Source organism: Buttiauxella sp. BIGb0552, from assembly GCF_004366275.1.
Lineage (GTDB): Bacteria > Pseudomonadota > Gammaproteobacteria > Enterobacterales > Enterobacteriaceae > Buttiauxella > Buttiauxella gaviniae.
The window spans coordinates 1-115,343 of the sequence record NZ_SODY01000006.1 but is presented as its reverse complement, the minus strand read 5'-3'; the positions used below and the strand labels follow the sequence as shown (position 1 = coordinate 115,343).

The following is a 115,343-nucleotide window of genomic DNA, read 5'->3' as shown; positions in this document are numbered from 1 at the left end:
TCGGTAATACTGACAAAACCACCTTTGAAGATCAGCCGACGATTATCGGCGGTGATATCACTATCACGGATGACGAATCAGCGGCTTTCGGCAAAAACGTGACCGTGACACTGACCGTCCCACAAGGCCAACTGGGGATTGCGGGCGCAGATGACAATAGCGGCTTTATTATTGATGGCGTCACGATTACCGGCGATAACAGCGGGAAATTAGTGCTCACCGGGACTGCCAGCGACATTCAGGCATTGCTCAATAACCCGACCAGCGGCCTGACTTACCTGAGCGATAAAGATGCCAACCACGATCAAAACGGTGGAGCGGCCGGCGATGTGACGCTCACTATTCATCTTGATACCTCGGCGTCTAACGTCGGGAATACCACAGGCGTGGTGCCCGCCGATGTGCAAATCGCGATAACCATTACACCGGTTAACGATGCGCCCACAGTGACCGCCCCAACAGACACCATTTTGCTGGATAACAACGCGCCTGGTGGCAACAGCGTGGGCGGAATTGTGATAAGCGACCCGGATGTTTCAGATGCTGGCGGCATTGCGACGGGCGAACAAAATATCGTGCAAGTGACCGTGCGCATCACCGATCAAAACGGGAATCCGTTCGAGGTTTTACAGTATCGTGACCAGCAAAACTCAGCGGTCAATATCTCCTCGCTGAACACCACCTCAGGCGTGACAGTGCAATCCACCAGCCCGGATGGCATCAACCCGCCTGCAAATGGCGTCAATGCACCGCTGGTGATCACCGGCACCATCGACCAAATCAACGCTTATCTCGCGCAATTACAGGTGAGAATGAGCGGCATACAACTTGACGATGCTGACCAGTATTTCCGCGTCGAAGTGATTGTTGATGACCGATTGCGCGATGCAACGGGCAGACTGACGACCGGTGCCAACGGTGGGAATAATGCCAATCCTACGGGCGATGGGACATTACCCGTTCCGACCACTGATACCAGCCCTTACGCCAAAGTCCCGGCCGGACTTGAGCTAAACGTCGCGACCACGTATCGCACCGTTTTCCAGAGCAGTACCAATGACCCGGCACATATCGAACTGGGCGGCAGTCCGGTGCTCAACACCAATGAAAACAGTGCCACGGTCACGCTGCCACCGATAACCCTCAGTGATGTGGATGCGGGCAGCCAGACCATGACGGTCACGGTTAAGCTCCCGAAAGGATTTACCTTTGTCGCACCAACCGGCAGCGGTGGCACCGTCACCGGAGCGGGCACCGACACGCTGACGTTTACCGGCTCTTACGCGCAAATTAATACTTACCTGGCGGGGCTAAAAGTCTCGCTGCCTGACGTGCCAGGAGATGCCACGGCGTCTGACTGGAATGGGAATTTTGGCGTGACGGTGACGGTCAACGATGGCGGTAACTCCGGTTCTCGCCCGGTGACATTACCCAATCTGACCGATCCTAATTCCGACCCAGGCCAGGTGGAATATGAAGACGGCCCCGGCGGCACCTCATCGGCACTGATCACGACGCGCACCTTTACCTTCACGGTCAATCCGGTGAATGACGCGCCTGTGGTTGTAGGCACGCCGACAGTGACGATCCCGACGCTGGAAGAGGACACACCGGGAGGCTCGGTGGCGGGCAGCAATGTCGGAAACCTGTTTAGCGGCTTCTTCAACGACCAGAAAGATACCGTGGATAACGGCAACACTGGCGGCGCGGGCGGCTCCCGGGCGGATAACTTCTACGGCGTGGCTATCACGCAATTAACCACCAACGCCGCTCAGGGCGAATGGCAATATTCACTCGATGGCGTGAACTGGCTTGCCGTCGGTAACCGCAGCGACAGTAACGCGTTAATCCTCACGGCCAGTTCGTCACTGCGTTTTGTGCCTGCCGCAAACTATTTTGGCAACCCGGCAACATTAGGCGTCCGGCTGGTGGAAACTAACGTCAACGGCGATATTTCTTCCACGCCGACGGTCCTGCCCAATGGCAGCGTCACCAATATCAACACCACGGGCGGGCATGGCGGCACCTCGATTTACAGTGAAACCGTCATCACCCTCAACACCGTCGTCACCAACATTAACGACCGCCCGACGCTGGGTGATAAAACCCTGACCATCGCCGAAGACACCAACGGCACGCAGACGGTCGGACAACTGTTCCAGTCGGTTTATGGCGATGCCACCGATAACCAGAGCGGCATTGCAGGCGGCGGAAACGCCAGCGGCGCACTGGGTTACGTCGCGATTTATGCCAATAACACCGATGCCAGCAAAGGCCAATGGCAATATTTTGATGGCACCACCTGGCAGGCGATCCCGTCCGATCTGGGCGAGAGCCACGCCTTTGTGCTCGCCAGCAATACCCAGATGCGCTTTGTGCCGACCGCCGATTACAACGGTTCAGTCAGCGGCGGTCTGCATTTGCGCGCCTCCGATACCACCGACACCACGGCGAGCGGTATTTTTGGCGGTCGCGTTAATTTCTTCGATTTTGCCGTCGCGGGCGACCAGACCTCACACTGGTCAAATACCGCAACGCTGGGTGTGAATATTACGGCAGTGGCTGACGCGAACAACGACAGCTTCACCACTCACGCCAATGTGCCGCTGATTAAAAATGCCAGCGATCTGCTGGCTAACGACACGTTTTCCAACGGGGATAAAACCGTCACCTCCGTGACACAACCGACAAACGGCACGCTGAGTTACGTCGGCGGCGTGCTGACTTATACGCCAAACCGGGGCTTTGTCGGCACCGACTCTTACACCTACACCGTCACCAGCGGCGGCGTAACAGAACAGGCGACGGTGACGATTAATGTCACCAACCAGGCGCCGATTGTTGCCAATGAAAACCAGACGCTCAACGAAGATACCTCGGCCTCGGGCAACGTGTTAACTAACGACCGCGACCCGGATGGCGCAGTCGATACCCTCAGTGTGAAAACCTTCACCGTTGAGGGGCAAACCTACACCGCAGGCACCACCGTGACGCTGGCAGGCAGTCACGGAACCCTGACAGTTAATGCTAATGGGACGTACAACTACACCCCAGGCGGCGACTGGCACGGCGATATTCTGGTGAGCTATGTCGTGACCGACGGCAACATGAACGGTGACAAAACCGCGACCTTAGGGCTGCACATTGCCGCCGTTGACGATGCGGTCGATAACATCGAAAAAGAGCATACCGGCACCGTCATTACCACCGATGTGCTGGCGAACGACAGCTTCGTCAATTCGGACCGTGCGGTCACCGATTTCAGCCAGGGTGCGCACGGCACCGTGACCCGCGGCCCTGGTAACACACTGATTTACACCCCGACGCCGGGCTATGTCGGCCAGGACAAATATACCTACACCGTCACCAGCGGCGGCGTTACCGAAACCGCCACGGTGTTTATTCTGCTGACCAACACCCCGCCATCGCCAAGCGCTCAGGTGGATTCAACGCCGGAAGATACGGCGCTTAATGGCGACGTGTTGCATACCATTGTTGACCCGGATGGCGACCCGCTGCATGTGACCGATTTCCAGATTGCGGGTATCGCCGGAACGCACCAGGCGGGCGAAAGCGTGATTATCCCCAACCAAGGCACCTTTATCCTGCGCGCCAATGGCACTTACACCTTCGTACCGATTGCCGACTGGAACGGCAAAGTGCCAACCATTACGTTTAACGTGTCGGATAATACCTTCGACCCGCCAACCCAAAGCACGCTGGATATCACCGTCACTCCGGTTCAGGACTTTGTGAATGACTCGGCCTCCACGCACGCCGGGACACCTGTCACCATCGATGCGCTGCGCAACGACCGTTTCAGTAATGCTGATGCCACCATCACCGACACCAGCGCGCCTGCGCATGGCTCGGTGAGTATTGTGAATAACAAACTGGTTTATACGCCAAATGCGGGTTATGTCGGCGATGACTCCTTCACATACACCGTCACCAGCGGCGGCGTCACCGAAATCGCGACCGTCACGGTCACGATGACCAACGCCGCGCCGACGGTGCCAAATGTGTATATCACCACCACGGAAGACCGCCCGATTCTCAACACCCTGCTCGGCGATGCGACGGATGGCGACAACGATAATCTGAGCATTGTTAAGTTCACGATTAACGGCACCGATTACGCGGCAGGGCTGACGCCGGTTGATATCCCCGGCATGGGCAGAATCACCATCACCCAGGAAGGGCTGTATTTATTTACCCCGCTCGCGGATTGGAATGGCGTCGTGCCGCCAATAAACTACACCGTGAGCGACGGAAACCAGGGCGGCGAAGTCAGCAGCACGCTGGTGATTACCGTCACGCCGGTGGTAGATATTCAGGCAGACCAGGCCAGCACGCACTCTGATGACGCCGTCATTATTAACGTGTTAGCCAATGACACCTTCACCAATCCTGACCGACAAGTCTCGGTTTCCGGGATCAGTGCGCAAGGCGGCAGGCTGGAAGTGCTATCGGATAACACCGTGCGTTACTCGCCACCTGCGGGCTACGCGGGGCGCGATAGCTTCACTTATACCGTCACCAGCGGCGGCATTACTGAAACCACAATTGTCTCGATTCTGGTCACTAACACTTCGCCAATGAGCGGCGACATGCAGTTGACGATGAATGAAGATGGCACGCCGCTAAGTGGTGAGCTAAATGTGACCGACCCGGACAACGACGTCCTGCGTGTGACATCGTTCCAGGTAGATGGCATCGCTGGCAGTTTCCCGGTAGTTAATCTTGGCAGCCCCACCGTTGCCGTGATTCCTGGCGTTGGGACGTTTACGCTGACTTATGACCGACAATACACCTTCACGCCAGTACCCGACTGGAATGGCATCGTGCCACAAATTAGTTACACCGTGACCGATGACAACGGTGGCGCGCTGGTGGTCGGTAAAATCGACATTGCAGTGAACCCGGTGAAGGATATCGCCGATGACAACGTGACGATGCACGCCGGAACCAGCACGACGACGGACGTATTTGCCAACGACACGTTCATCAACACAGACAAAGAAATCACCGATTTAGGCACCGCCAAATTTGGTACCGTTAGCTTAAGCGCTGACGGCAAAAGTATTGTCTACACGCCAGCGCCAGCATTTGTCGGCAACGACAGCTACACCTACAGCGTCACCAGCGGCGGCATTACCGAAACCGCCACGGTGTATATCACCGTCACCAACGCCCCTCCGGTGGCGCAGCCTGATGTCAACGCGGGTAACGAAGACACGCCCCTTGCCGGCAACGTCTTAACCAACGATACCGACGCCGATAACCGCCCCGCCGTTCAGGACACGCTGACCGTCACAGGCTTCACCCTGGCGGGCGACTCGATTTCTCGCATGGTCGGCAGCCCGGTCTTTATCTCCGGGCAAGGTCAGTTCACCCTCAACGCGGATGGCACTTACACGTTTGTCCCGGTCAAGGACTGGAACGGAACGCTGCCGGTGATTACTTATCAGATTAGCGACGGGCGAAACGGCGGCACCAGCAGCAGCACGCTGACGCTCACCGTCACACCAGTGCAGGACATCGAGCGTGACGATGCGACCACACACGCCGGAACGCCAGTCGTCATTGACGTATTAAACAACGACACATTTGAAAACAGCGACCATCAGATAACCGCCACCACCAACGGCTTGCACGGCACCACCACGATTGTTGACGGGAAAGTGGTTTACATCCCGGTCGCCGGTTTTGTGGGAAACGATATCTTTGGCTACACCGTCACCAGCGGCGGCGTGCGTGAAACCACCTTTGTCACAGTGAGCATTACCAACAACGCGTCACAGGCGGCTGATGACAGTAACGCCACGCCAGAAGACGGCGTGGCGGGCGGCAATGTGCTGACTAACGACCGCGATATTGATAACGACAAACTGACCCTCACCGGCTTTACCGTGGATGGCACGACGATTTACGCGGCGGGCGGCGCGCTCAACATCCCGAATATGGGCGTGTTGGTCATGCAGGCGGACGGCAACTGGACGTTCACGCCGGTCGCTGACTGGAATGGCACCCTGCCTGTGGTGACGTATTTCGTCAGCGACGGCAATAATGGCGGCGAGTCCGAAGCCAAACTGCGGGTCATCATCACTCCGGTAAAAGATGCCTTTGACGATAACGTCACGGTACACGGCAACACCTCCGTGACCACCGATGTCTTCGCCAACGACACTTTCGCGAACAGCGATAAAATTATTCAGAGCGTGACCCAGGGCAGCCACGGCACGGTGAGCATCGTCAACGGCAAAATCACCTACACGCCAAACGTGGGTTATGTCGGTACAGACAGTTACTCCTACACAGTGTTGAGCGGTGGGATTCAGGAGACCGCGATGGTCAGTGTCACGGTGGAAAACACCCTCCCCGTTACGCGCCCGGATCTCAACATTACGCCGGAAGATAACGTGGTCAGCGGCAACGTGCTGGATAACGACAGCGATCCCGACGGCGACCCGCTCACCGTGACGCAATTCAATGTCGACGGCCAAACGGCTCCGGCAGGCTATCCAGTTATCATCGCAGGCGTGGGGGAATTCACTTTACGCAGCGACGGGAGCTACACGCTAACGCCCATTGCCGACTGGAACGGCAGAGTGCCGACCGTAACCTACACCGTTAACGATGCGCTGATTGGCGGCATCTCGACCGGCACGCTGAATATTATTATTTCGCCGGTAGCTGATATTAATGCCGACGACGCCACCGTCCACGCCGGGAATCCGGTGACGACGGATGTCCTCGCCAACGATAACTTCGAGAACCAGGACGCCACCATCACCGCCGTGACCAGCGGCGCAAATGGCAGCGCGGTATTGCAGCCAAACGGGCAGATAACCTATACGCCTCGCACAGGTTTTGTCGGCACCGATACTTACACCTACACCGTGACCAGCGGCGGCGTCACTGAAACTACTACCGTCACCGCTCATGTCATCAACAGCGCGCCCGTTGTTAGCCCGGAAGGGGTCATTACTCCGCAAGGGAACGCGGTTTCCGGCAACCTGTTAACCAACGATTCAGACCCGGACGGCGACCCGATTCATCTTTCCAGCTTCCAGTTTGGCGGCCAACGTTATGCCGCAGGCGAAACCGCTGTGCTGGCGGGCATTGGCAGCCTGACGGTACTGCGCGATGGCAGTTACACCTTTACGCCAGTGAGCAGCAAATTCGGCTTTGTTCCTCCCGTGACCTACACCGTGAGCGATGGTAACGAAGGGGGCGAAACCAACGGCACGTTGCGCATTCTGGTGGCACCGTCGGTGGAAATTCAGGTGCGCGAAGATGGCCTGACGCCGCTTGACCCAGGCGCTCAGGAAGTGAGTGGCACGCTTGATTTGCTGTCGCTCGATAAGCTGAAAACCTTCACCTTCCAGGGGCGTGTCATCACCGCCGAACAGCTTTTGCAGCTTAATCCGCTGTCGCCAATCACCATCGAAACCGTGACCGGCACCATTACGCTTTTGGCTTACTACAGCCCGGCCGACGGCGAAGGGCATGTGGATTACCGCTTCACCCTGCGCGAAGCCGTGTCGCAACCAGGATTGGTGAGTACGCACAACGATTACGCCGTGGAAGTGAACGGCGTTACCGTCGGCCAACTGCGCATTACCGTGTTTAACGACAGCCCAACCGCCACAGATGACAGCGCGGAAATCTTACAGGACCAAAACCAGGAGTCAGCCAGCGGCAACGTCTTTAACGATGACCGCATGGGTGCCGATGGCGCAGCGAACAACGGCCCGGTGACGGGCGTCGTGTCGGAAAACACCGGGAGCACAGGCACCATTGGCGGCGCGAGCGGCGGGCAATACGGCACACTCACACTCGATAGCAAGGGCAACTGGACCTACCAAGTCAACCGCAGCGACCCGCGCGTAGCGTCACTTGAAGCGAATGCGACATTGACCGAGGTGTTTGTTTACACCATCACCGACAGCGATGGCGACGTCAGCGAAGCACGCCTCACTATTTTAATTCATGGCGTCACGGCGATGCCAAACGTCGATGACCGTAATGGCGACCAGATATTTGGCCGTGAGGAAGAAGAAACACTACCCGCCTACAGCCAAAGTTACGAGCCGGGCTTGTTTATTCTGCCGCTCGTCTATGATTTACAAAGTGACGCAGTGGGTCTGCAAACCCGACTAAACAGCCAATTTGCAGCCTATGGCTACGGTATTGAACAAGCAAATGCGCCGGTCATGCAACAAGCTGTGCTGTTCTCCCGCTGGTACAGCGACAGCCGTGAGCAGCGCACTTTACCTGGCTTAGAAAGTAACGCCCTTGGGCAAAATTCGCTTGGGAACTCATTTGGCCCGTTTGGTATTGGACAAGCCGATGAGCGCAGCTCATTTGCTCAAACGTCGGTCACGCAGGAAGCGACGCAGGTTGAACAACCGACTGTTATCGCATCGGGAGCACAACCTTTATCCATGCAGCTTGCTGCCCTGGAAAAACAAACTTTGGCGTCTGGAAAGCACATTACAGTCCCGACAATCACTCGCCGGTAAAGGCTAAAGCAACTGTTTAAGATGGAAATAACAACAATGAACGCATACGTGGTGGCTGAAGTGAAAAAACGTGGCGTACCGTTAGTCAAACCTGTTGCTGGGTTGATTGCGGTACTGATTTTGGCTGGCTGTGGCACCATTAAACCGGAACCGTTAACTCAGGATGAGATCACCACACGAGTGAATCGTGACCGGGCAGAAATGTACCGTGGGCAAGAATCCCTAAGCGGCCCGATGACGTTATCCGATGCCATGGCGCGCGCGTTAAAATATAACCTCGACTACCGTCTGAAAATGATGGAAACCGCGTTGTCGCGCAGTTTGTTGGATGTCTCGCAACAAGACATGTTGCCAAAGCTGATGGCAGATGCAGGTTATCGCTGGCGTGATAATGATTCGGGCGGCACCAGTATCGGTATCGATGACGGGCTCGTCAGCTTGCGCCCTTCCACGTCGGAGGAACGTGAACATTATCTTTCCAGCGCGACTTTCTCCTGGGATCTTCTCGACTTCGGTATGAGCTATTACCGCGCCAAACAACAAGCCGATGAAGTTAATATTGCGGAAGAACGCCGCCGTAAAGTGCTGCAAAATATTGTCCAGGAAGTGCGTGATGCCTACTGGCGTGCATTAGGCGCGCAGCGTTTGCTCGACGAAACCCAACCACTGGCCGAGCAAATTGCCCAGGCGCTGGATAAAACCCGTGAAGCAGAACAGGCCGGGATCTTGCCGCCAATTGAAGGGCTGGAATACCAGCGCGCCCTGCTTGATGCCATGACCTTGCTGAACCAAAAACGCCAGCAAATGGAATTGGCAAAAAGCGAGCTGACGGCGCTTATCAACCTGCCGCCGGGCACACCGCTGGTGTTGCAAGACACACCAACGCCGCTGGCACCACCTCCGACCAACATTGATAAGCTTGAGCAAATGGCACTTGAGCGTCGCCCGGAACTGCGTGAGGAAGATTACAAAACGCGCATCGACAGCTATGAAACCAAGCGCCAAATCGCCTCGTTATTCCCGAGTCTGAATCTGTTCGCCGGGTTGAATTACGACTCCAATGAATATCTCTACAACAACAACTGGATTGAAGGCGGCGTCGGTGTCTCGATGAACCTGTTTAAGCTGCTGAGTATTCCGGCAATCAGTACCGCCAACGATGCCCGCGCACAAACCGATGATGCACGCCGTATGGCGCTGAGCATGGCGGTTCTGACGCAAGTTCGTGTCGCTACTGAACGCTACAAGCTCGCCTCCTATGACTTCCAGATTGCCGAACAATCGGCGCAAGTCGACCAGCGCCTGGCGAGCATTTCCCGCGCAGGTTCTGATAACTCACTGACCAGTGATCTTGAAACATTGCGTACTCAGGCACGCTCGATTGTTTCGCGCTTCCAGGAAGCTTCATCATATGCCGAAGCGCAGGCCGCCTATGGCCGAGTGCTGAACTCTGTGGGTATCGATTTGCTACCAGATCAGGTTAATCAAACCGATGTTGCCAGCTTATCGCGACAAATTGCCACCAGTTTGCGCCAACAAGAGAGCAGCGTATTTGCTCGTACTGCTGGTATTGTGGTGGAAAAACACCCGATATCTGTGCAGATCACGCGCCTGCCATCTGGCGTTTCACGCTCCACCGTTTCGCAATCCGTTGGTCGGGTGATTGAAGCAAACCACCTGTCTCTTGAGCCGTCACCGAAAAGCCTCACCTTGCAAATGGGCTTCAACATTGGTGCCAGCAACGGCACACGTAAAGGTGTGTGGACAATGCGTGTGCTGGATGCAGACGGTTCTGAAGTGCTGACTCGCCAGTACACAAGCTACCTGCCAAACGAAACCAGTACGCGTTCCATCAGCGCACTTGCCGAAGCAGCAACATTATCCATTACTACTGATTTACAAAGACTTGCAGGGGCAACCCCTGTTCTGACTGCGACGCCATGAGGCTGTGTATGAATAACAATAAAAAGAGCACATCTGCTCTACTACTCTCGCTAGCCTGTTTTTCTGTGCCAGCCTTTGCCGCCAATCCTGTTTTTGCGGCTCCTGCTGAGGTAAAAACACCCACCGCGCAAGGCAGTACCACGGTGCGCTTCCTGGTACTCGCCAACCGCGAAAGCCCGCTTTCAAGCGTAGTGCCTGGGCGCATGGCGAAAATCAATGTGCAACTCGGCGACCCCGTAACCCAAGGCAAAGTGCTGGCAAGCATGGATTGTAGCGATTTAGTGGCACGTAAAAATGCCGCCGAAGCGGAGTTTCACGCCGCTCAACTGCGCTATGAAGCCAAAGCAAAACTGCAGGGATTACAATCAGCTGCTGCACTTGAAGTGGGTTTAGCCGCCTCTGAAGTCAACCGTACCAAAGGTCAGGTCGGCATTTTTGACGCCCAACTGGCGCAGTGTCGCTTTGTGGCACCGTTCAATGGTCGCGTAGCCAAAATCTATGTCAAAGAAGGCCAGGGGATTGGTGCTGGTGCGCCTGTGATTGATTTGGTCGGAAGCGGCACGTTGCGTGCGCGTTTAAACGTGCCTTCAAACTGGGTGGCATGGCTGAAAATTGGTTCGCAGCTTAATGCCTCCGTGGGTGAAACCGGCAAGCAATACCCGCTCACCGTGACGAATATCAGCGGCAAAGTCGATGCGGTCAGCCAGACTATCGAAATTGAAACTCGCTTCCCGGAAAAAACCGATGACGTGTTGCCGGGCATGAGCGGACAAGCCGTTGCTATCTGCCCTCCTGATGAAAACCGTTGCCTGAAAAGCGGAGCTGCAAATTCGTGATGTCCAGTACAGCCTTCTACCAGCTAGCAGCCCGGGTAGAAGCGATAAGCAACTCCGCCGAGTTAGGCTTCGCTATATGTAACGAAACACGCCAACTGGTGGATTACCGCCAGGCGGCGCTGTTGTCTCTCACCTCATCCAACCGTGCAAAACTGGTCGCTCATTCAGGGCTTAGTGATACCGACAACAATACACCGTATGCCTTATGGCTCTCTGACGTAGCAAAAGAGATTGCGCCACATTGCCGCGCACTGCCGCCAGAAGCCCGTGTGCTGGCACTTTCACCCGCGCAACTCAGTGAGCCCCTTGCTCCGCAGTGGGATGAATGGCTGCCTGCAAATGTCTGGGTGTTGCCATTAACCGGTGCCGACGGAGAGATTCACGCGCTATGGTTTTTGGGCCGTGACGACCCGTGGCCAACAACGCTCGCACCGACATCCCCGGAGTTTACCCTGCTGCAACTGAGCGGGTTGTACGGTTATGCATGGTGGGCCTTAACGGCACGACCTTCACGTTTCAAGCAGTTCTGGCAGCGCAATACCGGGCGTCGTCTCGGTTATATCGTGCTGGCGGTGCTGTTGGTGTTATGCATTCCGGTGCGCGAATACACACTGGTGCCTGCCGAAATTATCTCGCTACACAGTGAAGTGATTGCCGCTCCTGACTCCGGCGTGATTAAACGCATGGTCGTGCTGCCAAACAGCGATGTGGTGAAAGGCCAGGTGCTGGCAACGCTCGATGACACGACATTGCATAACCGCCTTGCTGTGGCACAGGCGGAGTTGGAAACCACTGAAACCACGTTGCATCAGGCTTCACAACAGGCGATTGAAGACCAACAGGCTAAGTCAGAACTGGCAATGGCTGAAGGCAAATGGCGCGAGAAAAAAGTTGAAGTTGAATCGATAACACGCGACCTCGAAAAGCTGACCATTCGTGCTCCTGATAACGGCGTATTTGTCTATTCTGACCCGGACGACTGGGCTGGTCGTCCGGTTCAAACCGGTGAGCGAATTGGTTTGCTGGCAGACCCTGATAACCTCGGCGTTCGCGCCTGGGCCCCGGTAAGTGAATCCACTAACCTGAAGCATGGGGCACCGATGAAAATCTTTTTGAAAGTCGCCCCTCTTGATTCACTGGACGCAAAACTGGGATACGCGGGTTATCAAACGGTGGAAGCACCCAACGGTGTCGCCAGTTATATGCTGCGCGGCACGCTGGAAGGTAAACCTGCGGTTGCGCGTATTGGCTTGCAGGGAACCGCGCGCGTAACGGGTGATTGGGCAATGCTCGGTTACTTATTGCTACGTCGCCCTATTGCCACATTACGTGCCGGGAGCGGGTGGTGATACCTGGTGCTGCAACGGCCCCAGCGTGGCCTGCGCTACGTGATGAACTGCGACTGAACAGCGCAGGTACCAACCGCGACGGCTCTCCGGCCTGGCACTTGGCTGATCCTGTGCGTAATCTTTTTTTTCGCCTTGGCTGGCTGGAAATTGAAATTCTTAAACGCTGGCAACTGGCGGATGCCGGGAAAATAGCGCAGACGATTAATCAGCAAACTACGCTGAATGTTGATGAAGAAGATATCAAAGCTTTTGTGCTGTTTTTACAGCAACAACAGTTGCTACGTAGCGCTCGCTATCGCCCGGCATCCTCTGCGTGGAAGTGGTTGTTACACAGCTATTTGTTTATCCGCATTCCGCTGGTTCACCCGGAAAAAGCCCTGCGTAAAGCGCTGCCGTGGTTAAAGCCGCTGTTTAGCAAAACCTTCATGTGGTTAACGTTGTTTGTTGCGATTACCGGTATTGTGCTCGCCGCTCGCCAGTGGGACACCGTGGTTGCCACGTTGCATAACTCGGTGAACTGGCATGGCGCGGTGGCGTTTGCTATCGCTCTGGTTTTTTCCAAATGTTGGCATGAAATGGGCCATGCGCTTACCGCTACCAGGCACGGTGTACGGGTTGGGCACATGGGTGTTGCGTTACTGGTGATGTTGCCGATGGCCTACACCGACACCGGTGAAAGCTGGAAGCTCATCCGTTCGCGCGACCGTTTAAAAATTGCCGTCGCCGGGATTGCCTCTGAATTAGTTCTGGCAGCATGGGCTACCTTGCTGTGGTCGTTTGCACCGGAAGGCAGCGTCAAAAATGCGTTATTTTTCCTTGCGACCACCGCCTGGGTTATGACAGTCGTGGTTAACGCCAGCCCGTTTATGCGTTTCGACGGTTATTACATTCTGAGCGACATGCTGGATTTTCCAGGGCTGCACGAGCGCGCAGGAAACTGGGCGAAGCGGTCGATGCGCTGGCATCTATTTGGTATCAACGATCCAAAACCCGACAACGTCACCCCGGCCTTTGCCCGTTTTCTGACGGTATTTGCCTTCGCCACCTGGATTTATCGCCTGCTGCTGTTTATCGGTATTGCGGTCGTTATCTATCACGCCTTTTTTAAGGCGTTGGGCGTGATTCTGTTTTTGATAGAGATTGTGACTTTTGTGGTGCAACCGATGATCCGAGAAATCAAACACTGTTGGGCACGGCGCGCGGAAAGCCAGCCTTTCCAGCGCCGAAGATTGCTGCTGATTGCTATCGCCACGTTGCTGGTTATTTTTGTGCCGTGGTCGAATAAAGTGAATCTGCCTGGGGTGATTGAAGCCGGTTTTGTACAGCCAATTTATACGCCGTACAGTGCGCGCCTCGAGAAGATCCTCGTCACCGATGGGCAGGAAGTGAAAGCCGGGCAACCGCTGTTCGAGCTGATTGCACCACTACCGGAAACCTCGCAGCGAAAAGCTGAGGAGATGCGCCGCGCATGGGAGTTCAGCGCGCGCGGTGCGCTAGGGCTTGATAAAGATGGCCCGGCAAAACAGGTTCTGGCAGAGCAAATGGCGCGCCAGTACTCGCTCCAGCAAAGCGCTGGGAATAATGAATTGCTGCGTCTGAGGCTGGTCGCGGCTTCCAGTGGCCGTATTGAAGATAGCGATATTTCGCTGCAACCGGGTAGCTGGGTTTCCCCTTCTACACACATTGCCACACTGGTGAATGCCGATCGCTGGCGGGTGAAAGCGCTGGTGGGTGAAGAAGATTTGGGGCGCTTACGCGTAGGGGCTCAGGCAAAAATTTATCAGCATGATGAGTGGCAGCCGCTTATCGGGCGTGTGGTTTCTATCGACCATAATGTCGTCACTCGCCTGCCATCTTTGTTGCTGGCTAAAGATCACGGTGGCCCAGTGCAATTAAACCCAACCGCGCAGGCAAAAGATTTGCGTCCACAGGGCGTTTGGTATCGCGTATCAATTGAAGGTGACGGAAAAGCTGCTGCCCTCAACCGGGAAAATCTCGCTGATATTTCTGTTGAGAGTAAACGCCAGAGTCTCGCACATCGCTGGTTTAATAGCGTGTCATTGATGCTGATTCAGCAGACGGGCATGGGGAAAGATGGGTAAAGTCTAATGGGATTGGCTTCAAAGTCAGCCCCTCTTTGCAGAGGGGCTAAGTCCTTGCTACAGGATGATCAATGAGGTGCATATCAATTGATGAGGCGGCTAAGTTGCATTCCTAAACCCACCCACTTCCTCCTGGGATACTGGAAGGGGTCTTTCTATTAATGTCTGTTTCAGGACCCGGAGTCAATTGTTTGACGATGACCTTTTCATTGATTTGCAAACCTGACACAAAATTTTATTGATGCCGTGCTCGCCGCAAAGCCTGGGCCAGTTTTTGCTGATTAAACGGTTTACGCAACAGCTCGACTTGCGGCAATTGCTGCCCGCTGCGGCGCAAATCCTGGCCGCTAATTAACAAGCACGTCAGATGCGGATAATGCTCAAATGCATGCTGTACCACATCGGCGCCACTCATTGGCCCTGGTAGCATTAAATCGCTGATAAGTATTTGAATATCCGGTACCTCTTTCAGCAATTGTATTGCCTGCTGGCTATCACTGGTTTCTAACGTCAAATACCCCAACTGATGCAACTGCTCGCACAACGTCTGGCGCACATCGTGTTCATCTTCAAGTACCAGAACCAGTTGGTCTTCATCAGAATTTACTGCCAGCGGCTCGGGTAACGTTTCACTCACCGCCTGTGCTGGTGCGCGCGGCAATTGTAAACGCACTAACGTCCCCTGCCCCGGCGCACTTTCAATTTGCACTCGCCCGCCGGACTGGCGCACAAAACCATACACCATTGATAAACCCAACCCACTGCCACTGCCCGTCTGCTTGGTGGTGAAGAACGGTTCAAATACTTGAGCTTTTACTTCCGCCGACATGCCATGACCACTGTCGATAACTTCCAGCGCTACCATATCCTGCTTGCGCCCGCTCGAGCGCACCACGCGCTGATTCCAGGTGCGGATTTTGATAGTACCGCTTTGCCCTTCCATCGCGTCGCGGGCATTCATCACCAGGTTAATAATCGCGTTCTCCAACTGGTTAACGTCAATCCATGCGGGCCACGCTGGGTGCTGCGCTTCAATTTCAAGCGTCAGCGCTGCCGGGAGCGAATGGCGGATCAGCGGGTCGAGGTTTTCCAGCAGATTTTTCATCAACACCGCATGGGGGTGCAGCGATTGTTTGCGCGAGAACGCCAGTAAACGTTGAGTCAGTTGCGCCCCGCGTTCGGCGGCCTTTAAGGCACGTTGAATACGTATGGCATCCGGTGAATCGGAAGATGTCAGCTCAAGACTGCCAATAATCACCGCCAGCAGATTATTAAAATCATGCGCGAGGCCACCGGTTAACTGCCCCACCGCTTTCATTTTTTGGCTGTGAACCAGCGCTTCTTCCAGCGCTTTACGCTCACTGCGCTCAAGCACCACGTTCACCATGCCGCGCCCCGGCACCGGGCTAAAACGCAGCTCAATGGTGCGGTTATCTGCCAGCCTGAGTTCCTGCGGTTTGGGTAACGGGCGCGAGAGATTTTCAAGGATATGTTCCTGAAGCGGCGTGACCTGTTTGAGCAGGCTCATATAATGCTGCCCGCGCTGCAATCGTTCCGGTGCCAGCCCCAACAGCAGCGGGTATTGCGGGTTCCACACCACCAAAATCCCGTCGTTATCAAACAGGGCAAAACCGTCGCGCATCGCGTGGAAGGTGGTTTCCAGTTGAGTGCTCTTTTCTTTGAGAAGTTTCGAGGTGTGTTCCAGGGATGCAGTGTTGCGCGCAAAAACGTTAAACGCTCGCGCCAGTTCGCCCAGCTCATCACGCCGCTGTAAGGCAGGCACGCTAACATCGCGCTCGCCCCGTGCCAGCCGCGTCATAGCGTGGGAGATTGCCGTCAAATTCGAGCCAAGGTTGCGGTAAATATACCAGCCTGCAAACCCGGTAATCACCAGCGCCAGCAAGGCAAACAAGCCAATAAAGGCAATCATTGATTGAAGCTCTTTATGGCTTTGATCGGTGCGACTAAGGGACTCTTGCGCCACTTTTTGTACGTACTGGTTAATGTCCTGGTTCAAAAACGCCACCAGCGCTTTGATATGGTACATGTACCAGGAAATCCCTAAATCGCTGTTTTCAAGCAGCTGGGAAAGTGGCAGCAATTGCTGCAAATGGGTAGTGAACTCCCGCAATATCCCATCGACTAAGGGCGAATCATCATGTGCCGGAAGCTGCGCCATCACTTCGGTAAGCTGTATGACGGTGGCTTTCGGGGAAGGCGTCTGGATAGCAATCAGAATCAGCCTGTCCATTTCGGTTAACAGCCGTGCTTCCGGGGTCACTCGCCCGTCGCGAGCATTAATTTCCTGAATATGATGCAAGTAACTTTGGTTTTGATACAACGCACTGAGCAGCGAGTTGCGTTCCAGGTGGCGACGATGGCCCAACTCCAACATCCGTGTGACGCTGCTTTCCAGTTCATTGCTGCGTTCGGTAATACGCTTTACCAATTCCGGTTCACGGCTGGCAAGTGGTGCATGCGCCAGGTGGTTAAGCGAATTCTGTAGTGCCTGCTGTGTTTGCTGCAAACGCTGCGCTTCGCTCTGATATTCCAGCGCACCCACCACCTGCGTGAGGCGCACTGCTGCTGTCGCCACATTCGCGGTATCTCGCGCCAACTCCATGCTGCCGGACATATCGCTCAGCGTTTGCCCCTGCACCTGCTCCTGCAAACGGCTGGCGTGATTAAAGCCGAGAATGGCCACGCCGCACACCATCAACGTCACCGCCACCACCAGCAGGTTAAAGGAGAGCAGGCGGCCACGGGCGCTGGTGAGGAAGGGCGTGCGGGGTGCAGGCATGGTTTAGCTCCATTCTGGGTTTGTTTCAATGAGTTAAGCAGTCATATGAATTGTTCACCAACATACGCAGCATAATTCGTGGTGCAGCCAACGCACCTGCAACTTGAAGAATGCTGTGTATGTGACAAATGTGAATAGCCCCTGACATTTTGCATTTACATAGACGTGCTCAACTGGCAGCAATCGAAACCTTACCCGCAGGAGTCGCGCTATGAGTAGCGTTCCCATTCTGGAGATGCGCAATATTGCCAAGTCATTTGGCAAGTTTTATGCGTTGAAAGGTGTCGACTTAACGGTGTTTCCTGGCGAAATACACGCCTTGATGGGGGAAAACGGCGCGGGAAAAAGCACGCTGATGAAAATCCTCGCCGGAGCCTATACCGCAACTAGCGGTGAGATTTTAATTAACGGCGATCCCTACAGCATCAAAGGCCCGAAAGACGCACTCAATGCGGGCATCACGCTGATTTACCAGGAGATGCAACTTGCCCCGAATCTTACCGTTGCTGAAAACATCTTCCTTGGCAGCGAACTGTCACGCGGTGGTTTAGTAAAACGCAAAGAGATGGTGATGCAGGCCCAGACGGTTATCGACCGCCTCGGCGCACAGTTTAAGGCCAGCGATTTAGTATCGCGCCTGACGATTGCCGAGCAGCAGCAGGTGGAAATCGCCCGCGCGCTGCACCGCAACAGCCGCATCTTAGTGATGGATGAACCTACCGCCGCACTTTCTTCACGTGAAACGCACCGCCTGTTCGAGTTGATTATGCGGCTGCGCGATGAAGGGATGGCAATTATCTATATCAGCCACCGCATGGCGGAAGTGTACGAGCTTTCTGACCGCGTGAGCGTGCTGCGCGACGGACAATACGTCGGCAGCCTGACGCGTGAACATCTCAATGCCAACGAGCTGGTACGCATGATGGTGGGCCGCCCGCTAAGCGATCTATTCAATAAAGAGCGCGACATTCCACAAGGTGCCGTGCGCCTGAACGTTCACCACCTGACGGACAGTGCAAAAGTGCAGCCGGTCAGCCTGCAGGTAAAATCTGGCGAGATAGTCGGCCTTGCGGGACTGGTCGGTGCCGGGCGTTCTGAACTCGCACAGCTGATTTTTGGCGTGCGTAAATCCACCGGCGGCACGATAGAAATCGACGGGCTGCCCGTAAAGATTCACTCCCCTCGTGAAGCAATTAGCCACGGTATCGGTTTCCTGACCGAGAACCGCAAAGAGCAAGGCTTGTTCCTCGAACTGGCAGCGCAAGACAACATCACCATGGCAACACTTGAGCGCGACGCGCACTACGGCTGGCTGGATCGCAAAAAAGCCCAGACCATTTCTGATGATGCCATCAACCTGCTCAATATCCGCGTGCCACATGCACAAGTGCGCGCAGGCGGTTTATCCGGCGGTAACCAGCAAAAGCTTTTGATCTCGCGCTGGGTGGCGATCGGCCCGCGAATTTTGATCCTCGATGAGCCAACGCGCGGTGTGGATGTCGGCGCAAAAAGTGAGATCTACCGGATCATGAGTCAGATGGCGAAACAGGGTGTGGCGATCCTGATGATCTCCAGCGAATTGCCCGAAGTGGTCGGAATGAGCGATCGGGTGTATGTGATGCGCGAAGGCAGTATTGCCGGGGAATTGCACGCCGCTGATATCACGCAAGAGAACATTATGACGCTGGCAACCGGCGTTGAAGATGCCCACAAAAAGGTGGTTCAACATGGCAACTAATCAACCTAAAGAAACGCCGCTTATGCACACAACTCCCCAGCAAGTCGCCAAATCCGCCTCGCTGAAAAAGGCGCTGTTTGGCGATCTGATGCAAACCGTCGGGATTTTGCCAATTTTGATCCTGATCGTCGCCGTTTTTGGGTTTATCACGCCGAACTTTTTTACTGAATCTAACTTGCTGAATATCGCCCGTCAGTCGTCTATTAACATCGTTCTGGCTGCGGGGATGACGTTCATTATTTTGACTGGTGGGATCGACCTTTCCGTGGGCTCGATTCTGGGCACTACGGCTGTAACAGCGATGGTGGTTTCTCTGATGCCAGGCTGGGAGTCGCTGTCGATTCCTGCCGCGCTGATGATGGGCACCGGGCTTGGGTTGTTTAACGGCATGCTTGTCGCCTGGGCCGGACTACCGCCGTTTATCGTCACGCTCGGCACCTATACCGCGCTACGTGGAGCGGCATATTTGCTGGCTGACGGCACGACGGTGATCAACTCCAATATCAATTTTGAATGGATAGGCAACTCGTATCTTGGCCCGATTCCGTGGCTTGTAGTGATAGCGCTGGCGGTGATTGTGGTCTGCTGGTTCATTCTGCGACGCACCACGCTTGGTGTTCATATTTACGCGGTTGGCGGCAATATGCAGGCCGCACGCCTGACAGGCATCAAAGTGTGGCTGGTGTTGCTGTTCGTGTATGGCATGAGCGGTTTGCTGTCCGGGCTTGGCGGGGTTATGAGTGCTTCGCGGCTATATAGCGCGAACGGCAACCTTGGGATGGGTTATGAGTTGGACGCCATCGCCGCGGTGATTCTTGGCGGCACCAGTTTCGTCGGCGGTATCGGCACGATTACCGGTACGCTGGTCGGCGCGCTGATTATCGCCACATTAAACAATGGCATGACGCTGATGGGCGTCTCGTATTTCTGGCAACTGGTGATCAAGGGTGCGGTGATCATCATTGCGGTGCTGATCGATAAATACCGTACCCGTCATCATCAAAGTGCATAACAACAAAACTCTACCCTATGTGAGGAAAACACCATGCGTTTAAAGCTACTCGCTACTGCACTCATGATTGCCGCTGTGCCTTTTGTTCAGGCAAAAGAACTGAAATCCATCGGGGTGACGGTGGGTGACCTAGCCAACCCCTTCTTCGTGCAGATAACCAAAGGTGCGGAACTTGAAGCCCGTAAACTTGCCGGTGATAACGTGAAAGTGACGCTGGTTTCCAGCGGTTACGATCTTGGCCAGCAAGTATCGCAAATCGATAACTTTATTGCCGCCAAAGTGGACATGATCATTCTGAACGCGGCGGATTCTAAAGGGATCGGCCCGGCTGTGAAACGTGCGAAAGATGCCGGGATCGTGGTGGTGGCGGTTGACGTGGCAGCAGAAGGTGCCGATGCGACGATCACCTCGAACAACACCCAGGCGGGTGAGATGGCCTGTAAATACATTTCGGATCGCCTGAAAAACAAAGGCAACGTGGTGATCATTAACGGACCTCCTGTTTCTGCGGTGCAGAACCGTGTGGAAGGCTGCGAAACTGAGTTTAAAAAGCACCCGGATATCAAGGTGCTGTCTTCTAACCAGAACGCCAAAGGCAGCCGTGAGGGTGGCCTTGAGGTGATGACATCCTTACTTGCCGCAAACCCGAAGATCGACGGCGTGTTTGCGATCAACGATCCAACAGCGATCGGTGCCGATCTGGCAGCGAAACAAGCCCAACGTAACGAGTTCTTTATCGTCGGTGTGGATGGAAGCCCGGATGCGGAAGAAGCGCTTAAACGCGGCGGAAAAACACTGTTTGTGGCAACACCTGCGCAAGACCCGCAAGTAATGGCGGCAAAAGCGGTCGAGATTGGCTACGACATTCTGCAAGGCAAACCGGCGCCTAAAGAGCCAGTGCTGATTCCAGTGACCATGATCGATAAAAACAATATCGGCACGTATAAGGGCTGGACGGTGAAATAACCGATTTTCCATACTCGTAGGTGAATAATCCTTCGGGTTATGGAATGCATATTTACCCTAAATAATTCGAGTTGCAGGTAGGCGGCAAGCGAGCTTATCCCCAGGAGCTTACATAAGTAAGTGACTGGGGTAAGTGAACGTAGCCAACACCCCTGCAACTTGAAGTATGACGGGTAAAAGGAGGGAAAATGAAACGTTCTGAAGTAAATAACATTCTGTCTCAAACGCGTCATTTCTTTATGCAGCACGATATCCACTTGCCGCCGTTTGCCTCTTTTGACCAGGCAAAATGGCAGCAACTCGATAAACAAATCTGGCAGGAAGTGCTTGATTTAAAACTCGGGTGGGATGTTACCGCATTCGGTGGCAATGATTTTCTCACTCAGGGGCTAACACTCTTCACGCTGCGTAACGGCTCCCCCGACGGCACACCGTATGCCAAAACTTATGCCGAAAAAATCATGCATGTCCGCGAAGGGCAGCTCACACCGATGCATTTTCACTGGCGCAAACGCGAAGACATTATCAATCGTGGCGGTGGTAATTTGATTGTCGAGTTGTGGAATTCCGATCAGTTCGAGCAGACCGAAGAGAGCGATATCACGGTGACCATTGATGGCTGTCGCCAGACTCATGCGGCGGGCAGCCAGCTGCGTTTATCGCCAGGCGAGAGCATTTGTCTGGTACCGGGCATTTACCACAGTTTTTGGGGCGAGCCGGGTTATGGCGACGTGCTGGTTGGGGAAGTGTCGATGGTCAACGATGACGACCGCGACAACCGTTTCCTCAAACCGCTTGAGCGCTTTAATTCCATTATTGAAGACGAACCTGCGCGGCAGTTGCTGTGCAACGAGTATCGCCAATTTCTTTTTACCCAAAATAGTTCGAGTTGCAGGAAGGCGGCAAGTGAGTGAATCCCCTGGAGCTTACTTGAGTAAGTGACTGGGGTGAATGAACGCAGCCAACGCACAAGCAGCTTGAAGTATGAAGGGTAACAACACCAGGGGAAACTATTATGGCTTTGATTTCACTTAAAGATGGGCTGGCTCACGCCCGCAAAAACGGCTATGCCCTCGGTGCTTTTAACGTTCTCGACAGTCACTTTCTGCGTGCCCTTTTCGCTGCGGCCAAACAAGAAAACTCACCGTTTATCATCAATATTGCCGAAGTGCATTTTAAATATGTCTCGCTGGATTCTCTGGTCGAAGCCGTCAAATTCGAAGCGGCGCGCCACGATATTCCCGTGGTGCTTAATCTCGATCACGGCCTGCATTTTGAGGCGGTGGTTCGCGCTTTACGCCTCGGTTTTAGCTCAGTCATGTTTGATGGTTCTACACTTGAGTATGAAGAAAACATTCGCCAGACCCGGGAAGTGGTGAAGATGTGCCACGCTGTAGGTGTCTCCGTTGAAGCCGAGTTAGGTGCCGTGGGCGGTGATGAAGGCGGTGCGCTGTATGGCGAGGCCGATAGCAACAAGTTTACCGACCCGGCTGTGGCACGCGATTTTGTCGACAGAACAGGTATCGATACGTTGGCCGTCGCCATCGGCAACGCGCACGGGAAATACAAAGGTGAGCCGAAACTCGATTTCGACAGACTTGCGGCCATTCGCCAGCAAACCGGTTTGCCGCTGGTGCTACACGGTGGTTCCGGCATCAGCGATGAAGATTTCCGCAAAGCGATAACGCTCGGTATTCACAAAATCAATTTCTATACCGGCATGTCACAGGCCGCGTTGGGTGCTGTCGAACAACGCATGAATCAACGCCATGCCATTTATGACGAGTTCGCAGAGTTATTGCTGGGTATTGAAGAGGCGATTACGGATGTCGTCGCACAACAGATGCGGATTTTTGGTAGTTCGGGTAAGGCGTAAGGAAAAATTATGACAGAGCGCAGCGGGATTATCGCCGCAGGGAACATGTTGGTCGACCATGTGCATCAAATTGTGCAGTGGCCGCAGCGCGGCTGGCTTGCGGAAATTGTCCACAGTGAACGCTCAACCGGCGGCGCACCGCTAAACGTGCTGCTGACGCTTGCTAAAATGCACGTTGGCCTGCCACTTCAGGCGGTAGGTTTAGTCGGTGACGACCATGACGGTGACTACATTATGGCGATGCTCGATCAATACCATGTGAATCGCCAGCACGTACACCGCACCACTTTTGCACCAACGTCAATGTCGCAAGTCATGACTGACCCCAGCGGGCAGCGTACTTTTTTCCACTCGCCAGGGGCCAACCGCCTGCTCGATTTACCCGCCTTTGATCGGCTTGAGTCGTCATTCAAAATCTTCCATCTCGGTTATTTATTGCTGCTCGATAGCCTCGATATGGAAGATGCAGAATATGGCACGCGCAGCGCCAGATTACTGGCGATGATGGCGCAGCAAGGCTATGAAACGTCGCTGGATTTAGTCTCACGTCAGGGCGACCCGCGCTACCGGCCGATGGTGCTGCCAGCCCTGCGTTGGCTCGATTATCTGGTGATTAACGAACTGGAAGCCGGTGAATTTAGTGGGCTGGAAATCCGCCGTCCGAATGGCGATCCCCACAGAGAAAATATCGCCCAGGCCGCGAGTTTGCTGCTTGAGTCAGGCGTTCGCCAACGGGTGGTGATTCATTGCCCGGAAGGCGCATGGGGCGTTGAGCCCGGAACCGATGGCGTGTGGGTTCCGTCATTCAGATTAACTCAGGCGGAAATCATCGGTAGTGTTGGCGCAGGTGATGCCTTCTGTGCCGGGATGTTATATGGCTGCCATGAAAAATGGTCGTTGGTCGATAGCCTGAAATTAGCTCACGCCTGTGCGCGCGCAAATTTATTATGTGCAAATGCAATTGATGGCGCTAAGCCATTGGTGGAATTACAGAGTTTTATTAGTGAGGCGCGGTAGGTTTGTTCTAATGAGTATATTTTTGCGAATCACTTCCAGATAAATGCAATTCCCATGAGAGACCTAAATTATTGATTTTATAGAATCAAAATAAAAAATGAGTAACCTATCCGGCGGGTGCTTTAAGGCGTTATGGTCAATGTCAGAGGTTCAGGAGCCGTAAATGATAAAAGCCCTGACTGTAGTAGTCAGGGCTTTTAAGGTACTGCTAACTTAGGATTTAACATTAAGATGCTTCGTGGATTTTACTGCTATTTGGTACTACTTTAAATGCACAAGTTCTTACAGATAATATCGGGCTTCGATCATTCCCCCCTACGTTATCGGTTTAAAACAAGATCAAGAAAAATTATTTGACCTCGTACATTCCCCATTTCGCGATATATACTTTTGATGCGTGGCTTTACGTCTTTCGCGATATTTAAACTATCTGCAGTTTAATGCTTCGCGAACCCATAACACATGAAAAACAAAGCCTTACATCATCGCGATTTTTACTTACACTTCATGTTTCATTGACGTATTTAATACTGTTAAACCTAACGGCAATATATCTATCACACCGCCGTTAAACTCTAATTTACGTCTTTTTCCTGCTATGTCAACACTGTTTTTTATTACATGTTTATGTAGTCAGTACTTCTGAAACAAGGCGTTGAGAATGAGGGTGTTATCGGGCAGCAGGGGCCCCGGAACGGGCTGAATGGTGCCGAGCGTGAGGGAGCATAGCCAAAAAAGAGGCAACTTGAAGTATGACGCGTATTAAGCCGCATTATTCTCCGCCTGAATAACATCCGCCGAAAATACATATCCCACACCTCGAATAGTCCGGATTAATGCCGGTTGATGCGGGTTCAGCTCTATTTTTTTACGGAGCCGCATAATCAGCACATCAATCGTCCTGTCGAAGACTTCGAGGCTTTCACTGTGGGTCAGTTCTAACAACCTTTCACGCGACAACACTTTGCGCGAGTTCTGCATCAACGCCAGTAGCAGGCCATATTCCCCTTGCGTGAGATCGACCAGTTCGGCCTGCGCATTAAAAAGCTGGCAGCGCCCTGTATCCAGCCGCCAACCGTTGAAATGCAGGCCGCTGGTTTTTGTCGTCACCGTTTCGACTGCCAGCGCGCCGGTACGACGCAGCACCGCTTTGACACGCGCCACCACCACGCGAGGATTAAAAGGCTTCGCGATGTAATCATCGGCACCCATTTCTAGCCCCACGACAACATCCGATTCACTGCCAAGGCCCGTCAACATAACCACTGGCAAGTCTGGGCGTTGACGCTGAATGTGTTGCAGCACCAGCAGCCCATTAATATCCGGCAAAATCATATCCAGCAGTACCAGCGCAATACCTGGATGTTGAGCAATCGCTGTCAGCGCATCATTCCCGGTGTGGCACACCTTAACTTCAAAGACGTGTTCATTAAGCACATCGCGCAGCACGTCACAAATCGCTGGATCATCATCCACCAGCAAAATTGCAGGCTTCATGGTTTATCTCCGGGGAAGATGCAGGTGTGAATATAAGTGTGAATGATTGTTGATGGACTGCCGCATAAATCCCAACGGCCCATGCCGAATTTTCAACCAGTGTCACAATCCCTGCCTCTCTCGACACGTCACTTTTGACGATGACCTGTTTTTCGTCAGCATTTTGTTGCTTTTATCACCGTAAGATGGCGGTTATTCCCACTCTTTCTATGTGGCATAGATAATGCATTAAAGCGGGGAGATATGATCAGCTGTGTGAGTGTCACACACCTTTAAGTACCCTAAATAGTTCAGGTAGCAGGAAGGCTGCAACTTGAAGTATGACGGGTGCATTGACTGGAGCAACACTGATGAAAAAAGTCGTCACGGTTTGCCCCTATTGTGCCTCGGGTTGCAAAATCAACCTCGTGGTCGATAACGGCAAAGTCGTCAAGGCGGAAGCGGCTCAAGGTAAAACTAACCAGGGCGATCTTTGCCTGAAGGGTTACTACGGTTGGGATTTTATTAACGATACTAAAATCCTCACCCCGCGCCTTAAATCACCGATGATTCGTCGCCAGAAAGGCGGCAAACTCGAAAACGTTTCCTGGGATGAAGCACTGAACTACGTCAGTACTCGTCTGAGTGAAATCAAAGCGAAACACGGCTCCGATGCCATCATGACCACCGGTTCTTCCCGTGGCACAGGCAACGAAACCAACTATGTAATGCAGAAATTTGCGCGCGCCGTTATTGGTACCAATAACGTCGATTGCTGCGCACGCGTTTGACACGGCCCATCGGTTGCAGGTCTGCACCAATCGGTCGGTAACGGCGCAATGAGTAACTCAATCGTTGAGATTGAAGATACCGATTTAGTGTTTGTGTTCGGGTATAACCCGGCAGATTCACACCCTATCGTTGCTAACCGCGTGATTCGCGCGAAGCAAAAAGGGGCACAAATCATTGTTGTCGATCCGCGTAAAATTGAAACCGCGCGCATCGCTGACATGCATTTGCAGTTAAAAAATGGTTCTAACATCGCCCTGCTTAACGCACTTGGGCATGTGATTATCGAAGAAAACCTGTATGACCAGTCATTCGTGGCTTCCCGTACTGAAGGTTTCGACGAGTATCGCAAAATTGTTGCGGGCTACACGCCTGAATCTGTTGAAGAAATTACTGGTGTTACTGCGGCGGAAATTCGCGCTGCAGCACGTATGTACGCGAAGGCAAAAACTGCCACGATCCTGTGGGGCATGGGTGTAACCCAGTTCTATCAAGGCGTGGAAACTGTTCGCTCGCTGACAAGCCTTGCGCTGATGACAGGCAACCTGGGTAAACCGAACGTGGGTGTTAACCCGGTTCGTGGCCAGAATAACGTTCAGGGTGCCTGCGATATGGGCGCATTGCCGGATACTTATCCTGGCTACCAGTACGTGAAAGACGAAGTCAGCCGCGAGAAATTCGCGAAAGCGTGGGGCGTACCCTCACTGCCTGCTCACACCGGCTATCGCATTAGCGAACTGCCACACCGTGTGGCACATGGCGAAGTGTATGCCGCGTACATCATGGGCGAAGATCCACTTCAAACCGATGCGGAGCTTTCAGCCGTACGTAAAGCGTTTGAAGAACTTGAGCTGGTGATTGTACAAGACATCTTCATGACCAAAACCGCGGCTGCGGCCGATGTGATTTTGCCGTCCACCTCATGGGGTGAACATGAAGGCGTTTATACCGCCGCTGACCGTGGCTTCCAGCGCTTCTTTAAAGCAGTGGAACCGAAGTGGGACCTGAAAACGGACTGGCAGATTATCAGTGAAATCGCCACTCGTATGGGTTACCCAATGAGCTACAACAACACCCAAGAAATTTGGGATGAGTTGCGTGGCCTGTGCCCAGATTTCTACGGTGCTACCTACGAGAAAATGGGTGAATTGGGTTATATCCAGTGGCCTTGCCGCGATGTAGCGGAAAGTGACCAGGGAACCTCGTTCCTGTACGACGGCAAGTTCGACCGTGAAAACGGTTTGGGCGAGTTCTTTACTTGTGACTGGGCGCCGCCAATTGACCGCATCACCGAAGAGTACCCGATGGTGCTTTCCACGGTGCGTGAAGTGGGCCACTACTCTTGTCGTTCAATGACCGGCAACTGTGCGGCACTGGCAGCCCTCGCGGATGAACCCGGTTATGCGCAAATCCACATCGATGATGCCGCTCGTTTGGGTATCGAAGATGAAGCGTTAATCTGGGTGAATTCACGTAAAGGTCGAGTCATCACACGTGCGAATGTAAGCGAGCGTCCTAATAAAGGTGCCGTTTATATGACTTACCAGTGGTGGATTGGTGCCTGTAACGAGCTGGTGACTGAAAACCTCAGCCCGATAACTAAAACGCCGGAGTATAAATACTGCGCCGTGCGTGTAGAGCCTATCGCCGATCAGAAAGCTGCCGAGCAGTATGTGATTGACGAGTACAACAAGCTAAAAGCCAGTTTGCGCGAAAGCGCGGCAGGTTAAACCAGAAAGAGCTGCCTCCCGGCGGCTCTTTTTTTATCCCTCTTCATCTCATTGTTATCACACTAAATAACCCGTTCTCTCCCCATTTCCTTGCAGGATTGATTGATTAAATTTTCAACCATTTAATTAATGCGTGATCTGTCGCCCAAATAATAAACAAAGCTTCCCAAGCACTCTGCGATTAACGTTTATGTGACATATTATTAACATCCTAAAAGGAGAAAAAAAGCATGAGCCAAATACATAAACACGCCATTCCCGCCAATATCGCGGACAATTGCCTGATAACCCCGGAGCAGTACCAATCCATGTACCAACACTCGGTGCATGACCCCGACGCATTTTGGGGCGAACAAGGTAAGATCCTTGATTGGATCAAGCCTTACCAGAAGGTGAAAAACACCTCTTTCGCACCCGGAAACGTTTCAATCAAATGGTATGAAGACGGCACCCTGAACCTGGCTGCCAACTGCCTCGATCGCCACCTGAAAGATCGTGGCGATCAGACTGCGATCATCTGGGAAGGCGATGACGCCACCCAGAGTAAAACTATTACCTACCGTGAACTGCATCGTGAAGTGTGCCGTTTTGCCAATACCCTGGTAGAACTGGGCATCAAGAAAGGCGATGTGGTAGCGATTTATATGCCGATGGTGCCGGAAGCGGCCGTTGCGATGCTGGCCTGCGCACGCATTGGCGCGGTGCATTCGGTGATTTTTGGTGGTTTCTCACCAGAAGCCGTCGCCGGGCGCATTATCGACTCCAGCTCCAAACTAGTCATTACCGCCGATGAAGGCGTTCGTGCCGGGCGCTCCATTCCGCTGAAGAAAAACGTCGATGAGGCGCTGAAAAACCCAGGCGTTAAAACCGTTGAACACGTGGTTGTGCTCAAACGCACCGGCGGTAAAGTCGAATGGCATGAAGGCCGCGACCTGTGGTGGAACGAACTGGTTGAGAAAGCCAGCGCACACCACCAGCCGGTGGAAGTGAATGCCGAAGATCCGCTATTTATCCTCTACACCTCAGGTTCAACCGGCAAGCCAAAAGGCGTGCTTCACACCACCGGCGGTTACCTGGTCTATGCCGCAACCACCTTTAAATATGTCTTTGATTACCACCAGGGCGACGTTTACTGGTGTACCGCCGATGTGGGTTGGGTCACCGGTCACAGCTACCTGCTTTACGGTCCGCTGGCATGTGGTGCTATCACGCTGATGTTTGAAGGCGTGCCAAACTGGCCAGCACCAAATCGCATGGCTCAGGTAGTTGATAAGCATAAAGTAAATATTCTCTACACCGCACCAACCGCTATTCGCGCATTAATGGCCGAAGGCGATAAAGCGATTGAAAACACTGACCGTTCTTCGTTGCGCATTTTGGGTTCCGTGGGCGAGCCTATCAATCCGGAAGCGTGGGAATGGTACTGGAAGAAAATCGGTAACGAGAAATGCCCGGTAGTGGATACCTGGTGGCAGACCGAAACAGGTGGCTTCATGATCACCCCACTGCCAGGCGCGACCGAGCTGAAAGCCGGTTCCGCCACGCGCCCGTTCTTTGGCGTGCAACCAGCACTGGTGGATAACGAAGGTAACCCGCAACAAGGCGAAACCGAAGGCAACCTGGTGATTACCGACTCATGGCCAGGCCAGGCGCGCACGCTGTTTGGCGACCACGAGCGCTTCGAGCAAACCTATTTCTCGACCTTCAAAAATATGTACTTCAGCGGTGACGGCGCACGTCGTGACGAAGACGGTTACTACTGGATAACCGGACGTGTGGATGACGTGCTGAACGTTTCCGGCCACCGCCTGGGTACAGCTGAAATCGAATCAGCGCTGGTGTCGCATCCAAAAGTCGCCGAAGCCGCAGTCGTCGGCATTCCGCACAATATTAAAGGCCAGGCGATTTACGCGTATGTAACCCTTAATCACGGCGAAGAGCCAACGCCTGAGCTGTATACCGAAGTGCGTAACTGGGTGCGTAAAGAGATTGGCCCGCTTGCTACCCCGGATATTTTGCACTGGACAGATTCACTACCGAAAACCCGTTCTGGCAAGATTATGCGCCGCATTTTGCGCAAAATTGCCGCCGGCGATACCAGCAACTTTGGTGATACTTCAACGCTTGCCGATCCGGGTGTTGTTGAGAAGTTACTGGAAGAAAAACAATCTATTACCATGCCTTCGTAACATCTCTTCCCCTCTCCTTCAAAGAGAGGGGAAAACACAATAAAAAAACCTCAACCTAACCCAAATTCCCAAAGGATTTTGTGTTGCAGTAAGGCGGCAAACGAGCAAATCCCCAGGAGCTTACACAAGTAAGTGACTGGGGTGCGCGAGTGTAGCCAACACCCCTGCGGCGCAAAAGACGAAGGGAATTTCTCTGGAGAGATCTGTGATGAGTGATCAACTTTATCAACGGATAGAAGACAGTGCGCATTTCAGGGAGTTAGTCGCTAAACGGCAACGGTTTGCCACCATTTTGTCCATCATCATGCTGGTGATTTATATCAGCTTTATCCTGCTCATTGCCTTCGCGCCTGGCTGGCTGGGCACGCCTTTGCACGCAGGCACAACCGTGACGCGCGGCATTCCTATTGGGGTTGGCGTGATTCTGATTTCATTCTTCCTCACCGGCGTTTATGTCTGGCGGGCGAACGGTGAATTTGACCGTCTGAATAACGCTGTGCTGCGCGAGGTGAAGGTATCATGAAACGTCTTCTCGGCCTTGCTGCCGCACCGCTGTTAAGCCTGCCAGCCTCCGCGTTTGCTGCGGATGCGATTACGGGGGCGGTACAACGCCAGCCCACGAACTGGCAGGCGATTATCATGTTCGTGATTTTCGTCGCCTTTACGTTGGGTATTACCTATTGGGCGTCAAAACGCACCCGCACGCGTAGCGATTATTACACCGCGGGCGGCAATATTACGGGCTTCCAGAATGGCCTGGCGATTGCAGGCGACTATATGTCTGCCGCTTCGTTCCTCGGTATTTCGGCGCTGGTATTTACCTCCGGCTACGACGGCCTGATTTACTCATTGGGCTTTTTGGTCGGCTGGCCAATTATCCTGTTCCTGATTGCTGAACGCCTGCGTAACCTCGGTAAATATACCTTTGCTGACGTGGCATCCTATCGCCTGAAGCAGGGGCCGATTCGCATCCTGTCGGCCTGTGGTTCTCTGGTTGTGGTAGCTCTTTACCTGATTGCCCAGATGGTGGGCGCGGGCAAACTCATTCAATTGTTGTTTGGCCTGAACTACCACGTTGCGGTGGTGCTGGTTGGCGTGCTGATGGTGATGTACGTGTTGTTCGGCGGTATGCTGGCGACGACATGGGTGCAAATTATCAAAGCCGTATTGCTGCTGTTCGGCGCAAGTTTCATGGCCTTTATGGTGATGAAACACGTCGGCTTTAGCTTCAACAACCTGTTCGCTGAAGCGATTGCGGTACACCCGAAAGGTGTGGCAATTATGAGCCCAGGCGGGCTTGTGAAAGACCCGATATCAGCGCTTTCGCTGGGGTTAGGTTTGATGTTTGGTACCGCAGGTTTGCCACACATTTTAATGCGCTTCTTCACCGTAAGCGATGCCCGCGAAGCGCGTAAAAGCGTGCTGTATGCCACCGGGTTCATGGGTTATTTCTACATCCTGACCTTTATCATCGGCTTTGGTGCAATCATGTTGGTGGGTGCAAACCCAACCTTTAAAGATGCCGCAGGCGCACTGATTGGCGGTAACAACATGGCAGCGGTTCACCTGGCTGATGCTGTGGGTGGTAGCTTGTTCTTAGGCTTTATCTCGGCAGTTGCCTTCGCCACCATTCTCGCGGTGGTTGCAGGCTTAACACTTGCAGGAGCATCTGCGGTTTCCCATGACCTCTACGCCAACGTCTTCCGTAAAGGGGCGTCTGAACGTGATGAGCTGAGAGTTTCGAAAATCACCGTTCTGATATTAGGCGTGGTGGCCATCGGGCTGGGGATTTTGTTCGAGAACCAAAACATCGCCTTCATGGTCGGGCTTGCGTTCTCCATTGCGGCGAGCTGTAACTTCCCGATTATTCTACTGTCGATGTACTGGTCGAAACTGACCACACGCGGCGCGATGATTGGTGGCTGGCTCGGCTTGCTGACGGCGGTTATCCTGATGATCCTCGGCCCAACCGTTTGGGTTCAGGTTCTCGGCCACGCCACAGCAATCTTCCCGTACGAATACCCAGCGCTGTTCTCGATTCTGGTCGCGTTTGTTGGTATTTGGGTGTTCTCAGCCACTGATAACAGCCCGGAAGGTAATCTCGAACGTGAGAAATTCCGTGCTCAGTTCATCCGTTCCCAGACCGGGATTGGCATCGAACAAGGCCGTGCGCACTAATTAGTTTCAACTCTCCCCGGCTCGTTCGAGTCGGGGATCACATTTTCCCCCTTCTCGCATTTTATTCCCTACCCAGAGCGCTACAGTAGCTCATAAATGAAACATTGTTTTATTTCATAAAGGGTGAGGATGGAATGAAAAGATATGCATTAGTAGGAACGGGCGGACGCGCTGGTTTATATATCGAAGCCATCAGCGGTAAATGGAAAGAGAATTCGCAACTGGTGGCATTTTGCGACACCAACCAGACGCGCATGAATTACGCCAATAAACTGTTGAGTAACTCAGGTGCAGCGCAGGTATCAACCTGGAAAGCGGCGGATTTTGAAACCATGATCCGCGAGACGCGCCCGGATATTATTATCGTCACCACGATGGACCGCACGCATGACGATTACATAGTGCGTGCACTACATGCCGGTTGCGATGTGATAACCGAAAAACCGATGACTATCGATGAGCAACGCGCTTTGCGCATTCTCGATGCCATCGAAGAAACGGGCCATCAAGTACGCGTTGCCTTCAATTACCGTTACGCGCCGCATCACAGCAAAATCCGCGAATTGCTGATGGAAGAAACCATTGGCGAGGTGTTTTCAGTCCACTTCGAATGGCTGCTGAACACCGAGCACGGCGCGGATTATTTCCGCCGCTGGCACCGCGAAAAACGCAATAGCGGCGGTCTGTTGGTGCACAAATCCACCCACCATTTTGACCTGATGAACTTCTGGCTGGGCAGTTATCCGGAACGTGTTTATGCGGAAGGTGGGCTGCGTTTTTACGGTAAAGAGAATGCGCAGATGCGAGGCATCTCGCAGTTTTACCCACGCGCACACGGTTTCGACGCCGCAAAAAATGATCCGTTCGCGTTGCATATGGAAGAGAACGAGCAGCTCAAAGCGCTGTATCTGGACGCCGAACACGAAGATAGCTATTACCGCGACCAGAGTGTTTTCAGCGATGGCATCAACATTGAAGATACGTTATCGGTGCTGGTGAAATACCAAAACCAGGTGCAGATGACCTATTCCCTTAACGCTTATTTGCCGTGGGAAGGGCTGAATGTAGTGTTCAACGGCAGCCGCGGGCGGCTTGAGATGAAACTGGTGGAAATGTCTTATGTGAATGCCGGTGGCGACCGTGAAAACGAAGGCAGCCTGGAAAGCTGCAATATTACGGTGTTCCCGATGTTCGCCGCTCCTTACAAAGCTGATTTCAGTATTGGCGCGGGCGGCCACGGTGGTGGTGATAATGCAATGTTGGCCGATTTGTTTGGTGAGCCGAGTAACGACCCATTAAAGCGCGCGGCTGATCACCGCGCTGGAGCTATGTCCATTTTGACCGGTATCGCCGGGAATATTTCAATGCAGCAACAGCGCCCGGTTTGGTTTAAAGAGTTTGAGTTGGTTTCACGGCTGAAAAGTAAGTAAGCACTTACCGGGTGGTGAATCCCTCCGGTATTAAAACATCAACCAGCTTACCAACGGCGCGATTAACACCATTACGACGCCGGAAAACATCATTACCAAACTGGCGACCACACCTTCCTGCGGGCCAAGTTCGTAGGAACGTGCGGTGCCAGCGCCGTGAGAAGCGGCACCAAAACCCGCGCCTTTTGCCATTCCTTCACGAATGGCGAGGCGCAAAAACAGCACATCACCCACAGCCATACCAAATACACCCGTCACTACCACAAATAATGCCACCAACTCCGGCTGCCCGCCGAGTGGTTTAGCAGCGGCTAAGGCAAAGGGTGTGGTAATCGAACGGACCGCCAGGCTGCGTTGAATTTCATCGGGCAAAGTAAACAAACGCGCCAGCCAAACCGAACTGGTAACCGCAACAACAGTGGCGGTGATAACCCCCGCCGAAAGTGACATCCAGTGGCGTTTGATAACATTCAGATTGTCATAAACCGGCACTGCAAAGGCGATGGTCGCCGGGCCAAGCAGCCACAGTAACCAGTGCGCTTCGCCCATATAATTTTGATAGGAGATATGACCCAAAACCAACATTACCACCAGCAATACCGGCGTTAAAATCAACGGCATCAGAGGCAATTTTCGAAAGCGGCGATAGAGTTTTTTATTGGCAAAATAGAGCCCAAGGGTAATAACCAGGCACAACAGACTCAACTGAAAGTTACTCACCGCGAGCCTGCCTGCGAGCAATTCGCGCCAGCTCATAACGATAAACTTTATCCACCACCAGCGCAGTAGCACCCAGCACCAGTGAAGTGCTGATAGCAATCACGATGAAGATACGCCAGCCATCTACCATCAGTAATTCTGCATAGTTCACCACCGCGACCACGGCGGGCACAAAGAACAGCAGCATTTCAGCTAATAACCAGCGGGAACCCGCACGAACCCACTTCAGCGGTACCACTCGGCAGACAATCAACGCCAGTAATAGCACCATTCCCACAAGGTTTGCAGGAAGCGGTAAATGCCACCAGTCAACCAACTGTTGGGCGAGAATGAACAATCCGGCGTATATTGCAACTTGCACCGGCACCTGAATGCGGCGGAAAAGAACAGGCGTAAAACCACGTAACGCCAGGGCCATGAGAGTGGCACTCCAGAAAATGTGATGTGGAGATTATAGTTAGCCAACTTCATTGAAAAAAATGAATTAAAATCATCACAGGTATAGTCAACAGGAATAGTTATGGACATCAGGACGCTACGTTATTTTGTTGAAGTGGTTCGCCAGCAAAGTTTTACCCGCGCGGCCCAAAAGATGTTCGTCACCCAGCCGACCATAAGCAAGATGCTGCGCAACCTCGAAGATGAGTTGGGTTGTACTCTGCTGATTCGTGATGGTCGCAAACTATTACTGACTGATACCGGGGAGGTGGTTTATCAACGAGGATTAGCCATTTTGGCGGAATTTCGCCAACTTGAAGCCGAACTTGGTGATATCAACCATCTCAACAAAGGCGTGTTGCGCCTCGGTATTCCACCGATGGTCGGCACCCTGATGGCAGGGCCAATTAGCCTGTATCGCCAGCGCTATCCAGGTGTTGAATTAAAGATTTCTGAATTTGGTGGTTTAACGGTGCAGCAGGCTGTTCTTAATGGCGAGCTGGATTTAGCCATGACCGCGTTGCCTTTTGAAGATGAGCACCACACTTTCTGCTCGTTACCTTTGCTGCATAATCCGCTGTGTGTGCTGGTTCCGCGCTCCGGGCATTGGACAACACGAGAAAGCATCGATCCCATCGAGCTTGCGGTCCATCCTCTGCTTATCTACAACGAAGATTTCGCGTTAAGCCGCCAGTTAATTCAGCTCTTCCAGGAGCATGGGTTTACTCCGCGTATTGCGGTACGTAGCGGTCAGTGGGATTTTCTGGCCGCGATGGTGCAGGCCGGTGTAGGGATTGCGATTCTACCGGAGACTATTTGCCAAAAACTGGATAAAAACACGTTGATGTGGCTGCCGTTAAACAGCGACTTAACGTGGCAACTGGCGATGATCTGGCGCGATGGGGTTTATATTTCGCAAAGTGCGCAGGCATGGATTGCCTGCTGTAAGGAGTTTTGGCCGGTCAGTTCATAGCGCCCTCTCCCCCTGCAGAGGGAGAGGAATAGTCGATTACTGCTGTTCGACCAACAACGCTTCCAGCAAATCCAAATCGTGCAGCAGCTTCATCAACGTCTCATTGCTGATTTTCTGTGTGGCACGTAAATGGTAAAGCTCAGCACGCTCGGAGCGTAGTGCGGCCAGGCGGAATCGGCGCTCAAGGTTCTCTTCAAGCTCACTACTTTCTACATCATTACGCCCGTCAGCCCGGCGGCGTAAGTTCCCGATTACCCGCGAACTGACCTCTTTTAACAGTTGGTCATCGATGTTCTCATTGACGTCAGATTGCAGGCGCTCTTCCATTTTCTGAATTGCGACAATCGCCACTTCAGCCGTTGCCGCACGCGCGGTACGCTCTTCCTGCCGCGCCACTGATTTGTCAGGGACTTCTACATTACGCAGCAAAATCGGCAGCATAATCACCCCGACTAACAGCGAGAATAGAATCACACCCGCCGACAGGAAGATAAGCTCGTATCGTGCCGGGAACGGTGAGCCATTACCCAGAAGCAGCGGAATGGAAAGTACACCCGCAAGCGTAATCGCCCCGCGCACACCGGCAAATGATGCAATACACAATTCGCGGGTTGTGTAGTTACCGAACTCCAACGGACGCTTTTTCATAAAACGCAGGCTGATGCGTTTCATGGTCCACAGCCATAAGAAACGCACACCGATCAGCGCGAAATAGATAAGCCCGACATCAACAAATAACATCCAAAGTTCGACGTTCGGATCGGCATTTGCCGCTGCAATAGAGGTTTTCATGATGCCCGGTAATTGCAGACCCAACAGCAAGAACACCATGCCGTTGAACACGAATTCAAGCATCGCCCAGACACTGTTTGCACGTAAACGCATCGCCAATGGCGCACTGCGCAACACGCCAGAACGGGTAATAGTCATACCCGCAGCAACCGCCGCCAAAATGCCGGAAACGCCGATATGTTCGGCGATCAGGTAAGAAGCAAACGGCAACAGCAGAAGCAGCAGGATTTGCGTTGCGGGTTCGTCACCGCTCCAGCGGCTCATCAGGCGCAGCGATTTACCGTACAGCCAGCTGACTGCAATCCCGGCCAACAGGCCGCCAATCGCTACTTTGAAGAACTCGAGGGTGGCACCACCGACGGAAAACACCATCGTTCCCACCGCCACGGCGACCGCCATTTTCAACGATACCAGGCCGGAGGCGTCGTTCATCAACGCTTCACCCTGCAAGATACCCATGATTTTCTTTGGAATACGCCCTTCTCCGACAATACCGGAAAGCGCCACGGCGTCGGTCGGCGAGAGGACGGCTGCCAGTGCAAAAGCCGGAAGCAGCGGAATGCCTGGCACGAGGAAGTAAATCAGGAAGCCAATACCGACCACGGTGACCAGCACCAGAACCAGCGCAAGGCCGATGATTTCCCGCCCGTGGTTGAGAAATTCGTGCGTCGGCGTTTTCCAGCCATCGGCAAACAGCAGCGGCGGAATAAACAGCACCAGGAAGAGTTCCGGGTTGAAGTCGACATGCAAACCAAAGTGCGGCCAGGCGAGCACAGCACCTATCGCGATTTGCATTAACGGAAGCGGGATCTGGAACGGCAGCATGCGTGTGGCCACCCCAGAAAGAGAAACCACAAGGGTCATGATGAGAATGGTAAAGAAGATTTCCATACTGTCCTTAGTCGAGGTGTTTTGTGAAACCCTTTTTGCAGGATGTTGTGTTACCCAATAGTAAAACAACTTTTTATACCGGAAGGAAACAGGAAATAACTTGAAGTGGTTTTGGGAGGAGTACTCAGAGTTTTTACTCTAAATAATTCAAGTTGCAGCCAGGCGGCAAAGCAGCGACCCCCAGGAGCTTACTAAAGTAAGTGACTGGGGGTCGCGAGTGCAGCCAACAACCCTGCAGCTTGAAGTATGACGAGTAAAATTAAATTGCCCAGCCGCCTGCGTAGAATGCGACCAATGCAATAGCAATCACGACTGTACCGATATTCAGCTTACGCCACTCACCAGAGACGATACGGCCAATCACCAGAGTTGCGAAACCAATCATGATGCCGGTAACGATGTTACAGGTCAGCACGATAAATACCGCAGTAATCAGGCCCGCCATGGCATCAACAAAATCTTCAAAATCGATTTTGCCCACGTTGCTCAGCATCAGCAAACCTACATACATCAGCGCCGGAGCGGTAGCGTATGCAGGAACCAGATAAGAGAGCGGTGAGAGGAACAGAATCAACAGGAACAGCACACCAACGGTGATTGCCGTCAGGCCGGTTTTACCACCTGCAGCAGTACCTGCCGCAGATTCGATGTAAACCGCAGCAGGAGCTGCACCCACCAGGCCTGAGAACACTGAGCTCAGGGAGTCGGTAGTCAGCGCTTTGCCGCCATCGATGATTTGACCGTCTTTATCCAGCAGATTTGCCTGGCCCGCAACGGCGCGGATAGTGCCGGTTGCATCGAATACCGCAGTCATTACCAGCGCCAGAACGCTTGGCAACACCACTGGGTTCAACGCGCCCATGATATCCAGGCTACCGATCAGCGAGTTGCCCGCTTCATCTTTCAGCGAAGGCATAGCGAAAATGCCAGAGAAATGAACGCTTGGGTCAAAAATCAGACCGAAAACAGAAATACCGATAATGGTCAGCAGAATGCCGCCAGGGACTTTCAGTTTTTCCAGACCGATGATCACCGCAAGGCCAATCAGCGACATAATAACCGGGAAGCTATCGAAATGACCGAGCGCAACTGGCAAGCCATCAAGTGGGTTTTTAATTACCAGGCCGACACCGTTTGCGGCAATCAGCAGCAGGAACAGGCCGATACCGATACCAGTACCATGCGCAACACCCATCGGTAAGTTACGCAAAATCCAGCTACGAATACCGGTTGCGGAGATGATGGTGAACAACACACCCATCAGGAACACGGCGCCTAAAGCAACCGGAACGCTGATGTGTTGGCCGAGCACCAGGCTGAAAGCGGTAAACGCAGTCAGTGAAATGGCACAACCGATTGCCAGCGGCAGGTTCGCCCAAAGGCCCATGACAAGAGAGCCAACACCGGCTACCAGGCAAGTTGCCACAAAGACCGCCGCAGGAGGGAAACCTGCTTTACCGAGCATGCCCGGTACAACGATCACGGAGTACACCATCGCGAGGAAGGTGGTTAAACCCGCTACAACTTCCTGACGAACGGTGCTGCCACGTGCAGATATTTTGAACCAGGCGTCAATGCCGCTGGTTGCACGCGGAGAATGATTAGACATAGTGAAAAATCCCCTGAGATTTTTATGATTACATTGGTATGCGTGGTGGACAATCCACTGCTAATTAAACGTTCATACTCTTCATTTTTCGGGTTACGTACTTTCCCGGTAACTCGAATAAGTTGAGTAGATCCCTATACTGCGTTTGTGACAAAAAGGGGCGCCACAAAAAAAGCAAACGTTTAACTCCGCGCATACAAACTAGGCGTCAAAATTAAGGCAAACGATTATCCGGCCTTCTTACATGGATTTTCAACCGAACTTTGCCGCTTTTTGTCGAAAAAGGTATTAGCCGGTCAAAATATCGTCACCTCGTGCGCAAACGTTATCGTCGATGCGCAATTTAGCAACAATGATGCAAGATACTGGTTATAGTTTTTCCTGACTCATAGGATTTTTAAATAGATAAGATCACGGGATCTCAAAGGGCCCACCTTGCTGAATCGCCCGCTGCCAGGCAGGGCGCATTTGCACTTTGCTGTACCAATTCTGCAGATTCGGTAAGTCGTTAATGCCACCTCGCGAGAGCAACGCGATCACCGGGAAACTCATCTGAATATCTGCCGCGCTAAACGCCTGCCCGGCAAACCACGGATTTTGTTGCAGCGAATCTTCGAGATAGCGCGCATGGGTCATAATCTGTTTATTCAAATAAGCCTTTTGCACTCCCTGCCCTAACACCTTCCCCACCGGGCGCAATAACCACGGAACTGGTGCTTTCCCAAGACTGCCGAACACCAGCTTCATCATTAATAAAGGCATTAACGATCCTTCGGCGTAATGCAGCCAAAAGCGGTAACGGAGTTTGTCTTCATTGGTAATAGGTTTGAGGCGGCTTTCGGCGTCATACGTTTCTTGCAGGTATTCAATGATTGCCCCCGACTCCGCGAGGATATTGCCATTATCTTCCACTATCGGTGACTTCCCTAATGGGTGCACGGCTTTTAACGACGCGGGTGCCAGCATGGTTGGTTCGCGCTCGTAGCGAACAATCTGGTACGGCACCTGTAGCTCTTCGAGCATCCATAAAATGCGCTGCGAGCGGGAGTTATTGAGATGATGGACGATAAGCATAAGGTAACCTTTTGTTTAGCAAGATGAGTTAACTATAGGTAAATGTGCAAAGAGTGGAGCATTAAAATCGTTCAAAAAACATTCAAAACCACCTTGAAACCTGGCTGAGCAGAACTACAATTAAGTTGTCAGTGCAATCCGGAACCTCCTGAGAATGTGTAATTGAGGGACGCTGATGTCGGGGGAAACCCTCCTTGCGAAAAGCGGGATAGATCGAAAGACAAAGACCGGGAATAAACTAAAGCGCCGAAGTTGGGCGCTTTAGTTTTGCCTGCTATTGAGGTTAATCATCTTCCAGTAAACGAGCACCCGTCCCCTCTTCACCGAGTTTATCGCCTGGGTTTCGCAGCGGGCAGTCAGCACCCGATAAACAACCACAGCCAATGCAGCCATCAAGTTCATCGCGCAGTGCGGTCAGCATATTGATGCGCCGGTCCAGTTCTTCGCGCCATTGCGACGACATCTTTTTCCAGTCGTTCTTATTAATTTTGTGCCCGTCTGGCAGCACCCCAAACTCTTCACCGATGGTCGCTAACGGAATGCCGATTCGCTGGGCGATTTTAATAATGGCAACGTTTCGCAGCACATCACGCGTGTAACGACGCTGGTTTCCACTGTTTCGTCTGCTTTTGATAAGCCCTTTGCTCTCGTAGAAGTGCAAAGCCGAAACGGCCACGCCGCTACGCTTCGCCACCTCGCCAGGACTGAGTAAGGGTTTAAAGCGCGGTAATTTCTTTTCCATAATGCTCTTTACCTCAAGTTAACTTGAGGAATTATACTCGCTGCCAACAAAACCGGCTAATCGTAATCAGGATGGCTTATGGCACACCAGGACATTATTCAAACTTTGACTGAATGGATTGACGATCACATTGATCAGCCGCTGAACATTGATGTTGTGGCAAAAAAATCAGGCTATTCAAAATGGTATCTTCAGCGGATGTTCCGCACCGTGAAGCGCCAGACGTTAGGTGAATACATTCGCCAGCGCCGTTTGTTGATGGCGGCCAGAGAGCTTCGAAATACCCAGCGACCGATTTTTGATATTGCGATGGACTACGGTTATGTCTCTCAGCAGACATTTTCGCGTGTTTTCCGCCGTGAGTTTGACCGTACACCAACCGATTATCGCCACCACGCCTGATAAAGTGCGTGGAAGAGTTGTTGCCTGACAGCCCGATAAGATGGGTCAGAAAATGCGCCGCAGAACTGGCGATTAAAAGAACAAATGTGATATAGTTCACAAATCCTGTGAGACAGGATTCTTCTTACATTTTCTGTACCCACTCATTCCCCCTGACGGTCCCTGAGCTGTGTTTGCCGCGCCTTGTGTCGCGCTAACCGTTGAGCGTAATGAGTTATGCTTAAGGAACAGTTTTCATGGCGGCAATTACCACCAGCGTTTTACTGATGCGCTGGCCTTTAGTCAGTGCGGTTTTGATGTTTTTAGCCAGCACGTTGAACATCCAGTTTCGCAAATCCGACTATACGTTTTTGGCAATCGTCAGCAGCTTGCTGGGAATCGCTTCTGCTTTGTGGTTTGCGACCGGTTTATTGGGTTTAAATCTGGCCGACTTCCCGGTGATTTGGGCATCGTTTAAAGACATAATGATCGAGATCTCAAGCCATGCACCGCCAGAATGGCCAATGGTGTTGACCTGATTGCCAGGATTAGAATTGATAACGGCCTCATTGTGAGGCCGTTTTTGTTTTTACGAGCAAGTCGCTACACATTACGTCCCGGAATAAATGTCGAAACTAAAGTATTTCGAGGCGAGTTTTTTATACGTTCCATCCGCAATAATCTGGCTTATCGCTCCATTGAGCGCTTCACGTAATTCGGTATCATCCTTTCGCAAACCAATTGCTGCACCGGCACCGAATAGTTCAGGGTCCTGCAGCGCTCCGCCTATCATGGCAAAATCTTTACCCTGAGGTTTATTCAGGAAACTGTATTCCGCCATCACACCAGACAGCACTGCACCATCAATACGCCCGGACTCTAAATCCTGAACGACCAAATCAGCCCCTTGGTAAGCAACGACATTTACGCCAGAATTACGCCAGTTTTTATTAGCATAGGCTTCCTGAGCAGATCCCTGCTCAACACCAATCGTTTTACCTTTTAACAGTTCAAGCTCAGGTTTAATGTTGGTATTTTTATGTGCGACCAGAAATACTGGGCCGTTATAAATTTTATCGGTAAAGGCAACCTGCTCTTTTCGTTTTTCCGTCATATACATCCCGGAAAGAATGGCATCAAACTTTCTGGCTTGCAGCGCAGGAATAATCGCATCGAAATTATTCTCTACCCAAACGCATTTCGCCTGGAGTTTCTCGCAAATAGCATTTCCTAAATCAATATCAAAGCCGACCACCTTGCCACTAGCATCTTTTGATTCAAAAGGGGCAAATGTCGGGTCCACACCAAAACGGATTTCTTTAATATTATTTGCCAATGCCGAAGTCGTCGCCAGCAGAGCAATTAATGGCAGTATATATTTTTTCATATTAGCTCCGGCAGTTAACGACAATAAGTTTGGACTAAGCGGGAAAAGAATGATGCGCCGGTAGAAATAATGTCATCATTAAAATCATACCCCGGGTTATGCACCATACAGCCACCCTTATCGCCCTTCTCTCCATTCCCTAACAGGAAATAACTGCCCGGACGCTCTTGCAGCATAAAAGCAAAATCTTCGCTGCCGGTCGAAGGGAGAACCTTATCGAGCACCGCATCTATACCAAAGAACTCAACGGCCAGCTCTCTGGCAAACGCCGTTTGCTCATCATCGTTTATCAGCACCGGATAGGAGTCGTAGACTTCCACTTCACAACTTGCACCAAAACTTTTAGCGGTAAAATCCGCTAACTCTTCAATTCGTTTAATCAGCAGATCGCGGATCTCCGGCTTCATCGCGCGCACGGTCAATTCCATCACCGCAGTATCTGGGATAACGTTGGAAGCAATGCCCGACTGGAATGTTCCCACGGTAACAATCGCGGTTTCACCCGGCGTGACATTACGAGAAACTATGGTTTGCAGTGCGGTAATTAACGCAGCTCCAGTGACGATGGGATCGACAGTACGATGTGGATAAGCACCGTGGCCGCCGTAACCTTTGATGGTAATTTTTACCGTATCCGCCGAGGCCATAAAATTGCCTGAGTAGAACCCGAGCTTCCCGGTCGGCAAGCCTGGCATATTGTGGAGGGCAAAAACTCGGTCGCAGGGGAAGCGGTCGAATAATCCGTCTTTAATCATTAAATCTGCACCGCCAATCGCTTCTTCGGCAGGCTGGAAAATGAGGTGGACGGTGCCATTAAACTCGCAGGCATTTGAGGCAATATATTTCGCTGCAGCTAATAAGATGGTGGTGTGGCCATCATGTCCGCAGGCATGCATTTTGCCAGGAACTGTACTAGCCCAGGGTAAATTGGTTTCTTCAAAAATAGGTAGCGCATCCATATCAGCACGCAGGCCAATAGATTTATTCGAATCCCCTTTTTTCAAAGAACCCACAACACCAGTAGTGCCAATTCCTCGTGTGACTTTATATCCCCAGGATTCAAGTTGCTTTGCTACTAAATCGCTGGTTTTAAACTCTTCCAGACTTAATTCTGGGTTTGCATGCAGATAATGACGTATTGCAATCATCTCATCTTCTGATGCTTTTATTTCTGGAATAACGAAATCCGTCATGCTGCGCTCCGGTGGAGTTATAAGTGTTTGTGTTTGCATAAACAACTTAGCTGGATAACGTTTTAATGCAAGCAGGATTACTTATGATGCGGAGTAATACATTCAGATTATTAATAAATCGCCAATGTCATTTTATTCACGTTAAAAACAAAAAACCCCGCAAGCGGGGTTTTTTGTTAATTCTAAATGCCAGAACCATTATCAGAATGGTTCTATTTACCTGATAGCCAAGGTTAATTAAAAATTAATTAAATTTCAATTTGTTACATTATAAAAACGTTAGTTTAGTAACGTTTTTAGTAAAAACATTGAGCATCAAGCCCCTCAAACTTTACATTTACCTCTCCCCTCTCTGAAAGACTGTTAAGAAGGGACATGGATAAATGTACGATACTTCACGTATGAGTTTGAATGCGAAAGTCCGGTAGATGCTTGGGAAGCATAGCAATAGCTGCTTAACAGATGTCATATGTGACTTACCCATTAAGATGACTTTTCAGGACAGGCTTACTTTTTACTCTTAAAGTAACAAAGCTGCTTTAGTACTATGGTCATTCCTGAGGGAAGTCTATAGTCCTTTTAAGGATGTTGCATACTGAAACAATCAAGACTGCGAAATTGCATCTGACTTGACTACCCATTCGCATTTTACTTGACCAGCATTGGTAATCCCCCCGAGGAACCTGGGCACAAAAGCGAACGTGACTGAACAGCCGTTCTGTTCCAAGAGCGGAAATAGCTAACATCGAGGTGTGCTGATCATCTGGAAGCAGGTCAAGCTGCTGCAGTCCCTTTCCTTGAAGTCGTAAGAGAACTAGAACCAGATTTAATCCTAGTTCTCGGGCACAAACTATGGGATCACGTTCCAGATCTACCCGAGGAATGGGCGGGTAAATGGTGAAGCGTAAAACATCCATGCGGTGGAATGGCTTATGCTGACTCAATTGCTGGGTTTAACAAAGCCATCAATATAGCAAGAACGAGGCGAAACACTTGTAGTCCAATCGTTATATCCTAACGATACAAAAAAAGGTTCATTAAAAATTTCGATACAACCGCGAGCATATATACGACGGGCTATGCCCTTTCAAAGGGAGTCAGAGTGAAACGAAAACTTATCAAGCGTAATAAGCAGTTTCTTTCTAAAATGTACCGCAGTAGTAATCTGACTATCGTCGAAATACTGGCAGTTAGACGTTTTTATACTGAAAAAAGAATGCAGGACAGAGAAGAAAACCGCTACGGTTCGCAACCGCATTTTGACAGCCATTTAACCCGCCATTTTGCTGATGGTAGTAAGCTCGTTGCAATGTATTCTCCGCGGGGTCGATTTTTGTTTTATCAGTTTTTCAACCGGGAAGAACTGGACGAATCAGCTTGCCGTGCAAGAATAGATACCGAATTTACTGCTCTCATTGGACAATTTGGCGATACCTTAAGAACACTTGCAAACCGATGAAAAACGCTTACTTCCCTGATCTCATACCCGTGCGGTTGATGGCCGCACTGATTTGGAGATCAGAACATGAAAAGACGCGCATTGCGCCGCCACCATATGTGGCGAATGAAGCACAATCGTAGTACAGATAATGATAACGGTGATGGAGGTTTACGCCATCGGGGAATTCACTATCGCACCCCGAAATCCTGTTCCTGCTGGATGTGCGCTAATCAACGCAAGCATCATGGTCCATGCATTCAGGAGTTACCTGCCATTGCGAATTACAACGAGGATTAAATGCACTATTACAGATGGGGGCGGTTCAGGTGACCTTTAAAGGAGCCTGAATATGTCAATTAAACACCGCGTTAAAGACCGTAGTAAAAACGGGAAAATTCGCCCACTTTTCTATGGAGAACCTTGGGCGCGTTCACGCGAATACTACCCTGATAACGGGTATATCGACGTAAAGAAGAACCCGGCATGGTGGAATCGACTCACTAATACCCGCCCTCAACGCCGCCAGGCGCGCCATCTGTGCCGTCTGATCTGCAAGGGGATAAAGGATTATGATGGCGTGGCATTCCCGATAGACCATAAGCCGAACATCTATTTTTACTGAAGGAGGAAGGCATGTTTATCCATGCCTTGGTTATCTCGTAATAAACTTACGAGGTAACTATATGAGTACATTTAATACCAGGAAAGACAGAAATTGGCGGGAAAAACCCAATCCTCATCAGCATGTTAGCTTCCCGTCCCGAGATGGGAAAATGAAGCATTATGATGAGGATGTGCGAAATTATCACTGCAACTACAGCAAAAATCCTGGCTGGTGGGACAATCTTTGTACTACCAGAGCACATAGAGCCGATACTCGAGTAAAATTGCGTGAACTGCTCAAAGGTATAGAACCTGAAGGGATTTTATGGTTGCCTAACAAACGCCCTGGAAATTATTACTGGTAAGCACTAGCCCGCATTAGCGGGCTTTTTTATATGAGTGGTGCAATCACTGGCAATTAGTAGACACAACAGGTACGCGTCAACCCGTTCGGATTCATCTAGTGCAAGATTTCCATAACGTGCCCACAAGGTCGCTGGAATTTGAAGTGCTCAACATTCCTCCAAATAATTAAAACATTAAAATTCAGTTCAAAAAAGGATGGGAGTTTTCTCATCTTGTTCCTACCTTGCAGGCCATTCCATCGGATTCTCCAGCAAAAGGCGAGTACATTCAGCCATACACGCTTTCCGCGCAGCTGATGTTATTTTGTACTAACCCAATTGGCCAGCAATGCTCGCATGCTCAAGGAGAATGAATTCACTTACTGGTTTCCCATTTACAGTATGCTTGCGACCATTAGTGCGTGAAGCTATACAAAATCTGAAACCGAACGGTTGGATAGTAGAGTCAAATTTTACGTAGGGACGCGGTTGAAGCTCTATTTTTTGCCACTGCTACGTACAAAAAACGTTTTCACAAAGCCTGCGCTCATAGCTGCCAGCGAGCAGCGCTTCGGGCCGATCAATGCCAGAAGCGGACGTTGCTAATTCCTCGTTGCATTAATTAGAGAGGAGCAGGTCAATCAAGTTACAGCTGGGGTCAGTCCATGCCTATGTGTATGTTCGGCCTTTTAAAAAGGCCGAACGTCACTCTTCTGATAAAATTACGCTTCTTCAGATTCTTCTTCAATCTCTTGTGGCAGAGGCGGAAGGTTGTAGATATCCTCCGGTGTGAATCCTGCGATTTGCTCAAGCAGCCTTTCTGCGGATAGGACGGGCTGTCTTTTACTCCGTTCAAATGCGTTGTAGGGATAACGGCCCTCATTTACCCAGTCGAAATAACGATTGATGCTACCAATGAGTGTATTGCAGGTGTGCTTGTTACTGTTTGTACTACCGATGGAGTGCTGCCCTGCGGTAAAGCGAATCGCCGATTTGGCAATATAGGCTAGGTCTTTGCCGCTGAGTGTTGATAGTGTTATTCGTTCTGTTGTCGCCTCATTCAGGACAAACTCTCTTGCCCAATGTTCATTAACATTGCCAAGATAGTATTCAAACGCGTTATAGAAATATCCTGTCGTGATGAGCCCGCGGATCTGCCAGGCCACCTCTTTTTTATCATTACGGCGATCCAGCTCTTCTAACAATACCGGTAACGCCATCACCCTACTGTCTGCAATGCCTATGATGTTTAAATGAAATTTCGCAGCCCACAATATTTCATTAAAGTGGTCAAGTGCAGAATCATCCAGCGCGTTGAAAGAGGATGGGGACATTTTAATGAATCCGCCGATTGCCAGAGACTGGAACAGCGCCTCTGTCATTGTGTCTGAAGGAAATATGTATTTCCCAGCACGTTCCAGTGTTCTGAATCCCCAATCATCACCGCAGCCATCGACAAAAGCGCACAGTATCATCAGCATTCTGGTAGATATTTTTTCAAGTGAAGTGGGGGCAATATGTTCAGGATTTAATGGGTGATCAGTCCTTGCCCCTATTTTCTCCTCTAATTTAGCGATTGAGCGCCTGAGGGTTGCAGCTTTATCGTCATCATCAACGTAGTCTATCCAGTAACCAGCTTGCTCGGTATCAGCCATCTTTATGGCGGCATGTGCAGTGTTGTATGCTAGTGAACTTAGATAGTTAGTGCGTCCTGCCGAGAGGTTGGGGGCGCTGAGGAACAGCCTGGCAAACTCAATGCTGTGTTTGGGGTTTCTCTCAAGACTAAAATAGGCTTCAAAAAAGAGCAGACTCTGGCAGGTATCTTCGCCCACTTGACGAGATATAAATTTGGTCAGCTTTTCAAGAGCATAGAGTTGGCGTGAGTTATCCAGCAGGATACGGTGCGTTTCTTCATAGAAAGCCAGCAACTGTGCGTTCTTCAGCTTGCTGATATCAAAAATGGGGAGCTCTTTGTTAAAGGATGCTGAAATGCCCATCAGACAGTTAAAGTAGGTAGCATACTGCTGCTTTGTACCCGATAGAATAAATGCTCTGATGATTGCCATGTAGGGACTGGTTGAGGCATCACTTTTCGCCAGGGAAAACACTGCGCAAATTTGCTCGCTAAACGCATACTGTTCGTCCTGGTCTAACGCTGATTGAATCAGTGGTGTCACTGAGGTGCCAGAAAATGCTATCAGGTTCAGAACCGCCTGCCTTTCCGTCTTAAACTCTTTTGCTTCCCTTGCTATCACCGCTTTACAGAAATAATAGTTTACAGAAGTTTCGTTAGTTTCTTCAGTATGCAGAACTACCTTTTCACAAACTGAAGAAAAATCCTCTTGTTTCTGAATTTGCATCTGTTCCTGAGGAGGCTTAGCTTCACGAAGTTTACGAGTGGCACTGGCTTTTAGTTGCTTTCCATTCCGCTTTTTCATCATTTAAATCCATTAGAGAGCCTTGGCAAAGTGTACTGCGAAGGAATTGCGTGCTCAATAAAATGGACGATTTTCTGATCACTTACGTTCATCTGTCTTGATATCAACAAGAGATATTGAATAGTTACAATATAAATTCCTGTTCATTATTTTGTTTTTTATTTACCACTTGGGTTTATCTTCCAACTTATATTATCGTAACGATATTTAATATCATTCCAATGCTTATTTGGCCCCAATGCAAAAACAAAGTAATGCGGATTTTAGCGCGTTAATGTTGGAGCTCATCGCCCGTTCGGCACATTGCCGAAGCCAACACCGTTGGATCCAAACAAGCACACACAATTTCGTTGCCACTTTCACCCGCCGCTACTGGCTACTCTTCTAAAGCCCAAACAATTTGGACGGTGGTTATGAATAGATAGAATAGAAGTTTTCAGCAGGATTTTGAGACGCAACATATTCAGAAATATAGCCATACAGTTAACGCCCGCGCAGACATGTCAGTGCAACACATCGTCAGCAGCGTCCTGTACTGACGCATATCGATCAGTGCTGGAGTATGGATTTTGTGTCGGATAGTCTGTTTAACGGAAGGCGATTCCGGGCACTGACTGTAGTGGATAATTTTAGTCGGGAATGCCTTGCGATCCATGCAGGAAAGTCTCTGAAAGGTGAGGATGTGGTCAGTGTGATGGAGGCTCTCAGGGTACTGGGCAAACGTCTGCCAGTGCGTATTCAGACGGATAATGGCAGCGAATTTATCTCGAAAAGTCTGGATAAATGGGCATATGAACATGGGGTGACAATAGACTTCTCTCGCCCCGGAAAACCAACAGATAACCCGTTTATTGAATCATTTAACGGCAGTCTGCGCGACGAATGTCTGAACATCCACTGGTTCCTGTCTCTGGACGATGCGCGGGAAAAACTGGAATGCTGGAGAATGGAATATAATCATGAAAGAACACATTCATCATTAAATAACCTGACTCCGGCTGAATTTATCCGGAGTCTCAGGAAAGACGAAGATCTCTAGTTTTGTGCTGAACTGATTTTGGGCCAGGGTCAAGAAACCGGAAATCTCAAAAAGTGTGTGGAACTAAAGCTGGGGGTCAGTATCGACAACCCCCTACTACATAGGCCAAAAGCTGTGTAGCAGAGGGCTCCCTCAACGGAGGGACTCAGGCGAATCTCTCCAAGTATAACTCCCATGCATAGGGCAATCATACCCGTTAGCGCTGGTGTGTGTGGCTGCCAACAGCCATTATGGGTGCCTGATGCGCTTCCTCTTAGTATACAGCGTTGCTAAGTTTCGCGTCCAGTTCCTTAGCAAAATCAAACTCATCCCATTTTGTAAACCAATATTTATTTAATGATATAATTCTTTTCACATACGATTTATCAATACCATAACGAGAAAGCAAAGCTTTTTTAAAAGAAACACATATGTATGGACAGGCAATTAGGTCTAGCGTTAAATGAACTAACTCAGATTCATTTAAAAGAGTATCCATTTTCATGCTATAAATATTTTCAATATGTAGCAAAAGATGTTTCCTGACTCCATCGTATCTTTTTTTGTCACTCATATAAAATAATAGTGAAGTAATCGAGAAGTAATTCAAATTATCATCAAATGAGTAAGCACAACCATCACTCTTAATATTAAAATACTTTAATAAACTTACTTCACCTAGCCAGTAGTATTTACCAAGCTGTCTAATCAGCACCAATAAATACAACGTCTCTATCGGTGTTGTTTTATCAACTGAATATTTATCTAAAATTGAACACGAGTTATCGAATATACACTTAAAGACAACGTGTTGATATTCCTCACCTAATCTTTGATCTTTAACGAACATAATTACTTGCTGAATTATCCTGCATAATTTTATGGTGCTATTCACTTTAGGGGCAACCGCATATATAAAATATGTGAAATTTACTATAGACACGACAGCATTAATTAGTTGACGGTCGCCACTTTCATCTTTTGATAGTTCTTTGTAATCTTTAAAAAGCGTCTTGATTTTTCTTTCAATTATAGATAATGAATAGTTTAAAATATCAGAATATGTTATGCCTGATACAGATAGTATCGATTTGAAGTCGGTAGATAAGCTGTTTTGATGTATGTAGACGCTGCCTTTCTTTGAATCTTCTCCTAGAGCATCATTGTCACTAATGCTATAAGATATTTTATCTGAGATCAAATTTGCTATTTTTTTCTTAGCAATCGTTATTGGAGTTATTATTGGACGAGAAAATTTCTCCTCTTTATATTTATTCAGACTTAGCTTGTAAGTTTTCAGATTTGTCTGTGTGCTTATTCTAATTTTATTAAACACATCATCATCATTATAAAAAATGAAATAGTCATCAACATAACGATATATTTGATAATCAACCTCAAGAACTAAGCCGTCTTTCTTCAGATCATTAATGATATTGTTATCCACTGACTGCATTATTATTTCTGCAAAAATCCTAGATAATTCTGGTCCAATTATTATTCCATTTGTTTCATTGTAGTTCGACCTCTGCATTAATTGATCAAATTTAAATGGAAATGTCGACTTTGTTTTGTTTAATTGTTGCTTTGCATAATTTTTTTGCAAAACAGCCCATGAAATAGAATGGGTGTAAATTGAATCAAAACAGTTTGACACATCTAATTTAGACAGATAATTAAAACGTTTCTCACACCAGTGATGATCTTCAGATTCATAAAACTCAAAAATATTACGATATTTTTTATAAACAAAAAAAGATTTTAAATTTTCATAATCCTGACCTTCGACCTCAATGCTTAAATCTTCTTTCTCAAAACTTTCAATAAGAGACCTTGAATCAATGTAAGTACAGCCAGCTACTCTTTTTGCTGCTCTGAGGCTAAATGGGCTGACATCAGAATAGTATGTTATTAAATCTTTATAATTTCTATAAAAATCAACACCTAATAACTGACCCTTAGGATGCATTAGAGACAAATATCTGTACTCTTTATGTTTATGAGAAATTGGGAAAGTAAAGGCAATACTGGGCAATTTCGCATGGTTGATATTTGTTTTAGTATAACTAATGCCATTATCAATTATCTCAACCGTTGTAGTAGTCTGTTCAAGACCTAATAAAAGTAGAATTAAATTCCTTAAGGAATCGTCGCCCTTTAACCATATAAAATTCAACCCATCATGTTTTATTTGATGTTTAACAATAAAATTGTAAAAATGCCTGTTTGAAAAAATAATTGGAACTTCATACGGTAAAAAATCGGAAAGAACTACTCGTTCTATAGGGAAATTTATAGATAGCGCTTTTTTAGACATGTGACCATCCCTTAGATATTTCACTAAACTCTATGAAACTGAATTTCCTGAAAATTTTATCTTCAAAACCTTTATTAAAAGAAAACCGACTAATTCTTTTTTGAAGTTTCGGATCTTGCAAACTATTTATCTTATTCAACAAATAAGAATCCAAACCATTTAAATCAGATAAATCAGTTATGAATCGATTGCTAAAATATATACCAACAAAAGCTTTTGACTTGCTATTATAAAGCCGTGTATTTCCGGTGAGAAATTTCATCCTAAGTAAAATAGTTTCAACTGCTTTCCTCGGTGTTTTCTTAACACTCTGATTATATTCATTAAATGACTTGTCAATTCGACCTTGAATTTTTTGAATTTTTTGAATTTTATTAGAACTCATCTTTATATTACAGCCTCCAGCTGTTAGCTGGAATTTATAACCTAGATATTCAAAATCCTTATTAGATTGTGTAAATAAATCTAACTCTTTTGTTTTACTATTAAGAGATAATCCACGCTCATTTATAATATTAGTAACTTGGTGAAGATAACCACCTGTGTTTTTTCCTTTGTCTGGGGAGAAAATTATTATCAAGTCATCTACAAATCTTTCATAATAGGTAACATCTGGTAAGGCTCTTATTTTATCATCTACAACACTCATATACAGTTCAGATAAATATGCACTTACTCCTACACCGCGAGGCAACCCTTTATCTAACCCAGTTAAGGCCTGATATTTTCTTATTAACTGAGTAATCACCCGGCGAGGAGGAACAGACAATTTTGGTGATGAATGTAAAATATCAAGTAAAGACTTATGATTTATAGATTCATAAAAATTTTCAACATCGGCCCTGATTATATACTTTAGACTCATTTCTTTAGCCAAAGCACTTAGGCGACTGATAATTAAATCCCTATTATTTGATTTTATTCTATACAAAGAGCTTAAAATACACTTTATTTGCTGAGACGCAAATAATGTCTCTACTGAATTCCCGATTGAGTATACATTTTTATTTTTAACTTGCTTTGGCAATAACATCAATGGTAAAGCATATCCTTTAGCACTAACATTATTTGAAATAACCTTTAAGTTTTCATCTATTTCATTATTATATTGTTCTTTCCTTATTTCAATATATCCATTAACTTTCTCTTTTTTCTCTTCAAAGTCAGCTAAGCTTAGCTGACCATTCTTATGCCTTACTGACAACCAATTAATAAAGCCTTTCAGCTGAATTATTTTTTTCCTAATCCTATAAGCTTTGGGAAAATATGTAACTTCGAGTGTGCCTTTGTTTTTTCTATCCAGGTCATAAATCCTCCTGAAATTTTTTGCTGAAAAAGATTGATCAATCATTTTTAATCTCCTTTATGACCCATATTTGAAGAAACACCAAAAATACTCACAAAATAAACCACACAGACTTATAACTTTATCAGTAAGAGCAAGTCTTCATACGCATTCTCGAACGAGAATCGGCATTTTTACATTAAGCTTCTCTTCTGATAAACCGTGCAAGTAGAGGCCGGAAGCCCTTTTTTCAGGACATTCAGACATTCAGAATACCATTCCCGACCTCGCGGACCAGGCGCTCAATCAGCGCCAGCTCATGTGGCTCCAGCGTATCCGTCTCAATGTATTTCCAGTTCCGCTCGTAGAAACGTAGCGCTTCTACATCAGTAAACTCAGCATCCTCATCAATAAACCACGCTGCGCCTTTCAGTTGCGGGTAATCCCGAACTCTGACTGTCATTGGTCACATCTCCATATCAAACACTTCTGATTGATGGACATGACGCTCCCATTCAAGCCGCTGACGCGCTCGTTCATTCCTATGTTCTCCGCCCGCATAAGACTTAGCATCTTCTATTCCGCAAAAGCGACCTGCCAGTCGTCCAACCTTCGCGAATAGCTCTGCTTTAGCTGCTCAAACCCACTCAGCAACTGGTTTTTCAGTTCCGTCATGGTCTATTTCACGACCATGATCATCATCGTTTTTCACCGTCAGAGCGTTCACGGTCAATCTTTGGCAATGACGCATTGAGTTGATGCTCTTTCATTCCGTGTTTGTATGCATTGTATTGCCAGATCACAAACTGCTGTTTGTACCTACGATTTATTTCTTTTAACTCTTCGATTTCACTTGCAAGCTTTGCAATACGATCGGCTGCAATGTTCAGGCTAGCTGGACGAGGTTTCTTGTGGCCTTTACCTTTAAGTGCATCCTTCTTTATTTGATAGGCAGTCACAATTGCCTCATGCGTATTCAGGGATTGTCTGGTTGGTAACTTCCCGACCATCGGTTCTGCTGCATCACAGATCGCCGGCCAAGTTAGCTTTTCGTTCGGCCATCCTCGAATCAGGTTCACAATTGCCTGGATATCTTTATTGTCCAAATGTTTTGCCAAAACCGCCCCCTAACATAGACGCCAAATCCTCTAACATCGCAGCCTCTTCGCTTGCATTGCCATTTTGTTCAATAACCTCTGTGGACTTCTTCTCAGCAACACGACGCAACTGACTGAAGTCATTACCCTTAAGCTTAATCTGGGCACCATTTTCAATATTCGGGTTCTCCAGGATTGCGACTAGTTCCCGAAGTCTAATGACCGTTTTCTTGGGATACTGATACCAACGATCAGCCCCTATATCACCCTTCTCTAAAGACGTATCTGCAAGCGAAAACAGGCGCTCTGACTTAACAAGTCGCTCCTTTATACGATCCAGTTTTTTTGACCCATCACCTTTGACACAAACCTGTTCAGTACAATGGACGCAGTCACGGTACTTTTCGCAGGGACTCATAGTGTAATCATGCACACAATATCCATACTCCGTCACATGCACAGCTGCATGCTCCAACGTATTGAACTCTATAGTTGTCATGGGAAGATTCTTGGCCACCTCACCGACAGGACCAAATAGCTCTTTTGATGTATCCAAACGTTCAGCCATACCAACCAGTTCGTATTCGGTCATGTGGTTGTAGGTCCGATTCTGTTTGACATCTGCCCGTCCCGACCATTTGGCGATTTCCAAGTTTGACAAGCCCCCACGCTGGGCAAGAGTGTTGAGCAAGTGACGTGCCTGATGCGAACTCAACTTGAGCCGTTCACCGTTTTCAGACCGGTAACCATAGCGATCAAAGATACTTTCGTGTTTCCCTTCCAGAGCTTCGCGAGGCGACAAATCATTGTTGAAGAAGTTATTGGTCGGCTTATGTAATTCATTCAGTATGCATTCGCGATTGCCGGGGAACTGATTTTTATTAAGAGCAAATAAAGCATTGCTGTACTTGATACCTTTATCTTTATCAAACCATGGGAAGTTATCAGGTAAACGGTCTGTGACGTGCTGCCACAAACTGTTTAGAGTATGTATTCCATCCTCTTGAGCAAGGCCCCTATTAAAAAGAGTAGATCGACATCTCGTTGGGGAACGATGATCCAAACAGAGTGCCTGGCAAGATTGTTTCATCGTCAACGGTGCGTGATCAGCAACGTCAGGGCAGTTAACATGGCGGTAAAACCTGTCCGGGTGTTGCTCAATCCACTTGGCCAGATTTCGAGCATTCTCTGACAGTCTTTTCGCTCTGCCTATGGCCGTTTTCGCCACATCAACCATCACCGTAGGTATCCATTTGATATCACCTTCGTAGCCCTTACCTGCAAAGAAACGCCACCCATAGCGTTCTATACCTTCGCGATCCGTTTCGAACACCTCGCAATCCACCGGCAGTGATAACACTTCAGTAATGCGCGATGGTGCTGACATCAGCATGGCAAACACTGATGTTGTGAATACATCTCGTGCGTCCGTTGGATCGTTGGCAAAAACTTCTGCCAGCGCATTGAGCGCAATATCCTGCGGAAGCCTTTTCTCTCTCGCTTTCTTCGCCTCTTTACCTGTTTTGTTTTTATCTTCTGGGCGCTTAATTGGATTGACCCAACTTTGCACGCCACATAATACAAGCTTGTTTTCTGTTACAAACTTAGCCAGACGCTCAATCTCTCGACCACATTGATAAGCTGCTCCATCGGAGTAGTGCTGTCTTGCCAACTCAGCAGCTTCATCGAGAACAGTAATCGACAAACCATCAATATCGGCGTTCCCTGTTACTTGCAGCAAAGCCGCCTCAATAGCTCGGAGGGCTTTGCTTTCATTCTTTGTTCCAGTGGGATTATGCCCCTGCTGGTAACGGAAATAGGCTTTGGAGAAATCGATAAACGCCTTGTCTTGCAGTTCTTCCGGTTTGGGTTTGCGCGTAGTGACACCCAACTTAGAAAACACAGTTATTTTTGGCCAAACCGCCTGTTTCCAATCAAGGTTGCGTCCGAATACAGTCAATTCGTCTCGACACTTGCTTATAAATACTTCAAGATTTTCTGATGCCGATAACATAGCCCGGGGCATGAACTGAAAAATCTCAACCATTCGCATTTACTCCATCTTGGCCAAGCTCTTCGCGCCGTATTGCACAGCGCATCATCACGTCGGCCACCGCGATGATGCTGCGATCAAGCACAGCAGCAATCGCGATGTCGCCAGTTACCTCTTTGACCCGCTCACGTTCGTCGAACAAATACTGATATACCTCTTTGTGCGGACCATCCAGCCAAGGCTGAAAATGCATGCAGGTGTAGCAGGGAATAGGGACATTGGCACCACAAAAGCCATGTTCGCCACAAGTACCAATCCCCATCCCCTCCTCGGTACGAATACGGCTGGTTGGGTCGTCACCTCGCCTTGCATACTTCTCTGAATCGACGAGGACACCAACAAAAGCCTGAGCGTATCGTGCCAATTGAAAACCAACTGCCGCATCCAACCTTTTCACATGCTCGGGGATATTCTTGATGTAAACACCTGCATTTTGGGTATCTGTATGATCAAGCAACTCCGCAATCACTAACTCGCCAAAACCTTCTCGGGCAGCCCGTGTGCCAGTGGTATAGCGGAAGCGTCGAGCATTAATATTCAATAGATTACCAGTACGTTCCGATTTAATATCAGCTGCTTCAACGACAAACTGGAGTGTATCGGATACATCTGCGGCTGCTATGTGAAGTTTATCGCTGGTAAGTAATTGTCTGAATTTATGAGGTGAATGGATGGCGGCTACCACACCAAGATCGGGAAAAAGAGGGGTCTGCTGTCGATCAACGTCCTGCAATTCAAACCCCAGACGTTTTTCAACCAAAGTAATTGCATTCTTTGCCTGGGCACGCAGGATTGCCCACAGTTCTTGTGTCATCGCAAAGGGTTTGAAGCTAGCTCGGAAACCATCGCCTTGTTTGCCACGCGGCACATTTAGCACATAGAAAGGCTCGCCTTTTTCGTTCTTGCCGCAGAGGACATCGACGATACGAAGATGTGAAAGCTGAATTGAGCGACGCCCGGTGTTACTGGTGACAAGTGCCATGGCCAATTCAGCCAGTGAAATTAAGTTCACTTCATAAGCTCGTATAGCCCCCTCGTTGAAAGCCTGGAGTTCATTGTCCGTCAATGGTCCTTCCTGAGGGTCTTGACGCTTAACAGCATCACCTTTTCGGTTACCTTTTAGGGTCCAGCCATCCAATAAACGCATCACGTCTTTGCTAACACCAGGATAACCCAGCCTGTGCCAACGACGCAGGAATCCACGGATAGTTGCCAGATACCATTCTGTTGCAGGTACTAGCATCGACCGATAATTAATCAATGTTGTATCAGTAATTTCTCTCGCTTCAGTCTCACGCAACATGTGCTGGAAACGCTCGATATTATTTTTAGTATGGCTGGAAGATAATCTGGAAGCATAAAACGCGAGTGTGTGAAGGCAGCCTTCTAGCGTCTTTCCTGACAAATAATTGTGAATCACAACAAGACTAACAGTGACATTCTTATCCAATACCCACGATGAGTCATACAACCCAAAGAAGTAGCCATTCGCCTTAGCCGGAATTAATTGTGATGCTAATGCAGGTAAGGTGTTATTTATTGTCATTCTTCAGATTCTCTGGCAAGCGAGTACCACTACTTTCTTGTAACGCCAAAGCAGCCTTTTGTCCCTTTTGTTGGATAAAACGCTTGTTATATATTGCGGCTGTTCCTGAACCCTCTTTCCAGCCCATTAAGAATGATCGAATCTTCTCCTGGCGCTCCTCACTGACTGGCTCATCCATGGCATCCATTCTTTCTGAAAATCTGCGGTTCCACGTGTGCCGAAGCATATGACCCGTTACGCGGTAGAGTTGTGGTGAAACAGCTCTAACAATACTGATTACCTTGTGATAACCCGCCTTGGATATAGGTTGTCCTACAGTCGGGCCATCTTTGTGAGTGACAAAAAGGAAGTCATTATTCGTCGCATATCGGACTTTACGGCGATCCTGAGTAATATAGTCATGCAGCTCTTTAGCAAGAATATCTGCCAGCGGCATGATTCGCTCGCGGGTTTTGGTATTGGGCTCTTTTGTTCGAGGATCATCTTGTTCATCGGACCGCCTAGCTATTTTGAGCCTATTAGCAGTGAAATCTATATCCCGTATTCTGATGTTTAGTAGTTCCCCACCCCGAATGCCAAGGTGATACAGAAGCAAGATAATCAACCGATTACGTCGCTGCACTTCCAACGAGAAAGGATTCCAATCGGCCCTTGGCTGAATAGCAGCAAGTAGCACATCTATTTGTTCATCACTTAACGACCTATCATGCTGGTCCCTATTACGACCTTTCTTGGCTGATCGCCGTTCCTTTATTTGCTCAGTCATAGTATTGATCTGTTCGATGACATCCGACTCAGCCGTATTTAAAATATGCATCGCAAACCAACGAATATAGCTAGCGAATGTTGTCAGCCGGAAATAAAGTGTCCCGTTGTTAACAGTTTCGGTTGCCTCCTCTATATCTTCTAGAGTAGAGAGCGAGTTAGAGAGGGCTGCTGAAGGCAGTTTTCCCTGTTTTCGCTGAGCAAAATCACGCAGGTCGTCCAGCTCATGTGGCTTAAAGAACTCCTTGGTCAAAAGCCGCTCCTCAAGCCTAATACCGCGGCGTTCAAGAAAGCGAAGCAATACAACCAAATTGCCAGCGGCAGATACCATCGTCGTAAAAGCGTCCCCTCTATTACGGCTCTGGGTTGTAAGAAAGAGGTTAGGGTAATACTCGGGAAGGCCAGAAGAACGATCCACCACCAAGCAGTAGCGCTCGCCACTATTCATGATAAATGTACTAACCCCGTAGTTCCTCTCCATACATCCTCCTAAAATTTTACATAATTACAAGGTATTAAATATCCCGATAATCGCCAAATTATTTTTTACTATTTCTATACCAATAAAAACAAAAAAGCCCTGCAAAAGCAGGGCGTTATTTTAATTTCTTTACAAAAAAATCAATGGTCAACTCTAGAATGGAATATCGTCATCGAAATCCATTGGTGGTTCATTGTTAGATGGTGCCGGAGCGCTCTGCTGCGGGCGAGATTGTTGCGCGCCGCCGCTGAACTGGTTACCACCCTGCTGCGGTTGCTGAGGCTGACCCCAACCACCTTGCTGCTGGCCTGGAGCACCGCCGCCGGCAGGAGCACCACCCGCTGCACGTCCACCCAGCATTTGCATGGTGCCGCCAACGTTAACCACGATTTCGGTAGTGTACTTTTCAACACCAGCCTGGTCAGTCCATTTACGAGTTTGCAATGCACCTTCGATATAAACCTGGGAGCCTTTACGCAGGTATTCACCTGCTACTTCTGCCAGTTTGCCAAACAGCACTACACGGTGCCATTCAGTTTTTTCTTTGGTTTCGCCGGTTTGCTTATCGCGCCAGGACTCTGACGTGGCCAGAGTAATGTTGGCAACTGCGCCACCATTTGGCATGTAGCGTACTTCCGGGTCTTGACCCAGATTCCCGACGAGAATCACCTTGTTTACGCCTCTGCTGGCCATGATCGTGTCTCCTGAAACGTTTAATAAGTAGTGTAAACCCTCGATTCTACCACGCCACCCCTAATCTTTATAGCTGCGGGATGCATTCCAGAATCTCGGTAGGATATACATTATTGCATTAAAGCACTGGATATCCATTCAGGTTTTATTGTGTCATAATTAGCCGTTTGTGATCGTCGGCGGCCTCCAGTGCGGCCTGGCAAAAAGCGTTTAAACCGGGAAAGGTGAATGGATAAGATCGAAGTTCGGGGCGCCCGCACCCACAATCTCAAAAATATTAACCTCGATATTCCACGCGACAAGCTGATTGTCGTGACTGGGCTTTCGGGTTCTGGCAAATCCTCACTGGCTTTCGACACCTTATACGCCGAGGGGCAACGTCGTTACGTTGAGTCCCTCTCCGCTTATGCGCGTCAGTTCCTGTCATTGATGGAAAAGCCTGATGTCGACCACATTGAAGGCTTGTCGCCTGCGATTTCTATCGAGCAGAAATCTACCTCGCACAACCCGCGTTCAACCGTCGGCACTATCACTGAAATTCATGACTACCTGCGCCTGCTATATGCCCGCGTAGGCGAGCCGCGTTGCCCTGATCACAATGTTACTCTTGCGGCGCAAACCGTGAGTCAGATGGTCGATAATGTTTTAGCTCAGCCGGAAGGCAGGCGCCTGATGCTGCTTGCGCCAATTATTAAAGATAGAAAAGGCGAGCACAGCAAAACGCTGGAAAACCTGGCAAGCCAGGGTTATATCCGCGCAAGGATCGACGGCGAAGTGTGCGATCTATCCGATCCGCCGAAACTTGAGCTGCAAAAGAAACACACCATCGAAGTGGTGGTTGACCGTTTTAAAGTCCGTGAGGATTTAGCGCAACGTCTGGCCGAATCATTTGAGACAGCGCTGGATTTATCTGGCGGTTCTGCTGTTGTCGCCGATATGGATGACGAAAAAGCCGAAGAATTACTGTTCTCGGCAAACTTTGCCTGCCCAATTTGTGGCTATAGCATGCGTGAGCTGGAACCTCGTCTGTTCTCGTTCAACAACCCGGCCGGTGCCTGCCCAACCTGTGACGGGCTTGGCGTGCAGCAATATTTCGACCCGGATCGTGTTGTGCAAAACGGCGAGCTTTCCCTTGCTGGCGGCGCAATTCGTGGCTGGGATCGCCGTAACTTCTATTACTTCACGATGATGCGTTCGCTCGCGGAGCATTATAAATTTGATATCGAAACGCCGTGGAACGAACTGACAGCCAGCGTGAAAAACGTGGTGCTTAACGGCTCCGGTAAAGAAAGTATTGAATTCAAATATATAAACGACCGTGGCGATACCTCGGTACGTCGCCATCCGTTTGAAGGCGTTCTGCATAATATGGAACGTCGCTATAAAGAAACCGAATCTTCTGCAGTCCGCGAAGAGCTGGCGAAATTTATCAGCAACCGTTCATGTGCAAGCTGTGAAGGTACACGCCTGCGTCGTGAAGCACGTCATGTGTTTGTCGAAAACACACCGCTGCCGACTATTTCAGACATGAGCATCGGCCATGCAATGGAATTCTTCCAGAACATGAAACTCAGCGGCCAGCGTGCTCAAATCGCTGAGAAAGTGCTGAAAGAGATTGGCGACCGCCTGAAATTCCTGGTGAACGTCGGCCTGAATTATCTGTCGCTATCACGTTCAGCTGAAACGCTGTCCGGTGGTGAAGCGCAACGTATTCGTCTGGCAAGCCAGATTGGTGCGGGTCTTGTCGGCGTGATGTACGTGCTCGATGAACCCTCTATCGGCCTGCACCAGCGTGATAACGAGCGGCTGCTGGAAACGCTGATTCACCTGCGCGATCTCGGTAACACCGTGATTGTGGTTGAGCACGATGAAGATGCTATCCGCGCCGCAGACCATATTATCGATATCGGCCCAGGTGCCGGTGTGCACGGTGGCCAGGTGGTTGCTGAAGGCTCCATGCAGGACATTATGGACGTGCCTGAATCCCTGACCGGGCAGTTCCTTAGCGGGAAACGTGGAATTGCGGTGCCGAAAAACCGCGTGCCTGCCGATCCCGAGAAAGTGCTTAAACTGGTTGGAGCGAAAGGCAACAACCTGAAAGATGTGACACTGACGCTGCCGGTAGGTTTGTTTACCTGTGTGACCGGGGTTTCCGGTTCCGGGAAATCGACGCTGATTAACGATACGCTTTTCCCAATTGCTCAAACCCAATTGAACGGTGCAACACTTGCGGAACCTGCGCCTTATCGTGAAGTTCATGGTCTGGAGCATTTCGACAAAGTTATTGATATCGACCAAAGCCCAATTGGTCGTACGCCTCGTTCAAACCCAGCTACTTACACTGGCGTGTTTACGCCTGTGCGTGAGCTGTTTGCAGGTGTGCCGGAATCACGTGCGCGAGGTTATACGCCGGGTCGTTTCAGCTTTAACGTGCGTGGTGGGCGTTGTGAAGCCTGTCAGGGCGATGGCGTGATCAAAGTCGAAATGCACTTCTTGCCGGACATTTACGTGCCGTGCGACCAGTGCAAAGGCAAACGCTATAACCGCGAAACTCTGGAAGTTAAATACAAAGGCAAGAGCATCCACGAAGTACTGGATATGACCATTGAAGATGCTCGTGAGTTCTTTGATGCCGTACCTGCGCTGGCGCGTAAGCTGCAAACGTTAATCGACGTGGGTCTGTCTTACATTCGCTTGGGTCAGTCTGCGACCACGCTGTCGGGCGGTGAAGCACAACGCGTGAAACTGGCGCGTGAGCTTTCTAAGCGTGGCACCGGGCAAACACTGTATATCCTCGATGAGCCAACGACTGGTCTGCACTTTGCGGACATCCAGCAGTTACTGGAAGTTCTGCATCAGTTGCGCGACCAGGGCAACACCATCGTGGTTATCGAACATAATCTGGACGTGATTAAAACCGCAGACTGGATTGTTGACCTTGGCCCAGAAGGCGGTAGCGGCGGCGGCGAAATTCTCGTTTCCGGTACGCCTGAAACCGTGGCGGAATGCGAGGCATCACATACCGCTCGTTTCCTTAAGCCTTTGCTGAAATAGTCGAATCAGTCAGAAAGCTGCTGCCTGGTTTGCTGAGGCAGCAGCGATAATGCCTGCTGATAAGAGGCATCAACCAGATAGTAAATCTGCGAATCCGGAAGTGTGCCGTCCAGGTAAAGCGTGCTCCAGTGCGCTTTGTTCAAATGCGCGCTAGGATGCACATCACTATGTTGTTCACGTAACAAGTCGGCAAGTGCCGGGCTTGCCTTTAACGACACTGCCGGGCGTGCTTCCACATCATGCACCATCGCATACATCACATCCGCCACTTTTATTTGTGTGGCCTTCCAGTCGCTATGAACCGTTTGTTCCGCTCCGGGTTTGTTCATGCAGTACTGCAATAGCTCCGAATTGGTCATTTTATTCCCCTTGAGAGACTCCCGTGAAAACGATGTGCTGGCCAGTTTAAGGCACAGGCATCTCTAAGTGTGCGAGCAACTCGCCAAAAGGTAAAACTCAACGGGGAAATTTTGATGAAAAAAACGGCAGAGGGATTGGTATAGCGTCATTAAAACCGATTCTACCCTAGATAATTCGAGCTGAAGGACAAAAGGCTTTAGCCTTTTGAGCAGCGCTTGCGCTGACCTCGACAGAGGCGAGGCTTTGCCGAGTAACGCGGCAAGTGAACTCATCCCCAGGAGCTTACTAAAGTAAGTGACTGGGGTGAGTGAGTGTACCCAACGCACCTGCGGCTTGAAGTATGACGGGTAAAATTAGTATTCGGAGTTAACGATAACCTCTTCGCCAAATGTCCCTGCTTTTGGCAATGGCTGATAGCTGGAGTTTGAAGCACGTAGCAGGCGAATACCCCTCGCACCTACGTCCTGCGCAGCAGTAATATCGCCGTCTGAGTCACCGTAGAACACTTTGATTTTCTTATCTTTCAGCCATTGTGTCTTGGTATTTTGGCCTGGCTGGTCGCCCGCGAAAATAACCGGATTCACGCTTGCCTGTGGGATTAGAAAATCTTTCTGCAGCGTCTGAGTCACAGTTTCTGTTTTAGTCGGACTGCGGCCGGTGACGAAGTAAATGCTGTCGCCACGCTTGAGGTGCATCGCGATCAGATTCCGGGCAACCTCTTTCGGCATGCTGAAATCATCCCAGCCATTGTTCATTTTTTCCCAAAACTCAGGATTTTTCAGGTAATCCTGTTTGCCTGGAGAAAACTCTTTTTGCCCGCGATAGAAGCCAGGGCTTGAGAACAGAACCGTGTCGTCGATATCGAAACCCACCGCCATCGGCGCGCGGCCCAGCAGGCTGTTTTCGATTTGTGCGACAGAAACCCAGTGAATCGGAACTTGCTGCGCCAGTTGCGCGACGGTTACGCCAGGGTTGAGTGGTACGGGTGCAGATTCCTTAGCAACAACAGACTGGTTCAATCCCAATAACAAACAAACGGCACTTAATGCCATAGTTAGCTTACGCATCATTTTCCCTTTAATTATGATTAGTGAGGGTGATAAAGCAGGACAGATGGTCAAAAATCAATTCGACCATACCGATGCGAAAGCGCCAGAGGAAGGAATTTTTCAAGATTTATCATAGAAAAAGGCAATGATCACACATCGCCTTTTTAAGATGAAAAGTAAGTGAGTACTTACATTACAGCTGCAAAAGCCTGTGCCACACGCTGTACGTTATTGCTGTTAAGTCCTGCGACACACATGCGCCCGCTGGCTATCAGATACACGCCAAACTCATCACGCAAGCGGTCAACCTGTTCTGAGCTCAGACCTGTATAGCTGAACATGCCACGTTGTTGCAGCAGATAGTCAAAGTTACGCTCCGGCATTTCGGCTTTCAGCACAGAAACCAATGCCTGGCGCATATCAAGAATACGGCGACGCATGGTTTCAACTTCTTCCAGCCAGTTGGCTTTCAGCTGCTCGTCATTCAATACGGCCGATACCACTTGCGCACCAAAGTTTGGCGGGCTGGAGTAGTTACGGCGCACGGTTGCTTTCAACTGGCCTAATACGCGGCCTGCGGCATCGGCATCTTCACAAACGACAGACAGGCCGCCCACGCGCTCGCCATACATAGAGAAAATCTTCGAGAATGAGTTACTGACCAACGCTGGCAGTCCGGCGCTGGCAATCGCGCGAATCGCGTAAGCATCTTCTTCCATGCCCGCACCAAAGCCCTGGTAGGCAATATCAAGGAATGGAATCAGCTCGCGCGCCTTGAGAATTTCAACCACCACATCCCATTGCGCATCCGTCAGATCAGAACCTGTCGGGTTATGACAGCACGGATGCAGCAGTACGATACTTTGCGCAGGCAGCGTTTGCAGGGTTTCCAGCAGCGCTTCGAAGCGCACGCCGTTGGTTTCGGTATCGAACCACGGGTAGGTATTCACTTCAAAACCCGCGCCGCCAAAGATAGCGACATGATTTTCCCAGGTCGGATCGCTGACCCACACCTGCGAATTCGGGAAATAGGTTTTCAGGAAGTCTGCGCCAACTTTTAACGCGCCGGAGCCGCCAAGTGTTTGAATAGTGGCGATACGCCCTTCCAGTAACGCCGGATGGTTTGCGCCAAACAGCAGCGGAGCAATCGCGCTACGGTAGCTGTTCAGACCTTCCATTGGCAGGTATATAGATGCGCCATGCGGCGTGGCATTCAGTCGTTCTTCAGCTTGAGCAACGGCCTGTAACTGCGGGATAACCCCATTTTCGTCGTAATAGAGACCAATGCTGAGGTTTACCTTGTCACTGCGCGGATCAACTTTGAAACGTTCCATCAAGGAAAGGATTGGGTCGCCAGCATAGGCGTCAACTTTTTGAAACACGGTGAGGTTCTCCTGGTTTACAGTGTTGCGAACAACCAATGTAAACCGGAAGTTGGGGCGAGATCGAGAGGTTTATGCTTAGAAACACCCCTCTCCCTGAGGGCTGTCTCTTATACACAGCTCACTCAGGCAATCTTGTCAGGGTGAGATCTTTAAGCCTCGTTGATTTTCCGTTCACCCGTGCGTTCAGTTATCTCTTTCATTCCCGAAAACGGTGAACGTATCAAGGAGAGAACGCCCTCTCCTTGATAATCCTGGCGCCCGGTCATTAAATTGCCGGGAGTCCGGGTTCTTAGGGTGGCGACGGTGGCCACCCTAAGTCGTTCACCGGTACAGTAGCTATATGAAACACGGAACATCGGGTGAACGGAACAGTCTCCCTACTTAAAAAGATGAGACTAAGAGACAGCCCCGAGGGTGAGGGGGAAGACAAGAAAATTAATCCAGATATTCCATCACAACCCTTGAAGTCAGGCGAGTGATAAGTTCGTAAGCACTCACTTTTGTGATTTCAGCAATACGTTCAACCGGCAGGCTATCGCCCCACATCACCACGCCATCACCCACTTTGTCTGCTGACTGCGGGCCAAGATCGACACAAATCATGTCCATAGCAACGCGTCCGACAATTGGCACTTCACGGCCATTCACCAGCACAGGGGTGCCAGAAGGCGCTGCTCGCGGGTAGCCATCACCATAACCAATAGCAACTACACCCAAACGCGTATCACGTTCGGCAATCCAGGTGCCACCGTAACCGACCGCTTCACCCGCTTTATGCGCACGCACTGCAATCAGGCTGGAAGTCAGTGACATCACCGGCTGACAACCAAAATCTGTGCCGCACGAGTGGTGCTCTAACGGAGAAACGCCATACAAGATAATGCCCGGGCGAACCCAATCCATATGCGAGTCCGGCCATAGCAAGATGCCGCCGGATGCACCAATAGAACGCTGACCAGGCTTGCCCGCAGTAAACGAATTGAAAATATCGAGCTGGCGCAGCGTGGCATCAGATTCCGGCTCGTCAGCGCGAGCAAAATGGCTGACGATATTCACCGGCTGGCTGACATTTTTACAGCGGCAAAGACGCTGATAAAACGCCTCCGCCTCTTCAGGCAAGATACCTAAACGGTGCATGCCGGTATCCAGTTTCATCCAAACCGTTACCGGATGGCTTAACTCGGCTTGTTCCAGCGCTTCAAGCTGTTCGATGCAGTGGACGGCTGTCTGGAAATTCTGTTCGTCAATAGTCGGGAGGTCGCAAGCGTTAAAAAAGCCTTCCAGCAGTAAAATGGGCTGAGTGATGCCCCCGGCACGTAAGTGAACACCTTCCTCAAGACGGGCAACACCGAAGGCATCGGCATCAGTCAGTGTTTGGGCCGTCTCGAGCAGACCATGCCCATATGCGTTTGCTTTCACAACCGCCACCATACGGCTGGCAGGAGCCAGTTCGCGCAGGCGTTGCAGGTTGTGTCGCAGAGCGCGGCGGTTAATTTTTACGGTTGCCGCTTGCATGTTCGATCCTTGCTAAAAATTAAATATGGGGACACCACAAATCCTCTAAATCATTCGGGCTGCAAGAAGGCGGCAAACTCGTGAATCCCCATGAGCTTACACAAGTAAGCGATTGGGGTAAGCGAGTGCAGCCAACGCACTTGCAGCGTGAAGGATAACGAGGATTTAGTCTTCGTCGTATTGCGGGCCAGCGTAATTATCGAAACGTGAGAATTGCCCGTTAAACGTCAGGCGCACGGTGCCGATTGGACCGTTACGCTGCTTACCGAGGATGATTTGCGCGATGCCTTTCTCGTCACTGTTGTCGTTATAAACTTCGTCACGATAGATGAACATGATTAAGTCGGCATCCTGCTCGATGGAGCCTGATTCACGCAAGTCCGAGTTAACCGGGCGTTTATCTGCACGTTGTTCCAGGGAGCGGTTAAGCTGCGAAAGCGCAACTACCGGCACCTGCAGCTCTTTTGCCAGCGCTTTTAGCGAGCGCGAAATCTCGGCGATTTCCAGGGTACGGTTGTCCGATAGTGACGGTACGCGCATCAATTGCAGGTAGTCGATCATGATCAGGCTGAGGCCGCCATGTTCACGGTAGATACGGCGCGCACGCGAGCGCACTTCCGTTGGCGTAAGGCCGGATGAGTCATCAATGTACATGTTGCGTTTTTCAAGCAAGATGCCCATGGTGCTGGAAATGCGCGCCCAGTCTTCGTCATCAAGCTGGCCGGTACGGATTTTAGTCTGGTCGACGCGTGACAGCGACGCCAGCATACGCATCATGATCTGCTCGCCTGGCATCTCGAGGCTGAAAATCAGCACCGGTTTTTCCTGCAACATCGCGGCGTTTTCGCACAAGTTCATCGCAAAGGTGGTTTTACCCATCGACGGACGCGCCGCCACGATGATCAGATCCGATTTTTGCAGACCAGCCGTTTTCTTGTTCAAGTCCTGGTAGCCGGTGTCGACGCCCGTTACGCCATCGTGTGGCGTCTGGTAAAGCGTTTCGATACGCGAGACTGTCGCTTCAAGGATTTGGTCGATACTTTTCGGGCCTTCGTCTTTATTCGCACGGCTCTCAGCAATCTGGAAAACGCGGGACTCGGCGAGATCAAGCAAATCTTCGCTGGTGCGCCCTTGAGGGTCGTAACCAGCATCCGCGATTTCATTCGCGACGGAAATCATTTCACGCACTACGGCACGTTCGCGCACGATATCAGCATAGGCACTGATGTTCGCAGCACTTGGCGTATTTTTTGATAATTCGGCCAGATAGGCGAAACCACCGACACTTTCCAGATTGCCCTGAAGTTCCAGAGATTCAGAAAGCGTGATCAGGTCGATTGGCTTGCTCATTTCGAGCAAACGCTGCATTTCGGTGAAGATCATGCGGTGTGGACGGCTGAAAAAATCGTTAGCCACGACGCGCTCGGAAACGTTATCCCAGCGTTCGTTGTCCAGCATTAAACCGCCCAACACCGACTGCTCCGCTTCCAGAGAATGTGGCGGCATTTTCAGCCCTTCCATCTGACGATCGCGGGGTTCTTTCGGTTTGTTGAAGGGTTTATTTCCTGCCATAGTGAGGGAGTTACCAAAATCAGATAAGAGAGACGAGAGTTTACTCTATCTCCCTCCGAGGAAACAGAAGGAGTTCTCATGGCAACACGCATTGAATTTAGTCAGCACGGCGGACCAGAAGTCTTAAAAGTTGTTGAATTCACCCCAACCGCTCCCGCAGAAAACGAAGTCCAGGTTGAGAACAAAGCGATTGGTATCAACTACATCGACACCTATATTCGCAGCGGTTTATACCCACCTCCGATGCTACCAAGCGGCCTCGGTACTGAGGCTGCGGGAGTAGTCAGTAAAATTGGCAGCGCGGTAACACATATTAAAGTTGGCGATCGAGTGGTCTACGCACAGTCCGGACTCGGCGCATACAGCAGTGTTCACAATGTGCCTGCCGATAAAGCCGCAAAACTTCCTGACGCTATCTCTTTTGAGCAAGCTGCCGCGTCGTTCCTCAAAGGGCTGACGGTTTATTATCTGCTGCGTAAAACCTACGATATCAAAGCTAATGAAGTTTTCTTATTCCATGCTGCTGCCGGTGGCGTGGGGCTAATTGCCTGCCAGTGGGCCAAAGCACTAGGCGCAAAACTGATTGGTACCGTTGGGTCAGCACAAAAGGCGGATCGCGCCAAAAAGGCTGGAGCCTGGCAGACCATTAATTACCGCGAAGAAAACCTTGTCGACCGAGTGAAAGAGATTACTGGCGGCAAAAAAGTGGCCGTAGTTTATGACTCTGTAGGGAAAGATACCTGGGAGGCTTCGCTCGACTGCTTACAGCGCCAGGGGCTGATGGTGAGTTTTGGTAACTCTTCAGGCCCGGTGACGGGTGTGAATCTGGGGATTTTGAACCAGAAAGGCTCACTGTATGTTACTCGTCCGTCACTAAATGGTTACGTGACCACGCGTGAGGAGCTGGAGGAAGCGAGCAACGAGCTGTTCTCGTTGATTGCCAGCGGTGTGATTAAAGTGGATGTGGCTGAAAACCAGAAGTTTGCTTTGAGCGATGCCGCGCTGGCTCATACAACGCTGGAGAGCCGCAGTACACAAGGCTCTAGTTTACTGATTCCATAAAAGAATTTGGGCCTCCCAAGGGAAGCCCATTCTTTTTTTGTTCGCTCTGTATGTAGGGTACAGCGCGATGAATTCGTTTTTTGCAACCCGGTAATATTGTCAGATTTGGTAAATAATTGATATCCCGCGACCCGCAAACTTAGCCAGAAAGATGCGAGGTTGTGATCAACTCCGCAATACCTGAGCAATTAGATGGGTTATTACAAACAAAACCTAGCGTTTGTCGGCAACCAATGACAACGCATGTTCCACAACGTCGATTCCTGCACCGGCTTTATGGGCGTTTTCACTCAGGTAACGACGCCACTGGCGCGCACCTGGGATCCCCTGGAACAGGCCTAACATATGGCGTGTAACGTGGCCTAAATAAGTGCCATTCGCCAGTTCGCGTTCAATGTACGGATACATCGCACGCACCGCTGCAACGGTGTCGACTTCCTGCGTATCAAGGCCAAAAATCTCCCGATCAACTGCCGTCAGTAAACCTGGGTTCTGGTAGGCTTCGCGCCCGACCATGACGCCATCCATATGTTCCAGATGCGTTTTAGCTTCTTCCAGCGTTTTAATCCCACCGTTAATCGCCATTGTCAGATGCGGGAAATCACGCTTTAACTGATAAACGCGCGGGTAATCCAGCGGTGGAATTTCGCGGTTTTCTTTTGGGCTTAAACCAGAAAGCCAGGCTTTACGGGCATGGATGATAAACATCTCGCATTCACCTTTCCCGGCTACCGTGCTAATAAAATCACACAGGAATTCGTAGCTATCCTGGTCATCAATGCCGATACGGGTTTTGACGGTAACCGGAATAGAAACCACATCACGCATCGCTTTAATACAATCCGCAACGCGCTGCGCATCAGCCATAAGACACGCGCCAAACATGCCGTTTTGTACACGGTCAGATGGACAGCCGACATTCAGGTTAATTTCGTCGTAGCCACGCTCTTGCGCCAGTTTCGCGCAAATAGCCAATGCAGCCGGATCGCTACCGCCTAATTGCAGCGCGATAGGATGCTCGTCTTCGCTGTACGCCAGATAGTCCCCTTTGCCATGAATAATCGCACCGGTTGTCACCATTTCGGTGTACAGCAGTGTCTGGCTTGATAACTGACGCAAGAAGTAGCGGCAGTGGCGATCGGTCCAGTCAAGCATCGGCGCAATGGAAAAACGATGTGGCTGGAAAGGAGTCTGGTTGGTTTGTGAGGACATAGGCTGTGGGCGTTTACGGGCTACAGTTAAAAAAGGGTCGCCACTATAGCATAAAGCAGCGTCGGGACACCTGCTCGTCCCGACGGCTATTTTTATCAGAAGGTCACGCTAAGCTGCGCTCCGGCCCCCCATGTCTGGTCTTCGCCGTATAGCCCCATTAAATCAACATGCACACGATTAAATGGTGCAAAACCAATACCGCCGGTAAAGACGTTGCTGTCGTTTGATTTGACGTCAGCACGATAACCCGCTCGCACGGCAAGCCATGGCAACGGCGTAATTTCAGCACCGACGCCAACGTACTGCGAGTCTTCTTCGCTTTTGAAGCCTTTGGTTTCGGTGAGGTCGCCATCGGCGCTGAGGGTGATGAGATCGTTATGCCAGGCTACACCAGCCGTCACCAATGGACGAATCTGGTACGTGTCTTTGTAGTTAGTTGTCTCACCGGTTCTGCCATTGGTGATCAGAATATCTTTGGTATCAATGTCACGCGAAATCAGGTTCTGACCGCTCAGACCAACCGTCCAGTTTTCGCCGAAATCGGCCGCCAGGCCGGCATCCACGTTGAAACCAGTGTCATCATTACGATAGCGGCTGCTATTCCAGTCACTGCTGTCGTAGTTATAAATCGAGGTGGTGTAGTTATAGAGCCAGGTTTTTTGCAACTTCGGTGTGACGCCAAAAGAAACCGGCACTCCACCGAGATCAAACTCCTTCGCAAGCGCCACACCATAGTCAGAGACAATAGCCGCACGGCCAGAAGCAGTAGAATTCAGATTGCTGGTAATAACATCGGAGCCATTAATAGCGGCATCTAATGCAACGCCCCCAGCCACTGCCCGAGAACCTGCGATGCTATTGAGATAATCGATATCTTGCTGATCAATGGAAGAACTAACATGCGCACGTGCATAGGCTTTTGCGACAAAAGCCACCGAAAGCATGTCGTTTGGAATACTGACTGCGATACTGGCCCCCGCCTTCGCGTTTGCCGTTTTACCTTTCAGATCATTCAGCTCTCCAGCCAGATCGCCCGCAGCACCCTGAAACTGGTTGAGCGAACCATTTGGATTTAAAAGGATATCCTGCAGGGTGAGATCGTCGATAACGTTTTTGTATTGATCAACCTTATCGCTAATGTCATCAATCTGATCCTGCAGATTATCTTTATCCGTAATTTGCGCACTCACAGACGGCAGAATAACCGTCACTGTGTCGTCCTGCTTAGCCTTAGCCAGCAACGCGGGGTTCGTAAGCACCCCACTTCCGTAGCTCGCGGAAGCGACACCAGTACCACCCATTGCATCACTTCGTGCTTCAGACCATGTGCCCGCCGCATAAGCGTGATTTGCCATAAATAAAGATGCGGCGCTAAACGCCGCCAAAGTTTTCATTTTTTTCATTCACCACACGTCCGTCTGTTGATCAGATGTAATAACTGCCCCTGCCAGTTATGACTGAACAGAGGCGGACTATTGCTGTGAATAAAAGGCTGAAAAGTGGGCTGTTTCGCCCATCGGAATCCCGTTTCTATCCTTCAGGATTATGAGTTCAAAATTTCCATGCAAACTTATTTATAGTTTACCGTTCGGTTTTCGTGAAGGCTGGCCGTCGTGCGGGCCGAAAAATTGCGGGGGATGGTCAATCCAGCGATCCTGACGCTGTGCGGCATAGCCTGGGTTTAGCGGGTAATAAATTCGGTTCTCAGCTTTGTTTGCCTCCCCCACAATCAGCAGCCGGACTTCATGCTCTGTGTTGTTGATAAAGGTATGGCAGATACCTGTTCCAGCAGGGAAACCAACGCTATCGCCAGGTTCAAGTGGGTAAAGGTGCCCATTAATCCACACCTGTGGATGCCCTTCGAGCACATAAGCAAACTCTTCTTCGCTGCTTTCGGCATGAGGATAAGATGTGCGGCGACCTGGTAGCAGGCGCTCATGATGAATTCCCAGGCGATTAAGACCCAGTTTGCGGGCCAGTGGCGCGCCAATAGAAAACCGTTCTGCGCTGTCTGGATAAGTCGAATCATCGTCACCTTCTATTTCCTTCCAGTGGCGAATGCAATCAGGTTTATTCATAACAAACTCCGGGATAGTCATCTCAAAAGGTTGTGGCTAAGCGCACCACTCGGCGTTTTTTGCGCGTTGTGATAAAGTGTAGGGCTAATCTACAGGGGAATACTGATGGACATCACGACTTCACAAAACGTGTTAGCGCAGGCTGAAAAACTATGCGAGCAGCGTAATGTGCGCCTGACACCACAACGTCTTGAAGTATTGCGTTTGCTGACTCAGCAAGCGGGCGCTATCAGTGCTTATGATTTGCTGGATTTACTGCGTGCCAGCGAACCGCAAGCTAAACCCCCGACAGTGTATCGTGCGCTCGATTTTCTGCTCGAACAAGGTTTTGTACACCGTGTAGAGTCCACTAACAGCTATGTGTTGTGCAATCTTATCGATCAGCCAACTCACTCATCTGCGATGTTTATTTGTGATCGATGTGGTGCGGTGAAGGAGCGTAGTGCGGAAGGTGTGGAAGATATCATGCACCAACTGGCGGCCCAGTTAGGGTTTGCTTTGCATCATAACGTTATTGAGGCGCACGGCTTATGCAGCGCGTGTGCAGAAGTTGAAGCTTGTAGCCACCCGGATGCTTGCGGGCATGACCACTCAGTTCAGAGTAAAAAGAAGTCACGTTAGATTGGTTGGATTTGAGTTGAATGGAACGGTACATCCATGTACCAGGGCAGGGCTGAGAGTTAACACATCTGAGGGAAGCTAATTACCAACGGTATTTGTTGCGAGTTTCCCAATCAACGACTTCTTCCTCTGCCTTATCCTTTTCGTACCCATAACGCTCTTGAATCTTACCGACAAGCTGATCGCGTTTGCCTTCGATGACAGTCATATCATCGTCAGTCAGTTTGCCCCATTTCTCTTTTACTGTGCCTTTAAACTGTTTCCAGTTACCGCCGATTTCGTCTTTATTCATAATAATATCCTCATCGTTCGGGGGGAAGAACTGCTAAAAAATTACCAACGTCCAATGTGCTGCCATTTGGCCAACACCACTCTATCTGCTGGACGTGATAATAATTGTAGTCAAGGATATGGTGGTGGGGAGAAAACTAAGAATCTTTAACCATGCGGCTTAACTTTGTACATTGTTAAACCAGCTATTTTGCTGCCAGTGACGACGCCAAATCCAACCTAACGCCAGCCCCCGCAGAGCAAGGAATACCGCCACAGACAGCCATAACCCGTGGTTGCCTAAATACGGAACAGTGAAGAGCGTTAGGCCGAAACCAACAGCGGCAACCGCCATGCTATTACGCATCTCAGCGCCTCTTGTCGCGCCAATAAACATCCCATCCAGCAAGTAGCACCAGACACCAACCACGGGTAACACAATCTGCCAGTGGAGATAACGATCGGCCTGTAGCTGTAATTGGGGAATGGACGTCAGAAGAGAAACAATTTGCTCGCCAAATAGGGCATACACCACGGCAAACATGAGCGCGACTAAACCCGCCTGCCGACAAGCTGCCCCCCAAACCTCGAGCAATTGACCACGATTCTTTGCACCATAAGCTTGCCCGGAGTGGGCTTCAACAGCATAGGCAAAACCATCAAGCGCATAAGCGGTAAACGTCAGGAGAGTCATTAACACCGCATTGACGGCGACAATTTCGCTGCCTAAGCGCGCACCAAAGATGGTCACTGATGCAAAGCACACTTGCAGTAATAACGAGCGCAACATGATGTCCCGATTAAGCGCCAGTAAGCGCCGAACATTGCCACGCCAGGACTGTTTGAGCATCTCAAAACTGATACCTCGCAAGCCCATAACCTTCTTCACCATCAGCAATCCGATGAAAAATGTCGCGTATTCAGCAGTAACAGTCGCAAGTGCCGCCCCTTGAACATCAAGGTGCAAGCCCATCACCAGCCACACATCCAGTACGATATTCAGAAGATTGCCGACTACCAGCAAGATAACCGGAGCTCGTGCGTATTGAACCCCTAGCAACCATCCCAGTAAAACGAGGTTGGCAAGCGAGGCTGGCGCACTCAGCCAGCGGATTTCAAGAAAGCGTTGCGCTTGTACGAGCACATCCTGATTGCCGCCGACAATTTGTAAAGCGAGTGAAATGAGGGGATCGCGCAGTAAGACAATTGCCACCCCTGCCCCTAGTGCCAGTAATAATGGTTGCACCAGTGCACGAGCTAACGCTGAGGGATTATTGGCACCAAAAGCCTGAGCAGTTAAACCTGTGGTACTCATTCGTAAAAACAGCAGTAACATAAACAGGAAGCTGGTTGCTGTCGCACCAATGGCAACACCGCCCAGATAAACAGGACTATCCAGATGACCAATAACAGCCGTATCGACAAGGCCAAGCAGCGGAACGGTAATGTTGGAGAAAATCATGGGTAAAGCGAGGCGCCAGAGCGCACGATCCGCTGTGGAGAATAATTGCATGACATCTCCTGAAGGAGATCAAAGATAATTAAGGCAGTGATGCGCACTTTAAATGCGCATCACCTAAAGAGATTTTACAGCCAGTCGCCGTTGCGGATAACCCCAACAGCCAGCCCTTCAATAGAGAAGTTATGCTCGCGTAGGTCAACCACGATCGGTTCAAACTCACTGTTTTCTGGCAACAGATGAACGGTGTTGCCCTGTTGTTTTAAGCGCTTAACGGTAACTTCATCATCGATACGCGCGACAACAACCTGGCCATTACGCACATCCTGGGTTTTATGAACCGCAAGCAGGTCACCATCCATAATGCCGATGTCTTTCATCGACATACCGCTGACGCGCAGCAAGAAGTCGGCATTTGGTTTAAACAGTGATGGGTCGACCTGATAATGGCCTTCGATGTGTTGCTGTGCCAGGAGTGGCTCACCTGCAGCAACACGCCCAACCAGTGGAATACCGGTCACTTCTTCCACCAACAGGCGGATACCACGGGATGCGCCAGAAACAATTTCAAGCACACCTTTACGGGCAAGTGCTTTTAAATGCTCTTCAGCGGCGTTCGGAGAACGGAACCCCAGACGTTGAGCAATCTCGGCACGAGTCGGTGGCATGCCGGTCTGGCTGATATGATCCCGAATAAGATCAAACACCTCTTGCTGCCTGGTAGTTAACGCTTTCATTCCGCCCCCTGGGTGTTTATACAGTTATGCTGTGAGTATATACAGTCAAAGGTCAATTTGGAACCACAAATTAAGCAAAAAACCAGGCACTTAACTATTCTGGAAAGATCACCGCAAATGCGACCAAAGCAGCGTGACCCAGGTAATTACCGCGAGGATAATTGAAATTAATACTGCGGCCGAGCCCATGTCTTTGGCACGCCCGGAAAGTTCGTGGTAATCAGTGCCAACACGGTCGACAAGAGCCTCGATAGCGCTGTTGAGGATCTCGACAATCATGACCAACACGACTGAGCCGATAAGTAGAATGCGGGTAATGGGGTCGACATCTAACCAACATGCGATGGCAATGGCGATAACGGCAGAAACGCCTTCCTGGCGGAAAGCTGCTTCATTGATCCAGGCTGCTTTGAGCCCTTTCCATGAGTAGCCTGCGGCTTTGATGATACGGGTAAGTCCAGTGGTACTGCTCGCCATTTTAGGAAACCTTTTCAAATTATTTGCATCAATGCTTGTCAAAATTATAACGCCACAGAAATCTGGGTGAGATTCTGATATTCTTGCGGCGAATTTGCATCATTAACCTGAGGCTTTACATCGTTTATGTCAGGCTGGCCAAGAATCTACTACAAATTACTTAATTTACCATTAGGCGTTCTGGTAAAGAGCAAGTCCATTCCGGCAGATCCACAGGCCGAACTGGGCTTAGATCCCACACGCCCAATAATGTACGTTCTGCCGTATAACTCAAAGGCGGACTTATTAACCCTGCGCGCGCAATGCCTCGCGCACAACTTGCCCGACCCTCTCGAGCCATTAGAGATCGATGGTGCGGTATTGCCGCGCTATGTCTTTATCCATGGCGGCCCGCGCGTGTTCACTTATTACACGCCAAAGGAAGAGTCGATCAAGCTGTTCCATGATTATCTCGACTTGCACCGTAGCAATCCAAATTTGGATGTGCAGATGGTGCCGGTATCGGTGATGTTTGGCCGCTCTCCGGGTCGCGAAAAAGGCGAAGTTAACCCGCCACTGAAGATGCTTAACGGCATTCAGAAATTCTTCGCGGTATCCTGGCTTGGGCGCGACAGTTTTGTGCGGTTCTCCGCACCTGTTTCGCTGCGCCAGATGGCAACCGATCACGGTACAGATAAAAAAATCGCCCAAAAACTGGCACGCGTGGCGCGTATGCACTTTGCTCGCCAGCGTTTAGCGACTGTAGGCCCGCGTCTGCCGGTGCGCCAGGATCTGTTTAACAAACTTCTGGCCTCAAAAGCGATTGCACGCGCAGTAGAAGACGAAGCACGCAGTAAGAAAATCTCCCATGAAAAAGCGCAACAGAATGCTGTTGCCTTGATGGAAGAAATTGCAGCGAACTTCTCCTACGAAGCCGTGCGTTTGACCGACCGCGTATTAGGTCTGACATGGAACCGCCTGTACCAGGGCATTAACGTTCATAATGCAGAACGTGTACGCCAACTGGCTCACGACGGCCACGAGATTGTCTATGTTCCCTGCCACCGCAGCCACATGGACTACATGCTTTTGTCTTACGTGCTTTACCACCAGGGGCTGGTTCCTCCGCACATTGCGGCGGGTATCAACCTGAACTTCTGGCCAGCAGGCCCGATTTTCCGCCGCCTGGGCGCGTTCTTTATTCGCCGTACCTTTAAGGGCAGCAAACTCTACTCCACCGTGTTCCGTGAATATCTTGGCGAGCTGTTTAGCCGTGGCTATTCCGTTGAATACTTTGTGGAAGGTGGCCGTTCTCGTACCGGCCGTTTGCTTGACCCGAAAACCGGCACGCTGTCGATGACCATTCAGGCCATGCTGCGTGGCGGTACTCGTCCAATTACATTGGTGCCAATTTACATTGGCTACGAGCATGTAATGGAAGTGGGGACTTACGCAAAAGAACTGCGCGGTGCGACCAAAGAAAAAGAAAGCTTCATGCAGATGGTTCGTGGGCTGAGCAAGCTGCGTAACCTCGGCCAGGGCTATGTTAACTTCGGCGAACCTATGCCGTTGATGACATTCCTCAACCAGCGAGTGCCTGAGTGGCGTGATTCAATCGACCCGATTGAATCCATTCGCCCGGCATGGTTAACGCCAACGGTTAATGAAATTGCTGCCGAACTGATGGTGCGTATTAACAATGCAGGCGCGGCAAACGCCATGAACCTGTGTTGTACCGCGCTCCTGGCATCGCGCCAGCGTTCACTGACGCGCGAACAACTGACCGAACAGCTCAACTGTTACCTGAGCCTGTTGCGTAATGTGCCGTATTCACCGGATGCGACCGCACCAGATCAGCCAGCAGAAGCGCTTATCGAACATGCGTTGCAGATGAACAAGTTTGAATTAGAGAAAGATACGATTGGTGACATCATCATTCTGCCGCGTGAGCAGGCAGTACTGATGACTTACTACCGTAACAACATCCTGCATATGCTGGTGTTGCCTTCTCTGCTGGCTGCAATTATCACGCAGCATCGCCACATTTCCCGTAGCGAGCTTCTGCGTCAGGTTGAGCTACTCTACCCAATGCTGAAGTCTGAGCTGTTCCTGCGTTGGGAAAAAGCTGAACTTGCCAGTGAAATGGATGTGCTGCTTAATGAACTGGTTCGCCAGGATCTGATTACCCTTACGGGTGAAGAAGTGGTGATTAACCCGGCACGCTCACGCACTATGCAGCTTCTCGCGGCAGGTGTTCGTGAAACGCTGCAACGTTACGCCATTACTTTCTGGCTGCTGAGCGCTAATCCGTCAATAAACCGTGGGACACTGGAGCGCGAAAGCCGCACCGTTGCCCAACGTTTGTCGGTGTTGCATGGCATTAATGCACCTGAGTTCTTCGATAAAGCTGTGTTCACCTCGCTGGTATTAACCTTGCGTGATGAAGGCTATATCAGCGACACCGGAGATGCAGAACCCGCCGAAACGATGAAGGTCTACCAGATGCTGGCAGAACTGATCATGCCGGATGTGCGTTTGACGATTGAAAGCGCGACGTCGCAGGCTGCGACTGAGTAAAAAATCTGGCGGATAAACGAAGTGTCATCCGCCATTTTGTTTCTTATACCCGAGCTACTTCGAGATGCAGGTAGGCGGCAATCGAATGAATCCCGATGAGCTTACTCAAGTAAGTGATTCGGGTGAATGAGAGCAGCCAACAACCCTGCAACTTGAAGGGCGATGGGTATAATTAGAAGTGTAGGTAACTCAACACCAACCCAATAAACAGCACCAGACCAACGTAATTGTTATTCAGGAAAGCTTTAAAACAAGCATCACGGTCACGATTCGCCGTCAGCCGTTGCTGATGAACAAAGAGCATCCCCGCTAGCGCAATAGACCAGTAGAACGCCCCACCTAATCCGTTTAACCAGCCAATCACCGCCAACAACACCATCACAGTAAACTGCAAAATACCGATAATCAGATTGTCATAGCGGCCAAATAAGATCGCTGTGGATTTAATACCGATTTTCAGATCATCATCGCGGTCAACCATTGCGTACTGCGTGTCATAAGCTACAGCCCAGCAAATATTGGTTAAAAACATCAGCCAACAGCTAAGTGGAACAGACTCGCTCACTGCGGCAAATGCCATAGGGATTGACCAGCCAAATGCGGCCCCTAGCACTACTTGCGGCAGATGAGTGTAGCGCTTCATAAACGGATAAACCCATGCCAGCGCTAACCCCGCCACCGATAATAAAATCGTCATGGTATTTAACGTCAGCACCAGTAAAAACGAGAGCACTACCAGTACCGCAAATAAGATACGCGCTTCTTTCTCGCTTACAGCCCCGCTCGGCAATGGCCTGTGCGCCGTACGTTTCACGTGACCATCAAATTTACGGTCAGCGTAGTCATTTACCACGCAACCCGCAGCGCGCATCATCCACACTCCGGCTATAAACACGCATAAAATAGTTAGCGGAGGCACTCCTGGTGTCGCAAGCCACAGCGCCCATAGGGTGGGCCATAACAACAAAAGCGAGCCAATTGGCTTATCAAGTCGCATCAGACGTTGATACGCCTGCCATTTACCCTGTTTCAGACTCCACTCCATTATTTTTCCTCTCGATACAACGGAGAAGCAGGAAGGAATAACTCGGTAAGCACCAGCGGCTTTCCAGCTAATCTCAGGCGGGAACGACGCCCCCACTGCTCCGAACTACGGCCAATCTCAATAAAATCCCGTGTCAGGGAAGATGAACTAAACAGGTAGCGTCCAAGCGGCGTGGTTCCGAGCCTTTGTAAAGCAAGCTCTGGTCCTTCAAGGGTTGATTCAGGCACCACGGTACGCCCCAAAAGCCAGGGCTCATCGTCACCGCAAAGCACAACTTCACGCAACCAATAACGGCTGGACTCAGGCAACATATCAGCTTCAGGAAGAACGATATGCGATTCGAAAAAACCTTCACGCACAATGCGGGCAGTAACCCTGGAACAATACTGTTCAAAGCGTTTGGTCATTGAGTCTTCAAGCAACAACCAGTCAAGAAGCGATGCACTCAGCTCCTCGGGAATCGTAGCTTCAAAACGTAAGGCGCGCAGTGGCGAAAGCGCGTCAGACATGGGAATTTCTCCGAAACAAAACCGGCAGTCATTGTAACGCAGAATAGGTATAGCGGGGCAGGGAAAAGCTCACAACAATTTAACAGGTCGGAGGCCTTCTAAATCATTCGAGTTGAATCAAGGCGGCAAATGCACAGTCAACTTGAAGGGAAGCAAAGTTGCCCTAAATAGTTCGAGTGGCATCAAGGCGGCAAACGAACGAATCCCTATGAGCTTACCAGGGTAAGTGATTAGGGTGAGTGAGAGCAGTCAACACCGAGGCCGCTTGAAATATGACGGGCAAAAAAAGGTGCGCATATATATGCGCACCAAACTTCAAACATCAGCACTGCGGGGAAACCATCACCCCTTGCCTTTTACACTGCTGATAAAGGTTTTACGGGCGCTAGTCGATCCCAGACGTTCAGCTTCATCCAGCAATTTCAGGGCTTTATCAACATCGCCTTTCGCTACTGCATCTTTGATAGCCTGATTGAAGTAGGTTTCGGTATCGCTTAACACTGGCTCAGATTTTTTGGCGGACGCGGCGGTAGCTGGTGCCGCCGCTGTGGCAGCAACACCTGCCGGGGCAACATAAGTTGCGGCTGGTGCTGCAGTATTACCAACCGTGACCGGGCCTGGGCCTGATGAACCGAATAGTGGACCGACTAACACGCTCGAAGCAGAAGAGGTTTTCACTTTAATCTTCAGCGTGCCGTCAGTGCCGTGGCGGGCAATCGGGTCTGGAATATCAGGAACAGCGTTGCCCGTGCCTTTCGCATAAGCCTTGGCAGGGTCAATCATCGTGGTGGTCTGTTGCGTGTCTTTATTGGTGGTGAACACCAATAAATAGAGTTTTTGCTGCCCCAGTGCTGGCGTTAATTTCAGTGTGCCTTCCAGACGATCGGCAGACATTACGCCGGGCTCCTGATAGGCAAAGTAGCTTGCCGGGAAGTAAGCCGCAGGCGTCATATTCTGATCAAGCACTAACACATTCGGCGCAAATACTGAGTTTTTGTTCACTTCACTGGTCAGCGTGATATTCAGCTCACCAATGTTGGCAGGGACGCTATAGGCTGCAACCGGGCCAGTAATATCTCCGGCTTTCAGGCTTTGACCACTAGTAGCCAGCGTCGTCGTCAATGTCTTTGATTGATCGACTGGCGTCCATTGCAATTGTTGTAATGCAGAAGTCGGCACGGCGGGTGCCATTGAAATATCCTGTGGAACGATATTCACATCAGCCAGGCTTACGGCAGGCACGCTGGCGAGCAACCCTGCGGAAAGGCAGAGTGCGAGGAGACTTTTTTTCATTTTCATTTTTATAAACCTCGAATGGGAAATCAGTGGAAAGTTAGCCAGGCAATAGCGCTTTCCATCGAAGCAGGCATTGGCATACAAGGGTAATCATGATGGAGAGTTCAGTGGCGAACTCCCCATCATTTCTTCACTTCAGGTTAATGCTGTATTACCACCAGATTTCCATCTGGGCACCGAAGCTAAACTCATCGTTGTCGCCACGGCTGGTAGAGAAGGTGCTGTTGCCAGAAGAGTCGCTGATCTGGAAGCGAGTTGAATCGCCGTTACCGTCTTTAGCGTAACCCCATTTCTCATCCCACTTGGCGTAGGTTGCGAAGACACGCAGTGCCGGACGGGACCAGATGCTGTCGCCTGCCTGCCATTGTTGCGCCAGGGTAATTTTGTACTGACCGTTACGATCGCCAGTTTCCTGGGATTTCACGTTGTCGTAGCCAACTTCCAACAGGGTGCTCATGATTGGCGTCCATTTGTACATTGGACGAACACCGATGGTGTACCACTCAGTCCCCTGGTTATCATCCAGGTTCAAGTTCTGGTACATACCGACGTACATCAGGTCCCATTGGTCTGCCAGGGTAATCGCACCATGGTCGATAACACGGAACAGATAACCGTCGTTATTGAGGCTGCCGCCCTGTGCCTGACCTTTACCTTGCGAGGTCATGGAGTCTGTTGCGTACTGCAGAACAAACTTGTTGTAGCCTTTCATCATGCTCTGGGTATGTTCAAGCGTACCCATCCAGCCATCTTTAGAAGCGCCTGGTTGCAGATAATAGTCGTCAGGAATGTTGGTGTGACCGTAGTCAACGCCCAGCTCCAGGGTACCGCCTGGGTTGGTTTCAATACCTGCCCAACGCACGTCGAATACGTCATTTGGTACTTTGTTGCTGTAGTTACGGGTACCGTCAGCATTGAAATCGTTGAATGCCGCAGAACCGCCTGATTCAGAAGAACGCGTTGCTGCGAAGGAAAGTTTACCTACGCCAACATCGATGTTTTCCAGACCTGCACCAGGACCAGAAATATCCCAGTAGTAGAAGTCGATCATGTGAACGTCATGACGTTGATAGAAACGCTTACCTGCCCACATATTGGCACCTGGCAGCGCATCAATCAGGTTTTTACCCTGCACGTTTGCTTCACGGAATGCCGGGCTGGTTGCTTCCCAGTCATTGTCCTGTGCTACGGAGTACGCCACGTTAGTATCGAAGTAGAAGCTCTTATCGCCTTCTTTCCATACTTCCTGACCCAGTTTCAATTCCGCATAGGTTTCACATTCGTTACCAAGACGGTATTTAGATTGAGCACCAGTTGCCTGGAAACACTGCTGTTCGCCACCGCTACCAGTCCAGCCGATACCAGAACGAGCATAACCGTGAAAGTCCACAGCCAGTGCCTGAACAGACATAACGCCTGCTGCTACGGCGACCGCCAGTGGAAGTTTGCGCAGAGTAATCATTATTCTATCTCCTGAGATCATTGCTTTTCTTTTTTATGGGAATGCTTAAACACCTGGCTCTTGATGCAACCGACGACATGCGGTGCCATCTTCTCGGAACAGATGGCAACGCTCTGGCGGCAAGCCAATAGCGAATGTGGCACCCTCTTTTACCAACACCACGTCATTCTGGCGGTACACCAGGTTCTGACGGATGGCGGGGATTTGGATATGAATCTGAGTTTCATGACCAAGCTGTTCAACAACCTGTACTTCGCCTTCGAGAGTGACGTCGGCGATGTCGCTTGGCAGTAGGTGTTCTGGGCGAATACCGAGAGACATGTTGGCACCGACCTGCACTTCCTTACTTTCTACCGGCAGCCAGACTTGCTGACGGTTCGGTAATTCAACCTGCACTTGATCAATGGCAGTAGCGGTGACTTTTACTGGCAGGAAGTTCATTTTTGGCGAGCCAATAAAGCCCGCAACAAAACGATCCGCCGGGTAGTGATATAACTCGAGTGGTTTACCCACCTGCGCAACGCGGCCTGCGTCCAGCACCACAATTTTGTCGGCAAGCGTCATCGCTTCGACCTGGTCGTGGGTAACGTAAATCATGGTGCGACCAAGGCGCTTATGCAGTCGGGAAATCTCAATACGCATCTGCACACGCAGTGCCGCATCAAGGTTTGAAAGAGGTTCATCAAGCAGGAATACACGTGGTTCAGCCACCAGCGTACGGCCAATAGCTACGCGCTGACGCTGGCCACCAGAAAGTGCTTTCGGGCGACGTTCTAATAAATGCCCCAGTTGCAAAGTTTCTGAAACCTGGGTGACACGTTGATTGATATCGCTTTTCTTGGCACCTGCCAGCTTCAGCCCGAAGGACATGTTTTCAGCAACGGAAAGATGGGGATAAAGAGCATAAGACTGGAATACCATGCCGACGCCACGCTCAGCGGGTGGGATGTCGTTCATGCGGGTATCACCGATGAATAAATCACCGCTGGTGATCGTTTCCAGACCTGCAATCATGCGTAACAGAGTGGATTTACCGCAGCCTGACGGTCCAACAAAAACCACGAACTCACCTTCTTGAATGTCGAGGTTGATATCTTTCGATACCACCACATCACCCCAGGCTTTCGTTACGTTCCGTAGCTGTACGCTTGCCATGCACTTCTCCCTTCATTCCGTCACTCTGCTAAACGGCAGGTGATTCAAGATGTGTCGGACTATGACGGATCGATACATTTCGTGAATCCTCCACCCTGCTGTTTTTAATGGGGGAGGAGGCGGGAGGATGAGAAGCGAGTTTCTGCAACCGGTTACAGTGGGCGCGACAGTTTTTCGTGATCTTCGTTTCAATTTTCCGTGGGGTTTTGTGTGCGCCAGAACACATAACTGTCAGTTATGTAATGGCGATCACAGATACCAGGGTGGGGGCGTAGGGCTAAGGAGGATGAGAAGCACTTGCCATCTGCGCAAACTGGCATCCGTAACGCCACTACCTTGACCTTGATGTATCCACGCGCATAGCAAACCACCATTCAAAGGATGGGAATAAATATGAAAATTAAAACTGGCGCCCGCATCCTCGCTCTGTCTGCCCTGACAACGATGATGTTTTCCGCCTCTGCACTGGCTAAAATAGAAGAAGGCAAACTGGTCATCTGGATTAATGGTGACAAAGGCTATAACGGCCTTGCTGAAGTTGGTAAGAAGTTTGAGAAAGACACCGGTATTAAAGTCACCATCGAACACCCGGACAAACTGGAAGAAAAATTCCCACAAGTTGCGGCGACCGGCGATGGCCCGGACATCATCTTCTGGGCACACGACCGTTTCGGTGGTTATGCACAATCTGGCCTGCTGGCCGAAATCACTCCAGACAAAGCTTTCCAGGACAAACTCTATCCATTTACCTGGGACGCAGTTCGTTACAACGGCAAGATCATCGCTTACCCAGTTGCGGTTGAAGCACTCTCTCTGATTTACAACAAAGACCTGGTACCTAATCCGCCGAAAACCTGGGAAGAGATCCCAGCACTCGATAAGCAGCTGAAAGCGAAAGGTAAGAGTGCGTTGATGTTCAACCTGCAAGAACCGTACTTCACCTGGCCGCTTATCGCTGCTGACGGTGGTTATGCGTTCAAACTCGAAAACGGCAAATACGACGTGAAAGATGTTGGCGTCGATAGCGCAGGCGCGAAAGCTGGCCTGAGCTTCCTGGTCAACATGATTAAAAACAAAGAGATGAACGCGGATACCGACTACTCCATCGCAGAAGCGGCCTTTAACAAAGGCGAAACCGCGATGACCATCAACGGCCCGTGGGCATGGTCCAACATCGATAAGAGCAAAATCAATTACGGCGTAACGCTGCTGCCAACCTTCAAAGGTAAAGCATCTAAACCGTTCGTTGGTGTGCTCAGTGCCGGTATTAACGCCGCCAGCCCTAACAAAGAACTGGCGAAAGAGTTCCTGGAAAACTACCTGATGACCGACCAGGGTCTGGCTGAAGTCAACAAAGACAAGCCATTGGGTGCCGTTGCACTTAAATCTTACCAGGATCAACTGGCGAAAGACCCACGTATCGCCGCCACCATGGATAACGCCCAGAAAGGCGAAATCATGCCAAACGTGCCGCAGATGTCTGCGTTCTGGTATGCCGTTCGTACCGCAGTCATCAACGCAGTTAGCGGTCGCCAGACTGTTGATGAAGCGTTGAAAGATGCTCAGGGACGTATCACTAAGTAAGTATCTGGTCAATTCCCTCTCTGAAAAGAGAGGGAAAATAATAATATGATTAGATACCCAAAATAATTCGAGTTGCATCGAGGCGGCAAGAGAATGAGTTCCAATGAGCTTAGTAAACTAAGTGATTTGGGCGAGTTCTCACAGCCAACAAAGAGGCAACTTGAAGTATGAAGGGTATAGAGGAAGACCCCATGGATGTAGTTAAAAAGAACCACTGGTGGCAAAGCGATGCACTGAAATGGTCAGTCATCGGCCTGATGGGACTGCTAGTTGGTTATCTTGTCGTATTGATGTACGCCCAGGGGGAGTACCTGTTCGCCATTATGACGCTGATTTTAAGCTCACTTGGCTTATACATTTATGCAAATCGTAAGGCTTACGCCTGGCGCTATGTTTACCCAGGCCTTGCTGGCATGGGGCTGTTTGTTCTATTCCCACTGGTTTGTACCATCGCCATTGCTTTCACCAACTACAGCAGCACAAACCAACTGACTCAAGAACGCGCACAGCAGGTGCTGATGGACCGCCAGTATCAGGCGGGAAAAACCTTTAACTTTGGCCTTTACCCGGCGGGCGATGAGTGGCAACTCGCGCTGACTGACGGCGAGTCAGGCAAGAATTTTATCTCCGATACCTTTAAGTTTGGTGGTGCTCAACACCTGAAACTGAAAGACGCCGATGCTCTTCCTACAGGTGAGAAAGCCAATCTGCGCGTGATTACGCAAAACCGTGCGGCACTGACGCAAATCACAGCTGAAATGCCTGATGAAAGCACCCTGACCATGAGCTCCCTGCGTCAGTTTTCCGGCACACGCCCGCTTTACACTGAAGGTGAAAAGGGTGAACTGACCAACAACCAAAGCGGCGTGAAGTACCGCCCGAATAACGGCACTGGTTTCTATCAGTCTGTAAATGCCGACGGTAACTGGGGCAACGAGCAGTTAAGCCCAGGCTACACGGTGACTATCGGCTGGAAGAACTTCCTGCGTGTATTCCACGATGAAGGCATCCAGAAACCGTTTATGGCGATTTTCGTCTGGACGGTGATCTTCTCAATCCTGACGGTGATTCTCACCGTGGCGGTTGGCATGATTCTGGCCTGCGTTGTGCAGTGGGAATCGCTGAAAGGCAAAGCGATTTATCGCGTGATGTTGATACTGCCCTACGCGGTGCCATCGTTTATTTCTATCCTGATTTTCAAAGGTTTGTTCAACCAAAGCTTCGGTGAAATCAACATGATGTTGAGCTCACTGTTTGGTATCAAACCGGCCTGGTTTAGCGACCCGACCACCGCGCGTTCAATGATTATTATCGTGAATACGTGGTTGGGTTATCCGTACATGATGATTCTGTGCATGGGCTTGTTAAAAGCAATTCCAGATGACCTGTACGAAGCCTCGGCAATGGATGGCGCAGGCCCGTTCCAGAACTTCTTTAAGATTACGCTGCCGCTGCTGATTAAGCCGCTGACGCCACTGATGATCGCAAGTTTTGCCTTTAACTTTAACAACTTCGTGCTGATTCAACTGTTAACCAATGGTGGCCCGGACCGCCTGGGAACCACAACGCCTGCGGGTTATACGGACTTGCTGGTGAGCTACACCTACCGCATCGCCTTCGAAGGCGGCGGCGGTCAGGACTTTGGTTTAGCTGCGGCTATTGCAACGCTTATCTTCATTCTGGTTGGCGCATTAGCGATTGTTAACCTGAAAGCCACCCGTATGAAGTTTGATTAAGGAGCAACACACATGGCTATGGTTCAACCCAAATCTCAAAAGCTGCGTTTATTTACCACGCACCTTTTATTACTACTGTTTATCGCGGCAATTATGTTCCCGCTGCTGATGGTCATTGCGATTTCGCTGCGTCCGGGTAACTTCGCGACGGGCAGCCTGATCCCGGACCAAATCTCCTGGGAACACTGGAAATTAGCGCTCGGTTTCAGCGTGCAACATGCCGATGGCAGCGTCACGCCACCGCCGTTCCCGGTGCTGTTATGGTTGTGGAACTCGATCAAAATCGCGGCGATTACCGCGCTGGGTATCGTGACGCTTTCCACCACTTGTGCCTACGCTTTTGCCCGTATGCGTTTTCCGGGCAAAGCCACACTGCTGAAAGGGATGCTGATTTTCCAGATGTTCCCGGCGGTGCTGTCACTGGTGGCGTTGTATGCCTTGTTTGACCGCCTCGGCCAATACATTCCGTTTATCGGTTTGAATACACATGGTGGGGTGATCTTCGCCTATCTTGGCGGTATCGCACTGCATGTGTGGACGATTAAGGGATATTTCGAAACGATTGATAACTCGCTGGAAGAAGCGGCAGCACTGGACGGCGCAACCCCATGGCAAGCCTTCCGCCTGGTGTTACTGCCACTTTCCGTACCGATTCTGGCGGTGGTGTTTATTCTGTCGTTTATCGCCGCAATTACTGAAGTGCCGGTGGCCTCATTGTTGCTGCGCGATGTTAACAGCTACACCCTGGCGGTCGGTATGCAGCAATACCTCAACCCACAAAACTACCTGTGGGGCGACTTTGCCGCAGCCGCTGTACTTTCTGCAATCCCGATTACTGTCGTGTTCTTACTGGCGCAGCGCTGGCTGGTGAGCGGTCTGACGGCTGGCGGGGTGAAGGGTTAAGATTTCCTGTTAGTTATTGCTTCACATTACGTAATGCCACTGCAAAACCCTCATTTGACCTTGGATTTACTTATGGCGGCCCTTGGGCCGCCTTTTTTTATTCTCGTTTTAAACGGTTGCTGTTACACAGCCACAGCGTAATCACCAGCACCAGGATTGCACCGGAATAAATCAGCACATCGCGCGGATCTTTATGGTCGATGATGATAAGACGCACAATGGCGGTGATACCGATATAGATAAAGTAGCGCAGCGGGAAGTGATAACCCGACTGAAAGTATTTAACGATCAATGCGATAAATTCGAAGTACAGGAAGTAAACCACTAGCCCTTCTATCAGCTGGTACTTGCTGGCTTGATCGGTGGGTGCAAATAACGATGTGGCTAAATGCAGCGTTTCTTTACCCAGGAAGATGATGAGGATCAGGCCAAGCGCAAGCAACGCCAGATTGAGGACCATTTGCATAACTTTAGCGATGAGCTCAACGCCGGGGGTGGTTGTCATAGGAACGCCTCTTGTTCTGGTATAGAGGTGTTGTTATACGTTAAAAATGTGATGCGCATCTCAATTATTTACTTATATAACCGTTGGGCTATTACGTATGGGCTGTACGGTGAAGGTTCCGTTCACCCGTAAGTTCTGCGTTCCCTGATAACTCTGCTAACGGTGAACGAAAAAATGCATTCTTACATACACATATAAACCTAATTATTGGAACCCCATCAGGTTCCAATAAACCCTCGTTACCTAAAATTAATATCCCGGTCGCTCGTCATCCCATACAACTCAAACTTACGTCCCACCATCTGCCCACCGTCACGCGTCAACGGTGTCCAGCTCACTTGTGCACGGCTGCGGGTTGGTGACGACGAGAAGATATCCAGCGGCACATTCACGTAGAAACCTTTGGTGAAGTCCCCTTCCCCGTACTCTTCTTTCGACACGTTGGTGATGGTCGCATAAGTCCCGACAACCACGCCGCTGTCGAAGCGTTTGGAGATCTCCAGCGTACCGCCCTTATCTTTCGCCAGATACTGGCCGATGCTGAGTTTAATCAACACGTCATCGGCAAACGGTGGTGTCCAGTAGCCGGTGATATGGCCGGTTGGCGCGCTGTAATCGGTGAACTTCATCATGTCCTGCGCACTACGCCAGTCACGCTGTTTGACGTAGTTGGCATTCGCGCCAATGGCCCAATTGCTGTCGACGGGACGATACAAGACCTCGGCACCCACCCCGCCATACATAGTTTCGAGATAGCCACCGTACACCTGCCCATACCAGCTGTTGCCCAAATACTGGAAGTAGTTGGCTTGCAGGTTATTGACGTAAATATCGTTCTCAACGTAGTCACGCACATGGGTACGCACGCGCGGCAGCGTTGAGTCGTTAGGTGGATTGGTGTAGTTAAATTTGTCGTAGTTATTGGCGATATTGGCAAACAGGCTACCGGTGGTCAGCAAGTGATCCGTCACCCACCAGTCAGCGGTTCCCATTACGCCAACCTGGTACATGTAGAAGCTCTCTGGCCCGCCAACAGACTGGTTCAACACCGGGTTAATCGAGAAGTTCACTTTCGATTTATCGATGAAATATCCCTGCTCGGTTTTCTCCGGAATGACCGGCTCAACACGTTTTTGCACCAGTTGTGTTTCGTGCCCAAGCGGCTCACCTTCCAGATGGTTTTGCAGGCTGGCGACATCCGTTTGGGTCGTTACTTGCGGCATATTCAGGCGGGTTTCCGTCACACGGATGGTGCGAATATTCTCCGGCAGGTCATTCATGATGATGCGGTTTGCGCGCTCAATCCCTTCACGGGAGTCGCGGTATTTCACCTGCTCACCCGTGACATATAGGGTATCGCCTTTCACCTGAATATTCGGGTTTGCCAGGCCAGCATTGTATTTAAGAAGCGTCAGCTGATTTGCGACAACCGTCGGTTGTAAAATTTCATCTTGCGGCTGCGGTTGGTATTGCGGGCGACGATTGTCGTTATATCCTGGTCGCAAATCGTTGAAGTTAGTTCGCAACGTCACCCCAAACATAAAGGTATTGCCACGTTCATAGCTGACGTTAACGTCGGCCCAATCGGTGACGCGATAGATAGCGCCGACGTTAAAGTTGCTGCGTTGCTCGAGTTTGCCAGCGAAATCCTGAGTGTAATTGTTACCTTCGTATTCCGCTTTCAGGCGCAGCGGCTGCCACGGAGTCTGGTATTCAATACCGCCAAACAGTGATGCCGGGCCATGGAACATGCCGCTAAAGTTGAACGAACCAGCCTGGTTATAACTGTTATCCCGATAGCAGAAGCCATCGCTCACTTCGCAAAACGGGTTTTTCACGTTGCCGCTGGTGCCCATGTAACCCCAGCCCATACCGAGCGTGAAATCGAACGGCCCCCAGGCTTTGCTCGCCACAACGTATTCACTGTCGAACAGGCCTGTACCGCCCAAGTCACGTACCCCCACCGCCACCTGCGGCAGGTAATAGCCTTCTTCCCAAAGACGCACTTTCATATCGAAGGCTTTATCTTTGTAAGTCTGGTTTCCCGAGAATGCTTCGACGCTGCTGTACTCTCTGGTGCGGACATCGGTGTAGCGCAATGTGGTTTCCAGCCATGGGAAAAGCTGCACTGAGGCTGAGTAAAAACGGTACTGATCGTTATCGCGATAGTTAAGGCTAAACTCGCCTTCTCGCGCCATGCGTGCAGTCGGTGTTTGCAGCAAACCCACACCGCCGAAATCCGATTGTGACGGCCCTACAGGGTCTGGAAAGGTTTCTGCCTGGCAGGCAGTAGATACGGCCAGCGCGAGCAGGCTGTAGAGATATTTTTTCTTCATCAATCCGGTCTCCGATGAGTCAGAGAGTTAAGGATTTGCTGATTCAAGTCGTTGAAATCAGAATTAAATAGTCGCTCTTTAAAGCCGACAAACAAGATGCTGCCTGGAGTGAGTTCGACATGGCGGTTATTCCAGTAGGCCACTGGCGCTTTTTGCGTTTTGCCGTCCGGATAAATCACCCATGCGAAACTGCGGTCGGCGCCACTGAGTTTGTCGATACCATCGAGATATTCGTCGGCGCTGCGCCCGGCAACGAAAGGTTTCACACCCGGTGAACTCACCAGCCCCATCAGCGTGATAGTGGAAGGCTGCGGCCCGGCCCACAGGCTGTAATCACCTTGCAGTGGAACATTGGCGCGAGGGTGAACACGCACCCAGTCCGGGTCGAGATCGACAAACTGCCGCCCGGTAACGTGAATGGCCTGCATTTGCTGGCGCACGCCATTGATTGCTGCTGCATCGTCACCGTCTTCTTCGGCAGCAAAGCCCGATAAAGCGGCTAACAATTTCTGGTGCTGTTGTTCTGCAACCGCCGTTGCCTGCCGTTCGCTAATTACCGCGCCTGGCCACCAGGCCCGCGCAAGTGAGGGCTGAGAGACTAAATCACCGAGGCGCTCTATGTTGGTGAGTTGCTGATTGCCAGGATAAATAGTCACGTTCCCGGCGGCATACGAATAAGCACTGAGTTGCAGGGTGGCCAGGCAAAGCGCCATCCACCCAGAGTTGGCGTTTATTTTCATTCTTTTGCCGCCTTCAACAGAGTCGTGGTGACAGGCCAATAATCCGGGCCAATATATTGTTTTGACTGGCGGACATGGCCTTCGCTATCGATCAAAAAGCGGTTATGCCAGGTTTTGCCGGAAGCGGTAACTTCTTCGTTCAGCACGCGAACGGGCGTGGTGCTTTCAGCAACTTTTAACGTGTCGGTGCCATCCCAGGTAAAGGTTGAATGCGCTGTTGCCATTCGCACCTGCTGGTGTTCGGTCCAGGCCATTTGCCGCGTCCAACTTGCGCCATCGGTTATCTGATTTGCATGTACCAGCGGGTCGTTTAGCGTATTAGTCACTTGCTGGAGGTTGTCGCCAAGACCGGTGGTTTTTACGATACGGCCTTGTTCGGTGACGATCATTGCCCGGTCTTGCGTTACCCATTTTTGCTGGCCGTTTTCGTCATATGCCAGAACGACAAATATTTGTGGGCCGTTATTAATGCTCATGTACTGGCTGGCGTAGCGCATATTCTGAATGTCGTCATTGGTCAGTTGTACGCCGTCACTACCGACAATGCTGTGCCAGAGCGATGAACCAAGGCCTTGCGTAGTGGCAGAACAAGCCTGAAGTACCAGGCAAGCAAGAATAATTACGAGTCGCTGCACGAGGTTTCCCCGGAGTCGAAATAACCACACCGAAGTGTGGTTAGAGTTAAATCACCCGGGAATTATCGGGTGCTGGTTGTTGTGGTGGTTGTGGTCCCAGTATTGGAACCATCACCGCCACCGGTTGCAGCAAGTGCTACACCCACTGCTGACCCGACAGTGCTGGCACTGGCCGCAGTAGAACTCCCTGCGGACTCATAAGTAGCTTGTGCACCAGCGGCTTCACCGACTGCTACCGGATCAGCACTCGCCGCACCAGCTGCTGCCAGCGTGAATATGGCTAAAACGCCATAAAGAACTTTCTTCATAACAATTTCCCTTCATTGAATGAATGGAGATTTGCCCAAAAGGAATTTCAGGCGTTTTCGAGTATACACAACAAGTAATAGCGTTAGGCCGCGAAGGGAAATATGAGAGGCGCTTTAAGATAAATGGAAATATAACAATAATAAGATTATAAAAATTACAGTTAAATCATTAAAAACAATTAGTTAAAATATATATCACTGTCAATTCAATCTAATTAATCCGAAAATAAACCTCCTGAATTATCAGGGTATAGGTATTTTTAGGATTAACCTCAGCGGAGATATATGGGGGAATTATGCAACAAGGGGAATTATCTTATAATTATGCAATACCCATAAATAAGCCGGCGCATAAGGCCGGCTTATATTTAAATCCAACGGCTAATTATGCCCGCCAGGATTTATAACGGTTAATAAGACCATTTGTCGAGCTATCGTGGCTGCCAACTTCTGAAGCATCACCCAGCTCAGGCAGAATACGGTTAGCCAGTTGCTTACCTAATTCCACGCCCCACTGATCGAAGGTGAAGATGTTCAGGATTGCACCCTGAGTAAAGATCTTGTGCTCATACAGCGCAATCAGTGCACCGAGGCTAAACGGAGTGATTTCACGCAGCAGGATGGAGTTGGTTGGGCGGTTGCCTTCGAACACTTTGAACGGCACAACGTGATCCAGGGTTTTAGGATCCAGACCCTGAGCTGCATATTCCTGCTCAACCACTTCGCGAGCTTTACCAAAGGCCAGTGCTTCTGTCTGAGCAAAGAAGTTAGACAGCAGCTTAGGATGGTGATCAGACAGCGGGTTGTGGCTGGTTGCTGGTGCGATGAAGTCACAAGGAACCATTTTGGTACCCTGGTGAATCAGCTGGTAGAACGCGTGCTGACCGTTAGTACCAGGCTCGCCCCAGATGATTGGGCCAGTCTGGTAATCCACAGCGTTGCCGTTACGGTCAACATACTTACCGTTGGATTCCATGTTGCCCTGCTGGAAGTAAGCAGCAAAGCGGTGCATGTACTGGTCGTATGGCAGAATTGCTTCGGTTTCAGCGCCGAAGAAATTGTTATACCAGATACCGATCAGCGCCAGCAGCACAGGCAGGTTCTGTTCTGCTGGAGTGTTTGCGAAATGCTGGTCCATGGCGTGTGCGCCAGACAGCAGTTCTACGAAGTTTTCGTAACCCACAGACAGGATGATGGACAGGCCAATTGCAGACCACAGGGAATAACGACCGCCAACCCAATCCCAGAACTCAAACATGTTGGCCGTGTCGATACCGAATTCGCCAACTGCTTTCGCGTTGGTAGACAGCGCTGCGAAGTGTTTCGCGACGTGTTTGTTATCGCCAGCAGTTGCCAGGAACCAGTCGCGCGCGCTGTGGGCGTTGGTCATGGTTTCTTGCGTGGTGAAGGTTTTAGACGCGACCAGGAACAGCGTGGTTTCCGGGTCAACATTCTTCAGCACTTCAGCAATGTGAGTCCCGTCAACGTTAGACACAAAGTGCATGTTGAGGTGGTTTTTGTAAGGACGCAGCGCTTCGGTCACCATGAATGGGCCGAGGTCTGAACCGCCGATACCGATGTTCACAATGTCAGTAATCGCTTTACCGGTATAGCCTTTCCAGTTACCGCTGATGATGCTCTCAGAGAAGGTTTTCATCTTCTCAAGCACCGCGTTAACTTCTGGCATCACATCTTTGCCATCAACAATGATTGGGGTGTTGCTGCGATTACGCAGTGCAACGTGCAGCACAGCACGGTCTTCAGTACGGTTAATCTTCTCGCCAGCGAACATGGATTTGATAGCGCCCTGCAAATCCGTCTCTTTTGCCAACGCTTGCAGCTTGGTCAGGGTTTCTTCGGTGATGCGGTTTTTGGAGTAATCCACCAGCATTAAGTCGTCGAAAGTGGCGGAGAATTTACCAAAGCGGTCGGCATCCTGAGCAAACAGCTCAGCGATTGTGACGTCTTTCATTTCGTCAAAATGCGCCTGTAAAGCCTGCCATGCAGCGGTCTGCGTTGGGTTGATATTTTTCATAGCGTTACCCTTTTGATTTGAGAACTGTGACTGCGGTCAATTGTATATCCACAAAACAGGATTTGTGATGATTTTTCTACCATTGCACCGGGAATACCGTTTCAGATTATGTGCCCGCTAAAAAGTTGCCGGGGTGGACTCAGCCCTCGATGACCCCGTCTACACTGAGAAAAACAGTATGGCTTCGTAAACCAGGTAAGGTAAAAATTTTATGGAACTGTCTGTACCCCTTTTGTTGGTGGTCATCACGATCAGTTCGCTGGCGGCGCAATGGCTGGCTTGGGCAATTCGGCTACCGGCCATTCTGCCTTTGCTGTTATTCGGTTTGATTCTTGGCCCGTTTACTCACGTGCTCAACCCTGATCAATTGTTTGGCGAACTGCTTTTTCCTATTGTCTCCTTATCGGTCGCCATTATTTTGTTCGAGGGTGCCCTTACCCTGCGTTTTGATGAGATTCGCGGATTAGGCGGCGTGGTGCGCAATCTGGTGAGCATCGGAATGCTGGCGACCTTTGGGGTGATTAGCGTCGCCTGTTGGTGGCTACTGGGCTTAGACCCTGCGTTGGCCGCACTGGTGGGCGCCGTTACGGTTGTTACCGGCCCGACAGTTATCGCACCGCTAATGCGCGTGGTGCGCCCCAATGCTGCAATTAATCAGGTGCTGCGCTGGGAAGGGATTGTTATCGACCCGGTCGGTGCAATCTTCACATTATTAGTTTTCGAATTTATTACGCTACGCCATGAGGCGGGCTCAAACCTGCACCTGGTGATTATCTTCGCGCAAACAGTGGTTGTAGGGTTAGCCTGCGGCGCGCTGTTTGGCTGGCTACTTGGCACGGCATTAAAGCGGGTGTGGCTCCCAGGTTATCTACAAAACTTTGCGGTACTGGCTGTGGTCTTGCTGACCTTTGGGCTATCAAATACGCTGGCCGATGAGTCAGGTTTACTGGCAGTCACGGTACTGGGAATCTGGCTTGCGAATATGCGTGATGTGGATGTCAGCGACATCGTCGCCTTCAAAGAAGAACTCTCAGCAATTCTTATCTCGGCGCTGTTTATTATTCTTGCCGCCCGCCTCGATATTCATGGCGTGCTGGCGATGGGTTGGCCGCTGGTTGCTTTGCTGCTGGTGATTCAGTTTGTCGCCCGCCCATTATGCATTGCAATTTCTACCCTCGGTTCGTCGTTAACCCTGCGCGAAAAGTTGCTGTTAAGTTGGATTTCTCCACGCGGAATTGTCGCGGCAGCAGTCAGTTCATTATTCGCGCTGACGCTACAAAAAAGCGGTTATGAAGGCGCGGATAAACTCGTGAGCGTGGTGTTCGCCATTATTATTGGCACCGTAGTTTTGCAAAGCCTGACCAGCGGACCGCTTGCCCGGTGGCTCAGCGTACAACAACGCAAACCTCGTGGCGTACTGATTATTGGGGCGAATACTGTCGCGCGAACGCTCGCCCACGCGCTGGTGAAGCAAAATATACCTGTCATTCTCACCGACAATAGTTGGGAATATTACCGTCTGGCTCGCATGGAAGGGTTACCAGCCTATTACGGCAACGCATGGTCAGAACATGCTGAAAACTTTCTCGATTTAAGCAATACCGCCCAGGTGTTGGCACTTTCGCCAAATCGGCATCAAAACGCGCTGGCGGTTTATCATTTCAGCCACCTTTTTGGTAACGATAAGGTATTCGCTATTCGTTCCGGCACGGTTCTAAAAGGTCGAGCCAGCAACGAAAGCGCGCGCTTTCGTCGCCATGAGAAACTTTTTCCTGAAGATGTCACCTGGAGTAGTTTGAGCAGTCTGTTAGCCAAAGGTGCGACCATAAAAGCGACACGTCTGAATGAAAGTTTTGGCTGGCTGGAATATCTGGAGAAAAATCGCGGCGTCGTGCCACTTTTTGCCCGTCTTGAAGAAGGAAAAACTATTGCGATAAATGGAAAAACTACCCCAACGCTTCCCTGCACGCTGATTGCACTAGTGCAGAATGAAAAATCCATATCTTCCAGAAGTTGACATCTGGCGCATAAAATTTTATTTCTATACGGCTACTTGCTCACTTGTGAGTAAGCCAGAAGAGGCGCGCCGCCCAGGTATCGTGTTTGAGGAGCCAATCCGCAGACGACACAGGAGGGGGAGCGGCGCCGAGGTAGTGTGCGTATGGCAGCGTGCATTATCGGCCACGGGGGCTGAATCCCTTGGGCTGTCACCAGGAGCATTTCATAATCGAATGCTCCAATATATTCTCCGAATTTATTGGCGTTGCAGCCGCGTTGTCTGCGGCGTCAAGAAATCGGGGAAACAAGGTGGGGCGCTTCTGGGTGTATCGTAGTTCAGAACTTCTATTCTACGTCTGCCCCGTATCCCGCTCTTCCCTTGTGCCAAGGCTAATTTATTTTTTTGCCATAACAATGGCTCCCTGACACGAGGCTGTAATGTCCTACCCACAAACCGTTATTGCCAAATTTGGCGGCACCAGCGTTGCAGATTACGACGCGATGAACCGCAGCGCCGACGTGGTGCTGGCTGATGAACACGTTCGCGTTGTCGTCCTTTCCGCATCGGCGGGTATCACCAATTTGCTAGTTGCGCTGGCAAACGGTCTGGAAGCTACAGAGCGTTTTGTTAAGCTCGATGCGATCCGCAAAATTCAATATGACATTGTCGAGCGTCTGGCAAATCCGCAAATCATCCGCGAAGAAGTTGAACGTCTGCTTGAAAACATCACCACGCTAGCTGAAGCGGCATCTCTTGCTACTTCTACCGCGTTAACTGACGAACTGGTTAGCCACGGTGAATTGATGTCTACGCTGCTGTTTGTGGAGATCCTGCGCGAGCGCAAAGTTGATGCCCAGTGGTTCGATATCCGCAAAATCATGCGCACCAATGACCGATTTGGCCGTGCTGAGCCAGATGTCGCCACATTAGCAGAACTGGCAAATCAACAGCTTCAGCCTCGCCTGGCTCAATCTCTGGTTATCACTCAAGGTTTTATTGGTAGTGAAGCGAAAGGCCGCACCACCACGCTTGGACGTGGCGGCAGCGACTATACAGCGGCGCTGTTGGGTGAAGCACTGCATGCCAGCCGCGTTGATATCTGGACTGACGTGCCGGGGATTTACACCACCGACCCACGTGTGGTGCCAGCGGCAAAACGCATCGACAAAATTGCTTTTGAAGAAGCTGCTGAAATGGCAACATTCGGCGCAAAAGTACTGCATCCGGCGACATTAATGCCAGCGGTGCGTAGCGATATTCCAGTGTTTGTCGGCTCCAGCAAAGACCCAAAAGCAGGTGGTACACTGGTTTGTAACAAAACAGAAAATCCACCGCTGTTCCGTGCTCTGGCATTACGTCGTAAACAAACCCTGGTGACGCTCAATAGCCTGAGCATGCTGCACTCCCATGGTTTCCTGGCGGAAGTGTTCAACATTCTGGCGCAGCATAATGTTTCTGTTGATTTGATTACCACGTCAGAAGTTAGCATTGCACTGACGCTCGATACCACGGGTTCAACTTCCAATAGTGATAGCCCGCTGACCACGTCGCTGCTGACCGAGCTTTCCTCACTGTGCCGCGTAGAAGTGGAAGAAAACCTCGCCCTGATTGCCATCATCGGTAATAAACTTTCCCAGGCCTGCGGCGTGGGCAAAGAGGTGTTTGGCGTTCTCGACCCCTTCAACATTCGCATGATTTGCTATGGCGCATCCAGCTACAACCTGTGCTTCCTGGTACCTGGCGACGACGCTGAAAAAGTGGTGCAGAAACTTCATCACAATCTGTTTGAATAAAACGATGTGGTAAACAAATGGCCCGGGAAACCGGGCTTTTGCTTTTAACCTACAGAAACACTGACTGGCTTGCCGATACGGCTGAGCATGTTAACTAATGCATCAATGGTAAATTTACTGGTTTTCTTGTTCACGACATCCGACACGCGAGGACGAGAAATATGCAACACCGCCGCCACTTCTGCCTGCTTGAGTTGATGCGCCTCGATCCACTGAGCTATCTCTTCCATCAGCTGCTCTTTAATGGCTTTGGCATTCGCAATTTCATTTGTTGAGTCAGCATACAGTTGTTCCGCCTCTTCGGAGGAAAAACCAAGGTCGAGAAAAATGTTCGTTCCCGCAGGCGTTATATGGCGAATACGAGTATCGATTTTTGTAGTCATTCAGGACCCCTTCGGTAGTGGCATACCGCTTTATATCGGGCGCTTGTAACTTATTTATCGGGCCCGGTCATTTTCTGTGTTTTCTTCTTAAAACAATGTAATACGTATATGGCCTCGTCGAATTTTGCAACATACATGACGCGGAAAATATCGGTATCTTCGCGCAATCTTAGTTCGCATACCCCAGCCCCAAGCTCAGAAATTATCTTGCAGTTTTCGGGAGGTAAATCGTTTTGCACTCTGTGGAGCTGATAACCTGCATCTCTCTTTGCCGTAGCTGGAAACGTAAGAAAGTCTGAATAAGATGTTCCAATCCAAACGATCTCTTTTTCCTGAACGCCAGATTGCCTGACCATTTGACATTCCCTTGTATAAAATTTTATACCAAAGTCGAGATTAGGAAAACATAATCCTTACCTGCAGATAAGCTGCCTTTTTTAATTCAGGGAGTAAAAGAAGAAGTGTTTAACTACGAAGGAGGTTCGCAAAATATCCTAGGGCGGCTGCAAATTGCATGCAGAAAGCTGATTTTTACTGAGCCTGGGAGCAGTTTGCTTTACACTGGAGGCCACTTCTTAAGAGGCCGCAATAATGTCCACATCAAGACTGACACAACAAGACATGACCGAAGCCGAGCAGCGCGAATTGAAAACGCGGCTTGACCGCGCACGCATCGCCCATGGTCGCCCCCTGACAAACTCAGAAATCAACCACGTTAAAAAAACTTATATTGACCAACTGATAGCAGCACGTGAACAGGAGGCCAAAAAAGTCCGCCAGATTAAAAAGCAAAAAGCGGCAAAACCAGATACATCTGCAACTTATTCCTGGTCTGCAAACAGCCATTCACGTGGGAAGCGCTAATTTAGCGCCCCTTCTTCTTGCGCCCTGGCTGAGCAAAACGTTTACGTGAAGCCAGCTCTGCCGGGGTTTTAGCAGCACTCTTCGGCCCGCTAACGACAGGTTTTTTCACCGCAACCGCCTTCGGTTTAGCTTTTGCTTTGGCCGCCGGTTTCGCTTCAGAAGACGAATTCTCAATCAGCTTAAACAATTCAACTAACTCATCGTCGGTTAAATCACGCCACTCGCCCAACGGCAGACCTTTCATGCTGACATTCATGATGCGGGTACGCTCAAGCTTCGTCACGTCATAACCAAAGTGTTCGCACATACGGCGAATCTGGCGGTTGAGCCCTTGCACCAGCGTGATACGAAACACAAAGGGAGCTTCTTTCTTCACTTTGCATTTCTTGGTGACAGTTCCTAGCATCGGAACGCCTGCCCCCATACCGCGAATGAACTCATCAGTTACTGGTTTGTTTACCGTAACGACATATTCTTTTTCGTGGTCATTCCCGGCACGCAGGATTTTATTCACCAGATCGCCATGATTGGTGAGGAAAATCAGACCCTGAGAGTCTTTATCTAAGCGCCCAATCGGGAAAACGCGTTTGCTGTGGTTAACGAAATCGACAATGTTGTCTTTCTCACCATCTTCGGTGGTACTTACAATGCCCACTGGCTTATTGAGTGCGATAAGTACCAGATCGTCTTCGTCACGGGGTTCGATTAGCTGACCGTTGACTTTCACCACATCTCCGGCAAATACCTGATCGCCAATCGCGGCGCGTTTGCCGTTAATAAAAACATTTCCCTGTTCGATGTAACGGTCGGCGTCACGGCGGGAGCAGATACCGCTCTCGCTAATGTATTTGTTCAGACGTATAGATGAGTTGGTCAGCATGGTTCCTCCGTAAAACCTGGAATATACCTTACATGAAGGGCGATGCGAACAGACTCGGGCAACAAACTCGAAGTTCATTGCCCGCAAAGGGGGTTATTTAGCAGGCATCGCCGCAATTACGGCTAACTTCTTCTGAATATCTTTATCCAGATTATTCACCCAATGATTGTACGAGCGGTGTATTTCGCCACCAGATGCCAGCAAATTCACACTGCTGATATAGTTAATCGAGTAGTTTCGTTCACTGTAGTTAATGCGAACAGTCACGCTGTGTTTACGGATATTTTGTGTCGCATTAATCACACCAGGTCCTGCCACCGACATTATCCAGTCACGCCCTTGCCCTGCATTGATGATTGCGTCTTTGACCTGCTCAGTTGTCACATGCTGAGTGATTATGGTCTGTGGCGTCCGAACGGGTTCCGTTCTTTCGAGTGCCTTACACCCTGCCAACGCCGATATACAGAGTGCCGCTATCATCAATTTTTTTATTTTCACTGTCGAATCCCTTTGGTTTTATGAAGTTAAGCGGCAGGATTATAAACGGTGTAAATATTAAGCAGAAGAAAAAACAGGTGGCTTAGTAAAAGGCACCTTCATTTCTGAAAGTGCCTTTTCAATTAGTACTCGTCCCTTTCGTCATCGTCAGGCTGTTCAAGTACGCTGTATGCGACCGCGCAGAACAGTGAGTTCAGGCGCTTCATATCACCAAGCAAACCGAGGTGTAGTGAGCTGGTTTCAATGCTCTGCACGTTTTGCTGATGCAGGCGGTCAACGTGTGCGTGTGAGAATCGGCGGTTAAGAATACGGAAGCGATGCTTATTTCGGCGCAAACGGCGCGCGCTGTTCACATCGGCGGAGAAAAATACCGACAGGCTGAGCTTCAGGTTGCTGGTTAACTGTTGGAGCAGAATATCCAGTTCTTTCAGGCCATCTGGCGAGAACGCCCGACGAGTGGCCAGCGATTTATCCGCGACTTCACTCCCCATGCGCTCAAGAATATCTGCCGCCTGCTCCAGGTTTAGCGACATTTCAATAATCTCTGCCCAGCGACGGGATTCGACTTCTGCCAGTTCCTCTTTCTGCATTTGCGCCATATACAGTTTGATTGCGGTATAGAGCACATCGACATCATCGGCGAGCTTACGCAGTTCCTTCTCCTGGCGCGGCTCTCCGTGCATCACCTTGCTCCAGGTTTCCAGCATTTGCTCCAGCACATCACCCATACGCAAGGTTTCACGCGCTGCGTTGGATAGGCCTAGTGCTGGGGTATCCAACGCCGTTACATCAAGATGTTTCGGCTTCATACGCGCATCAACTTCAGGAGTTTCACTAATCACGCTACGGCAAAAACGTGCCATTACGCCGGCAAATGGCACCATTGCCAGGCAGCGAATCAGGTTGTAGAACACGTGGAAGTAGATAACCAGTTCGGATTCCGGCTGCGGCAGCTTGTGCATCGTATCCGCCAGGATATGAACAAACGGCAGCACAATCACGCCGCCCACCAGCTTGAATAGCAAACTGCCGAGCGCTACACGGCGCGCCGCAGCATTGGCGGTGCTGTTGTTGATCATCGCCAACAAGCCAGAACCGAGGTTGGCACCAATCACCAGGCACAGCGCGACATCAAACGAAATAACCCCTGTTGAGGTCAGTGTGGCGGTCAGCAAAACGGCGGCAAGGCTGGAATAACTGATGATGGCAAACATTGCGCCAATCAGGGCATCAAGCATGATGTCGCCGGTCAACGAAGCGAAGATAACCTTCACGCCCGAGCCTTGCATCATCGGCGTGACCGCACTAACGATTAGCTCCAGTGCCAGCAAAATCAGCCCAAGGCCAATACCGACGCGCCCGAGTTGCCCGGCACGAGTCTGTTTACGGCTGAGGAAGAAAATAACGCCAAGGAAGATGAGTAACGGCGAAAGCCAGGACAAATCAAAGGTCAGTATTCGCGCCATCAACGCGGTACCAACATCAGCGCCCAGAACTATCACCAGCGCAGGGGTAAGCGCCACCAGGTCCTGTGCCACAAAAGAGGTGACCAACATTGTGGTGGCGTTGCTACTTTGCACCAGTGCGGTTACGCCAATACCTGCGCAAAAGGCGAATGGTTTTTTTTCAACACTGCGGCTAAGTACGCTACGGAGATTTGCACCGTAAACGCGCATGATGCCGGTACGCACAATGTGCGTGCCCCATACCAGTAGCGCCACCGCAGAAAGTAGATGCAGTAATGTCAGCACTCATTCTCCCAGTCAATTGACGTTAAGAAATTCCTTCTCTTTCCAGTATATAACGCCTGGCGAGATTTAAACGTTTCGGGATGTAAGAAGGGGAAAAGGAAGGAATTCATTGTCGATCGTCGGGGTCGCAGCCAGTTTGAACTCGGACAGCACACAACCCCGGAGCGTACACGTAGTACGTGACGGGGGCGAGCACTGCCCAGATTCAAAATGGCAAGTAAACCAAGTCGAAGCGGATTAGTCCGCGTCGTAACCGAGGTTAGGTGCTAACCAACGCTCCACATCCGTAACCGACATCCCTTTACGACGCGCATAATCTTGCACCTGGTCACGCTGAATCTGCGCCACGGCGTAATATTTGCTGTCAGGATGGCTGAAGTACCAGCCGGAAACTGATGCACCTGGCCACATGGCGTAGGATTCCGTGAGTTTCATCCCCACCACATTTTCGACGTCCAGCAGTTCCCAGATAGTCGCTTTTTCAGTGTGTTCCGGGCAGGCCGGGTAACCCGGTGCCGGGCGAATCCCTTGATAGTTTTCGCGGATAAGCTCTTCGTTGCTGAGGTTCTCTGTTGGCGCGTAGCCCCAGTAAACCTTGCGCACACGCTCATGCAAGTATTCCGCAAAAGCTTCAGCCAGACGGTCAGACAACGCTTTCACCATGATTTTATTATAATCATCATGTTGCGCTTCATAACCTTCCGCTAATGCGTCTTCTTCCATGCCACCCGTGACCGCAAACGCACCGATGTAATCCGCTTTGCCACTATGTTTTGGCGCAACAAAGTCGGCCAGGCAGTAGTTGGCAAAACCGACTTTCTCGGTTTGCTGACGCAAGTGATGAGCCACCGTTTGCACGCGAGTCCTGGACTCATCGCGATAGATTTCGATGTCGTCATCCACTCGGTTGGCCGGGAACAGGCCGACCACGCCGCGTGGGGTCAGCAGTTTTTCGTTATGCAGTTTGTCGAGCATGTCGTTAGCATCTTTGAACAAGCGTTTGGCTTCTTCACCCACCACTTCATCTTCCAGGATGCGTGGATATTTCCCGGCCAGCGACCAGGTCATAAAGAACGGCGTCCAGTCGATGTAGTTACGCAGCGTTTCGATGCTTGCCGTTACTTCCTGCACACCAGGGCGATGCGGAACTGGCGGCGTATAGCTTGCCCAATCAAATGCGAGATCGTTTTCACGCGCAGCAGCAAGGGTAACTGGCGGAGTACGAGGCTTTTTACGCGCGTGTTGGGTACGAACAGTGACATATTCTTTGCGTGTGCGTTCCACAAACTCGTCGTGCTGAGTCGGAGAGAGCAGTGCTGCCACGACACCTACGGTACGTGAGGCATTCTGTACATAAACGGTCGGGCCGCTGTAGTTCTGCTCGATCTTAACCGCTGTGTGCGCTTTAGAGGTGGTAGCACCGCCAATCAGCAGCGGCAACGTAAAGCCCTGGCGCTCCATCTCTTTGGCAACGTTCACCATCTCATCGAGCGACGGCGTAATCAGGCCAGACAGGCCGATAATATCAGCACCCACTTCACGTGCCGTTTTCAAAATCTTCTCGGTTGGCACCATGACGCCAAGGTCGATGATTTCGTAGTTGTTACATTGCAGCACCACACCCACGATGTTTTTGCCGATGTCATGAACGTCGCCTTTCACCGTGGCGAGCACGATTTTGCCGTTGGTCGAGCCTTTCTCTTTGCTGGCTTCAATGTAAGGTTCGAGATACGCCACCGCCTGTTTCATTACGCGAGCGGACTTCACCACCTGCGGCAGGAACATTTTCCCTTCGCCAAACAGGTCGCCAACCACGTTCATGCCATCCATCAGCGGGCCTTCAATGACCTGGATCGGGCGTTCCGACTGCTGGCGGGCTTCTTCTGTATCGAGTTCAATAAACTCAGTGATACCTTTCACCAGTGAGTATTCAAGACGCTTTTTTACGTCCCAGCTACGCCATTCGGCTTGCTGTGCGGCCGCACCATCGTCACTTTTACTACCGCGATATTTCTCGGCCAGATCCAGCAAACGTTCGGTGCTGTCGTCGCGGCGGTTTAGAATTACGTCTTCTACCGCATCGCGTAATTCCTGCGAGAGATCGTCGTAAATCGCCAGTTGCCCGGCGTTAACAATCCCCATATCCATGCCATTACGGATTGCGTAGTAGAGGAATACCGCGTGAATCGCTTCGCGCACCGGGTCGTTACCACGGAAGGAGAACGACACATTCGATACGCCGCCTGAAATCATCGCATGAGGCAGTTCGCGCTTGATGTCGGCACACGCGCCGATAAAGTCCTGGGCGTAGTTATTGTGCTCTTCAATGCCGGTCGCAACCGCAAAGATGTTCGGGTCAAAAATAATGTCTTCCGGTGGGAAGCCGACTTCTTCGGTCAGAATTTTGTAGGCGCGGCGGCAAATTTCGATTTTGCGCTCGCGGGTATCCGCCTGGCCGACTTCATCAAACGCCATGACCACCATCGCGGCACCGTAACGGCGCACCAGTTTGGCGTGATGGATAAACGGCTCAACGCCCTCTTTCATGGAGATGGAGTTAACGATGCCTTTGCCCTGAATGCACTTCAGGCCTTTTTCGATGACGTCCCATTTCGAGGAGTCAATCATGATGGGCACACGGGCAATATCTGGCTCACCAGCAATCAGGTTGAGGAAACGCACCATCGCAGCTTCGGCGTCGAGCATCCCTTCATCCATGTTGATATCGATGATTTGCGCACCGCTTTCAACCTGCTGAAGCGCAACTTCCAGCGCTTCATTATATTTTTCTTCTTTGATCAGGCGCTTAAACTTGGCAGAGCCCGTGACGTTGGTACGCTCACCCACGTTGACAAACAGGCTATCGGCGCCAATGTTTAGCGGCTCAAGGCCCGCCAGACGGCATGCCACTGGCAGGTCGGGTATTTTACGTGGGGCAACACCTTCCACGGCTTTGCTCATTGCCGCAATGTGTGCAGGCGTGGTGCCGCAGCAACCGCCGATAATGTTCAGGAAACCGGCCTGCGCCCATTCGCCAATCTGACGTGCCATTTCAAAAGCATCGAGATCATATTCACCGAAGGCGTTTGGCAGACCTGCATTCGGGTGCGCGGTAACATAGCAGTCAGCGATACGTGAAAGCTCAGCGACATACTGGCGTAGTTCATCTGGCCCCAACGCGCAGTTCAGACCGAAAGTCAGCGCATCAGCATGACGCAACGAGTTATAGAAGGCCTCGGTAGTCTGGCCGGAAAGAGTACGGCCTGAAGCGTCGGTGATGGTGCCGGAAATCATGATCGGTAGATCAACGCCCAGCGCTTCAAATTCGGTTTTAACCGCAAAAATAGCGGCTTTGGCATTCAGAGTATCGAACACCGTCTCAATCATGATGAGGTCAGATCCACCTTCCACCAGCGCACGAGTAGATTCGCGGTAGGCTTCAACCAGCAGATCAAAGGTCACGTTACGGAATGCCGGATCGTTCACGTCAGGTGAAATAGATGCAGTACGGTTAGTTGGGCCTAACACACCTGCCACGTAGCGTGGTTTTTCTGGTGTGCGTGCTGTCCATTCATCGGCACAGGCCCGGGCGAGTTTAGCCGCCTCAAAGTTGATTTCTGCCGACAGGGATTCCATTTGGTAATCCGCCATCGCGATGGTCGTTGAGTTGAAGGTGTTGGTTTCGACAATGTCGGCACCCGCTTCAAAATAGGCGTAGTGAATAGCGGCAATGATTTCCGGCTTGCTCAGCACCAGCAAGTCGTTGTTCCCTTTCAGATCACAAGGCCAGTCCGCAAAGCGCTCTCCGCGGAAATCGCTCTCATCAAGACGGTAGCTCTGGATCATGGTTCCCATACCACCATCCAGTACCAAAATGCGTTGTTGCAACTGCTGATGCAGTTTTTCTAATTTATTGCTCACTCTAACTCCCACCTGTTTACCCAAGCCTGTCAGCCCACAAGGCATACTGTCATAACTTGTAATAGTCGCAAAGCAATGGAACATGAGACATGTTCACCTGACTGATCCGATGAGTGGGTTGCTGGTTGCATTATCGCCAAATAAAACGAAAATGATTTCCACGATACGAAAATTGGAGTCAGTTATGGTTGCTGCCGTTCCCGCCAAACGTGGAAAAAAACCACGCGCTACCACAGTCGCTGCACCTCAGCCTACCGGGCAAGTTCAGTCACTGACTCGTGGTTTGAAACTGCTTGAATGGATTGCCGAATCGCACGGCAGTGTTGCTCTGACGGAGCTTGCACAACAGGCTGGCCTACCTAACTCCACCACGCATCGTCTGCTAACCACCATGCAGCAGCTGGGTTTTGTACGCCAGATTGGTGATTTAGGGCACTGGACGATTGGCGCACATGCATTTGTGGTTGGCAGTAGCTTCCTGCAAAGCCGTAATCTGCTGGCAATTGTTCACCCGATGCTGCGCAAGCTGATGGAAGATTCCGGTGAAACGGTGAATCTGGCGGTGCTCGACCATAGTGATCATCAGGCGATTATTATCGACCAGGTACAATGCGCGCAGTTGATGCGTATGTCAGCGCCGATTGGCGGCAAACTGCCCATGCATGCATCAGGCGCAGGGAAAGTGTTTCTCGCCAATCTGAGCGACGACCAGGTGGTCAATTTATTGCATCGCAACGGGCTGCATAGCTATACGCCGGCAACGCTCACTTCCCCGCTACACCTGAAAGAAGATTTGGCACAAACCCGTAAGCGTGGTTATTCATTTGATGATGAAGAGCATGCGCTGGGGCTGCGTTGTGTGGCGGCATGTATTTATGACGAGCACCATGAGCCCTTTGCCGCTATTTCGATTTCCGGACCGATTTCACGCGTGACGGATGACCGCGTAACCGAGCTGGGTGCGCTGGTGATTAAAGCGGCGAAGGAGATTACTCAGGCTTATGGCGGCGGGCGCTAACCCGCCTGCTTTAAATCGCCAAAACGAAGAATAAACCGCTGGCGTTTACGATAAGCAAAAACATCTTCTACGTGGCCATTGCGGATACGTTCCTGCAACGCACGCCAATAATCAGCGCGGAACAAGTCGCTGTGCATCTCATCAAATATCGAGCGAATACGCGGGTCGGCACATAAGTAATGGCGAAACTCTTCCGGGAACACATCCCCCGGCGCCACGCTGTACCAGGGCTCGGCTGAGAGTTCATCTTCGGGATAACGCGGCGGCGGTATAGCGCGGAAATTCACCTCAGTCATATAGCAAATTTCATCGTAATCGTAGAACACCACTCGCCCGTGGCGCGTCACGCCAAAGTTTTTAAACAGCATGTCACCTGGGAAGATATTGGCGGCGGCAAGCTGGCGGATAGCGTTACCGTATTCTTCTACCGCATCACGTAATTGCTGCCCTTCCACCTGCTCAAGCCACAAATTCAGTGGCACCATTCTGCGTTCAATATAAAGATGGCTAATGGCGATGCGGTCGCCAAGGTCGGTTAATTTTTCAGGAACTTCCTGCTGTAACAGCTCGAGCAGCGGCTGGCTAACCTGGTGTTTGGACAACACAAAGTTTTCAAACTCCTGGGTATCGGCCATGCGCCCGACACGATCGTGTTCTTTGACCAGCTGATAGCATTCGCGCACGCGTTCAGCGGTCACCTCTTTTTGCGGCGCAAACTTGTCTTTAATCACTTTGAATACCCGGTCAAAACCGGGCAACGTAAACACCAACATCACCATGCCACGAATACCTGGCGCTTCAATAAATTGTTCGTCAGTGGCGGAGATATATGTCAGATATTCGCGGTAACTTTCGGTTTTACCGTGTTTCTGGCAGCCTATTGCCATATACAGCTCGGCAGTAGTTTTACCAGGCAACAGCTCACGCAACCATTCCACCAAAGCCGCGGGCTGTGGTGCATAAACCATGAAATAGGAGCGGGCGAAACCGAAGACAATGCTCGCTTCGGCGGCGCTGGTTAAACAGGTATCAACGACCAGATGACCGTCATCGGTGCGATGAATCGGCAACAAAAAAGGCACTTTTCCGCCCGGCAAGACCAACTTACCCACAAGCCAGGCGGCTTTATTGCGATAAAACAGTTCGTTGGCGACTTCAAGGGAAGCCTGCTGCAAAGCATCAGTTCCGAAGGTTTCCGTCAGATGCGCAATGATGTAGCCCGCATCGCGCGCCAAATCTTGCCACGGCAGGCGCAATGGCAAATCTCTTAGCAAAGATCGCAAAAGTGGCTGCCAGGCTACAGCAGGGTTAAAGGTTTTTGACAGCGGACGAGGGATCTCACGAAAGCGCTTTTCTTCCTGAGAACTAAAAATAAAAAGCCGCTCGGGAGATAACGAGCGGTGATCGAAGAGCCGACAATAAACCGAATTAAAGAAGCTTTCAGCAATTTCGAAACGAGGGTAATCGGGCAATAACTGGGTGTACTGCGCTTTGACCCGCAGTAAAAACTCATCATCAGTATTGTGGCTGCCAGTGATGCAACGCAGTTGCTCCACCACCAGACCAACGTGATGATCATAGAGATGGATACGGCTTTTCATCGCCCGCTGAACCGCATGCCAGTCCGCTTGCTCAAACCGCTGCTGCGCACCCGCGGTTATCTCAAGAAAGCGACCATACTGCGCGTCAAAGCCTTGCAGGATGGTATGGGCAATTAACAGTTCCAGCTGACGCGTCATGAGTTACTCCATGGTGGGTTTTTACCCTCACCCTCTCCTACAGGGTGAGGGGACTGGATTGGTTTTCTCCTTCTCCCTCTTAGGAGAAGGTCGGAATGAGGGTGGCTTTAGAATTGCTCTTCTTCCGTCGAACCCGTTAACGCAGTCACCGAAGACGCTCCACCTTGAATAATCGTCGTCACGCGGTCGAAATAACCGGTGCCCACTTCCTGCTGATGGGAAACGAAGGTGTAACCTTCAGGTGCTGCGGCAAATTCTGGCTGCTGCACTTTTTCCACGTAATGACGCATCCCTTCACCCTGTGCGTAAGCATGTGCCAGGTCGAACATGTTGAACCACATGCTGTGGATGCCTGCGAGCGTAATAAACTGGTATTTGTAGCCCATCGCGGAGAGCTCTTCCTGGAACGAGGCAATGGTTTTGTCGTCGAGGTTTTTCTTCCAGTTAAACGATGGCGAGCAGTTGTAGGCCAGCAATTTGCCAGGGAAGCGTGCATGAATAGCTTCAGCAAAGCGGCGAGCCTGGTCGAGGTCTGGTTTCGAAGTTTCACACCACACCAGGTCAGCGTATGGCGCATAAGCAAGTCCACGACTGATAGCTTGTTCAATGCCTGCACGCGTGCGGTAGAACCCTTCTTGTGTACGCTCGCCAGTCACAAACTCCCGGTCGTATTCGTCACAATCGGAGGTGATAAGATCCGCCGCATCAGCATCGGTACGCGCAATCACAAGCGTTGGCACGCCCATGACATCTGCCGCCAGACGTGCAGCGACTAATTTCTGAATCGCTTCCTGAGTCGGAACCAGTACTTTGCCGCCCATATGGCCGCATTTCTTCACTGAGGCCAGTTGGTCCTCAAAGTGAACTGCTGCCGCACCGGCCTGAATCATCGACTTCATCAACTCGAATGCATTCAGTACGCCACCAAAACCGGCTTCCGCATCGGCCACGATCGGCAGATAGTAATCGACATAACGCGGATCGCCCTTTTCAATATTTGATGCCCATTGGATCTGATCAGCGCGGCGGAATGTGTTGTTGATCCGATCAACTACCGCAGGAACGGAGTTCGCCGGGTACAAAGATTGATCCGGGTACATGCTGGAAGCCAGGTTCGCATCAGCCGCCACCTGCCAGCCAGAAAGATAGATAGCTTCGATACCCGCTTTCGCCTGTTGCAATGCCTGCCCACCGGTTAACGCACCAAGGCTGTTGATGTAACCCTTTTTCGATTCACCATGCAGCAAACGCCACATTCTCGCCGCGCCATTTTGCGCCAGCGTGCATTCCGGATTCACCGAACCGCGCAGTTTAACCACCTCTTCTGCGCTGTACGGGCGCTTGATGCCTTCCCAGCGTGGCTGCGTCCAGTCTTGTTGTAATTGTTGGATTTGTTGGGTGCGAGAGATTTTAGTCATGGCAGATGCTCCATATTATTATTGAGTAAGATTAAGCAAGTAAGCGGTAGCCCGGCAGCGTCAGGAAGTCGATAAGCGTATCGGAGGTGGTGATCTGCTCCATCAGGCGAGCCGCTTCATCAAAACGCCCCTGGCTGAAACGTTTGTCACCCAACTCTTCCTGAATAACGAACATCTCCTCGGCCAGCATTTGGCGGAACAGCGCCTTAGTGACCGTTTCGCCGTTACTCAGCGTTTTTTCATGATGAATCCACTGCCAGATGGAGGTACGTGAGATTTCTGCTGTCGCGGCATCTTCCATCAGGCCGTAAATCGGTACGCAACCATTGCCGGAGATCCACGCTTCGATGTACTGCACAGCAACACGGATATTGGCACGCATGCCCGCTTCAGTACGCTCGCCGGGGCACGGCTCCAGTAGCTGCGCTGCGGTAACAGGTGAATCTTCTTCACGTAAAATATGCAGCTGGTTTTTATCGTCGCCCAATGTTTTGCTAAAGACTTCCATCACCGTGTCGGCCAGACCCGGGTGGGCAATCCATGTGCCGTCGTGGCCATTGGTCGCTTCCAATTGCTTATCCGCTTTGACTTTATTGAGCACCCAATCATTACGCTGGCTGTCTTTACTTGGAATAAATGCCGCCATGCCGCCCATAGCAAAAGCTCCACGGCGATGGCAGGTTTTGATAAGCAGACGGGAGTAAGCATTCAGGAAAGGCTTATCCATTGTGACGGACTGGCGATCGGGAAGAACGCGATCCGCATGGTTTTTCAGGGTTTTGATGTAGCTGAAGATGTAATCCCAACGGCCGCAGTTCAGGCCAACGATATGATCGCGCAGGGCATGCAGGATCTCATCCATCTGGAATACTGCTGGCAGTGTTTCAATCAGCAATGTCGCTTTGATGGTGCCACGCGGCAGGGAGAAATGATCTTCGGTGAAGCTGAAGACTTCGCTCCACCAGGCCGCTTCCTGCCAGGATTGGGTTTTCGGCAGGTAGAAATACGGGCCGCTTCCTTTTGCCAGCAGGGCATCTACGTTGTGGAAGAAGTAGAGTGCGAAATCAAACAGGCTGCCCGGAATGGGTTCGTCACGCCAGATGACGTGTTTTTCCGGTAAGTGCAGACCACGAACACGGCACACCAGTACCGCCGGGTCAGGCTTCAACTGGTAAATTTTTCCCGCTTCGTTTGTCCAGCTAATGGTGCCGCTGATGGCATCACGCAAGTTGATCTGACCATCGATAACTTTGCTCCAGCTCGGTGCCAGGGAGTCTTCAAAGTCGGCCATGAATACTTTGACGTTAGCGTTCAAAGCATTAATCACCATTTTGCGTTCAACCGGGCCAGTAATCTCGACACGCCTGTCCAGTAAATCTGCTGGGATCCCACGAACAGACCATTCAGATTCACGAATGGAACTTGTTTCCGAAATAAAGTCCGGAAGTTTACCGGCATCAATTTCCGCCTGCTGTACGGTGCGTGCCGCCAGCAACTTATTACGCTGTGGTGTAAAGCGGGTGACGAGTTCACTGAGAAACTCGACTGCATCAGGCGTCAGTATCTGTCGCTCTGGTTCACCAAACGGCTGGCTAAAGGCCAACTCTGCGCTAACTGTCTGTTGTGTCATTAGATCTCTCCCCTCATCTCATCCCGTCAATAACGCCAATTCTATCTGGTACGTCCAGTGTCTGGTTTTCACTCAACAGGGTTAAGACTACTTCATGATTTTCTAAAATCAAAAACAATTTCCATTTTTGAAATTAAAATCACTTATCATATTGATATTTATGAAATTAAAAATTATTCAGCGCGGGAAGTGATTTTTAGAAAACAAAAAAGGCACCCGAAGGTGCCTTGAACGTAGAGTAGACGGGATGCTGAAACGCTTAATCGAGCGTTGGGTTCATATGGCGTAGATCGAACGGTGTGATCTGGTAGACGTAGTAGTTCAGCCAGTTTGTGAACAGTAAATTCCCGTGGCTACGCCAGGTTGCATGTGGCTTTTTCTGCGGATCATTTCCAGGGAAATAGTTATAAGGCACATCAGGATTCAGACCTGCTTCTACATCGCGGAAATACTCACCTGAGAGCGTGTGCGAATCATATTCCGGATGGCCTGTCACAAACGCAATGCGCTTGTCTTTACTGCCGAAAAGATAAGCATCCCCTTCTTCTGACTCGGCCAGAACTTCGAGATCGGTGTAGTCACGAATCAACGATGCAGGGAAGTCGGCATAACGTGAATGGGGAGCCAGGAAGGAGTCATCAAAACCACGAGTCAGCAGAGCATGCGGGTAAGTGAGGTTATGCTCATATACGCCAGACAGTTTCTCTTTGCGCGTTTGCTTAGGAATACCATAGAGAATATTAAGTGCCGCCTGCACGGCCCAACAGACAAACAGAGTTGAGGTGACGTGATCTTTAGCCCAATGAATGACTTGTTCGATCTGCGGCCAGTAAGCCACATCGTTAAATTCCACCAAGCCTAATGGTGCACCAGTCACGATAAGCCCATCAAAATTTTCATCCTGAATATCGTCGAAATTACAGTAGAAATTATTGAGGTGCTCAGTGGGTGTATTACGGGATTCACGTGAATCAATGCGCAACAGCTGAACGTCAACCTGTAAAGGAGAGTTAGAAAGCAGACGTAAAAACTGGTTCTCCGTCTCAATCTTTTTCGGCATCAGATTAAGTATGAGCACCTTTAGCGGACGGATCTCCTGGTTGCTTGCGCGCGATGTCGTCATAACAAAGACATTCTCATCACGCAGGAAATTGACAGCTGGTAACTCATCCAGTACCCGAATTGGCATAACCTTTTACCCTCACAGCATACGTTTAAACGTTTAGACATCCAGATAGCTGAAGATATCCTGGTGCATGTCAAATGTCGAGTATTCATAAGATAGTTGAAAATGTTTCACTTAAGCACAGAGTTTACAGGTAGTGGAATAGACGGGGTAATCGTTGGTTTTGCAGTGGATTATAGGGTGGGTTGGCTTGCTCAGAGGCGGATATGAAAGGTGATCGCGTAAATTACAGACAGCAAAAAGCCCTGTACGTCAGTACAGGGCTTTTCGCTTATTTGGAGCCTGGCAGTTCCCTACTCTCGCATGGGGAGACCCCACACTACCATCGGCGCTACGGCGTTTCACTTCTGAGTTCGGCATGGGGTC

The 115,343-nt window shown here is 50.4% G+C and carries 86 protein-coding genes, 1 rRNA gene, 1 pseudogene and 1 riboswitch (1 of these 89 running past the window's edge); of the genes and pseudogenes, 34 read left to right on the top strand and 54 right to left on the bottom strand.

Annotated features, from left to right (window positions below):
* The 5 genes in view from EDF88_RS17645 to EDF88_RS17625 are tightly spaced (at most 36 nt apart) and all read left to right on the top strand, a layout consistent with a single transcriptional unit that may run on beyond the window.
* Positions 1-8,528, top strand: partial view of an Ig-like domain-containing protein gene (locus EDF88_RS17645; RefSeq protein WP_134186149.1) — the 3' portion only. Its footprint begins 4,192 nt before the window's first position; only the last 8,528 of its 12,720 coding nucleotides appear in the window; its start codon lies beyond the left edge, outside the window; its stop codon occupies positions 8,526-8,528.
* 36 nt (positions 8,529-8,564) lie between these two features.
* On the top strand, positions 8,565-10,472 hold the full coding sequence (locus EDF88_RS17640) for a TolC family protein (RefSeq protein ID WP_134186147.1): 1,908 nt from the start codon (positions 8,565-8,567) through the stop codon (positions 10,470-10,472).
* 8 nt (positions 10,473-10,480) lie between these two features.
* On the top strand, positions 10,481-11,308 hold the full coding sequence (locus EDF88_RS17635) for an efflux RND transporter periplasmic adaptor subunit (RefSeq protein ID WP_243839635.1): 828 nt from the start codon (positions 10,481-10,483) through the stop codon (positions 11,306-11,308).
* Positions 11,308-12,657 carry an HlyD family efflux transporter periplasmic adaptor subunit gene (locus EDF88_RS17630; RefSeq protein WP_064515444.1) on the top strand — a complete coding sequence of 450 codons (1,350 nt, stop codon included), beginning with the start codon at positions 11,308-11,310 and terminating at the stop codon, positions 12,655-12,657. Before EDF88_RS17635 ends, EDF88_RS17630 begins: the two co-directional genes overlap by 1 nt.
* Positions 12,654-14,759, top strand: coding sequence for an HlyD family efflux transporter periplasmic adaptor subunit (locus tag EDF88_RS17625; RefSeq protein WP_243839634.1), 2,106 nt, complete (start codon positions 12,654-12,656; stop codon positions 14,757-14,759). The genes EDF88_RS17630 and EDF88_RS17625 overlap by 4 nt, the downstream gene beginning before the upstream one ends.
* A gap of 235 nt (positions 14,760-14,994) precedes the next feature.
* On the opposite strand, the gene EDF88_RS17620 is transcribed toward EDF88_RS17625, so the two are convergent.
* Positions 14,995-17,559: an ATP-binding protein gene (locus EDF88_RS17620; RefSeq protein ID WP_064515442.1), complete on the bottom strand. Its 2,565-nt coding sequence runs from the start codon at positions 17,557-17,559 to the stop codon at positions 14,995-14,997.
* A gap of 211 nt (positions 17,560-17,770) precedes the next feature.
* Between EDF88_RS17620 and EDF88_RS17615 the strand changes: the two genes are divergently transcribed.
* The 6 genes from EDF88_RS17615 (at position 17,771) to EDF88_RS17590 (ending at position 24,168) form a co-directional block, all read left to right on the top strand.
* Positions 17,771-19,297, top strand: coding sequence for a sugar ABC transporter ATP-binding protein (locus EDF88_RS17615; protein WP_134186145.1), 1,527 nt, complete (start codon positions 17,771-17,773; stop codon positions 19,295-19,297).
* A gap of 22 nt (positions 19,298-19,319) precedes the next feature.
* Positions 19,320-20,309, top strand: a complete 990-nt coding sequence (locus EDF88_RS17610; RefSeq protein WP_064515491.1) for a ribose ABC transporter permease — start codon at positions 19,320-19,322, stop codon at positions 20,307-20,309.
* 33 nt (positions 20,310-20,342) lie between these two features.
* Positions 20,343-21,275, top strand: a complete 933-nt coding sequence (locus EDF88_RS17605; RefSeq protein ID WP_134186143.1) for an ABC transporter substrate-binding protein — start codon at positions 20,343-20,345, stop codon at positions 21,273-21,275.
* A 188-nt stretch (positions 21,276-21,463) separates the two neighbouring features.
* Positions 21,464-22,189: a D-lyxose/D-mannose family sugar isomerase gene (locus tag EDF88_RS17600; protein ID WP_134186141.1), complete on the top strand. Its 726-nt coding sequence runs from the start codon at positions 21,464-21,466 to the stop codon at positions 22,187-22,189.
* 101 nt (positions 22,190-22,290) lie between these two features.
* Positions 22,291-23,151 (top strand): ketose 1,6-bisphosphate aldolase, encoded by an 861-nt coding sequence (locus EDF88_RS17595; protein ID WP_134186139.1) that lies wholly within the window; start codon positions 22,291-22,293, stop codon positions 23,149-23,151.
* Between the two features lie 9 nt (positions 23,152-23,160).
* Positions 23,161-24,168 (top strand): carbohydrate kinase family protein, encoded by a 1,008-nt coding sequence (locus EDF88_RS17590; protein ID WP_134186137.1) that lies wholly within the window; start codon positions 23,161-23,163, stop codon positions 24,166-24,168.
* Positions 24,169-24,930: 762 nt separating this feature from the next.
* Here the strand turns inward: EDF88_RS17590 and EDF88_RS17585 are convergent.
* Complete coding sequence (locus tag EDF88_RS17585; protein WP_134186134.1) at positions 24,931-25,665, bottom strand: response regulator transcription factor; 735 nt, start codon at positions 25,663-25,665, stop codon at positions 24,931-24,933.
* Positions 25,666-26,015: 350 nt separating this feature from the next.
* Here EDF88_RS17585 and fdhF point away from each other — a divergent pair, with 350 nt between their 5' ends.
* The 5 genes from fdhF (at position 26,016) to EDF88_RS17560 (ending at position 33,960) form a co-directional block, all read left to right on the top strand.
* Positions 26,016-28,163, top strand: coding sequence for a formate dehydrogenase subunit alpha (gene fdhF / locus EDF88_RS17580; RefSeq protein WP_134186132.1), 2,148 nt, complete (start codon positions 26,016-26,018; stop codon positions 28,161-28,163).
* A gap of 230 nt (positions 28,164-28,393) precedes the next feature.
* Complete coding sequence (gene acs / locus EDF88_RS17575) at positions 28,394-30,352, top strand: acetate--CoA ligase (RefSeq protein ID WP_064515426.1); 1,959 nt, start codon at positions 28,394-28,396, stop codon at positions 30,350-30,352.
* 208 nt (positions 30,353-30,560) lie between these two features.
* On the top strand, positions 30,561-30,875 hold the full coding sequence (locus EDF88_RS17570; RefSeq protein ID WP_064515424.1) for a DUF485 domain-containing protein: 315 nt from the start codon (positions 30,561-30,563) through the stop codon (positions 30,873-30,875).
* Positions 30,872-32,530, top strand: a complete 1,659-nt coding sequence (actP, locus tag EDF88_RS17565) for a cation/acetate symporter ActP (protein WP_134186130.1) — start codon at positions 30,872-30,874, stop codon at positions 32,528-32,530. Before EDF88_RS17570 ends, actP begins: the two co-directional genes overlap by 4 nt.
* 134 nt (positions 32,531-32,664) lie before the next feature.
* Positions 32,665-33,960, top strand: coding sequence for a Gfo/Idh/MocA family oxidoreductase (locus EDF88_RS17560; protein WP_134186128.1), 1,296 nt, complete (start codon positions 32,665-32,667; stop codon positions 33,958-33,960).
* 30 nt (positions 33,961-33,990) lie between these two features.
* Here the strand turns inward: EDF88_RS17560 and EDF88_RS17555 are convergent, their stop codons facing one another.
* Both EDF88_RS17555 and EDF88_RS17550 read right to left on the bottom strand, forming a co-directional pair.
* Positions 33,991-34,680, bottom strand: a complete 690-nt coding sequence (locus EDF88_RS17555; RefSeq protein ID WP_064515418.1) for an LrgB family protein — start codon at positions 34,678-34,680, stop codon at positions 33,991-33,993.
* Positions 34,673-35,098 carry a CidA/LrgA family protein gene (locus EDF88_RS17550; protein WP_134186126.1) on the bottom strand — a complete coding sequence of 142 codons (426 nt, stop codon included), beginning with the start codon at positions 35,096-35,098 and terminating at the stop codon, positions 34,673-34,675. Before EDF88_RS17550 ends, EDF88_RS17555 begins: the two co-directional genes overlap by 8 nt.
* A gap of 102 nt (positions 35,099-35,200) precedes the next feature.
* Here EDF88_RS17550 and EDF88_RS17545 point away from each other — a divergent pair, with 102 nt between their 5' ends.
* Positions 35,201-36,091, top strand: a complete 891-nt coding sequence (locus EDF88_RS17545; RefSeq protein ID WP_134186124.1) for a LysR family transcriptional regulator — start codon at positions 35,201-35,203, stop codon at positions 36,089-36,091.
* Positions 36,092-36,127: 36 nt separating this feature from the next.
* Here the strand turns inward: EDF88_RS17545 and EDF88_RS17540 are convergent, their stop codons facing one another.
* From EDF88_RS17540 to soxR, 4 genes are all read right to left on the bottom strand, one after another.
* Entirely contained in the window at positions 36,128-37,774 is a 1,647-nt protein-coding gene (locus tag EDF88_RS17540; RefSeq protein WP_134186122.1) for a Na+/H+ antiporter, read from the bottom strand.
* A 259-nt stretch (positions 37,775-38,033) separates the two neighbouring features.
* Positions 38,034-39,383 carry an NCS2 family permease gene (locus EDF88_RS17535; protein ID WP_064515410.1) on the bottom strand — a complete coding sequence of 450 codons (1,350 nt, stop codon included), beginning with the start codon at positions 39,381-39,383 and terminating at the stop codon, positions 38,034-38,036.
* A gap of 411 nt (positions 39,384-39,794) precedes the next feature.
* Entirely contained in the window at positions 39,795-40,457 is a 663-nt protein-coding gene (locus EDF88_RS17530; RefSeq protein ID WP_134186120.1) for a glutathione S-transferase, read from the bottom strand.
* Positions 40,458-40,740: 283 nt separating this feature from the next.
* Positions 40,741-41,199, bottom strand: coding sequence for a redox-sensitive transcriptional activator SoxR (soxR, locus tag EDF88_RS17525; RefSeq protein WP_064515406.1), 459 nt, complete (start codon positions 41,197-41,199; stop codon positions 40,741-40,743).
* Between the two features lie 78 nt (positions 41,200-41,277).
* Here soxR and soxS point away from each other — a divergent pair, with 78 nt between their 5' ends.
* Positions 41,278-41,601 carry a superoxide response transcriptional regulator SoxS gene (gene soxS, locus EDF88_RS17520; RefSeq protein ID WP_064515404.1) on the top strand — a complete coding sequence of 108 codons (324 nt, stop codon included), beginning with the start codon at positions 41,278-41,280 and terminating at the stop codon, positions 41,599-41,601.
* A 236-nt stretch (positions 41,602-41,837) separates the two neighbouring features.
* Positions 41,838-42,119, top strand: coding sequence for a YjcB family protein (locus EDF88_RS17515; RefSeq protein WP_064515401.1), 282 nt, complete (start codon positions 41,838-41,840; stop codon positions 42,117-42,119).
* Positions 42,120-42,190: 71 nt separating this feature from the next.
* Here the strand turns inward: EDF88_RS17515 and EDF88_RS17510 are convergent, their stop codons facing one another.
* Positions 42,191-42,967, bottom strand: a complete 777-nt coding sequence (locus tag EDF88_RS17510; protein ID WP_134186118.1) for an ABC transporter substrate-binding protein — start codon at positions 42,965-42,967, stop codon at positions 42,191-42,193.
* Between the two features lie 14 nt (positions 42,968-42,981).
* Positions 42,982-44,160, bottom strand: coding sequence for a M20 aminoacylase family protein (locus tag EDF88_RS17505; protein ID WP_134186116.1), 1,179 nt, complete (start codon positions 44,158-44,160; stop codon positions 42,982-42,984).
* 1,102 nt (positions 44,161-45,262) lie between these two features.
* On the opposite strand from EDF88_RS17505, the gene EDF88_RS17500 reads away from it, so the two are divergent.
* From EDF88_RS17500 to EDF88_RS17485, 3 genes are all read left to right on the top strand, one after another.
* A complete protein-coding gene (locus EDF88_RS17500; protein WP_134186114.1) occupies positions 45,263-45,619 on the top strand; it encodes a hypothetical protein in 357 nt (118 codons plus the stop codon).
* A 331-nt stretch (positions 45,620-45,950) separates the two neighbouring features.
* Complete coding sequence (locus tag EDF88_RS17490; protein WP_134186110.1) at positions 45,951-46,223, top strand: hypothetical protein; 273 nt, start codon at positions 45,951-45,953, stop codon at positions 46,221-46,223.
* Between the two features lie 61 nt (positions 46,224-46,284).
* Entirely contained in the window at positions 46,285-46,569 is a 285-nt protein-coding gene (locus EDF88_RS17485; RefSeq protein WP_134186108.1) for a hypothetical protein, read from the top strand.
* Positions 46,570-47,270: 701 nt separating this feature from the next.
* Here EDF88_RS17485 and EDF88_RS17480 read toward each other — a convergent pair.
* Positions 47,271-48,986 (bottom strand): hypothetical protein, encoded by a 1,716-nt coding sequence (locus tag EDF88_RS17480; RefSeq protein WP_208326154.1) that lies wholly within the window; start codon positions 48,984-48,986, stop codon positions 47,271-47,273.
* A 481-nt stretch (positions 48,987-49,467) separates the two neighbouring features.
* Here EDF88_RS17480 and EDF88_RS17475 point away from each other — a divergent pair.
* Positions 49,468-50,025 (top strand): annotated as a pseudogene (locus EDF88_RS17475) (IS3 family transposase); the annotation flags it as partial.
* A 253-nt stretch (positions 50,026-50,278) separates the two neighbouring features.
* Here EDF88_RS17475 and drt3b read toward each other — a convergent pair.
* The 9 genes from drt3b to ssb1 form a co-directional block, all read right to left on the bottom strand.
* Positions 50,279-52,321 carry an antiviral reverse transcriptase Drt3b gene (drt3b, locus tag EDF88_RS17470; protein WP_134186103.1) on the bottom strand — a complete coding sequence of 681 codons (2,043 nt, stop codon included), beginning with the start codon at positions 52,319-52,321 and terminating at the stop codon, positions 50,279-50,281.
* Positions 52,314-53,672: an antiviral reverse transcriptase Drt3a gene (gene drt3a, locus EDF88_RS17465; RefSeq protein ID WP_134186101.1), complete on the bottom strand. Its 1,359-nt coding sequence runs from the start codon at positions 53,670-53,672 to the stop codon at positions 52,314-52,316. Before drt3a ends, drt3b begins: the two co-directional genes overlap by 8 nt.
* Positions 53,673-53,865: 193 nt before the next feature.
* Entirely contained in the window at positions 53,866-54,069 is a 204-nt protein-coding gene (locus EDF88_RS17460; RefSeq protein ID WP_134186099.1) for a hypothetical protein, read from the bottom strand.
* A gap of 113 nt (positions 54,070-54,182) precedes the next feature.
* Positions 54,183-54,281, bottom strand: a complete 99-nt coding sequence (locus tag EDF88_RS25095) for an MbeD/MobD family mobilization/exclusion protein (protein ID WP_347876565.1) — start codon at positions 54,279-54,281, stop codon at positions 54,183-54,185.
* A gap of 23 nt (positions 54,282-54,304) precedes the next feature.
* A complete protein-coding gene (locus EDF88_RS24825) occupies positions 54,305-54,724 on the bottom strand; it encodes a hypothetical protein (RefSeq protein ID WP_186367378.1) in 420 nt (139 codons plus the stop codon).
* Entirely contained in the window at positions 54,702-56,750 is a 2,049-nt protein-coding gene (locus EDF88_RS17445; RefSeq protein WP_134186097.1) for an integrase, read from the bottom strand. The genes EDF88_RS24825 and EDF88_RS17445 overlap by 23 nt, the downstream gene beginning before the upstream one ends.
* On the bottom strand, positions 56,743-58,302 hold the full coding sequence (locus EDF88_RS17440) for a site-specific integrase (protein ID WP_134186095.1): 1,560 nt from the start codon (positions 58,300-58,302) through the stop codon (positions 56,743-56,745). The genes EDF88_RS17445 and EDF88_RS17440 overlap by 8 nt, the downstream gene beginning before the upstream one ends.
* The gene (locus EDF88_RS17435) at positions 58,289-59,548 is read right to left on the bottom strand and encodes a site-specific integrase (RefSeq protein WP_134186093.1); all 1,260 of its coding nucleotides are present in this window, start codon (positions 59,546-59,548) and stop codon (positions 58,289-58,291) included. The genes EDF88_RS17440 and EDF88_RS17435 overlap by 14 nt, the downstream gene beginning before the upstream one ends.
* A gap of 153 nt (positions 59,549-59,701) precedes the next feature.
* On the bottom strand, positions 59,702-60,241 hold the full coding sequence (gene ssb1 / locus EDF88_RS17430) for a single-stranded DNA-binding protein SSB1 (RefSeq protein WP_064515395.1): 540 nt from the start codon (positions 60,239-60,241) through the stop codon (positions 59,702-59,704).
* Positions 60,242-60,469: 228 nt separating this feature from the next.
* Between ssb1 and uvrA the strand changes: the two genes are divergently transcribed.
* A complete protein-coding gene (uvrA, locus tag EDF88_RS17425; RefSeq protein ID WP_134186091.1) occupies positions 60,470-63,295 on the top strand; it encodes an excinuclease ABC subunit UvrA in 2,826 nt (941 codons plus the stop codon).
* Positions 63,296-63,300: 5 nt separating this feature from the next.
* Here the strand turns inward: uvrA and EDF88_RS17420 are convergent, their stop codons facing one another.
* The 5 genes from EDF88_RS17420 to dnaB all read right to left on the bottom strand — a co-directional run bounded on the left by EDF88_RS17420 (position 63,301) and on the right by dnaB (position 69,176).
* Positions 63,301-63,654, bottom strand: a complete 354-nt coding sequence (locus EDF88_RS17420) for an MmcQ/YjbR family DNA-binding protein (RefSeq protein ID WP_064515391.1) — start codon at positions 63,652-63,654, stop codon at positions 63,301-63,303.
* Between the two features lie 354 nt (positions 63,655-64,008).
* On the bottom strand, positions 64,009-64,722 hold the full coding sequence (gene aphA / locus EDF88_RS17415) for an acid phosphatase AphA (protein ID WP_064515388.1): 714 nt from the start codon (positions 64,720-64,722) through the stop codon (positions 64,009-64,011).
* Positions 64,723-64,892: 170 nt separating this feature from the next.
* Positions 64,893-66,086, bottom strand: coding sequence for an aromatic amino acid transaminase (gene tyrB, locus EDF88_RS17410; protein ID WP_064515386.1), 1,194 nt, complete (start codon positions 66,084-66,086; stop codon positions 64,893-64,895).
* Positions 66,087-66,524: 438 nt separating this feature from the next.
* On the bottom strand, positions 66,525-67,604 hold the full coding sequence (gene alr, locus EDF88_RS17405) for an alanine racemase (RefSeq protein WP_134186089.1): 1,080 nt from the start codon (positions 67,602-67,604) through the stop codon (positions 66,525-66,527).
* A 165-nt stretch (positions 67,605-67,769) separates the two neighbouring features.
* Positions 67,770-69,176 (bottom strand): replicative DNA helicase, encoded by a 1,407-nt coding sequence (gene dnaB, locus EDF88_RS17400; protein WP_034492420.1) that lies wholly within the window; start codon positions 69,174-69,176, stop codon positions 67,770-67,772.
* Between the two features lie 78 nt (positions 69,177-69,254).
* Between dnaB and EDF88_RS17395 the strand changes: the two genes are divergently transcribed.
* Positions 69,255-70,238, top strand: coding sequence for a quinone oxidoreductase (locus EDF88_RS17395; protein WP_134186087.1), 984 nt, complete (start codon positions 69,255-69,257; stop codon positions 70,236-70,238).
* A gap of 213 nt (positions 70,239-70,451) precedes the next feature.
* Here the strand turns inward: EDF88_RS17395 and dusA are convergent, their stop codons facing one another.
* From dusA to EDF88_RS17380, 3 genes are all read right to left on the bottom strand, one after another.
* Entirely contained in the window at positions 70,452-71,450 is a 999-nt protein-coding gene (gene dusA / locus EDF88_RS17390; RefSeq protein ID WP_134186085.1) for a tRNA dihydrouridine(20/20a) synthase DusA, read from the bottom strand.
* Positions 71,451-71,545: 95 nt separating this feature from the next.
* Positions 71,546-72,853, bottom strand: coding sequence for a conjugal transfer protein TraF (locus EDF88_RS17385; protein ID WP_134186083.1), 1,308 nt, complete (start codon positions 72,851-72,853; stop codon positions 71,546-71,548).
* Between the two features lie 171 nt (positions 72,854-73,024).
* Positions 73,025-73,528: a cupin domain-containing protein gene (locus EDF88_RS17380; protein WP_064515376.1), complete on the bottom strand. Its 504-nt coding sequence runs from the start codon at positions 73,526-73,528 to the stop codon at positions 73,025-73,027.
* 105 nt (positions 73,529-73,633) lie between these two features.
* Between EDF88_RS17380 and zur the strand changes: the two genes are divergently transcribed.
* Positions 73,634-74,149, top strand: coding sequence for a zinc uptake transcriptional repressor Zur (zur, locus tag EDF88_RS17375; RefSeq protein ID WP_064515375.1), 516 nt, complete (start codon positions 73,634-73,636; stop codon positions 74,147-74,149).
* A gap of 82 nt (positions 74,150-74,231) precedes the next feature.
* Here the strand turns inward: zur and EDF88_RS17370 are convergent, their stop codons facing one another.
* The 4 genes from EDF88_RS17370 to EDF88_RS17355 all read right to left on the bottom strand — a co-directional run bounded on the left by EDF88_RS17370 (position 74,232) and on the right by EDF88_RS17355 (position 77,092).
* Positions 74,232-74,441 (bottom strand): CsbD family protein, encoded by a 210-nt coding sequence (locus EDF88_RS17370; protein WP_034492637.1) that lies wholly within the window; start codon positions 74,439-74,441, stop codon positions 74,232-74,234.
* A gap of 159 nt (positions 74,442-74,600) precedes the next feature.
* Complete coding sequence (gene dinF / locus EDF88_RS17365) at positions 74,601-75,932, bottom strand: MATE family efflux transporter DinF (RefSeq protein ID WP_064515373.1); 1,332 nt, start codon at positions 75,930-75,932, stop codon at positions 74,601-74,603.
* Between the two features lie 74 nt (positions 75,933-76,006).
* Positions 76,007-76,615, bottom strand: coding sequence for a transcriptional repressor LexA (gene lexA, locus EDF88_RS17360; protein WP_064515371.1), 609 nt, complete (start codon positions 76,613-76,615; stop codon positions 76,007-76,009).
* Between the two features lie 108 nt (positions 76,616-76,723).
* Complete coding sequence (locus EDF88_RS17355) at positions 76,724-77,092, bottom strand: diacylglycerol kinase (protein WP_064515369.1); 369 nt, start codon at positions 77,090-77,092, stop codon at positions 76,724-76,726.
* A 126-nt stretch (positions 77,093-77,218) separates the two neighbouring features.
* Here EDF88_RS17355 and plsB point away from each other — a divergent pair, with 126 nt between their 5' ends.
* A complete protein-coding gene (gene plsB / locus EDF88_RS17350) occupies positions 77,219-79,648 on the top strand; it encodes a glycerol-3-phosphate 1-O-acyltransferase PlsB (RefSeq protein WP_134186081.1) in 2,430 nt (809 codons plus the stop codon).
* Between the two features lie 172 nt (positions 79,649-79,820).
* Here plsB and ubiA read toward each other — a convergent pair whose 3' ends face one another.
* The 5 genes from ubiA to malK all read right to left on the bottom strand — a co-directional run bounded on the left by ubiA (position 79,821) and on the right by malK (position 85,115).
* Positions 79,821-80,693, bottom strand: coding sequence for a 4-hydroxybenzoate octaprenyltransferase (ubiA, locus tag EDF88_RS17345; RefSeq protein ID WP_064515365.1), 873 nt, complete (start codon positions 80,691-80,693; stop codon positions 79,821-79,823).
* On the bottom strand, positions 80,693-81,202 hold the full coding sequence (gene ubiC, locus EDF88_RS17340; RefSeq protein ID WP_134186079.1) for a chorismate lyase: 510 nt from the start codon (positions 81,200-81,202) through the stop codon (positions 80,693-80,695). Before ubiC ends, ubiA begins: the two co-directional genes overlap by 1 nt.
* A gap of 342 nt (positions 81,203-81,544) precedes the next feature.
* Positions 81,545-82,501: a maltose operon protein MalM gene (gene malM / locus EDF88_RS17335; RefSeq protein ID WP_134186077.1), complete on the bottom strand. Its 957-nt coding sequence runs from the start codon at positions 82,499-82,501 to the stop codon at positions 81,545-81,547.
* Positions 82,502-82,649: 148 nt separating this feature from the next.
* Positions 82,650-83,963 (bottom strand): maltoporin, encoded by a 1,314-nt coding sequence (locus tag EDF88_RS17330; RefSeq protein WP_134186421.1) that lies wholly within the window; start codon positions 83,961-83,963, stop codon positions 82,650-82,652.
* Between the two features lie 42 nt (positions 83,964-84,005).
* Entirely contained in the window at positions 84,006-85,115 is a 1,110-nt protein-coding gene (malK, locus tag EDF88_RS17325; RefSeq protein ID WP_064515357.1) for a maltose/maltodextrin ABC transporter ATP-binding protein MalK, read from the bottom strand.
* A gap of 393 nt (positions 85,116-85,508) precedes the next feature.
* Between malK and malE the strand changes: the two genes are divergently transcribed.
* The 3 genes from malE to malG all read left to right on the top strand — a co-directional run bounded on the left by malE (position 85,509) and on the right by malG (position 89,338).
* Complete coding sequence (malE, locus tag EDF88_RS17320; RefSeq protein ID WP_134186075.1) at positions 85,509-86,699, top strand: maltose/maltodextrin ABC transporter substrate-binding protein MalE; 1,191 nt, start codon at positions 85,509-85,511, stop codon at positions 86,697-86,699.
* A gap of 191 nt (positions 86,700-86,890) precedes the next feature.
* Positions 86,891-88,435, top strand: coding sequence for a maltose ABC transporter permease MalF (gene malF / locus EDF88_RS17315; RefSeq protein WP_134186073.1), 1,545 nt, complete (start codon positions 86,891-86,893; stop codon positions 88,433-88,435).
* 12 nt (positions 88,436-88,447) lie between these two features.
* Positions 88,448-89,338 (top strand): maltose ABC transporter permease MalG, encoded by an 891-nt coding sequence (gene malG, locus EDF88_RS17310; RefSeq protein ID WP_134186071.1) that lies wholly within the window; start codon positions 88,448-88,450, stop codon positions 89,336-89,338.
* Between the two features lie 97 nt (positions 89,339-89,435).
* Here malG and psiE read toward each other — a convergent pair whose 3' ends face one another.
* From psiE to pgi, 6 genes are all read right to left on the bottom strand, one after another.
* Complete coding sequence (psiE, locus tag EDF88_RS17305; protein WP_134186069.1) at positions 89,436-89,843, bottom strand: phosphate-starvation-inducible protein PsiE; 408 nt, start codon at positions 89,841-89,843, stop codon at positions 89,436-89,438.
* Positions 89,844-90,082: 239 nt separating this feature from the next.
* Entirely contained in the window at positions 90,083-92,179 is a 2,097-nt protein-coding gene (locus EDF88_RS17300) for a YjbH domain-containing protein (protein WP_134186419.1), read from the bottom strand.
* Positions 92,179-92,919: a capsule biosynthesis GfcC D2 domain-containing protein gene (locus tag EDF88_RS17295; RefSeq protein WP_134186067.1), complete on the bottom strand. Its 741-nt coding sequence runs from the start codon at positions 92,917-92,919 to the stop codon at positions 92,179-92,181. The genes EDF88_RS17300 and EDF88_RS17295 overlap by 1 nt, the downstream gene beginning before the upstream one ends.
* The gene (locus EDF88_RS17290; RefSeq protein WP_134186065.1) at positions 92,916-93,554 is read right to left on the bottom strand and encodes a YjbF family lipoprotein; all 639 of its coding nucleotides are present in this window, start codon (positions 93,552-93,554) and stop codon (positions 92,916-92,918) included. Before EDF88_RS17290 ends, EDF88_RS17295 begins: the two co-directional genes overlap by 4 nt.
* A 62-nt stretch (positions 93,555-93,616) precedes the next feature.
* Positions 93,617-93,862 carry an exopolysaccharide production protein YjbE gene (gene yjbE, locus EDF88_RS17285; RefSeq protein WP_134186063.1) on the bottom strand — a complete coding sequence of 82 codons (246 nt, stop codon included), beginning with the start codon at positions 93,860-93,862 and terminating at the stop codon, positions 93,617-93,619.
* Positions 93,863-94,247: 385 nt separating this feature from the next.
* Entirely contained in the window at positions 94,248-95,897 is a 1,650-nt protein-coding gene (gene pgi, locus EDF88_RS17280; protein ID WP_064515339.1) for a glucose-6-phosphate isomerase, read from the bottom strand.
* Positions 95,898-96,108: 211 nt separating this feature from the next.
* On the opposite strand from pgi, the gene EDF88_RS17275 reads away from it, so the two are divergent.
* Positions 96,109-97,914, top strand: a complete 1,806-nt coding sequence (locus tag EDF88_RS17275) for a sodium:proton antiporter (RefSeq protein ID WP_134186061.1) — start codon at positions 96,109-96,111, stop codon at positions 97,912-97,914.
* Between the two features lie 51 nt (positions 97,915-97,965).
* Positions 97,966-98,223: riboswitch (Lysine riboswitch) on the top strand.
* Between the two features lie 110 nt (positions 98,224-98,333).
* Entirely contained in the window at positions 98,334-99,689 is a 1,356-nt protein-coding gene (lysC, locus tag EDF88_RS17270; protein ID WP_134186059.1) for a lysine-sensitive aspartokinase 3, read from the top strand.
* 44 nt (positions 99,690-99,733) lie between these two features.
* Here the strand turns inward: lysC and EDF88_RS17265 are convergent, their stop codons facing one another.
* Both EDF88_RS17265 and EDF88_RS17260 read right to left on the bottom strand, forming a co-directional pair.
* Positions 99,734-100,072: an XRE family transcriptional regulator gene (locus tag EDF88_RS17265; RefSeq protein ID WP_134186057.1), complete on the bottom strand. Its 339-nt coding sequence runs from the start codon at positions 100,070-100,072 to the stop codon at positions 99,734-99,736.
* A gap of 50 nt (positions 100,073-100,122) precedes the next feature.
* On the bottom strand, positions 100,123-100,428 hold the full coding sequence (locus EDF88_RS17260) for a type II toxin-antitoxin system RelE/ParE family toxin (protein WP_134186055.1): 306 nt from the start codon (positions 100,426-100,428) through the stop codon (positions 100,123-100,125).
* A gap of 235 nt (positions 100,429-100,663) precedes the next feature.
* Here EDF88_RS17260 and EDF88_RS17255 point away from each other — a divergent pair, with 235 nt between their 5' ends.
* Positions 100,664-100,936, top strand: a complete 273-nt coding sequence (locus EDF88_RS17255; protein ID WP_064515331.1) for a DUF3811 domain-containing protein — start codon at positions 100,664-100,666, stop codon at positions 100,934-100,936.
* 1 nt (position 100,937) lies between these two features.
* On the opposite strand, the gene rluF is transcribed toward EDF88_RS17255, so the two are convergent.
* The 4 genes from rluF to metH form a co-directional block, all read right to left on the bottom strand.
* Positions 100,938-101,816, bottom strand: a complete 879-nt coding sequence (rluF, locus tag EDF88_RS17250; protein ID WP_064515328.1) for a 23S rRNA pseudouridine(2604) synthase RluF — start codon at positions 101,814-101,816, stop codon at positions 100,938-100,940.
* 93 nt (positions 101,817-101,909) lie between these two features.
* The gene (locus EDF88_RS17245) at positions 101,910-102,308 is read right to left on the bottom strand and encodes a hypothetical protein (protein WP_243839636.1); all 399 of its coding nucleotides are present in this window, start codon (positions 102,306-102,308) and stop codon (positions 101,910-101,912) included.
* Positions 102,309-102,436: 128 nt separating this feature from the next.
* The gene (locus EDF88_RS17240; RefSeq protein ID WP_064515325.1) at positions 102,437-104,065 is read right to left on the bottom strand and encodes a Na/Pi cotransporter family protein; all 1,629 of its coding nucleotides are present in this window, start codon (positions 104,063-104,065) and stop codon (positions 102,437-102,439) included.
* A 237-nt stretch (positions 104,066-104,302) separates the two neighbouring features.
* Complete coding sequence (gene metH / locus EDF88_RS17235) at positions 104,303-107,986, bottom strand: methionine synthase (RefSeq protein ID WP_064515323.1); 3,684 nt, start codon at positions 107,984-107,986, stop codon at positions 104,303-104,305.
* A gap of 184 nt (positions 107,987-108,170) precedes the next feature.
* Here metH and iclR point away from each other — a divergent pair, with 184 nt between their 5' ends.
* Positions 108,171-109,004, top strand: coding sequence for a glyoxylate bypass operon transcriptional repressor IclR (gene iclR, locus EDF88_RS17230; protein ID WP_134186414.1), 834 nt, complete (start codon positions 108,171-108,173; stop codon positions 109,002-109,004).
* Here the strand turns inward: iclR and aceK are convergent.
* From aceK to rrf, 5 genes are all read right to left on the bottom strand, one after another.
* Positions 109,001-110,743 carry a bifunctional isocitrate dehydrogenase kinase/phosphatase gene (gene aceK, locus EDF88_RS17225; protein ID WP_134186053.1) on the bottom strand — a complete coding sequence of 581 codons (1,743 nt, stop codon included), beginning with the start codon at positions 110,741-110,743 and terminating at the stop codon, positions 109,001-109,003. The two genes, iclR and aceK, sit on opposite strands and share 4 nt — an antisense overlap.
* Positions 110,744-110,850: 107 nt before the next feature.
* Complete coding sequence (aceA, locus tag EDF88_RS17220; protein ID WP_064515319.1) at positions 110,851-112,161, bottom strand: isocitrate lyase; 1,311 nt, start codon at positions 112,159-112,161, stop codon at positions 110,851-110,853.
* Between the two features lie 31 nt (positions 112,162-112,192).
* A complete protein-coding gene (gene aceB / locus EDF88_RS17215; protein WP_134186051.1) occupies positions 112,193-113,791 on the bottom strand; it encodes a malate synthase A in 1,599 nt (532 codons plus the stop codon).
* Positions 113,792-114,050: 259 nt separating this feature from the next.
* Positions 114,051-114,980 (bottom strand): homoserine O-succinyltransferase, encoded by a 930-nt coding sequence (gene metA, locus EDF88_RS17210; protein ID WP_064515315.1) that lies wholly within the window; start codon positions 114,978-114,980, stop codon positions 114,051-114,053.
* Between the two features lie 277 nt (positions 114,981-115,257).
* A 5S ribosomal RNA gene (gene rrf, locus EDF88_RS17205) occupies positions 115,258-115,343 on the bottom strand; the annotation flags it as partial.

Excerpts from the sequence above, each read along its gene's own strand:
- malG (WP_134186071.1), top strand. The coding sequence starts at position 88,448 with ATGGCTATGGTTCAACCCAAATCTCAAAAGCTGCGTTTATTTACCACG.
- metA (WP_064515315.1), bottom strand. The coding sequence starts at position 114,980 with ATGCCAATTCGGGTACTGGATGAGTTACCAGCTGTCAATTTCCTGCGT.
- EDF88_RS17550 (WP_134186126.1), bottom strand. The coding sequence starts at position 35,098 with ATGGCCCTGGCGTTACGTGGTTTTACGCCTGTTCTTTTCCGCCGCATT.
- soxS (WP_064515404.1), top strand. The coding sequence starts at position 41,278 with ATGGCACACCAGGACATTATTCAAACTTTGACTGAATGGATTGACGAT.
- EDF88_RS17355 (WP_064515369.1), bottom strand. The coding sequence starts at position 77,092 with ATGGCGAGCAGTACCACTGGACTTACCCGTATCATCAAAGCCGCAGGC.
- EDF88_RS17265 (WP_134186057.1), bottom strand. The coding sequence starts at position 100,072 with ATGACTACAAAAATCGATACTCGTATTCGCCATATAACGCCTGCGGGA.
- EDF88_RS17300 (WP_134186419.1), bottom strand. The coding sequence starts at position 92,179 with ATGAAGAAAAAATATCTCTACAGCCTGCTCGCGCTGGCCGTATCTACT.
- soxR (WP_064515406.1), bottom strand. The coding sequence starts at position 41,199 with ATGGAAAAGAAATTACCGCGCTTTAAACCCTTACTCAGTCCTGGCGAG.
- EDF88_RS17420 (WP_064515391.1), bottom strand. The coding sequence starts at position 63,654 with ATGACCAATTCGGAGCTATTGCAGTACTGCATGAACAAACCCGGAGCG.
- EDF88_RS17510 (WP_134186118.1), bottom strand. The coding sequence starts at position 42,967 with ATGAAAAAATATATACTGCCATTAATTGCTCTGCTGGCGACGACTTCG.
- ubiA (WP_064515365.1), bottom strand. The coding sequence starts at position 80,693 with ATGGAGTGGAGTCTGAAACAGGGTAAATGGCAGGCGTATCAACGTCTG.
- EDF88_RS17615 (WP_134186145.1), top strand. The coding sequence starts at position 17,771 with ATGAGTAGCGTTCCCATTCTGGAGATGCGCAATATTGCCAAGTCATTT.
- EDF88_RS17255 (WP_064515331.1), top strand. The coding sequence starts at position 100,664 with ATGTCCACATCAAGACTGACACAACAAGACATGACCGAAGCCGAGCAG.
- dinF (WP_064515373.1), bottom strand. The coding sequence starts at position 75,932 with ATGCAATTATTCTCCACAGCGGATCGTGCGCTCTGGCGCCTCGCTTTA.
- EDF88_RS17460 (WP_134186099.1), bottom strand. The coding sequence starts at position 54,069 with ATGACAGTCAGAGTTCGGGATTACCCGCAACTGAAAGGCGCAGCGTGG.
- EDF88_RS25095 (WP_347876565.1), bottom strand. The coding sequence starts at position 54,281 with ATGACGGAACTGAAAAACCAGTTGCTGAGTGGGTTTGAGCAGCTAAAG.
- EDF88_RS17295 (WP_134186067.1), bottom strand. The coding sequence starts at position 92,919 with ATGAAAATAAACGCCAACTCTGGGTGGATGGCGCTTTGCCTGGCCACC.
- EDF88_RS17535 (WP_064515410.1), bottom strand. The coding sequence starts at position 39,383 with ATGTCTAATCATTCTCCGCGTGCAACCAGCGGCATTGACGCCTGGTTC.
- EDF88_RS17515 (WP_064515401.1), top strand. The coding sequence starts at position 41,838 with ATGGCGGCAATTACCACCAGCGTTTTACTGATGCGCTGGCCTTTAGTC.
- EDF88_RS17440 (WP_134186095.1), bottom strand. The coding sequence starts at position 58,302 with ATGACAATAAATAACACCTTACCTGCATTAGCATCACAATTAATTCCG.
- malK (WP_064515357.1), bottom strand. The coding sequence starts at position 85,115 with ATGGCAAGCGTACAGCTACGGAACGTAACGAAAGCCTGGGGTGATGTG.
- ubiC (WP_134186079.1), bottom strand. The coding sequence starts at position 81,202 with ATGTCTGACGCGCTTTCGCCACTGCGCGCCTTACGTTTTGAAGCTACG.
- EDF88_RS17630 (WP_064515444.1), top strand. The coding sequence starts at position 11,308 with ATGTCCAGTACAGCCTTCTACCAGCTAGCAGCCCGGGTAGAAGCGATA.
- malM (WP_134186077.1), bottom strand. The coding sequence starts at position 82,501 with ATGAAAATGAAAAAAAGTCTCCTCGCACTCTGCCTTTCCGCAGGGTTG.
- aphA (WP_064515388.1), bottom strand. The coding sequence starts at position 64,722 with ATGCGTAAGCTAACTATGGCATTAAGTGCCGTTTGTTTGTTATTGGGA.
- uvrA (WP_134186091.1), top strand. The coding sequence starts at position 60,470 with ATGGATAAGATCGAAGTTCGGGGCGCCCGCACCCACAATCTCAAAAAT.
- drt3a (WP_134186101.1), bottom strand. The coding sequence starts at position 53,672 with ATGATTGATCAATCTTTTTCAGCAAAAAATTTCAGGAGGATTTATGAC.
- EDF88_RS17445 (WP_134186097.1), bottom strand. The coding sequence starts at position 56,750 with ATGGTTGAGATTTTTCAGTTCATGCCCCGGGCTATGTTATCGGCATCA.
- EDF88_RS17395 (WP_134186087.1), top strand. The coding sequence starts at position 69,255 with ATGGCAACACGCATTGAATTTAGTCAGCACGGCGGACCAGAAGTCTTA.
- ssb1 (WP_064515395.1), bottom strand. The coding sequence starts at position 60,241 with ATGGCCAGCAGAGGCGTAAACAAGGTGATTCTCGTCGGGAATCTGGGT.
- lexA (WP_064515371.1), bottom strand. The coding sequence starts at position 76,615 with ATGAAAGCGTTAACTACCAGGCAGCAAGAGGTGTTTGATCTTATTCGG.
- EDF88_RS17595 (WP_134186139.1), top strand. The coding sequence starts at position 22,291 with ATGGCTTTGATTTCACTTAAAGATGGGCTGGCTCACGCCCGCAAAAAC.
- EDF88_RS17275 (WP_134186061.1), top strand. The coding sequence starts at position 96,109 with ATGGAACTGTCTGTACCCCTTTTGTTGGTGGTCATCACGATCAGTTCG.
- EDF88_RS17480 (WP_208326154.1), bottom strand. The coding sequence starts at position 48,986 with ATGAAAAAGCGGAATGGAAAGCAACTAAAAGCCAGTGCCACTCGTAAA.
- EDF88_RS17485 (WP_134186108.1), top strand. The coding sequence starts at position 46,285 with ATGAGTACATTTAATACCAGGAAAGACAGAAATTGGCGGGAAAAACCC.
- EDF88_RS17380 (WP_064515376.1), bottom strand. The coding sequence starts at position 73,528 with ATGAATAAACCTGATTGCATTCGCCACTGGAAGGAAATAGAAGGTGAC.
- iclR (WP_134186414.1), top strand. The coding sequence starts at position 108,171 with ATGGTTGCTGCCGTTCCCGCCAAACGTGGAAAAAAACCACGCGCTACC.
- lysC (WP_134186059.1), top strand. The coding sequence starts at position 98,334 with ATGTCCTACCCACAAACCGTTATTGCCAAATTTGGCGGCACCAGCGTT.
- EDF88_RS17505 (WP_134186116.1), bottom strand. The coding sequence starts at position 44,160 with ATGACGGATTTCGTTATTCCAGAAATAAAAGCATCAGAAGATGAGATG.
- malE (WP_134186075.1), top strand. The coding sequence starts at position 85,509 with ATGAAAATTAAAACTGGCGCCCGCATCCTCGCTCTGTCTGCCCTGACA.
- dnaB (WP_034492420.1), bottom strand. The coding sequence starts at position 69,176 with ATGGCAGGAAATAAACCCTTCAACAAACCGAAAGAACCCCGCGATCGT.
- dusA (WP_134186085.1), bottom strand. The coding sequence starts at position 71,450 with ATGTCCTCACAAACCAACCAGACTCCTTTCCAGCCACATCGTTTTTCC.
- EDF88_RS17620 (WP_064515442.1), bottom strand. The coding sequence starts at position 17,559 with ATGCCTGCACCCCGCACGCCCTTCCTCACCAGCGCCCGTGGCCGCCTG.
- aceA (WP_064515319.1), bottom strand. The coding sequence starts at position 112,161 with ATGACTAAAATCTCTCGCACCCAACAAATCCAACAATTACAACAAGAC.
- EDF88_RS17585 (WP_134186134.1), bottom strand. The coding sequence starts at position 25,665 with ATGAAGCCTGCAATTTTGCTGGTGGATGATGATCCAGCGATTTGTGAC.
- drt3b (WP_134186103.1), bottom strand. The coding sequence starts at position 52,321 with ATGTCTAAAAAAGCGCTATCTATAAATTTCCCTATAGAACGAGTAGTT.
- rluF (WP_064515328.1), bottom strand. The coding sequence starts at position 101,816 with ATGCTGACCAACTCATCTATACGTCTGAACAAATACATTAGCGAGAGC.
- EDF88_RS17560 (WP_134186128.1), top strand. The coding sequence starts at position 32,665 with ATGAAAAGATATGCATTAGTAGGAACGGGCGGACGCGCTGGTTTATAT.
- EDF88_RS17435 (WP_134186093.1), bottom strand. The coding sequence starts at position 59,548 with ATGGAGAGGAACTACGGGGTTAGTACATTTATCATGAATAGTGGCGAG.
- EDF88_RS17540 (WP_134186122.1), bottom strand. The coding sequence starts at position 37,774 with ATGGAAATCTTCTTTACCATTCTCATCATGACCCTTGTGGTTTCTCTT.
- EDF88_RS17640 (WP_134186147.1), top strand. The coding sequence starts at position 8,565 with ATGAACGCATACGTGGTGGCTGAAGTGAAAAAACGTGGCGTACCGTTA.
- EDF88_RS17610 (WP_064515491.1), top strand. The coding sequence starts at position 19,320 with ATGCACACAACTCCCCAGCAAGTCGCCAAATCCGCCTCGCTGAAAAAG.
- EDF88_RS17570 (WP_064515424.1), top strand. The coding sequence starts at position 30,561 with ATGAGTGATCAACTTTATCAACGGATAGAAGACAGTGCGCATTTCAGG.
- pgi (WP_064515339.1), bottom strand. The coding sequence starts at position 95,897 with ATGAAAAATATCAACCCAACGCAGACCGCTGCATGGCAGGCTTTACAG.
- psiE (WP_134186069.1), bottom strand. The coding sequence starts at position 89,843 with ATGACAACCACCCCCGGCGTTGAGCTCATCGCTAAAGTTATGCAAATG.
- zur (WP_064515375.1), top strand. The coding sequence starts at position 73,634 with ATGGACATCACGACTTCACAAAACGTGTTAGCGCAGGCTGAAAAACTA.
- actP (WP_134186130.1), top strand. The coding sequence starts at position 30,872 with ATGAAACGTCTTCTCGGCCTTGCTGCCGCACCGCTGTTAAGCCTGCCA.
- alr (WP_134186089.1), bottom strand. The coding sequence starts at position 67,604 with ATGCAAGCGGCAACCGTAAAAATTAACCGCCGCGCTCTGCGACACAAC.
- acs (WP_064515426.1), top strand. The coding sequence starts at position 28,394 with ATGAGCCAAATACATAAACACGCCATTCCCGCCAATATCGCGGACAAT.
- malF (WP_134186073.1), top strand. The coding sequence starts at position 86,891 with ATGGATGTAGTTAAAAAGAACCACTGGTGGCAAAGCGATGCACTGAAA.
- EDF88_RS17605 (WP_134186143.1), top strand. The coding sequence starts at position 20,343 with ATGCGTTTAAAGCTACTCGCTACTGCACTCATGATTGCCGCTGTGCCT.
- EDF88_RS17635 (WP_243839635.1), top strand. The coding sequence starts at position 10,481 with ATGAATAACAATAAAAAGAGCACATCTGCTCTACTACTCTCGCTAGCC.
- EDF88_RS17385 (WP_134186083.1), bottom strand. The coding sequence starts at position 72,853 with ATGAAAAAAATGAAAACTTTGGCGGCGTTTAGCGCCGCATCTTTATTT.
- aceB (WP_134186051.1), bottom strand. The coding sequence starts at position 113,791 with ATGACACAACAGACAGTTAGCGCAGAGTTGGCCTTTAGCCAGCCGTTT.
- EDF88_RS17490 (WP_134186110.1), top strand. The coding sequence starts at position 45,951 with ATGTCAATTAAACACCGCGTTAAAGACCGTAGTAAAAACGGGAAAATT.
- EDF88_RS17370 (WP_034492637.1), bottom strand. The coding sequence starts at position 74,441 with ATGAATAAAGACGAAATCGGCGGTAACTGGAAACAGTTTAAAGGCACA.
- EDF88_RS17600 (WP_134186141.1), top strand. The coding sequence starts at position 21,464 with ATGAAACGTTCTGAAGTAAATAACATTCTGTCTCAAACGCGTCATTTC.
- EDF88_RS17260 (WP_134186055.1), bottom strand. The coding sequence starts at position 100,428 with ATGGTCAGGCAATCTGGCGTTCAGGAAAAAGAGATCGTTTGGATTGGA.
- plsB (WP_134186081.1), top strand. The coding sequence starts at position 77,219 with ATGTCAGGCTGGCCAAGAATCTACTACAAATTACTTAATTTACCATTA.
- EDF88_RS17545 (WP_134186124.1), top strand. The coding sequence starts at position 35,201 with ATGGACATCAGGACGCTACGTTATTTTGTTGAAGTGGTTCGCCAGCAA.
- aceK (WP_134186053.1), bottom strand. The coding sequence starts at position 110,743 with ATGACGCGTCAGCTGGAACTGTTAATTGCCCATACCATCCTGCAAGGC.
- EDF88_RS17530 (WP_134186120.1), bottom strand. The coding sequence starts at position 40,457 with ATGCTTATCGTCCATCATCTCAATAACTCCCGCTCGCAGCGCATTTTA.
- EDF88_RS17590 (WP_134186137.1), top strand. The coding sequence starts at position 23,161 with ATGACAGAGCGCAGCGGGATTATCGCCGCAGGGAACATGTTGGTCGAC.
- yjbE (WP_134186063.1), bottom strand. The coding sequence starts at position 93,862 with ATGAAGAAAGTTCTTTATGGCGTTTTAGCCATATTCACGCTGGCAGCA.